108 protein-coding genes, 3 tRNA genes and 1 pseudogene (2 of these 112 running past the window's edge) are annotated in these 114,492 nt (G+C 63.1%); 76 read left to right on the forward strand and 36 right to left on the reverse strand.

The window, feature by feature from the left end; all coding sequences use genetic code 11:
• The 8 genes from GJ700_RS12490 to GJ700_RS12525 form a co-directional block, all read right to left on the reverse strand.
• On the reverse strand, positions 1-856 hold the 5' portion of the coding sequence (locus GJ700_RS12490) for an SUMF1/EgtB/PvdO family nonheme iron enzyme (protein ID WP_154374195.1). Its footprint begins 50 nt before the window's first position; the window shows 856 of its 906 coding nt (coding positions 1-856); its start codon is at positions 854-856; its stop codon lies beyond the left edge, outside the window.
• A 60-nt stretch (positions 857-916) separates the two neighbouring features.
• Complete coding sequence (locus GJ700_RS12495) at positions 917-1,153, reverse strand: hypothetical protein (protein ID WP_154374198.1); 237 nt, start codon at positions 1,151-1,153, stop codon at positions 917-919.
• A gap of 100 nt (positions 1,154-1,253) precedes the next feature.
• On the reverse strand, positions 1,254-1,667 hold the full coding sequence (locus GJ700_RS12500) for a hypothetical protein (RefSeq protein ID WP_154374200.1): 414 nt from the start codon (positions 1,665-1,667) through the stop codon (positions 1,254-1,256).
• Positions 1,664-2,563 (reverse strand): recombination-associated protein RdgC, encoded by a 900-nt coding sequence (locus GJ700_RS12505; RefSeq protein ID WP_154374202.1) that lies wholly within the window; start codon positions 2,561-2,563, stop codon positions 1,664-1,666. Before GJ700_RS12505 ends, GJ700_RS12500 begins: the two co-directional genes overlap by 4 nt.
• Positions 2,560-2,838 carry a hypothetical protein gene (locus GJ700_RS12510; protein ID WP_154374204.1) on the reverse strand — a complete coding sequence of 93 codons (279 nt, stop codon included), beginning with the start codon at positions 2,836-2,838 and terminating at the stop codon, positions 2,560-2,562. The genes GJ700_RS12505 and GJ700_RS12510 overlap by 4 nt, the downstream gene beginning before the upstream one ends.
• Positions 2,839-2,911: 73 nt before the next feature.
• Positions 2,912-3,826 (reverse strand): hypothetical protein, encoded by a 915-nt coding sequence (locus GJ700_RS12515; protein ID WP_154374207.1) that lies wholly within the window; start codon positions 3,824-3,826, stop codon positions 2,912-2,914.
• A gap of 390 nt (positions 3,827-4,216) precedes the next feature.
• Positions 4,217-4,741 carry a zinc-ribbon domain-containing protein gene (locus GJ700_RS12520; RefSeq protein WP_154374209.1) on the reverse strand — a complete coding sequence of 175 codons (525 nt, stop codon included), beginning with the start codon at positions 4,739-4,741 and terminating at the stop codon, positions 4,217-4,219.
• Between the two features lie 81 nt (positions 4,742-4,822).
• Positions 4,823-5,515 (reverse strand): XRE family transcriptional regulator, encoded by a 693-nt coding sequence (locus GJ700_RS12525; protein ID WP_154374211.1) that lies wholly within the window; start codon positions 5,513-5,515, stop codon positions 4,823-4,825.
• Positions 5,516-5,595: 80 nt separating this feature from the next.
• Here GJ700_RS12525 and GJ700_RS12530 point away from each other — a divergent pair, with 80 nt between their 5' ends.
• Together GJ700_RS12530 and GJ700_RS12535 are read left to right on the forward strand one after the other, a co-directional pair.
• Complete coding sequence (locus tag GJ700_RS12530; RefSeq protein WP_154374213.1) at positions 5,596-5,916, forward strand: Cro/CI family transcriptional regulator; 321 nt, start codon at positions 5,596-5,598, stop codon at positions 5,914-5,916.
• Between the two features lie 33 nt (positions 5,917-5,949).
• The gene (locus tag GJ700_RS12535) at positions 5,950-6,648 is read left to right on the forward strand and encodes a hypothetical protein (RefSeq protein ID WP_154374215.1); all 699 of its coding nucleotides are present in this window, start codon (positions 5,950-5,952) and stop codon (positions 6,646-6,648) included.
• On the opposite strand, the gene GJ700_RS12540 is transcribed toward GJ700_RS12535, so the two are convergent.
• Positions 6,620-6,856 (reverse strand): hypothetical protein, encoded by a 237-nt coding sequence (locus GJ700_RS12540; protein ID WP_154374217.1) that lies wholly within the window; start codon positions 6,854-6,856, stop codon positions 6,620-6,622. The two genes, GJ700_RS12535 and GJ700_RS12540, sit on opposite strands and share 29 nt — an antisense overlap.
• A 120-nt stretch (positions 6,857-6,976) precedes the next feature.
• Between GJ700_RS12540 and GJ700_RS34975 the strand changes: the two genes are divergently transcribed.
• The 6 genes from GJ700_RS34975 (at position 6,977) to GJ700_RS12565 (ending at position 12,008) form a co-directional block, all read left to right on the forward strand.
• Complete coding sequence (locus GJ700_RS34975) at positions 6,977-7,585, forward strand: toxin YdaT family protein (RefSeq protein ID WP_195763875.1); 609 nt, start codon at positions 6,977-6,979, stop codon at positions 7,583-7,585.
• Between the two features lie 16 nt (positions 7,586-7,601).
• Positions 7,602-7,733 (forward strand): hypothetical protein, encoded by a 132-nt coding sequence (locus GJ700_RS35880; RefSeq protein WP_260117367.1) that lies wholly within the window; start codon positions 7,602-7,604, stop codon positions 7,731-7,733.
• 58 nt (positions 7,734-7,791) lie between these two features.
• Positions 7,792-8,196 carry a FaeA/PapI family transcriptional regulator gene (locus GJ700_RS12550; RefSeq protein ID WP_195763876.1) on the forward strand — a complete coding sequence of 135 codons (405 nt, stop codon included), beginning with the start codon at positions 7,792-7,794 and terminating at the stop codon, positions 8,194-8,196.
• Between the two features lie 71 nt (positions 8,197-8,267).
• On the forward strand, positions 8,268-10,217 hold the full coding sequence (locus GJ700_RS12555; RefSeq protein ID WP_154374599.1) for a DNA cytosine methyltransferase: 1,950 nt from the start codon (positions 8,268-8,270) through the stop codon (positions 10,215-10,217).
• Positions 10,214-11,449 (forward strand): phosphoadenosine phosphosulfate reductase domain-containing protein, encoded by a 1,236-nt coding sequence (locus GJ700_RS12560; protein WP_154374222.1) that lies wholly within the window; start codon positions 10,214-10,216, stop codon positions 11,447-11,449. Before GJ700_RS12555 ends, GJ700_RS12560 begins: the two co-directional genes overlap by 4 nt.
• 169 nt (positions 11,450-11,618) lie before the next feature.
• Positions 11,619-12,008, forward strand: coding sequence for a hypothetical protein (locus GJ700_RS12565; RefSeq protein WP_154374224.1), 390 nt, complete (start codon positions 11,619-11,621; stop codon positions 12,006-12,008).
• Positions 12,009-12,013: 5 nt separating this feature from the next.
• On the opposite strand, the gene GJ700_RS12570 is transcribed toward GJ700_RS12565, so the two are convergent.
• The gene (locus GJ700_RS12570) at positions 12,014-12,265 is read right to left on the reverse strand and encodes a DUF1488 family protein (protein WP_195763877.1); all 252 of its coding nucleotides are present in this window, start codon (positions 12,263-12,265) and stop codon (positions 12,014-12,016) included.
• Positions 12,266-12,388: 123 nt separating this feature from the next.
• On the opposite strand from GJ700_RS12570, the gene GJ700_RS12575 reads away from it, so the two are divergent.
• From GJ700_RS12575 to GJ700_RS12780, 43 genes are all read left to right on the forward strand, one after another.
• Positions 12,389-13,219: a hypothetical protein gene (locus GJ700_RS12575; protein WP_154374228.1), complete on the forward strand. Its 831-nt coding sequence runs from the start codon at positions 12,389-12,391 to the stop codon at positions 13,217-13,219.
• Positions 13,216-14,595: a replicative DNA helicase gene (gene dnaB, locus GJ700_RS12580; protein WP_154374231.1), complete on the forward strand. Its 1,380-nt coding sequence runs from the start codon at positions 13,216-13,218 to the stop codon at positions 14,593-14,595. Before GJ700_RS12575 ends, dnaB begins: the two co-directional genes overlap by 4 nt.
• A 330-nt stretch (positions 14,596-14,925) precedes the next feature.
• Positions 14,926-15,120: a hypothetical protein gene (locus GJ700_RS12585; RefSeq protein ID WP_154374234.1), complete on the forward strand. Its 195-nt coding sequence runs from the start codon at positions 14,926-14,928 to the stop codon at positions 15,118-15,120.
• Between the two features lie 10 nt (positions 15,121-15,130).
• The gene (locus tag GJ700_RS12590) at positions 15,131-15,946 is read left to right on the forward strand and encodes a hypothetical protein (RefSeq protein WP_154374236.1); all 816 of its coding nucleotides are present in this window, start codon (positions 15,131-15,133) and stop codon (positions 15,944-15,946) included.
• Entirely contained in the window at positions 15,943-17,013 is a 1,071-nt protein-coding gene (locus GJ700_RS12595) for a tyrosine-type recombinase/integrase (protein WP_154374238.1), read from the forward strand. Before GJ700_RS12590 ends, GJ700_RS12595 begins: the two co-directional genes overlap by 4 nt.
• 88 nt (positions 17,014-17,101) lie before the next feature.
• Positions 17,102-17,539 carry an antiterminator Q family protein gene (locus GJ700_RS12600; RefSeq protein ID WP_154374240.1) on the forward strand — a complete coding sequence of 146 codons (438 nt, stop codon included), beginning with the start codon at positions 17,102-17,104 and terminating at the stop codon, positions 17,537-17,539.
• 123 nt (positions 17,540-17,662) lie between these two features.
• Complete coding sequence (locus GJ700_RS34980) at positions 17,663-17,824, forward strand: hypothetical protein (RefSeq protein WP_195763878.1); 162 nt, start codon at positions 17,663-17,665, stop codon at positions 17,822-17,824.
• A 388-nt stretch (positions 17,825-18,212) separates the two neighbouring features.
• Positions 18,213-18,300: transfer RNA gene (locus GJ700_RS12605), tRNA-Ser, on the forward strand.
• Positions 18,301-18,310: 10 nt separating this feature from the next.
• Positions 18,311-18,384, forward strand: a tRNA-Gly gene (locus tag GJ700_RS12610).
• Positions 18,385-18,409: 25 nt separating this feature from the next.
• Positions 18,410-18,553, forward strand: coding sequence for a hypothetical protein (locus GJ700_RS12615; RefSeq protein WP_154374242.1), 144 nt, complete (start codon positions 18,410-18,412; stop codon positions 18,551-18,553).
• A gap of 1,001 nt (positions 18,554-19,554) precedes the next feature.
• Entirely contained in the window at positions 19,555-20,043 is a 489-nt protein-coding gene (locus tag GJ700_RS12620) for a phage terminase small subunit P27 family (RefSeq protein ID WP_154374244.1), read from the forward strand.
• 16 nt (positions 20,044-20,059) lie between these two features.
• Positions 20,060-21,736 carry a terminase large subunit gene (locus tag GJ700_RS12625; RefSeq protein WP_371867932.1) on the forward strand — a complete coding sequence of 559 codons (1,677 nt, stop codon included), beginning with the start codon at positions 20,060-20,062 and terminating at the stop codon, positions 21,734-21,736.
• Positions 21,737-21,908: 172 nt separating this feature from the next.
• Complete coding sequence (locus GJ700_RS12630) at positions 21,909-23,126, forward strand: phage portal protein (protein WP_195763879.1); 1,218 nt, start codon at positions 21,909-21,911, stop codon at positions 23,124-23,126.
• 19 nt (positions 23,127-23,145) lie between these two features.
• Positions 23,146-24,168, forward strand: a complete 1,023-nt coding sequence (locus tag GJ700_RS12635) for a head maturation protease, ClpP-related (protein ID WP_229506962.1) — start codon at positions 23,146-23,148, stop codon at positions 24,166-24,168.
• 4 nt (positions 24,169-24,172) lie between these two features.
• Positions 24,173-25,393 (forward strand): phage major capsid protein, encoded by a 1,221-nt coding sequence (locus GJ700_RS12640; RefSeq protein WP_154374248.1) that lies wholly within the window; start codon positions 24,173-24,175, stop codon positions 25,391-25,393.
• A 57-nt stretch (positions 25,394-25,450) separates the two neighbouring features.
• Positions 25,451-25,897, forward strand: coding sequence for a hypothetical protein (locus GJ700_RS12645; protein ID WP_154374250.1), 447 nt, complete (start codon positions 25,451-25,453; stop codon positions 25,895-25,897).
• A 58-nt stretch (positions 25,898-25,955) separates the two neighbouring features.
• Positions 25,956-26,213 (forward strand): hypothetical protein, encoded by a 258-nt coding sequence (locus GJ700_RS12650; protein ID WP_154374252.1) that lies wholly within the window; start codon positions 25,956-25,958, stop codon positions 26,211-26,213.
• Positions 26,210-26,581, forward strand: coding sequence for a hypothetical protein (locus tag GJ700_RS12655; protein WP_229506963.1), 372 nt, complete (start codon positions 26,210-26,212; stop codon positions 26,579-26,581). The genes GJ700_RS12650 and GJ700_RS12655 overlap by 4 nt, the downstream gene beginning before the upstream one ends.
• A 2-nt stretch (positions 26,582-26,583) precedes the next feature.
• A complete protein-coding gene (locus GJ700_RS12660; RefSeq protein WP_154374254.1) occupies positions 26,584-26,811 on the forward strand; it encodes a hypothetical protein in 228 nt (75 codons plus the stop codon).
• A gap of 136 nt (positions 26,812-26,947) precedes the next feature.
• Complete coding sequence (locus tag GJ700_RS12665) at positions 26,948-27,520, forward strand: hypothetical protein (protein ID WP_154374256.1); 573 nt, start codon at positions 26,948-26,950, stop codon at positions 27,518-27,520.
• 9 nt (positions 27,521-27,529) lie between these two features.
• Positions 27,530-27,733 (forward strand): hypothetical protein, encoded by a 204-nt coding sequence (locus GJ700_RS12670; RefSeq protein WP_154374258.1) that lies wholly within the window; start codon positions 27,530-27,532, stop codon positions 27,731-27,733.
• Positions 27,730-28,140: a hypothetical protein gene (locus GJ700_RS12675; RefSeq protein WP_154374260.1), complete on the forward strand. Its 411-nt coding sequence runs from the start codon at positions 27,730-27,732 to the stop codon at positions 28,138-28,140. The genes GJ700_RS12670 and GJ700_RS12675 overlap by 4 nt, the downstream gene beginning before the upstream one ends.
• Entirely contained in the window at positions 28,141-28,497 is a 357-nt protein-coding gene (locus GJ700_RS12680) for a hypothetical protein (RefSeq protein ID WP_154374262.1), read from the forward strand. It begins immediately after the preceding gene.
• A 3-nt stretch (positions 28,498-28,500) separates the two neighbouring features.
• Positions 28,501-30,120 carry a hypothetical protein gene (locus tag GJ700_RS12685; RefSeq protein WP_154374265.1) on the forward strand — a complete coding sequence of 540 codons (1,620 nt, stop codon included), beginning with the start codon at positions 28,501-28,503 and terminating at the stop codon, positions 30,118-30,120.
• On the forward strand, positions 30,117-30,659 hold the full coding sequence (locus tag GJ700_RS12690; protein ID WP_154374267.1) for a head-tail connector protein: 543 nt from the start codon (positions 30,117-30,119) through the stop codon (positions 30,657-30,659). Before GJ700_RS12685 ends, GJ700_RS12690 begins: the two co-directional genes overlap by 4 nt.
• Positions 30,659-31,003, forward strand: coding sequence for a phage head completion protein (locus GJ700_RS12695; RefSeq protein ID WP_154374269.1), 345 nt, complete (start codon positions 30,659-30,661; stop codon positions 31,001-31,003). Before GJ700_RS12690 ends, GJ700_RS12695 begins: the two co-directional genes overlap by 1 nt.
• Positions 31,000-31,485: an HK97-gp10 family putative phage morphogenesis protein gene (locus GJ700_RS12700; RefSeq protein WP_154374271.1), complete on the forward strand. Its 486-nt coding sequence runs from the start codon at positions 31,000-31,002 to the stop codon at positions 31,483-31,485. Before GJ700_RS12695 ends, GJ700_RS12700 begins: the two co-directional genes overlap by 4 nt.
• An 11-nt stretch (positions 31,486-31,496) precedes the next feature.
• A complete protein-coding gene (locus GJ700_RS12705) occupies positions 31,497-32,030 on the forward strand; it encodes a hypothetical protein (protein WP_154374273.1) in 534 nt (177 codons plus the stop codon).
• Entirely contained in the window at positions 32,030-32,425 is a 396-nt protein-coding gene (gp17, locus tag GJ700_RS12710) for a tail completion protein gp17 (RefSeq protein WP_154374276.1), read from the forward strand. Before GJ700_RS12705 ends, gp17 begins: the two co-directional genes overlap by 1 nt.
• 72 nt (positions 32,426-32,497) lie before the next feature.
• Positions 32,498-32,959, forward strand: a complete 462-nt coding sequence (locus tag GJ700_RS12715; RefSeq protein WP_154374278.1) for a hypothetical protein — start codon at positions 32,498-32,500, stop codon at positions 32,957-32,959.
• 127 nt (positions 32,960-33,086) lie between these two features.
• Positions 33,087-33,518 carry a hypothetical protein gene (locus tag GJ700_RS12720; protein ID WP_154374280.1) on the forward strand — a complete coding sequence of 144 codons (432 nt, stop codon included), beginning with the start codon at positions 33,087-33,089 and terminating at the stop codon, positions 33,516-33,518.
• Positions 33,519-33,625: 107 nt separating this feature from the next.
• Positions 33,626-33,964 (forward strand): hypothetical protein, encoded by a 339-nt coding sequence (locus tag GJ700_RS12725; RefSeq protein WP_154374282.1) that lies wholly within the window; start codon positions 33,626-33,628, stop codon positions 33,962-33,964.
• A 32-nt stretch (positions 33,965-33,996) separates the two neighbouring features.
• Positions 33,997-38,775, forward strand: coding sequence for a hypothetical protein (locus GJ700_RS12730; RefSeq protein WP_154374284.1), 4,779 nt, complete (start codon positions 33,997-33,999; stop codon positions 38,773-38,775).
• Complete coding sequence (locus tag GJ700_RS12735; RefSeq protein WP_154374286.1) at positions 38,775-39,824, forward strand: hypothetical protein; 1,050 nt, start codon at positions 38,775-38,777, stop codon at positions 39,822-39,824. The genes GJ700_RS12730 and GJ700_RS12735 overlap by 1 nt, the downstream gene beginning before the upstream one ends.
• Positions 39,821-41,485: a phage head spike fiber domain-containing protein gene (locus GJ700_RS12740; RefSeq protein WP_154374288.1), complete on the forward strand. Its 1,665-nt coding sequence runs from the start codon at positions 39,821-39,823 to the stop codon at positions 41,483-41,485. Before GJ700_RS12735 ends, GJ700_RS12740 begins: the two co-directional genes overlap by 4 nt.
• An 11-nt stretch (positions 41,486-41,496) precedes the next feature.
• The gene (locus tag GJ700_RS12745) at positions 41,497-42,039 is read left to right on the forward strand and encodes a hypothetical protein (RefSeq protein ID WP_154374290.1); all 543 of its coding nucleotides are present in this window, start codon (positions 41,497-41,499) and stop codon (positions 42,037-42,039) included.
• Positions 42,039-42,593 carry a hypothetical protein gene (locus tag GJ700_RS12750; RefSeq protein ID WP_154374292.1) on the forward strand — a complete coding sequence of 185 codons (555 nt, stop codon included), beginning with the start codon at positions 42,039-42,041 and terminating at the stop codon, positions 42,591-42,593. The genes GJ700_RS12745 and GJ700_RS12750 overlap by 1 nt, the downstream gene beginning before the upstream one ends.
• A complete protein-coding gene (locus tag GJ700_RS12755; RefSeq protein WP_154374294.1) occupies positions 42,593-43,042 on the forward strand; it encodes a hypothetical protein in 450 nt (149 codons plus the stop codon). Before GJ700_RS12750 ends, GJ700_RS12755 begins: the two co-directional genes overlap by 1 nt.
• 16 nt (positions 43,043-43,058) lie before the next feature.
• Positions 43,059-43,490 carry a hypothetical protein gene (locus GJ700_RS12760; protein WP_154374296.1) on the forward strand — a complete coding sequence of 144 codons (432 nt, stop codon included), beginning with the start codon at positions 43,059-43,061 and terminating at the stop codon, positions 43,488-43,490.
• Positions 43,487-44,110: a glycoside hydrolase family 19 protein gene (locus tag GJ700_RS12765; RefSeq protein ID WP_154374298.1), complete on the forward strand. Its 624-nt coding sequence runs from the start codon at positions 43,487-43,489 to the stop codon at positions 44,108-44,110. Before GJ700_RS12760 ends, GJ700_RS12765 begins: the two co-directional genes overlap by 4 nt.
• Entirely contained in the window at positions 44,107-44,472 is a 366-nt protein-coding gene (locus tag GJ700_RS12770) for a hypothetical protein (protein ID WP_154374300.1), read from the forward strand. The genes GJ700_RS12765 and GJ700_RS12770 overlap by 4 nt, the downstream gene beginning before the upstream one ends.
• A complete protein-coding gene (locus GJ700_RS12775; RefSeq protein WP_154374302.1) occupies positions 44,469-44,729 on the forward strand; it encodes a hypothetical protein in 261 nt (86 codons plus the stop codon). The genes GJ700_RS12770 and GJ700_RS12775 overlap by 4 nt, the downstream gene beginning before the upstream one ends.
• 110 nt (positions 44,730-44,839) lie before the next feature.
• Complete coding sequence (locus GJ700_RS12780; protein WP_195763880.1) at positions 44,840-45,193, forward strand: hypothetical protein; 354 nt, start codon at positions 44,840-44,842, stop codon at positions 45,191-45,193.
• Here the strand turns inward: GJ700_RS12780 and GJ700_RS12785 are convergent.
• Together GJ700_RS12785 and GJ700_RS12790 are read right to left on the reverse strand one after the other, a co-directional pair.
• Positions 45,188-46,177 carry a tyrosine-type recombinase/integrase gene (locus GJ700_RS12785; protein ID WP_154374306.1) on the reverse strand — a complete coding sequence of 330 codons (990 nt, stop codon included), beginning with the start codon at positions 46,175-46,177 and terminating at the stop codon, positions 45,188-45,190. The two genes, GJ700_RS12780 and GJ700_RS12785, sit on opposite strands and share 6 nt — an antisense overlap.
• A gap of 167 nt (positions 46,178-46,344) precedes the next feature.
• Positions 46,345-46,429, reverse strand: a tRNA-Leu gene (locus GJ700_RS12790).
• A 230-nt stretch (positions 46,430-46,659) separates the two neighbouring features.
• Here GJ700_RS12790 and GJ700_RS12795 point away from each other — a divergent pair.
• A complete protein-coding gene (locus GJ700_RS12795; RefSeq protein WP_154374308.1) occupies positions 46,660-48,381 on the forward strand; it encodes a Na/Pi cotransporter family protein in 1,722 nt (573 codons plus the stop codon).
• A gap of 1 nt (position 48,382) precedes the next feature.
• Here the strand turns inward: GJ700_RS12795 and GJ700_RS12800 are convergent, their stop codons facing one another.
• The 8 genes from GJ700_RS12800 to GJ700_RS12835 form a co-directional block, all read right to left on the reverse strand.
• Positions 48,383-48,919 carry a hypothetical protein gene (locus tag GJ700_RS12800; RefSeq protein WP_154374310.1) on the reverse strand — a complete coding sequence of 179 codons (537 nt, stop codon included), beginning with the start codon at positions 48,917-48,919 and terminating at the stop codon, positions 48,383-48,385.
• A gap of 109 nt (positions 48,920-49,028) precedes the next feature.
• Positions 49,029-49,655 carry a YbhB/YbcL family Raf kinase inhibitor-like protein gene (locus GJ700_RS12805; RefSeq protein ID WP_154374312.1) on the reverse strand — a complete coding sequence of 209 codons (627 nt, stop codon included), beginning with the start codon at positions 49,653-49,655 and terminating at the stop codon, positions 49,029-49,031.
• 40 nt (positions 49,656-49,695) lie between these two features.
• Positions 49,696-50,448: a maleate cis-trans isomerase family protein gene (locus GJ700_RS12810; RefSeq protein WP_154374314.1), complete on the reverse strand. Its 753-nt coding sequence runs from the start codon at positions 50,446-50,448 to the stop codon at positions 49,696-49,698.
• Positions 50,449-50,465: 17 nt separating this feature from the next.
• Positions 50,466-51,767 carry an MFS transporter gene (locus GJ700_RS12815; RefSeq protein ID WP_195763881.1) on the reverse strand — a complete coding sequence of 434 codons (1,302 nt, stop codon included), beginning with the start codon at positions 51,765-51,767 and terminating at the stop codon, positions 50,466-50,468.
• Positions 51,768-51,893: 126 nt separating this feature from the next.
• Positions 51,894-52,781 (reverse strand): LysR substrate-binding domain-containing protein, encoded by an 888-nt coding sequence (locus tag GJ700_RS12820; protein ID WP_154374316.1) that lies wholly within the window; start codon positions 52,779-52,781, stop codon positions 51,894-51,896.
• Entirely contained in the window at positions 52,771-53,616 is an 846-nt protein-coding gene (locus GJ700_RS12825) for a helix-turn-helix transcriptional regulator (RefSeq protein ID WP_229506964.1), read from the reverse strand. The genes GJ700_RS12820 and GJ700_RS12825 overlap by 11 nt, the downstream gene beginning before the upstream one ends.
• Positions 53,617-53,744: 128 nt before the next feature.
• Positions 53,745-58,070, reverse strand: coding sequence for an AMP-binding protein (locus tag GJ700_RS12830; RefSeq protein WP_154374318.1), 4,326 nt, complete (start codon positions 58,068-58,070; stop codon positions 53,745-53,747).
• A gap of 349 nt (positions 58,071-58,419) precedes the next feature.
• The gene (locus GJ700_RS12835; protein ID WP_229506965.1) at positions 58,420-58,974 is read right to left on the reverse strand and encodes a YbhB/YbcL family Raf kinase inhibitor-like protein; all 555 of its coding nucleotides are present in this window, start codon (positions 58,972-58,974) and stop codon (positions 58,420-58,422) included.
• Between the two features lie 259 nt (positions 58,975-59,233).
• Between GJ700_RS12835 and GJ700_RS12840 the strand changes: the two genes are divergently transcribed.
• From GJ700_RS12840 to GJ700_RS12850, 3 genes are all read left to right on the forward strand, one after another.
• Complete coding sequence (locus GJ700_RS12840) at positions 59,234-60,517, forward strand: 2-hydroxycarboxylate transporter family protein (protein WP_371867944.1); 1,284 nt, start codon at positions 59,234-59,236, stop codon at positions 60,515-60,517.
• 162 nt (positions 60,518-60,679) lie between these two features.
• The gene (locus GJ700_RS12845; RefSeq protein ID WP_154374319.1) at positions 60,680-63,295 is read left to right on the forward strand and encodes a glycoside hydrolase family 2 protein; all 2,616 of its coding nucleotides are present in this window, start codon (positions 60,680-60,682) and stop codon (positions 63,293-63,295) included.
• A gap of 161 nt (positions 63,296-63,456) precedes the next feature.
• On the forward strand, positions 63,457-64,980 hold the full coding sequence (locus tag GJ700_RS12850; protein ID WP_154374321.1) for a tryptophan halogenase family protein: 1,524 nt from the start codon (positions 63,457-63,459) through the stop codon (positions 64,978-64,980).
• A 65-nt stretch (positions 64,981-65,045) separates the two neighbouring features.
• Here GJ700_RS12850 and GJ700_RS12855 read toward each other — a convergent pair whose 3' ends face one another.
• From GJ700_RS12855 to GJ700_RS36265, 5 genes and pseudogenes are all read right to left on the reverse strand, one after another.
• Entirely contained in the window at positions 65,046-67,202 is a 2,157-nt protein-coding gene (locus tag GJ700_RS12855) for an exo-alpha-sialidase (RefSeq protein WP_154374323.1), read from the reverse strand.
• 264 nt (positions 67,203-67,466) lie between these two features.
• Positions 67,467-70,613 (reverse strand): TonB-dependent receptor, encoded by a 3,147-nt coding sequence (locus tag GJ700_RS12860; protein ID WP_195763883.1) that lies wholly within the window; start codon positions 70,611-70,613, stop codon positions 67,467-67,469.
• An 83-nt stretch (positions 70,614-70,696) separates the two neighbouring features.
• Positions 70,697-72,004, reverse strand: coding sequence for a hypothetical protein (locus tag GJ700_RS12865; protein ID WP_154374327.1), 1,308 nt, complete (start codon positions 72,002-72,004; stop codon positions 70,697-70,699).
• 332 nt (positions 72,005-72,336) lie between these two features.
• Entirely contained in the window at positions 72,337-72,609 is a 273-nt protein-coding gene (locus GJ700_RS36260; protein ID WP_371867945.1) for a glycoside hydrolase family 95-like protein, read from the reverse strand.
• 6 nt (positions 72,610-72,615) lie between these two features.
• A pseudogene (locus GJ700_RS36265) lies at positions 72,616-75,030 on the reverse strand (glycoside hydrolase family 95 protein); the annotation flags it as partial.
• Positions 75,031-75,054: 24 nt separating this feature from the next.
• On the opposite strand from GJ700_RS36265, the gene GJ700_RS12875 reads away from it, so the two are divergent.
• The 11 genes from GJ700_RS12875 to GJ700_RS12925 all read left to right on the forward strand — a co-directional run bounded on the left by GJ700_RS12875 (position 75,055) and on the right by GJ700_RS12925 (position 85,992).
• Positions 75,055-75,384 carry an L-rhamnose mutarotase gene (locus GJ700_RS12875; RefSeq protein ID WP_154374329.1) on the forward strand — a complete coding sequence of 110 codons (330 nt, stop codon included), beginning with the start codon at positions 75,055-75,057 and terminating at the stop codon, positions 75,382-75,384.
• A 65-nt stretch (positions 75,385-75,449) separates the two neighbouring features.
• Positions 75,450-75,785 carry a UxaA family hydrolase gene (locus GJ700_RS12880; RefSeq protein WP_154374331.1) on the forward strand — a complete coding sequence of 112 codons (336 nt, stop codon included), beginning with the start codon at positions 75,450-75,452 and terminating at the stop codon, positions 75,783-75,785.
• 2 nt (positions 75,786-75,787) lie between these two features.
• Entirely contained in the window at positions 75,788-77,002 is a 1,215-nt protein-coding gene (locus tag GJ700_RS12885) for a UxaA family hydrolase (protein WP_154374332.1), read from the forward strand.
• A gap of 1 nt (position 77,003) precedes the next feature.
• Positions 77,004-78,026: an aldo/keto reductase gene (locus GJ700_RS12890; protein WP_154374334.1), complete on the forward strand. Its 1,023-nt coding sequence runs from the start codon at positions 77,004-77,006 to the stop codon at positions 78,024-78,026.
• Positions 78,027-78,052: 26 nt separating this feature from the next.
• Positions 78,053-78,919 carry a fumarylacetoacetate hydrolase family protein gene (locus tag GJ700_RS12895; protein ID WP_154374336.1) on the forward strand — a complete coding sequence of 289 codons (867 nt, stop codon included), beginning with the start codon at positions 78,053-78,055 and terminating at the stop codon, positions 78,917-78,919.
• Between the two features lie 66 nt (positions 78,920-78,985).
• Positions 78,986-80,299 carry an L-fucose:H+ symporter permease gene (gene fucP, locus GJ700_RS12900; RefSeq protein ID WP_154374338.1) on the forward strand — a complete coding sequence of 438 codons (1,314 nt, stop codon included), beginning with the start codon at positions 78,986-78,988 and terminating at the stop codon, positions 80,297-80,299.
• Complete coding sequence (locus GJ700_RS12905; RefSeq protein WP_154374341.1) at positions 80,292-81,056, forward strand: SDR family NAD(P)-dependent oxidoreductase; 765 nt, start codon at positions 80,292-80,294, stop codon at positions 81,054-81,056. Before fucP ends, GJ700_RS12905 begins: the two co-directional genes overlap by 8 nt.
• Before the next feature lie 2 nt (positions 81,057-81,058).
• The gene (locus GJ700_RS12910) at positions 81,059-82,999 is read left to right on the forward strand and encodes a glycoside hydrolase family 97 protein (protein ID WP_229506968.1); all 1,941 of its coding nucleotides are present in this window, start codon (positions 81,059-81,061) and stop codon (positions 82,997-82,999) included.
• An 18-nt stretch (positions 83,000-83,017) separates the two neighbouring features.
• Entirely contained in the window at positions 83,018-84,028 is a 1,011-nt protein-coding gene (locus tag GJ700_RS12915; RefSeq protein WP_154374616.1) for a zinc-binding alcohol dehydrogenase family protein, read from the forward strand.
• A complete protein-coding gene (locus GJ700_RS12920) occupies positions 84,029-85,165 on the forward strand; it encodes a mannitol dehydrogenase family protein (RefSeq protein WP_371867934.1) in 1,137 nt (378 codons plus the stop codon). It abuts the gene before it with no gap.
• Complete coding sequence (locus GJ700_RS12925; protein ID WP_195763884.1) at positions 85,162-85,992, forward strand: amidohydrolase family protein; 831 nt, start codon at positions 85,162-85,164, stop codon at positions 85,990-85,992. The genes GJ700_RS12920 and GJ700_RS12925 overlap by 4 nt, the downstream gene beginning before the upstream one ends.
• 48 nt (positions 85,993-86,040) lie before the next feature.
• Here GJ700_RS12925 and GJ700_RS12930 read toward each other — a convergent pair whose 3' ends face one another.
• The 3 genes from GJ700_RS12930 to GJ700_RS12940 form a co-directional block, all read right to left on the reverse strand.
• A complete protein-coding gene (locus tag GJ700_RS12930) occupies positions 86,041-87,567 on the reverse strand; it encodes an alpha/beta hydrolase-fold protein (protein ID WP_154374343.1) in 1,527 nt (508 codons plus the stop codon).
• A 75-nt stretch (positions 87,568-87,642) separates the two neighbouring features.
• Entirely contained in the window at positions 87,643-90,123 is a 2,481-nt protein-coding gene (locus tag GJ700_RS12935) for a glycoside hydrolase family 95 protein (RefSeq protein WP_229506969.1), read from the reverse strand.
• 67 nt (positions 90,124-90,190) lie between these two features.
• Entirely contained in the window at positions 90,191-91,195 is a 1,005-nt protein-coding gene (locus GJ700_RS12940) for a sugar kinase (RefSeq protein ID WP_154374345.1), read from the reverse strand.
• A gap of 165 nt (positions 91,196-91,360) precedes the next feature.
• Between GJ700_RS12940 and GJ700_RS12945 the strand changes: the two genes are divergently transcribed.
• The 4 genes from GJ700_RS12945 to GJ700_RS12960 all read left to right on the forward strand — a co-directional run bounded on the left by GJ700_RS12945 (position 91,361) and on the right by GJ700_RS12960 (position 96,152).
• The gene (locus tag GJ700_RS12945) at positions 91,361-92,275 is read left to right on the forward strand and encodes a GntR family transcriptional regulator (protein WP_154374347.1); all 915 of its coding nucleotides are present in this window, start codon (positions 91,361-91,363) and stop codon (positions 92,273-92,275) included.
• A 103-nt stretch (positions 92,276-92,378) separates the two neighbouring features.
• A complete protein-coding gene (locus GJ700_RS12950) occupies positions 92,379-93,779 on the forward strand; it encodes an alpha-L-fucosidase (protein WP_154374349.1) in 1,401 nt (466 codons plus the stop codon).
• Between the two features lie 68 nt (positions 93,780-93,847).
• Complete coding sequence (locus GJ700_RS12955) at positions 93,848-95,056, forward strand: cation:proton antiporter (RefSeq protein WP_154374351.1); 1,209 nt, start codon at positions 93,848-93,850, stop codon at positions 95,054-95,056.
• Positions 95,057-95,213: 157 nt separating this feature from the next.
• Entirely contained in the window at positions 95,214-96,152 is a 939-nt protein-coding gene (locus tag GJ700_RS12960; protein WP_154374353.1) for an alpha/beta hydrolase, read from the forward strand.
• On the opposite strand, the gene GJ700_RS12965 is transcribed toward GJ700_RS12960, so the two are convergent.
• The 5 genes from GJ700_RS12965 to GJ700_RS12985 are packed head-to-tail and all read right to left on the reverse strand — an operon-like array spanning position 96,149 to position 101,500.
• The gene (locus GJ700_RS12965) at positions 96,149-97,144 is read right to left on the reverse strand and encodes a porin (RefSeq protein WP_154374355.1); all 996 of its coding nucleotides are present in this window, start codon (positions 97,142-97,144) and stop codon (positions 96,149-96,151) included. The genes GJ700_RS12960 and GJ700_RS12965 overlap by 4 nt on opposite strands.
• Positions 97,145-97,198: 54 nt before the next feature.
• Positions 97,199-98,563 (reverse strand): 3-carboxy-cis,cis-muconate cycloisomerase, encoded by a 1,365-nt coding sequence (gene pcaB, locus GJ700_RS12970; protein WP_154374357.1) that lies wholly within the window; start codon positions 98,561-98,563, stop codon positions 97,199-97,201.
• Positions 98,560-99,474 carry an HpcH/HpaI aldolase/citrate lyase family protein gene (locus GJ700_RS12975; protein ID WP_371867935.1) on the reverse strand — a complete coding sequence of 305 codons (915 nt, stop codon included), beginning with the start codon at positions 99,472-99,474 and terminating at the stop codon, positions 98,560-98,562. The genes pcaB and GJ700_RS12975 overlap by 4 nt, the downstream gene beginning before the upstream one ends.
• On the reverse strand, positions 99,471-100,652 hold the full coding sequence (locus GJ700_RS12980) for a CaiB/BaiF CoA transferase family protein (protein WP_154374359.1): 1,182 nt from the start codon (positions 100,650-100,652) through the stop codon (positions 99,471-99,473). Before GJ700_RS12980 ends, GJ700_RS12975 begins: the two co-directional genes overlap by 4 nt.
• Positions 100,649-101,500, reverse strand: coding sequence for an HTD2 family dehydratase (locus GJ700_RS12985; RefSeq protein ID WP_154374361.1), 852 nt, complete (start codon positions 101,498-101,500; stop codon positions 100,649-100,651). The genes GJ700_RS12980 and GJ700_RS12985 overlap by 4 nt, the downstream gene beginning before the upstream one ends.
• A gap of 93 nt (positions 101,501-101,593) precedes the next feature.
• Here GJ700_RS12985 and GJ700_RS12990 point away from each other — a divergent pair, with 93 nt between their 5' ends.
• Positions 101,594-102,508 (forward strand): LysR family transcriptional regulator, encoded by a 915-nt coding sequence (locus tag GJ700_RS12990; RefSeq protein ID WP_154374363.1) that lies wholly within the window; start codon positions 101,594-101,596, stop codon positions 102,506-102,508.
• A 65-nt stretch (positions 102,509-102,573) separates the two neighbouring features.
• Here GJ700_RS12990 and dctA read toward each other — a convergent pair whose 3' ends face one another.
• Positions 102,574-103,923: a C4-dicarboxylate transporter DctA gene (gene dctA / locus GJ700_RS12995; RefSeq protein WP_154374365.1), complete on the reverse strand. Its 1,350-nt coding sequence runs from the start codon at positions 103,921-103,923 to the stop codon at positions 102,574-102,576.
• Positions 103,924-104,149: 226 nt separating this feature from the next.
• Here dctA and GJ700_RS13000 point away from each other — a divergent pair, with 226 nt between their 5' ends.
• Positions 104,150-105,244 carry a 4-oxalomesaconate tautomerase gene (locus GJ700_RS13000; RefSeq protein WP_154374367.1) on the forward strand — a complete coding sequence of 365 codons (1,095 nt, stop codon included), beginning with the start codon at positions 104,150-104,152 and terminating at the stop codon, positions 105,242-105,244.
• Between the two features lie 30 nt (positions 105,245-105,274).
• Here the strand turns inward: GJ700_RS13000 and GJ700_RS13005 are convergent, their stop codons facing one another.
• Positions 105,275-106,813: an alpha-L-fucosidase gene (locus tag GJ700_RS13005; RefSeq protein WP_154374369.1), complete on the reverse strand. Its 1,539-nt coding sequence runs from the start codon at positions 106,811-106,813 to the stop codon at positions 105,275-105,277.
• Positions 106,814-107,071: 258 nt separating this feature from the next.
• Here GJ700_RS13005 and GJ700_RS13010 point away from each other — a divergent pair, with 258 nt between their 5' ends.
• The 4 genes from GJ700_RS13010 to GJ700_RS13025 all read left to right on the forward strand — a co-directional run bounded on the left by GJ700_RS13010 (position 107,072) and on the right by GJ700_RS13025 (position 114,385).
• Complete coding sequence (locus GJ700_RS13010; RefSeq protein WP_229506970.1) at positions 107,072-109,051, forward strand: sialate O-acetylesterase; 1,980 nt, start codon at positions 107,072-107,074, stop codon at positions 109,049-109,051.
• A 16-nt stretch (positions 109,052-109,067) separates the two neighbouring features.
• Positions 109,068-109,811 carry a polysaccharide deacetylase family protein gene (locus tag GJ700_RS13015; protein WP_195763885.1) on the forward strand — a complete coding sequence of 248 codons (744 nt, stop codon included), beginning with the start codon at positions 109,068-109,070 and terminating at the stop codon, positions 109,809-109,811.
• A 39-nt stretch (positions 109,812-109,850) separates the two neighbouring features.
• Complete coding sequence (locus GJ700_RS13020; RefSeq protein WP_154374373.1) at positions 109,851-112,820, forward strand: glycoside hydrolase family 31 protein; 2,970 nt, start codon at positions 109,851-109,853, stop codon at positions 112,818-112,820.
• 176 nt (positions 112,821-112,996) lie between these two features.
• Positions 112,997-114,385, forward strand: coding sequence for a glycoside hydrolase family 27 protein (locus GJ700_RS13025; RefSeq protein WP_154374375.1), 1,389 nt, complete (start codon positions 112,997-112,999; stop codon positions 114,383-114,385).
• A gap of 63 nt (positions 114,386-114,448) precedes the next feature.
• Here GJ700_RS13025 and GJ700_RS13030 read toward each other — a convergent pair whose 3' ends face one another.
• Positions 114,449-114,492, reverse strand: the 3' portion of a protein-coding gene (locus tag GJ700_RS13030) for a CE1 family esterase (RefSeq protein ID WP_229506971.1). It continues 820 nt past the right edge of the window; the window shows 44 of its 864 coding nt (coding positions 821-864); its start codon lies off the right edge, out of view; it ends in the stop codon at positions 114,449-114,451.

The raw sequence follows: 114,492 nt of genomic DNA on the forward strand, positions 1-114,492 counted from the left end.
CGAGGCCGAGGCGGAACACGCCGGCATAGTCGCCGACGTCCCAGCAGCCGCCGCGCACGAGCGCATCGCCGGACCAGTCGGCGCCGGCTTCCGGGCGCCAACCCATACCTTTCTTCAGGCGCGGGTGGGGCGCGGTGGTGAGCGACGGCGAGTCGGCAGAAAATTCGCTGGTAACGATGCCTGCATCATCGCCTTGTACATTGTCGAAAATCCACGTGAAGGCATTGCCGGCGCAATCGAAAATATGCTGCCCGTTGGACAGCTGATGCCAGCGGCGCTCGTTAGAGTTGGGCGAGACGACATTGCCGGCCTGGGCGCTGCTGAAGGTGCCCAGATGCAGCCCTTGATAGATCGCGCCTTCACCGATAGTGCCGCCGGTCCAGTTGACGTCCTGTCGGGCGATGTCGTAAGCAATGGCGAGCGCCTGCAATTCAGTGATCAGTTGACCGCCGATTGCCTTGCATGCTTCGCGCGCTTCGTTGTGATCGACGTGTACCCACGGCGCCGCGGTGGCGTTAATTTGCGCGACATCCATCGGACCACGAGAGCACAGGTACTTGCCGACCTTGAACGAGGGGACTACCGTGCCATTTGGCAGCGTGACGTCTGGCACCGTGATGAATTCGTTGTCGGCGACAAGTTTAGCAAGCGCTTTGGCGCGCAAGTCGGCGGCAAGTTGTGGGAATTCATCCTTGCAGGAATCGGCATATGCGGCGATAGCGGGCAGGGCATGTTTGTCGTGGTCCAGGTCCAGCACGAAATATCGGCAGTGCTCGTGCTTTTCGCCTTGCGCGTCGCGGCCATCGGTGCGGCGAACTGCGAATTTTTCGTACAGACCTTGTTCCTGGTTGTTCATATGGGACTCCGTTTTCTGTTGGGGTTGTTGCCTGTTGCTCATGGACCGGCCGAGGCCGGATTAATCTTCAATTTTTGGCGCCAGCTTCAAATCTTCCGGTTTCAGTGGCGCCGGGTTCCCTTTCAGGTAAATCTCAGCGCCGGTATCTGCGTCGATTCGGACCACGTGGATATAGCACTGGAGGTCTCGATAAATCACTGGCCTGGCCGTTTGTGCGGCCCGCGCCAGCATCAGTACATGCCTGTCGATCGCATCGCGCAGCTGCTCGCCAGGCGATAGTTCATTGGCGGCAAACATGGCTACGACCAGTTCATGAGCAGCGCCACCAGCATGGCGCCGTAGATGGCTGCTTCGTGCCGGACGGCAGCGCATACCAAGAGATGGAAAAGGCGCCGTTTCATACGACCTCCGCGTATCCCTCGATGCGGATATCCGGCCCGGCGCCGTCCTGGTAATAGCTGTTGGCCACCGAATCGATCACCATGTCCGTTTCAGGCCCCGGTTTGCGGCGCGTCGAAATGTTCCGCCTGGCCAGCTCATAGGCGCGCTCCCGCGTCATCGACGTCCATACGCGCTGGCCCCTGTGCGGCTTGTGGTCGGGCGCAAAGCGGTCCATCATGAAGTTCACGTGGTACAGGTGTGGCTGGCCGCAGGAGGGGCAGGCCGTGCAGAACGGCGTCACTCCGTCGCGGCTGTTCCAGATGACTTCGAAGTGGCGGCACACCTTGCAGGCGTATTGCATCAGGCAGAACGCTTCGGCGTGCATGTGGCCCCGCGCGGTGCGGCGTTCTGTGGTCAATGGCTCGCTCATGCCGATGCCTCCCCGCCCAGCGCCGCGACCACGTCGTCCAGCAGCTTCGCCAGTTCGCCGGTCATCAGCATGAAGTCGCCATCGAAGCGTTCGGCATCGTTGCGCGTGGTCTTGTCGGTTTCCTGCAGCACGTCCAGCGGCTTCAGGGATTTGATGGCCAGCGTCTCGTCCAGCACGAAACTGATCTTGCTGTTCCACGTCAGTGCCAGGCGCGCGCACTGTTTGCCGGCGGCGATGTGGCGGCGCAGGTCATTCGGCTCCAGCTCGTGCCGGACGTACTTCACCTGGGCCTTGCTCTCACCCGTGGCGCGCAGCGTTGCATCCCGGTCCACGGTGAAGCCTGCCGGCGCGGCGTCGGCCTGCAGCCATTCGGTCATCACGCCCACCGGCGAACGGTTCACGCGCAGGCTTTCCAGTGGCATACGGTCGACCGCCTTCAGCAGCAGCTTGACGACGTTGTCGGCCTTGGCCGGGCTGGCGGTATCGACCGCCAACCAGCCGTTCACGGGATCGATCCAGACGCGGGTGGTCGACTGAACCGGGAAGGCGCGCGGCAACAATTCGTCGGCGACGCGTTCCTTCAGTTCCTTCATCGCCTTTTTGCCGGGCGCGAAACCCTGTGCTTCCTCCATATCGGCCGCTCGAGCCTTGGCCACCTGGTTGATGACGGTGGCTGGCAGCAGCTTCTTCTCCGTTTGCAACTGGATCAGCCACTGCTGATTGACGGCGTGCACCAGTTCGCATTGCGGTCGCGGCGCCGCCCAGCCCTCGCGCAGCAGTTCGGCGCTGGTTGGCTGCGTGAATTTGGCCGGCGCCAGCGCGGCGCGCAGCTGGTCGACGGTGAAAGCCCAGGCTTTTGGCAGCCGGTAGAGTTGAAGGTTTTTGAACCAGGTCATGACATTTCCTTGGTGGTAGCGGCAGGTTGCAGGCGATGCAAGCGGCTTTGGGCGGTGGCGCGGTCGAACAGGGCCATGCGCTCCAGGGTGGCCGCTCGCTCATGCTTGGCCCGGTAACGCCGGTAGCGGCGGTTGTGGAAGGCGATTTCGCCGCGCAGGCTATGGCGGACCAGAGCGTTCCAGGCGCGCCGGCAGGCGCGCGCAAAGATATGGGCCAGCGCCGTGACAGTGCTGTGCGGCCTGGAATTGGCGGCGATGGTGAAGGCGTGTTTCATGATGTACTCCTTACGCGGACGTGGGGAGTCACCGCTTGCGCGGCGACCTGAGACCAGGGATCAGTGGCCCGGGCTACTTGGTGCAGCGGAAGCCGACATCGCCGCTGCGGATGTCGGGCGAGCCGCTGAGGAGGCTGAACACGCCGGCATAGTCGCCGTCGTTCCAGTAGCCGCCGCGCACGAGCGCACGGCCGGACCAGTTCGCATCCGCGTCTGGCCGCCAGCCCATGCCACACTGGCGTGATCCATAAGGTGGCGTGACCAGGGACAGCGACCGCTCGTCGAACCGGCGGGCGACAATGCCGTCGGCGTCGCCCTGCACGTCATCGAACACCCAGGTGTGGATGTTGCCGGCGAGCCCGTAGACACGCTCACCAGTGGACAGCACATGCCAGCTGCGTTCATCCGCTTCGGGCGAGACAAAATCAGCTGCCTGGGCGCTGCTTACCTTTCCCAGATGCAGACCCTGATACACCTGGCCTGCACCCACGGCGCCACCGGTCCAGTTCCCTGGCTGATTGACCACATTCAGGCGGATCGCCAGTTCCTGCGTTTCGCGGGCCAGCTGGTAGCCCGCGTCGGCGCATGCGGCCACTGCTTCGCGATAGCTGACGTTGACCCACGGTTTGGCGGATGGCGACAGCTGCAGCTTGCCGTCGTCTCCTTTGCTGGCCGGATAACGGGCGTAGAGAAAAGCTGGCACCAGCGTGCCATTGGGCAGCAGCGTTTCCGGCACCAGTACGAAGTGCTCATTGCCGCCTTCCGTCAGCCCCAGGGCGAACATCAGCGTCGGCGAGCCGTCGACCAGGCGCTTGTCGCTGTCGCGCACGATCAAGTGCAGGCTGGAGGCCGGGTGGTGGAACTTCGTCAGGCCTTCCCAAGTGCCGGCCACCTGAAGGCCGGTGACGGTATGGCCGTTCAGGCGCGCGGAAAAGGTGCGCTCTTCGATCAGTTCCAGGGCTGCGGAGTGGGTCATGGCGGGCTTCATGGATCAACGTACTCCGGCTGCGGTATGCAGCATGGCCCAGCCCAATTGGCGGCGGACTTCAACGGGTGCTGGCGGGGCGAGGCGGGAGTGCTGGCGCAACTGCATCCAGTTGCGGACTTGTTGCTTCGTGGGGTGGGTGGTGGGCATCGCGGTCTCCATCGTTGAGGTTGCTGCGTCGATGGAATTAGTTTAAGTGCGCTTAAAATTTAAATCAAGCAAAATTTTAAGCTTGCTTAAGCATGGTGGCGCGATCGCTTGTTTGGATGATTTGATTGACGAAAAATAGCCCCGGCTAGCGGGGCACAATGAGGCAGGATGGAAGAAGTGACTAACTGAGCCTTGGCATGCCTACGTCAGGCATGATCAGAACAGGCAAGTTCGCTGATGTTGTCACAGCAGTACTAAGTCGGAAACTCGGCAACTTGTAGAGTTTGCCTGGTTGTGCACGAAGCCCATGTTGAACTCTTTAATGTTCACGGACTTCCCGGCCTTAACTATCTCATAAACGACTTTTGTATTTCTATCGATGCGAGTGCCGCTATTTGATGAATGTACGCATTCAATTTCGATGTCTTTGACATCGTGAACACCATCGTTTCTGATTTTGGTGCTGAGTAACATGACGTTGTCGAAACCGCCTTTATGCCACGCTAATTTATCAAGGTTAATTGCACGAATGGCTTCTTCCTTAGGGTCAAGCTTCGGTGGCGAAGAGGTGGGCGCGCTGCCTTTGGCGGCCGTACCACCGCTAATACCACCAATGATATTTCCCAAGATCCCAATTCCAAATAGCACCGCCAAAACCTTTACGGTAAGCGAGGTTTTCTTTACAGGTTTTGAAATGCCGCACTTCGGGCAGGTCTTCGCTTCGTCGCTGACTTCGGTTTTGCATTCTCGGCATTTGGCTATAGCCATGGACGCTCTCCATCGAGGCTGTTTAATTTACCCATCATATGCCAAATTTCTACATGGAAATCTATCAAATTATCACCATGTTTAAAATTGATCACCTTCCCGCCGAACGACCCGACCAATAATAATGCAGTCCTTGCCGTGGCAGGCCCGGCGGAAGTAGCGCCGCTGGTCCGGGTTGTCGGACATCATCCACCATTGACCCGCATCCCGGGCCATCCGCTTTACCACCGGTTCGCCTTCGTAGTTGATGGCGTAGACAGCGTTGTCTACAAGCTTCTTGTCAGACTTGTTGATGATGACCGTATCGCCTTCGCAGATCGTTGGCGCCATGCTATCGCCAGTTACCGGCATCGCAATGAGTTGTTCCGGGTCGTAGCCTTTCCTTTGCACCCAATTCAACGATATCCCGAGCGTACCGCCGTCGCGCCGGTCCGGCTCAAGGCTGACACCATTTACGCCTGCTTGCAATTTGAGTGAGCCCAGCGGAATCCGCACGATGCCTGGCGAGTCTTCGTCAACGACCACAACGCGCATCGCGCCTGGGATGTGCAGGCCAGGTTCGATGGCCATCTCGCTGGTGCCGTGCAAGAGCCATTCAGGGGAAATTTCCAGGACGGAACAAACCCTTACTAGGTTCGAGCCTTCAATCTTCTTGGTTTCCCCGTTTTCCCACTGGGTTACCGTCGGTGCAGATACGCCAATGAGCTTCGCAAAGTCCGATTTTTTTATGTTTTTAGCAAGACGAGCTTGCGTAAGTCTGTTATGCCAGTTCATTAAGCTACCTTAAATTAAACCGGGTTAAGCGTGCGGAAATTTTGCTTGCGCTTAAATTTAAGCGAGCTTAAAATCAGGCCATGGATAAAGATCGCACGCCCGATGAAATCATTGACGCCCTGGGCGGGACGTCTGAAGTAGCTCGTCTTTGCCAAGTAAGCAATGCTGCCGTTTCGCAGTGGAGGGAAAACGGCATCCCGAATAGCCGGATTATGTTTTTACGCTTGGCGCGTCCTGACGTCTTTGCAACATTGGAGGGGAGGGCAGCACCGACTCGCCGCGCCACCGACCCCACGCCCGCCCCAGGTCATTGCGGCCGCCAGCCAGCATCCCCACACAACATCCTCGACACCGTGCCTAGTAACGCGGTGGTGTCAGCCATCCCGCCCGCGAAAGAGTGATATGGGCGACCAGACCATGCCATGGAGTCCTTTATGAATTTAAAAAGTTTGCGTGATGCCGATGGCGACTTCGCAAGCATCGGAGCTTCTTTGAATGCAATCGGCAATTTCGCCCGTGCCGAGGGCCTTACGCCCCAGCAGATCGTCGACATGTTTGATATCGGCATTTTTGCGCTCACGAAGGTTGGCGGCTATTCCCAGGAGGATGCTATTCGCACCGGTGACGACAGCGCCTCCTTGGCCGCCAAGCGCAGCCTTGTGGATGTGAACGTTAGCGTGTTTCGGCCGCTGGTAGGTTCTTCAACAACGCGGATTGAAGCAGTTCGATTTCACGCCCCACCGCAGCGTGCTGAGCCCCCGCTACTGTCGCTAACGCTGCCGATGGCACTACAGCCGGCAGAGCAACGAATTCTTCGTGACCTTCTGACGAATGCCCTGGAACGGTCTCTATCTTCAAACGATCCGGTGCCAGCTGAGAAGGTCAGCACTAGCGGCGAGGGCTGGCCAAGCCACTGCGTGGTTGTCACCGGTGAATCCTGCCCGCGCCAGATCTTCAGCATAAAAAATGCCACGGCGCTGAGCACGCTGCACTTTCTGCGCAAACTTATCGACACCATCGATCTGGAAAAGCTTGCGAACAAGCAAGGTGAGACATTTGCCCACGACTTTGCCGGAATTATGGGGGCGGTTCCGTTTGGGGCCGTTATGTCATATCCCAAAAAATCTGAATGAACTGCACCACGTCGACTTCCAGAGGACTTGGGTGGGTTCGCAAATATTCCTCGCACCACCCGTCGTTCAGTTGCCCATTCCAAATTTGAAAGTTTTCCAGCGGGAAGTGTTCGTTGAAGAGCGTGAATACGATGCGCTCCCCTTGCTCCAAGGTTCGTCCCCCGTCTTGGCTGACAAGTAAATGTGCGCATAACGTTGATTTTTTCATGAGGGTTCCTTTGCGCTGTTGTTGAAGTTGTGGAACGGAAATAGTAGCGCAATTGGCAACCCTCACCTTATTTGTTGTTTTGTTGATGTTTCAAGAATAGTCATTCCGAAGAGAAATAGCATGCGCAACGAATCGCACAAGAGCCTGATTGGCATGGTCCGCGACCACGTGATCGCCTGGCGCAAGGCCGAGGGCTGGAGCCGCGAAACCGTGGTACAGGCCATCGTGGAGGCGCATCAGCGCATCGATGGCCCGACCGCCAGCGGCATTGTGTTCGACCCCACCACGCGCGATGCGTTCGAACGTCAGAAGGTCAACGCGGACCGGGTGTTCCGCTGGCTGGACGACGAATCGAAGGACAGCAATCTGCTCCCGGCCAACTTCCTGCCGTCGATTCTGGCGGCCATGCCACTGGACGTGCGTTTGCATTGCCTCAGTGATTTCCTGCGCCCGCTGGGCGTGACCGTTTCCAGCGTCGACATGGCTGTCGATTCGTCTTTCGAAGCGTCGGTGCACCTGCGCTCATTGATCAAGGAAACGTCGGAGGCGCAGCTGGCCCTGGTGGAAGTCGGTCCGGACGCCGGTGTGGCGCAGCTGGAGCGCGCCAGCCGGGAAATCAAGGATGTGCAGGAAGTAGCCGGCCGTGCGGCGCGCGCCCTGGAAGCGGCCATGTCGGGCATCCGCGCCGGCGTGGCGAAAGTAACCAGCCTGCGGGGCAGCGACAAGTAAAGAGAGGAGCAGACGTATGAGCCAGCAGCAGACCAAGGAACCGCAGCAACAGCCCGACGACACGCCGGCGTTTGACCCGGGCCACGTGACGACCCGGCAGCACTATGAGCGACTGGCGCGCCAGGCAGCGGCCGAACGCCAGAAATAGGAAAGGCCCGCGTGCAGGCGGGCCTTGGGTACCACAACTTCCACAACTAGAGGTTCAAATGATAGCACAGCATGAAATCAGGCCCCGCGCGCGCCGCGGGATGAACACGGCGCAAGAACGTTCGGCGTCGATCCGGCAGAACATCGTCGATTACCTGGGCCGGAATGGCGCCGCCACGGTGCAGACGCTGGCGGCGCAATTCAGCGCCACCGCTGACCAGGTACGCGGCTACCTGACCACACTGAACACGCATGGCAAGGTGCGGCGGATCGGCCTGATGCCGGCGGAAGCCGGGCGGCCTTCGGCCATGTTGTGGGAGTTAGGCGCGGATGACGAGTTGCCGGACGAAGGTGCGAAGTGCGTGCGCTGGGGGCGGGCTGTGCAGACTGGGGATGTGGCGCGGGATCCATTGGTGGTGGCGTTGTTTGGGCCGGCGTCCGCCGTGCATGAGGTGCGGGTGTGAAGCGCGACCTGATTACCGAAACCCGTGAAATTCTTCACTTCCATTTTTGCTGCGGGCTGGGCGGCGGCAAGATGGGGTTCAATGACGCTTTGCCGCAAGTCGGCAGCCTGGCTGGCGTGTTCCGATGCATAGGCGGCATCGATATCGATCCAGCCGCAATCCGTGACTTCGACAACGCTGGGCCAGGTCGCCCTGGTACGGTCATGGACCTGTTCACGCGTGAGCAATATACGGCTTTCCACGGCAAGGAACCGCCGGCCGGCTGGCGCGAGGCCACGGCCGTCGACATCCGGCGCGCCGCCGGCAACGAATCACCGAACGTCGTTTTCATTTCCAGCCCGTGCAAGGGCGCGTCCGGCCTGCTCAGCGAATCGCTCAGCAAGACCATCAAATACCAGGCGCTGAATGAACTGACGCTGCGCTGCGTCTGGTTGATGTGCGAGGCGTGGGCCGACAACCCGGTCGAACTGATCGTGTTCGAAAACGTTCCAAGGCTTTCGACCCGCGGGCGCCACCTTCTGGATCAGATCAACCAATTGCTGCAGCGCTTTGGTTACGCCGTCGCGGAAACGTCGCACGACTGTGGCGAGATCGGCGAACTGGCGCAAAGCCGAAAGCGCTTTTTACTGGTGGCTCGCCACATGGAGAAGGTGCCGCCTTTCCTGTACGAGCCGGAAAAGAAGCGACTGCGCGCCGTCGGTGATATTTTGGGCCGCATGCCGTTTCCGGGCGATTCGAGCGGAGGCCCGATGCACCGCATTCCGCGCTTGCAGTGGAAAACGTGGGTGCGCCTCGCGTTTGTTGAAGCGGGTAGCGATTGGCGCAGCTTGAACAAGCTGGCGGTGGAGAACGGGCATTTGAGCGATTACCTGATCGTTCCGGAAATGCATAACGGCATGCTGGGCGTCAACGAATGGCAGGCGCCGACCGGCGTCATCGCCAGTCGCGCTGGCCCGAACAACGGGAAATTTTCTGTCGCCGATCCGCGCTATGTGAACGACGGGGATTACGGCCAGCTGGGCGTGCGCAACTGGGAAGAGCCGACCGGGACGATCACCGGCCAGCGTTCGCCTATCCAGGGCGGGTTCTCGGTTGCAGACCCGCGCGCCGGCGGCGCTGACACCCACAAGAACGTCTATCGTGTCGTGCGGTGGCCGGATCACGCCGGAACGGTGACGTCGGGGCATGGCCCGAGTAGCGGCGGTGGCTGCGTGGCGGACCCGCGCCCGCCGGCCGGCCCGATTTTCAGCAAGTACGCGGTAACGCCATGGGATCACCGTACCGGTACGGTGATCGGTGGCGACGACCAAGGTGCATACGCCGTGGCCGACCCGCGTTCAAGTACCGGTTTCGAAGGTGCCGGCAAATACCTGGTTACGCCATTCGACGCCCCGGCCGGGACGGTCATCGCCGGCAGCACCACGGGGCAGGGTGCTTTTGCGGTTGCCGACCCGCGCAGCGCCATCAACAAGCGGCGCGCGGGTGACGCCTACCTGACCGGTGGCCACTATGGCGTCACGCCATGGAATGCCGCCAGCGGCGCGGTCAGCGCCTCGGCAAGCTACGACAACGGGAGCTGGTCCGTGGCCGACCCGCGCATTGACGCAGCGCCTGCGCTGCCTGCGCTGAACGAAAAAACCATCGCGGTCATCCGCGCGCTCGATGGTACGTGGCATCGCCCGTTCACCACGCTGGAGCTGGCCGCGCTGCAATCGCTGATCGATCCGGATGAGCACTGGTCCGACGATCCGCAAACGCAGTTGGAAATTCACCAGGCGAAGTTGGGCAATGCCATGGCGGGGCTGAAGCTGGATGGCGCCAGCGACAGCGCCTGGCGCGAACGCATCGGCAACGCGGTGCCGCGCAAGGCCGCAAAGGCCATCGCCGAAGTGATGGGCACGACGTTGCTGCTGGCGTGGTCGGGCGAAACATTTGTGCTCAGTGCCATGCCGATTTGGGTGCGGCCGGTGGCGGTTGCCATTTCTGCATCGCAGGGCACCCAAGTCGTGGAGGATGTATGACACACAACCAACTCGATATCTTCGCCGCTGGTGCGCGCCGCTTGCAAATGACCGAATCAATCGATTTGGCCATTCAGTCATTGCAAGCCTATGGCACCTCCCATGAGCACTGGGGTATCGCCTGGTCCGGTGGCAAGGACAGTAGCGCGACCCTAACGCTGATCGTCTGGCTGCTCGACACATGCCGCATTCCGCGCCCGAAGTCGCTGACTGTGTTCTATGCCGAAACGCGCCAGGAACTGCCGCCGTTGGCGCTCGCAGCGCGTCAGATCATGGATGAGCTGGCTGAGCGCGGCATTCGTGTCGAGGTGGTCACCGCGCCGATGGATAAGCGCTTCATGGTCTATATCCTGGGTCGCGGCGTGCCGCCACCGAATAACAACACGCTGCGCTGGTGCACGCGCCAGATCAAGATCGATCCGATGGAACAGGCGCTGCGGGCGCGCCTGGATGAACTCGACGGCCAGATCCTGATGATCACTGGCGTGCGCCAAGGTGAAAGCGCTATTCGCGACCAGCGTATTGAAATGAGCTGCAGCAAGGATGGCGCTGAGTGCGGGCAAGGCTGGTATCAAAAGGTGCTGCCGAACGCCTCCGGCCTGCGCGGCCGCCTGGCTACGCTGGCGCCGCTGCTGCACTTCCGTGTTTGCCATGTGTGGGAGTGGCTGCGCCATTGGGCGCCTTTGGCGGAATTCGGTGACTGGAGCACGGCAGCGATCGCTGATGCCTACGGCGGCGATGAGGCGGAGGAAGTGAATGCGCGCACCGGCTGCATTGGCTGCCCACTCGCCCAAGAAGACAATGCACTTGACACCATCCTGGTGAACCCGCAATGGGCCTACCTCGCTCCGCTGAAGCGCATCAAGCCGCTGTGGCGGGAACTGCGCGAGCCGCAGCACCGCTTGCGCAAGGCCGGTCTGGAGATCCTGAAAAGTGGTAAGGCTGCTGCCAACCCGCAGCGCATGGGGCCGCTCACGTTTGAGGCGCGCTTGATGGGGCTCGAACGTGTGTTGGGCATCCAGGCCGAGATCAACGCCGCCGCGCGTGCCGTCGGCCGACCACTGATCGACCTGATCAACGCGGAAGAAGAGTCGCGCATCCGCGAACTGATCGACCTGCAAACCTGGCCGGATGGCTGGGATGGCGACGAGCCGCTGGCCACCACCGTGATGGACACCGTTTATGCGAACGGCGCCGTGCAACCACGCTTATTTTCGGAGGCCGAGCTGTGATCTACAACCCCGGCCACACCGACTATATCCACCAGCGCAACAAGGAAGCGAAGCCCGGGCCCAGCTTCACTATGCAGAAGTGTACCGGCGCCTGCGGCCTGCGCCGCTCCGTCGGCCAGTTCGCGCCTGGTAGCACGGTTTGCCTGCGCTGCGCGCAAAGGGCGGCGCCATGACGGCCGCGCAACTAGACTGGATCGACCTGCTGGTGGCGGCACCCGTCCCGCAGTTTCTGGCGGCCGTCGTCGATGCGCTGAGCCGCTTTCCGGCGGACGCCACCGGCAAGGCCGGCGCCATTCGGCAGAGTCTGCTTTGGCACCACGCCGCGCTGCTCGGTCAGCGCCATGACGGCGCCGCGATTCCGGCGGATGTGTACTTCAAGGACGGGTTTACTTCGCCAGAAATATCGGGATGGGCTGGCCAGCACCATTCCTGGGCAATATCGGACTCCCACATGGAAATGGCAGGCGGCTTCGGTTGCACGCCGGAAGATGCGCGCGCCAGCGCAATGGTGGGATTGATGCTGAGCATCAATGAGCCGGCGCACGGGAGGCAGCCATGAGTTCGCTAGAAATCGGCGGTCTTCAAAAGAATATTTTCACGAACGCCTTGCTCAATTTTTGCACGAGCGACCAACTCAATTTGATCGCGGTTCGCCTCGAACGCCTCGGTCAATTCCACGTCTTCGCCACCAAAGTGGTCATGCAGCGCTTCGCGCGTAATAAGGCATCGCTGTTTTTTGCCGTCGATTTCAACAGGAAAACTGACAGAGTCGAAATCGTGATCAAAAGCGGACCTCAGGGGGAAAGAGATATCCATAGCTACTCCTCGATCGTGGAATGGAAATACTAGCATGAAAAGCAAACCGTTAAAGCCCAGCACCAAGCCTTTGTGGACCGTGTGGAGACCAAGAAAAATCAATGCGCAATCGAGGGGGCAGTAATGGCCGGTGAATGGATTAAAGTGCGCACGAATCTGTGGAATGATCCACGGATTTCCCAACTGTGCGATTTGACGGAAGTGACCAAGCCGGCCGTGATTGGCGCGCTGTATTGGCTATGGGCGTCCGCTGACGAACATACGCAGGATGGCTACATGCCGGGGCTGAGTGTCAAGGCCATCGACCGGGAAACCGGCATTGCCGGCTTTGGCGCCGCGCTGGTGTCGATCGACTGGATTTTGGACACCCCGGGTGGCATTACGCTTATTCGATTTGAGGAGCATAACGGCGCCTCGGCCAAGTCGCGGGCGCAGACCGCCAGGCGGGTAGCGAACCACAAAAGCGGGGGCAAAGTAACGCTTGATTCCGACGATGGTAACGCACCAAGCGTTACCGAAGCGTTACCAGAGCGTTACCCTGCCGTTAGCACAGCGTTACCTAGAGAAGAGAAGAATAAAGAACTACTAAAACCTCTGTCGTCTGACGACGACGTGCGGAAGTGCCCGGTCGGCACGCTGGTCGACCTGTACCACGAGCTGATGCCGTTGAACCCCCGGGTCAAGGTCGTCGGCGACGACCGAAAGCGGGCCATACGTGCCCGCTGGCGGGAAGCCGCCGGGTTGAGCTGCAAGCCGTTCGGCTACCGGACGAAAGCGGAAGGTCTTGCCGCGTGGAGGCAATTCTTCGAAGTCTGCGCCGAGTCGAATTTCCTGACCGGAAAGGCACCGGCCACGCCGGGTAAGGCCCCCTTCATCGCCGACATCGATTTTCTTTTTTCGCCTGGCGGTTTCGCCAAGACGCTTGAGAACAAGTACCACAGGGACGCCGCATGAACGACTTGACCCATACCCTCGCTGTGCCGCCGCACAGCATCGAAGCCGAGCAGGCGGTGCTGGGCGCCATCCTGCGCTCGAACAATGCGCTGGACCAGGTTGGCGATTTGCAGGCTCGGCATTTTTACCGCGACGACCACCGCACGATTTATGCGGAGGTCGTGCAACTGGTGGCGAAGGGGCAGCCTGCCGACGTCATATCGGTTTGGGCTGCGATAGAGGCTCGTGGTGGCACGAACGTGGAAGGGTTGGGGGCATACCTCAACCAGGTCACGCAAAACGTCCCCAGCGCGTCCCGCGCCGGTTACTACGCGCAGATGGTGGTCGACCGGGCACTGCTGCGGGCAACGATCCAGGTGGCCGACAAGGCGGCCGGCTTGGCGTACAACCCGAAGGGGCTGTCCGCAGACCAGGTTCTGGACCAGGTTACGTCCATGGTAACCAGCCTGGCGGAGCGCCGCGTACGCAACGAACCGCGCATGGTGCGGGACATCCTGGTCGAGTTTGTTGACGGCGTCGCCCGGCGCGCCGAAGGGCAGGATTCGGCGATTTCCACCGGCATCCCGGAATTGGACCAGAAGCTGAACGGCGGAATCCGCGCGCAGCAACTGATCATCGTGGCTGGCCGCCCGTCGATGGGGAAGACCGCGCTGTCTTCGGATATCGGGTTGAACATTGCGGATGACCACAGCGTACTCATGTTCTCGATGGAGATGGCGGGCCAGGAGGTGGCGGGCCGTGCGTTGGCCAATCGTGGGCGCGTGCCGTTGGCCAAGGTCATGGGCAAGATCGAGGAACACGACCGCATGGCATGGGACGGTGTATCGAGCGGCTGCGGCCGCCTGGCCAATGTGCGTTTCGCCATCGACGATACGCCGGCCATCACGCTACTTGAGCTGCGTTTGAAGGCCAAGGCGTGGAAGCGCAAGCACGGTCTCGACGTCATCATCGTGGACTATCTGGGCTTGATGACTGGCGGCGATGGCGAGAAGCGCACCGACCAGATCGGCTCATATTCGCGGGGCCTCAAGGCGCTGGCCAAGGAACTGGGGGTGGCGGTCATTGCGCTGGCCCAGCTGAACCGGAAGTCGGAAGACCGCGGCGACAAGCGCCCGATCCTCTCCGACCTGCGTGACTCCGGTGAAATTGAGCAGGACGCCGACGTCGTCATCCTGGTGCACAGGCCGGAAATGCACTCGCCGAACGCAGAGCACCTGCGCGGCTATACCGAACTGATGATCCGCAAACAGCGCAACGGCGCCCTCGGGGATGTGCCGCTGATGTTTGACGGGCCTACATGCCGGTTTATGCCATGGATCGGGCCTTTGCCGGTTGCTGATGACGCAAAACCGGCGAAACGCCGGTTTGACGGGTAGCCACGTGGGATCAATGCGACCAATTATTCGAAACGAACGCATGGGAGGGTGGTGATGGATAAATCGAAAGTGGGGCAACCGGCCCCGGGAATTCCGGTCGCTGTCGACGCGGGTGGCGCCGATGGTGGCAGGGGAAGGCTGCCTGAGAACGCTTCTGCGGCTGATCGGTGCCAGGCCGCGAATTGGCAACTGGCAGTCCTGATCGGGTGGACGGAACTGTGTCAAGCGGGCGGGGCACTATTGGGCAGGCCGCCTTCCGGGGCGCCGGCCTGCCGGGGCCAGGCGCGGGTACCGGATTGGTGCGGCGATTGGAATGCGTGCGGCGACCTGATGCTGGAATACGGCGTCTTTCCTGCACCCGGCCAGATCGACAAGAAGGTGGTGTCGATGATGTATGGGCAACAGCCGCTGGGCCACCTGGTGGTGGCGGATTTTCCGACCCACGGCCATGCTGTGCGGGCTGCTATCGTGTATGCCGTGATCGGGCGTTTGACAAACCGGATGCCGCAGACGGCGGTAAATTGATGGAGGGCGTATGGGGAGCGTTGACAAACAAATGGTGCTGGATCTGGTGCGGCGCCGGCCTGGTGTGCGTGTAGTGGAAATTGCTGACGAACTGGATATGGATGCGGAGCAGGTGGAGAACCAGCTGCGCAGCGAAATCGATAGCGGGGCGATCGAAGTGAAGCAGGTCACTGCGCCGAACGGCCGCGCCGTGAACAGCTATCGTTTCGCCAGGTCAGCCTGCGATGTCGATGCGGTGCCGCGCGTCGCCGCCACGCAAAAGGCCACGCCCATTGCCTTCCCGGCGGTTGCGACAAGGCCGTTGGCAGCCGTTCAGGACGAAGATCACGAACCGGAGCGTGCGCCGGTCGTGGCGAACAAGGTTGATGCGTCGGTGGCGAAAAAGGAAAGTCCTGCTCCGGTAGAAGGCGCGGCGGGCACATCGGCTCCGCCGCAGAACGGCGCCACACGTGTCGACCTTGCGATGGCGTGCATCCGTGCCGCCGGTGAGGACGGCGTGGACAACGTCACGCTGACGAAGGCGATGCAACTCGCGCCAGGGCGCGCGCCATCGAGTTATCTGACCGCGTACGTGCGTAGTGGCGCCGTGACGTACGAAGGACGGATCTGGAAGATGGGCAACGAATCGGCACGACCGGATTGGTCGACCGGCAGCCGGCCGGCGCAAGCGGTGGTGGATAAGCCGCGTGAGGCGAAGGGATTCCGCTGTGGGAGCTGGTCGGACGGCACGGTGGAGCTGGAGCGCAATGGCCTCCGGCTGGCGGTGCTCGACGATGACGAGTGCGATCAGCTGCTGCGCGTTCTGCAGGCAAGGAAAGCGGCATGAGCATCGACGTTTTCAAGCCCGCCGGCAGCCGGGTGTGGCACTACCGGTTCCAGGTGGCCAACAAGCGCGTGCAGCGCAGCACACGGCTGCGCGACAAGGGCAAGGCGCAGCAGTTGGCCGACCGGGAATATGACGCCGCGGTGGCGCGCGCAAACGGCGGGGAACCGATCGCTACTCTCGACGAGATGTTTGCCGAATGGCTACGGGTGCGCGGCCCGATCCACAGCCCGGCGCACCGCTCGTCCGTGGACGTCGTGCGCCGCCTGCACCTGTATGGCATGGGGGCGCTGCCCGTTGATCAGCTGACGACTGCCCGCATCGAGGACGCACGCAATGCGCACCTGGCCACCCACAAAGCGGCATCCGTCAACCATTGGCTGCGTGTGATGACCCTGGTGGTGAAGTGGGGCGTGACGCGCGGCATGGCGCCCGCGTTCCCATGGGAGGTCAAAAAGCTGAAGGTGCAGAAGCGCCCGCGCGCCATCCTGCCGCTGTCGGCCGCCATGGCGTGGTTTGACGAGATTGACCGGGCCACCACGCGCGAGCCTTGCATGGCGGTGGCGATCCGGCTGATGTTCGGCATCGGCCTGCGCGAAAGCGAGGCGACCAGCGCCCGTTGGGAGTGGCTGGACTGGGAGCGTGAAACGTACACGCCCGGCATCACCAAGGGGAAGGAGGCCGAGCCAATCCCGCTGCCGGAATGGCTGCGCAACTACCTTGCTCCGCTGCGCCAGGCCGCCGGGCTGATGGCGCCCTGCAGGGATGGTTCGTCGCTGCCGCCCGGGTTCCATCGCGGCGTGATCCGGCGCGCCAACGCGGCATGCCGTCTGCAGGGCATCACGCCGCACCGCCTGCGCGGCAGTTTCGCCACGCTGCTGTCGGAAGCCGGCGTGGGTATCCAGGACATCCAGGCGGCGCTGCGCCATAAAAGCCCGTTGACGACCATGGCCTACCTGGAGCGCAACCGGTCGAAGGTGAAGGACGCGCAGCAGAAAATCGCTTCAAAAATCGGGTTTTCGCGGCGAGAAAGTGGCGCGGAACTTGAAAGTAGCCTTACAGACGATTGAATGTCATTTTTATCGGTAGTCATCAGCAATTTAAGAATCGAGGCGCATTCAAGCGCCCATAGTCCAGTCCAAAACGAGAGGGAACAGCATGATCGAATATATCCACGCCCGCATGTTTAAGTGGGCCGCATGGTCTAAACGCAAGGAGGATGGCGGGATGGGGTACGCGCCGCGCTCCAGTTGTGCCAACCTGGTGAGCATCAGGGGGACGGCGCCCGGCCCCGGCAGGGTTACCGAAGATGCCGATGCGCTGGAGATAGATGGGATCGTGACCAAGCTGCGCGCTGCCAGCGATCATCAGTACCAAGTGGCATTCTGGTTTTACCTGGCCGGCAATATGACCGCCGGACGCATAGCCAAAGAGCTGAATTGCTCCGAGAGGACAACGTATAACCGTTTGCACTCTTTGCATTTGGCCGTTAAGGAGGCGCTGGAGGATATTGATATTGCAGCACAGGACAGGGCCGCAGACGTGCGGGCGGCTGCGCGCCAACTTCCCGGCAAAAATGTTCGCCGCGCCACTTGACGACGTTGCAGGGTTGCATGTACATTGTGCTACGCTTTCTCATAACTGCGAGAAATTGAATCGAAGCCCGCCCCGAAAGGTTCGCGGGCTTTTTTATTTCTGCTCCAGTTCGCGAGGTCCATCATGACCAAGACGACGCATCCATCAAAGGAAAGCGTCCGCGAATGGATGGAGCGCCGCACGCACGCCGAAGACCCTCCGCCGACGCCGGCGGATATTCGCCGTGAACTGGGCTGGGATTTGATTCCCGAGAACAAACGACCGGACCAGGTCGAAAAGGATTGATCGGTGAGGCCGTGCGCAGGCGAATCTGGCACGGCGCCGATGAAAGGAGGGCTGGGGCATGAAGTAGCTGCGTGGCCGCACAATTCACGAAAGCCACAGCCGGACGCTGCCATGCAGCGCGCCAAACCGGCAGCCGAGACGCTGTACCTCGGCGCCACACGCAAGCCAATTGCGTCAATGCCAGGACGCGACCTGAAATCGCGCACCCTTCAACTGGCTTGCGTGTGGTACGCATCGAATGCAGCTGCGACTACATGGATAGTGTCGCCGCACCTCTTGTCGATGGGGTTGGGAGTCCCCGGCCGCCACAGAACATTTGACGTATCGACGGTAGTCCCGATGCCGCGGCAGAGGACGAGAACGGCGAGCGTTGCGTTCCAGTTTCACCGGTAGCATGGCTGAGAGGCCGAAGGCAGCGGTTTGCTAAACCGTCGAGTCGCAAGGCTCCGCAGGTTCGAATCCTGCTGCTACCGCCAGTTTCACCTCGCGGGCGTAGCTCAATGGTAGAGCTGCTGCCTTCCAAGCAAGAGACGAGGGTTCGATTCCCTTCGCCCGCTCCAGGTTCAATTCCACAGGAGGTGCTGTATGAAGTTCATTACTAGCCTCCTGTGCGGCGCTGGTATAGCGGCATTTAGCGCACTGAGCGCTTTAGCCGTGCCGCAGTACGCATGGGGTTGCGGATGGCTTGGCGCCAGCCTCTACTTCATCTTGATCGTCAACAAGCGCTGATACCCGCGAGGTTTCATATGTCCGCATTCGCCATGTGGCTGATCCTGTTCGGCTACGACAAGCTCGCACCGGTACCGTCCGCGCCACGCGCGCCAACAAACTTCAGCACTTGGCCTTACATATGCACCTCGACCATTGGCGAGATCTGATCACACGTGCAGTACGCGAGGGCGGCTCATCTCTCGACCTGCTTGCCGCGCGTATGGATGACGCGGCACAGGCCAAGGCAATCCTTCATGCAAAAGGATACGGAAGTGCTTGGTCGACAATGACTGCGCAGGCGGCGCAGGTGCACGATGCTCAAGTCGAGCAAACGAGTACTCAAGAATGAAACGTATGAGTTGAGGGTTGAAACTGATGGGCTTGAGACTCCGACTCGGAGAAGAAGGTATATGCCAAAGCGGCCGAAATGCCTGTGCCGACAACGTGGCTGCGGGGAGTTGCTCGATCAGCCCGGTTATTGCTCAAAGCACAGCCTGGACCGCAGCAAGGCTGATCGTGAACAACGTGGGTCGGCCGCCGAGCGTGGCTACGACAATGCATGGGCAAAAGCCCGTGCTGCGTATCTCGCAAAACACCCGCTGTGCGTCACCTGCTGTAAAGAGGGCCGGAGCGTAGCCGCAACCGTGGTCGACCACATTCGCCCTCATCGGCTTAAGCAGGCCATCGACAGCGGCAATGCCGCCACTATAGAGCTTGCCAGAAGACTGTTTTGGGACAGCGCGAATAACTGGCAATCGATGTGTAAGCCACATCACGATCAGAAAACGGCAACGCAAGACGGCGGATTCGGGCACCGACGGACCGCTGGTTAGGCTGAGCGTATGTGGGGCTTCCTCCCAATGAGCGGGATTGCACCGAAGGGAGGGGGTAAAAATGTCTACAGGAAACATTTTTGAAGACCGCGCTCCTCACCAATTTTTTACACCCGCGAAATTAAAAATTAAAAGGCGGCGCGGCGGCGTTGCATTAAAGCAATGACATAGTTGAAAGGTGGCAACATGGGAGGGATCGCCACGGTCCCTGGCCGGGGCCGAAAACCAAAACCCACCGCGCGCAAAAAAGCGGCGGGCAATCCTGGCAAGCGCGCCCTCAACGACGACGAACCGGACTTCGGCGTCGTCTGCAATATTGATCCGCCAGAGTGGATTACTGGCGCAGCGCGCGATATGTGGTTTCGAATCACGCCTCTGCTGTGCCGGGAAAAAGTATTACAAGAAACCGATATCCACAACGTCGAAGTTTTCTGCACGGCCTACGGCAATTGGCGGCTGGCCAGCATCGACGTGGCCAAAAACGGTGTCGTGGTCGAGGGCGCCACTGGCGGTCCCGTGAAAAATCCGGCGCTGACGGCGCTGAACGAAGCGACGAAGCAGATGGCCGCGTTCGGCGCAATGCTCGGCCTGGATCCCGCCAGCCGCACCAGGATCATGGGCGGCCGCAAGAGCGACAAGACGAATCCGTTCGGGAAATTGATCAGTGCCAAGTAAAGAGCCATACCCGCGCGTGGCGCAGGCGCTGAAGTATGCAAGGGCCATCGTCGCCGGAAAATTGCCCGCGGGCCGTTACGTGAAGCTGGCCTGCCAACGGCACCTCGACGATTTGGCGGAAAGTCGCAAGAAGTCTTTCCGCTTCAAATTCGATGCCGCCGCCGCGGAGCGTAAGCTGGAATTCATCGAACTGTTGCCGCACACGAAAGGGGAGTGGGGCTTTAAGCGACAGCTGGTGACACTGGAGCCGTGGCAAAAGTTCGGCCTGGCCTGCACCTTTGGCTGGGTACACAAAAAGACCGGATTGCGTCGCTTTCGCGAAAGCTACTGGGAGGTCAATCGTAAGAACGGCAAGTCCGTGATTGGCGCCGGGGTTGGCCTGTCGATGTTCGTGCTCGATGACGAGTTCGGCGCCGAGGTTTATTCCGGCGCAACCACGGAAAAGCAGGCATGGGAAGTGTTTCGCCCGGCTCGGTTGATGGTCAAGCGCTCGCCCATGCTGGTAGAGGCGGCGGGTATCGAGGTGAATGCGTCGAACCTGAACACGCCGGCCGACGGCAGCCGGTTCGAGCCGCTGATCGGCAATCCGGGTGACGGGCAGTCGCCGTCGTGCTCCATCATCGACGAGTTTCACGAACACGATTCGGCCGCGCTCTACGAGACCATGCTCACCGGGATGGGCGCGCGCCGGCAGCCGCTGATCCTGATGATCACGACGGCCGGCGCCAATATCGAAGGCCCGTGCTACGACAAGCGTCGCCAAGTCGTGGAGATGCTGGAAGGGGTTACCCCGGACGACGAGCTGTTCGGATGGATTTTCACGATCGACCAGGGCGACGACTGGACGGATCCGGCCGTTCTGGCCAAGGCCAACCCGAACATGGGCGTCTCGGTCTACCGGGAATATCTGGAAAGCCAGCAGCAGCGTGCCATCCGCAGCGCCCGCTTCGCCAACAGCTTCAAAATGAAGCACCTGGGGATTTGGACGTCGGCGAAAGCAGGCTATTTCAATCTGGAACAGTGGAAGGCCTGCGAGGACACCACGCTGACGCTGGAGGCGTTCGAAGGCCAAGATTGCATCTTGTCGTTTGACCTCGCGCGCAAGCTTGACATGAACAGCATGGGTCGGTTGTTCACACGGGAGATTGACGGCAAGCGTCACTATTACAGCGTGGCTCCGAAATTCTGGGTCCCCGAGGACACGGTCAAGAATACCGAGAACCGGCGGATGGCGGAGCGGTACCAGAAATGGGTGGACATGGGGCTGCTCACGGAGACCGACGGCGCCGAGATCGATTACCGGGAAATTCTGGACGAGGCGATCCAGGCCAATCGACTGGCGCCCGTCACCAGCTGCCCGATGGACCCCAGTGGCGCCACCAACCTGGGCCACCAGCTGGACGACGAGGGATTGAACCCCATCGCGGTGACGCAGAACTACACGAACATGAGCGACCCGATGAAGGAGCTCGAGGCAGCCATTGCGTCCGGCCGGTTCCATCATGATGGCAACCCGATTATGACGTGGTGCGTCAGCAACGTGATCGGTAAGAACCTGCCTGGAAACGACGATGTGGTACGTCCCATCAAACAGGGCAATGACAACAAAATCGACGGTGCCGTGGCGCTGATTATGGGTGTTGGCCGCGCCATGACGGCGGCGCCGGTCGCTAAATCCTTCTGGGAACAATGATGATGCAAAGACTTCTCGCAGCGGTTCCCGACACGCTGATGGTGGCCGGGTGCGCTGCAATCTCCTATGGCACATGGTTGATCAAACCGGGCGCCGGGTTTATCGTCGGCGGCGCGCTCGCCGTTGGGTTTGGATATATGGCAGCCCGGGCTGGCCAGAAGGTGGACGAATAATGTCGTTCTTCGTGCGGAGCCGAGCCCGCCGCAATCAAGCGTTCGACGAACCATTTTGGAAGGATCTGGCGACGTGGCTGCCTTCCATCACGGGCAAGGCCGTCACCATGCGAACAGCCATCCAGGTCGCGACGGTCTTCGCCTGCTGCCGCGTCATCGGGAATGGCATGGCCCAGGTGCCGCTCAAGTTAAGGCGGGAAAGTGCGGACGGGAGAAGCCGCATTGCGGCGAAGGATCACCCTCTTTACAAGCTGATGGCGTTGCGGCCGAACAGCTGGCAGACCAGTTTTGAATTCCGGCAAATGCTGGCATGGCACGTTGAGCTATGTGGCAACGCCTATGTGTTCAAGAACCGGAGCGTGACCGGAAAAATGTTGGAGTTGATCCCGTTCGCGCCGGGCCAGGTTGTGGCCCGGCGTGACGAATACATGCGGCCGCTATATGACGTGATCGGATTGGACGGCACCATGCGGACGTTCACGCAGGATCAAGTCTGGCACCTGCGGGGGCCAAGCGTGGACGGATTCCAGGGGCTGGAGGTGATTGGCATCGCCAGGGAAGCAATCGGCCTGGCCATGGCGACGGAGGAGTCGGTCGCGCAGCTGCATAAGAACGGGATACGCAATTCCGGCGTGTATTCCGTAGAGGGGACACTGGACAAGACGCAGCACGAAGCCCTGAGCGCATGGGTGAGCCAACAGTTCGGCGGGCTGAAAAATACGGGCAAGCCGATGATCCTTGATCGCGCAGCCAAGTTCCTCAACACCTCGATGACCAGTGTCGATGCGCAGTCGCACGAAACGCGCCGGATGCAGGTCGAACAAATCTGCTCCTTCTTTGGCGTGGCGCCGATTAAAACCGGATTCGCCGACAAGACCGCAACATTCGCGAGCGCCGAGGAATTCAATCGTGCGCACCGCGAGGACTGCCTTGCGCCGCGGTGGGAGGCGTTCGAGCAGTCGGCAGCAATCAATTTGCTCACGGATGCCGAAATCGAAGCCGGCTATTACTGGGACTTTGTCGAAGAGGGGTTATTGCGGGGCTCCGCCACGCAGACCAAGGATGTCATCCTTGGCTACGTCAATGGTGGCCTGTTGTCCACGAACGAAGGCCGCGCTTTGCTCGATCGAAACCCTGATCCGGATCCGGCCAGCGATCGTCTGCGTGTGCCTGCAAATATCGTCGGAGCCACCGCCACGGTGGATGTGCAAAAGTAGTAAAACTGCAAGGAATCCTATGCCAAAACCAAATATGCGACCAGTGGCCGCAGGCCGAGTGCTGTCCGCCGCCAATGAAAAGCGATTGCGCGAGGCGCGGGACAGTCTCGACAGCGTACTGTCGCAGCTTACTGAAGATGGGGGCGAAGAGGCGGCACATGCGCGCCACGTTGCCCGCGCCGCCCTCAAACCGGGCCGCGTGCGGATTGCCGCAGCCACGGCCGCGCGCGAAGCTGAACTGCTGATCTACGGCGACATCGGTTACGGCTGGTATGACGAAGGCATCACGGCGGCATCCATCACGCAGGAAATTGCCGAACTGGACGTGGATACGCTGCACGTGCGCATCAACAGCGGTGGTGGCCTGGTATTCGAGGGCATCGCTATTTACTACGCCCTGGTACGGCACCCAGCCGAAGTGATCGTGCACATTGACGGCATTGCCGCGTCGATCGCCAGCGTGATCGCGATGGCTGGCGACACCATCCAGATCAGCGAGGGCGCCCACCTGATGATCCATAAGCCCTGGTCGTTTGCGATGGGCGACGCCAACAGCATGCGCAAGGAAGCGGACATCCTCGACAAGCTGGAAGCCGGCCTGGTCGATATCTACGCCGCCCGCACCGAGGCTGACCGGGATGAGCTGCAGCAATGGGTCGAGGCCGAAACGTGGTTTCTCGGACAAGAAGCGGTCGACGCCGGCTTCGCCGACGAAATGGTACCGGCCAAGAAGAAAAAGGCGGCCAATTCCGGCCTGTTCAACCAGTTCAAGAAGACGCCTGGAAATCTGCTGGCCGGCATCGATGTGCCGGACGTACGCAGTTTCGAGGAATTCCTGCGCGAGGCAGAAGGATTGTCCTGCGCGCAGGCCAAACGAATTGCCGCCAAGGCAAGCCACCGGCTGAATCGCGAGGATTCGCCAAAACCCGAAAAAGGGCCCCTCCGCGACGTTGGCGGCCAGAACAAGGGCGCAGTGCAGGAAGAGGCCGCAACCCGGCTCGCTCAACGCATCAAGCAATTTACCAGCCAAATTAAGGAGTAAGACCATGCCGGATGACCACGCAATTGAAAGCGTCATGGGCGCCTTCGAAGAATACAAGAAGGCGAACGACGCAAACCAGAAGAAGCGCGATGACAACCTGGAAGCCAAACTGGCCAACATCGACACGCACCTGAACAAATTTGAAAGCGCCAATCAGCAACTCACGCTGGCCGGCGAAAAACAGAAGGCCATGCAGGAGCAGTTGGACCGCGTCGAGGCAATCTTGAACCGCGCCGACATGGGTGGCGTCGCTGCCAACGGCAAGGAAGCCAAAGAAATTTATGCGGCGTTCGACCGGGTCATGCGCAAGCCGGCGGACGCACGGGATGCCCAAGACATGGCACTGCTGCAGCGCCAGGCCGCGCTGGTGACCAGCAATGATGCCGGTGCCGGGTACCTGCTGGCGCCGTCGGAAATGCAGCTGGAAATCGTCAAGAACATCATCGAGCTGTCGCCGATGCGCACCCTGGCGACCGTGCGCACCATCGGCTCGGCCAGCCTGAAGCAGCCGAAGAAGACGGGGTCGGGCGCCGCCAGCCGTGTTGGTGAAACCCAGCGCCGCACCAACACCGGCGATCCGGCCTATGGCATGTTCGAAGCCACCGCGCCGGAAATGTTCGCGCGGGTGGAAGTTTCCCAGCAAATGCTGGAAGACTCCGAATACGACCTGATGGCGGAACTGCGCGAAGACGCCGGCGAGCAGTTCGCTGTGCGCGAAGGTCAGGAACACATCAGCGGCGCCGGCGCGGCCAACCAGGCCGAGGGCATCCTGACCAACGCGGACGTGGGTTACTCGGTCAGCGGCGCCGCTGCCGCCATCACGGCGGACGGCCTGATCGACCTGTTCTACGGCATCAAGACCGGTTACGCCCGCAATGGCGTCTTTGTCCTGAATCGCCTGACCATCAGCGCGATCCGCAAGCTGAAGGACGGCGCCGGCCAGTACCTGTGGCTGCCGGGTATCGCCAACAACGTGCCGAACACCATCCTGGGCGCGCCGTACGTCGAAATGCCGGATATGCCGAACATCGGTGCGAACGCCTATCCGGTCGCCTTTGGCGACTTCCGCCGCGGCTACGTGATCGTCGACCGCGTCGCGATCTCCTTCCAGGTCGATTACACGACGGGTGCCGACGATGGCCTGGTGATCTTCCGTGGCCGCAAACGCACCGGCGGCGGCGTGCGGCAGGCCGAGGCCATCCGCAAGCTGAAAATCTCGGTATAACGAGCCGCTCCGGGGCGGGGCCCCGGGTATTGCCACACAAGATTACCGGAGAAAGATATGCACACTCTGCTGCAAAATTGCAAAATCACGCGCGTCAAGACCGATGGCGCCGGCGCTGCATCCGCCACCCCGACCAAGTGCGACATCATCGACATGCAAGGCTACGAATCGGTCATGTTCGTGGCGATGCTGGGCGATGTCCTCACCACGTCGGCGGTGTCGCTGCGCGTGGCTGGCGCCGACACCAACAGTTCCGGCGCCATGGCGCTGCTGACCGGCTCCGCGGGCGGTACGGCGGGCGCCAGCGATTACGACGACAAGTTGCTCGTGCTGGACGTCGTCAAGCCGAACCAGCGCTACCTGGAATGCCAGATTTTCCACGTGACGGCCAATGCGCCGTTCGACGGCATCCTGGCCATCCAGTACAACCCGCGTAGCGCGCCCGTCACCCAGGGCTCAACCGTGATCGCTTCCACCACGATCAGCGATCCGGACGTCGCCTGATTTTCACTTCACCTCAGCGGCAGCCACGGCTGCCGCATTGCATTGCAAAGGAATCATCATGACCGGGGAAAACTCGAAGGTGTACATGAAGCAGGGCGGCGCCGAATTGGTGGTGGCCAGCGGCGGGAAACTGACCGTCGAGGCCGGTGGCCAATTGCTGGCCGGTACGGCGCAGATTTCCGCCCTGACTACCGTTGGCGCCGCCAGTCTCAGCACCGCCCAGGTGCAGGGTTTGTCCACGGCGCAGATTTCGGCCCTGTGTGCAAACAACGACCTGATCGTCAACTTCCTGAAAAACATCGGGGCCGCGTCGTGAGCTTCATTCGGCGCCTGAGCGTGCCGGTGGTCACGGCGGCGGACGGTTCGGCCACGGTGTACTCGGAGGCGGTGACGGGGAAAGTCTCCCAGATCCGCTACGTCAAGACCGACTTTGCCGACGGCGCCACCTTCACCATAACGGCGGAGGCCACCGGCGAGACGATCTGGAACGAAACGGGCGTCAACGCCAGCGCAACCCGCGCGCCGCGCCAGGCGACGCACAGCACCGCCGGTGCTGCCGCCTTGTATGCCGCTGGCGGCGCCGCGGTCAACGACCAAATCGGCATCGCCAACGACCGCATCAAGATCGTGATCGCCAACGGTGGCAACGCCAAAGCGGGCACGTTCCATATCGTCCTGGAGTAGTCATGAAAATCAAGATGATCAGTACCACGCCTGGATCGGTCGATGGTATTCGTGTCACCACATACCTTGCCGGGGAAACGTACGACCTGGGCGGGAACGCCGGGGAGTGCGACCTGGCTGCCGCATTTGTCGCTGCTGGCCTGGCAACGGAGGCCCCGGACGATGATCCTGTGACGCCGCAAGCAGGAGAAGGAGGTCGGCGCAAAACGCGGGCCACTCATGCGGGCTGACGGTCGCGGCCAGCGACCTTTTGCTGTGCCGCAGAAGGTGGCAGTTGCTGTGCTGGGCAGCCCGGCTGTATCGCCGTTCCCAGCGTAATTATCCATTAGGCGGCGCCAGGCGCCGCCACCTCCCACTGAGGATTTCATGCAAAAAGAACAAGCGGACGCGCAGGCGTCGGCAGGGGCAGCCATTGCCCGCAGCGATGGTGTCGCCGAGCAGGCGCTTGCCACCGGCGTCTACGTGGCCGAGTGCTACGACGCCGATGGCAACCTGAAATGGCGCGACACCTTTGCAAACCTGGTGACGACGGCAGGCAAAAATTACCTGCTGGACAACGGCCTGGCGGGCAGCGCCTATACGGCGGCGTTTTACCTGGGCCTGATCAGCTCGACCAGCTATTCCGCCGTGGCGGCCGGCGACACGATGTCGTCGCACGCCGGCTGGCTGGAAGCTGGCAGTGCCAATGCGCCCACCTATTCGCAGTCGGCGCGCCCGACGGCGGCGTGGTCGGCGGCTTCCTCCGGCTCGAAGGCACTGTCGTCCGCGCTGTCATTCTCGATCACCGGCACCGGCACCGTGAAAGGCGCGTTCCTGGCAACCAATGCAACCAAGGACGGCACGTCCGGCACGCTGTTCAGCGCCGGACTGTTCAGCGGCGGCGACAAGGCGGTTGCCAACGGTGACACCTTGAACGTTTCGTACACCGCCACTTTGTAAGGATCAGTTATGCCACTCGCATTCAAGAAAGGCGACGCCGTGCGCCAGGTTGTGCAGGTGATCGAAGGCACCGTGGTTGGTACCTGCATTGTCGACGACGACGTCCAGTTTGAGGTTGCGTACACCGGCGCCGATGGCGAACCGCACAGCCGCTTCTTTGCCGAGCATGAAATCATGCCGGCACCGGCGCCCGGCGCGGAGCCCGCGCAATGACGTCCCTGCGCGACCAGGTGCATGCCAACCCGGCGTGCGCCGAGGCGTTGGCGGCAAAGGACTGCCAGGCGCTGGCAGCGATTATGTCCGCCGACCGCACCAGACCGAACAACCGGGAGGTCGGCAACGGCACTATCCTTGAAACGCTGGGTCTCGTAGCCGGCAATGCGCTGCTGGATGTGCTGCACACCGATACGACTTTCCGCCACGTCAAACCGCTGCTGGATCAAGGACGGCTACTGATCGGATCGCCCTTGGTTGCAGACGTCCTGCGGCAGCTTGCGGCAGCCAATGTCATCACGCAGGCCGGCGCCGACGCGTTGATCGCGCTTGGCCGGGAGCCGGATCCACTGACGGCCCAGGAGCTGGCGGCGGCGCTGTTCAACGACGACGGAACGGAGAAGTAGATGGCAATCACCAAGACTGCCCGCACCCTGCTATCGTCGCAATCGCTGGCTGCCGGCGCGTCGGTCAATGCAACGGAGCTGAATTTGACGTCGGCCTTGGGCGCCGAGGTCTTCGTGAAAATCACCAACGGCAGCAGCGCTCCGACGACGGCGCCGACGGTGACGTTTTATTCGGGCGAATCGACAGGCACGAAACGCAAGAAATTTGTAGCTTCCGGCGATACGACCAACAACAGCGTGAACGAGCCATCGTGCCGTTTTGGCCCATCGACCATGTACGCAAACGTGACGATCACCAACGGCGCGACGAATGGCATCACCGTCGAAGTGTATGCGCAAGAACTGACTTCCCTGTAACCAATGCTGTACGCGCAGCCACAATCCGGCCCGGTCAGCATCGATACGGGCAATCCGCTGACGCTGGGTCTGGTGTCAGCCATCGTCTGTATCAGCGGCGTTTACTTTGAAGTTATATCGGGCCAGACTGCGCGCAACACCGGTACGCAGCGCGTCCGGAATTCGCGCAATTACCCCAATTCGTCCTCCGTTTCCTTTATCGGCACGGGCAGTGGCGCGGCGCCGAAGTTCAATGCGCAGATCGGCATCGACAAGATAGCCGGGCCATTCACGATTTTTGCCGAGGCATCGCTTGAGGTGAACGCGTCGACGCAGGACGTGTTCAAGAGCTGGGAGTCTGGTTCGGGCGTGGGCTTGGGCCTGGCGATGGACGACAGCGCTCAGGTGCTAAATGGGTTCACTGGCCGGGTAAACAACAGCAATTCGAGTTACGCATCTGCCAGCACCGCCCTTGGTGCGAACAGTGAAACTGGCACGCACCGGTTGGCCATCGACTCGGATGGTACCAACCGGCACACGTACGCATACGGCCTGCTGTCTAGCACGATTGCCAGCAGCACCATGCCAACCGCCCATGCAAACCGGCGCACGTACATGCTGGGTGGCTTCGATCCCACCAGCCAATCGTCGGCTAGTTCGGTGTCTTTGGTGTTGGCGTGGAGTAGGGTGCTCACAGCTGCAGAACATGCGGCAATTGCTACGAATCCGTGGCAGGTCTTCCTTGATGAGGACGATGAGGAAGAATTGCTGTATGCGCCGGCGGGCAGCAGTACGCTATCCGGGTCAGTCGCTGAATCGGCGTCTGGTGTCGACGATTGCAATGCTGTCGTAATCCGGTCGGCAGCATTGGCGGAAGCCGGTTCTGGGGTGGATTCCCTCACCGCTGCGGCGGCATTCGCCGGATCCATTGCGGAGGCGGCGACGGTCAGTGACGCTCCGTCTGCGATAGCCAGCATCGCCGCGGAGGCCGTCGAGGCTACGGTTGCTGCTGACAGCGCGTCTGGATCCAGCGTGACCAGCGCTTCGGTCGGTGAGGCCAGCGGCGCGGCGGACAGCCAGGACGTGGCCGTGGCGGCGTCGGTGGCGGTCGCTGAATCCTCCAGCCCTGCGGAGAGCCAAAACGCGGCCATGGCTGCGGCGGTGGCGGTCGTTGAGTCCGCCAGCCTGGCGGAGAGCACTGGAGGAGCCTATGTAACGGCCGGGGCCATCGCGGAAGCGGGATCGGCCGCCGATGCCTGCGACTGGGGAGGCATGGTTATACCTGCCAGCTTGTCGGAATCGGCGGGTGCCTCGGAAAGCGTGGCGGCGACACCTGTATTTGCGGCGGCGATTGCGGAGACGGTAAGCGCCGCCGATGAGGTCGTAGTGCAGGCCGTGCTGAACGCCGTCTGCGCAGAGGCAGCCGCCGCGACAGATTATGTGGCCTGTCTCGCGGCCTTTGCGGCGTCGGCACTGGAAAGTGCTGCGGCTTTCGACATGGTCACCGCAATCCTGGCCGGCGACGTGGTTTTCGCTCGCGCGCCAACCGGCAGCGGTTACCAGCCGCGCCGCAACGAACAACAGACCCGGCCAAACGGCGGCGCGCAAGCGCGGCCGGCGGCCATACAACGGAATTCCCGATGACTGCACGACTGATCACGCCACCGGCCGGACTGGCCGTGTCGCTGGACGATGCTCGCACTGCGGCGCGCCTGAGTGGCTCTGCCCTCGACGGCGAAATCACGCAGTGCGTGCGCGGTATCACTGACGAAGTAGAACAGCAGACCGGTCGCGCCGTCGTCACACAGACCTATCGCGTGACGTTGGATAGCTTCCCCGAGGCGATCCGGCTGCCGGCGCCGCCCGTTGCCTCGGTCCTGTCCGTGAAATACATCGACACGGATGGCGTGGAGCAAACACTCGATCCGGCCGATTATGAACTTGATGCCGAAAGTGAGCCGTGTTACCTGGTCCCGGCGCCGGACCGGCGCTGGCCCGAAACGATGGACAGGATCAATGCTGTCAGGGTTGAAGTGGAATGTGGGTACGGACCGGACGATACAACCACGCCATCGGGCATTAAGTCCTACATCTTGGCGCGTGTTGCTGAGAAATACGCCCCGCCCGGTACGCCGGAATCGCCGCACCTGGTGCGGCTGCTTGACCGATACAAGGTGTACTGATGGCCACGCCTTTTAAAAAAGATGAACTGGTCACGATCGAACGCCGCACCGGCGCCACCGATCCAGACTACAACACGCAACTCGATGCCTGGGAAACGGTCGCTGGCAATGTGTGGGCGAATGTGCAGGACGTGCTGCCGAGCCGGGCCGAGCAGACCAGCAACCGCGTGCGCGTCGCCACGAAGCAGACCCGCTTGCGGATCCAGAGCGACATTGCCGTATCGCCGGATATGCGGGTGAAGCTGCATGGCCGTGGCGACATTGTCATGCAGATTGTCGCCGGGCCAGCGCTGATGGACGACAGGATGCATAACGAATTTATGCTGGAGGGGTATTCGACATGAGCGATGACCTGGCGATAACAGGCGGCCGCGAACTCGATGCATTCTTGCAGTCGCTGCCGGCCAAAGTTGAGAAGAACATCATGCGCGCAGCATTGCGCGCAGGCGCCAATGTGCTGAAGGATGAGGCCAAGGCCAACGTTCCGGTGCAGCTTGGCGCCCTGCGGAAAAGCGTTCGCGTTACCACGGGAAGTAAGGCCGGGGTCGTTACGGCAAGCGTGAAGGCTGGCGGGCCCAAGGCGTGGTACTGGCGGTTCGTGGAGTATGGCACCGCTCCGCACCACATCGGTCCCAAAAATGCCCGCGCGCTGGCATTGGCCGGCGTGGTGGTGCGAGGAGTTGAGCACCCCGGTGCCCGTCCGCAGCCGTTTATGCGCCCCGCGCTGGACGCCAAAGGCAGCGCGGTTATCGAGGCCGTCGCAGCAAAGATCCGGGACCGCCTGACGGCGGCTGGGATCAATACCGCCGCCCCGGAAACTGAATAATCAAGGAAAACATGACAACCGCACTGACGATTGAGCCCGTATGGGCTGGCGAAACCGTGGCCGTTCTGGGCAATGCTCCGTGCCTGGATGCTGAGCTGGAATACCTGCCGCGCCCGATCCACGCCATTGCGTGCAACCAGGCGGTAATTAAGGCGCCGTGGGTCGACATGATGGTGTCCATCGATGCCAACTGGCGCCTAGAGGCTGATGGTTACCAAGGCGTTCGCATCATCGGATTTGAGTCGCCGGACATCGACGCATGCTTCTTGCCGATCCGGTACGAGGAAGTGGTGATCGGCCCTGCCCACACGATACACATTCGCAGCAATCTGCTGGCTGCGATCCGCATTGCTGCGCAGGCTGGCGCGGCAAAGGTGCTGCTCGTTGGTATCGACCCTGAATTCTACGAGGCAAATCTTCAGGCCCCGGGTACGGTCGCCGGCCTGGCGGCACTGATCGTTGAAATGACGACCGCCGGCGTCGTGGTGGAGCGGTTCCGCATCCCGGATGATGCCCGCTCGGCGGCGGATGTCGGAGCGGACTGATGTCGGACATCAAGGCCATGCAACATCTGCTGGCGGGGGATGTTGCGCTCACTGCGGTGGTGCCGGCGGCCCGGATCGTTGCCGGCACGGTGCCGCAGAAAATGGCGCTGCCGGCCGTCAGCATCACGCACATTTCGGCGGATTGGCGTAAGCAGGTTTCCGGCCAGAGCAAGTATTGCCACGCCCGGGTGCAGGTAATGGTGACCGCAAGGAGCTATCCCCAGAAGGAACAAATACTGCGACTGGTGCGCGCCGCGGTGCCACGCCGACCTGGCACCGTGGCCGGCGTGGCTGTCGAGAGTATTTTGCGCGATCAGGAAGGCGCCGACCTCGATGACGACGAGATCGGCATTTTCGCCAGGTCGCAGGATTTCATTGTCGCCTACAACGAATAACCGGTAACAAACGCGATTTTTCACGCCACCTTTGGGTGGCTTTTTTCATTCCACCCAACTGAAAGGAATTCCATGGCTGCACATACCGCCTCCGCCAGTTTTACCGATGCCATCTATGCCATCTCGGCTTCCCTGCCGGCGACCTACGATGCCGCCGGTTATGGCGCGACTGCAATGACGTACACCACCATCGGCAGTGTCGAGTCGTTTATGGCATATGGCTCGAAGCGCAACATCAACAAATTCAGCCCGATCAAGGGCGCCGTTGAAAAAACCAAAGGTGCGCCGGACTACGGTGACGGCGACCTCGTTGTGGCCGACATCCCCGCCGATGCAGGGCAAATCATCCTGGCCGCCGCCGAGTTGTCGCCCAACCACTACTCGATGAAGATCACCTATTCGGACGGCGAGGTCCATTACCTCGACGTCATTGTGGCTGGCTGGCAAATGTCGTCGGGTAAGGAGGGCGATACGATGAAGCGCACCGCCAACCTGGGCATCTGCAAAAAGCCCGTCATCGTCGCCGCACCGTAATTCCACTCCCGGCCACGGCCGGATTCTTTCTGGCGCAAGCCATCCCCAGCACGGGCCGGTTGCTGTCGCCTTTCGCGGGCGCGGCAGCCGGCGCGGGCATTTATTCCCTCGCGAAAGGTAATCACCCATGTCGAACAACCTGAAAAAATTTGCCCTGAAAGCCCTTTCCATCCTGCATCTGCGCGATGGCAATGACGACCTGATGTACGCCGACGGCCCAGACGGCCAGCCGGACCTGAATCGTCCGATGCGCGCGCACCTGTACGGTCCTGGCACCAAGCAATACGCAGTGGCCCGGGCTGAGCAAAGTAACCGCACGATGGACCGCATGAAGCGCAAAGGCAAGGCGGACTTGAGCTCCGACGAGCAGGTCAAGGAAAACGCGAAGTTCCTGGCCCGCTGCACCGCCCAGCTGGAGAACGTGGAATACGAGAACCTGTCCGGTGACGATCTGCACATGGCGGTCTACAACGACCTGGAACTGTGCTTTATCCCGGCGCAAATCGATAAATTCATCGGCGACACGGCAAATTTTACCGCGCAGCCCTCGACGACCTGATCCTGTTCGTCCGGTACAGCGCATGGTTAGCGGCGGTGCCGGACAGCCCGCAGGATGAATCGGCTGATGCGCGTCGTCCTGCGGCCAAACCAGCCCAGAAGTCGCGGTTGAAGCGCTTGCAGGAGGAGCGTGGGCAGGCTTTTTTACCGGACATGCCGCGAATTGACGGCCTGGAGCATGTGGTTGACCACCTTTGGCAGGTGGGGCCGACAACTGGAGATGGTGCGGTAACCCATGCCGAGTTGCATTACTACCAGCGGAACACTGGCGTGGAGTTGAGCGAGTGGGAGGCCAATGCCATCCGCAGGCTGTCGGTCGAGTATTTGAACGAATCCCACCGCGCGACCGATCCACGCTACCCGTCGCCCTGGGCTGAAGGGGAGCAAGTCAAGGTCATCGCCACCAACACCGCCCGCAACGCCATTCGTGCGCTCGCGTCCCTGTAAAGCAACACCCGCCACATATTGAAAGCGCAACGATGATCATCGGTGATATGGAAATTCGCCTGCGGGCAGACATTGCCCGGTTGCAGGCAGACATGACCGCTGCGCGCAGTGCCGTCACCAATGCCATGGCGGACATCGAACGCATCGTCGGTATCGCCAAGAAAGCGTTTATTGGCTTCATTGGCGTTGCCAGCGTTGGCGCGTTCGTCGGTATGGTCAAGGGGTCAATTGAGGCCACAGCCGGGCTGCATGACTTGTCTATCCAGACGGGGGCGTCGGTAGCGGGGCTGATGGCCCTGCGGTCGGCGGCGGCGACGACCGACACCACCATCCAGGACATCACTGGTGCCATGAATAAGATGGCCAAGGGCATGGCATCGGCAGACGAAGATGGTAAGGGTATTGGCGCGGCCATCGCCGCCCTTGGCATCAATTTCAAGCAATTCAAGGCCCTGTCGCCGGACGAGCAGATGGTCGAAGTGGCAAAGGCCATGGATAAGTTCCAGGACGGGGCCGGCAAATCCGCCATTGCGATGACGTTCTACGGCAAGGAGGGCGCGAAAATGCTGCCCTTCCTGAAGGACTTGGCTGACATGTCCGACACGGTCACTGCAAAAATGACCGAGCAGCAGAAGGCCAGCAAGGCCGCCCAGGCGGCAATGGCGGACGACTTCAGCGACAACCTGACCAAGCTCAAAAAAGCGGGCGAGGGCTGGAAAAAAGATGTGGCGATGGGGCTGTTACCGGCGCTGTATGAGGTCAGCCAGGCATTCGTGGACCTGTTCGGCAAGCCTGGCGGTCTCAAGGCCGAAATCTCGAAGCTGGCCGAAGATGGGACGATCACCGCGTGGGCCCGTGGCACCGTCACTGCTGTGACGTACGTCAGCGATGCCTTCGAAGGGGTGTGGCGCATCGTCAAATCCGTCGGGCAGCTGGTGTGGACCGTTCTGCAAACGGTCGGGCAGGCTATTGGCGCTGTGGCGGCACAAATCACGCAGACCGTGCAAACCGCCGGCGCCGTGAAGGATGACGTTTTGGCTGGCCGGTTTGGCGCGGCGTCCGACAAGGTGCAGGAGCTGTTCACCCGCAACAAGGAAATTGCGGAGGACTTCCGCAATGCGGCCAGCCAATCGTTCAGCGAGCTGGGCGACAAGATGCTGGAGACCTTCAGCGCTCAATCGTTGGGCTCGCGTATTCGCGACCGTATTGAGGAAATCCAAAAGGCTGGCGGTGCGGCCAAGGAAGCAAAAAAGGTTCTGGAGTTCGATGCGAACCAGGATGCAGCCAGTGCTGCGGCGAAAAGGAAGGAGGAAGAGGCTTACATTTCCCTGATCACGGCGATCCGTGCGAAGACGGCTGAAAATCGCCTGGAGTTGGCAGTGGGCGAAAACGCCACAGAGAGCCAGAAAGCGACGATCAAACTGGATCAGGAACTGGCCAGCGGAAAGCTGGTTCTTATCAAAGAGCACCAGGATGCCGCGCGCGCCGCGTTGGCCGAACTGGCGGCGACCGAGCAGCTTTTGAAGGCGAAACAGTCCGAAAAAGAAGTGCAGAAGTGGATCACGCAAAGCATGCAGGCCCGCTCGGCTGAACTTGCTGGTCTGGAAGTTGAATACGAGATGTACGGGAAGTCCGCCGATGCGCGTGAGATCGCCATGGTTGCGATCAAGGCAGAGGCGGAGCTGCTGAAAGACATTGCCGCTATCGAAGAGAAAAACGGCAAGATGTCGCAATCGGCCGTGGAACAGATGCGGCGCGAGAAGGACATGCGCGTCGAAATGACGCAGGCGGCGCTGGCGGAAGCGAAGGCCTTGAACTATGCTGCCCAGCTTTCCACCGAGAACAAGCGGTTCGCCGCGGAGTCGATCTTGGACGAAAAGGATCGCGCTGCGGCGTTGCTGGCGATCGATGCCGAGATGTGGCAAGAGCGTATCCGGATAGCGGGGGAGGGTACCGAGGCCCAGCGGCGGTTGCAAGAGCAATACACGATCTGGTACGCGAACCAGGTGGCGAAGCCGCAGATCGAGGAACAGCGCAAGTTGTGGGAGTCGATCGAGCGGACCGCGCACGACACGTTCGTCAGCATTCTGGATGGTGGCAAAGGGCTGGCGCAGCGCCTGCGGGACACGCTGAAAAACGTGTTCTTCGACTGGCTGTACTCGATGACGCTGAAGCCGTGGATTGTGAACCTGCAGGGGCAGTTCTCGGCGGGTGGCGCGGCATCGCTGGCCGGAGGCGAATCTGCCGCTGGCGGCGCGCTTGACTTGTTGAGTGCTGTCAAGACTGGGTACACGGCCATTTCCAACGGGCTCAGCGGCATGGCCGGGATGTTCACCGAAGGCCTGAACCAGTTTGGCGCAACCATCACCAGCAACGTGGCCGCGCTGGGCGAATGGATGGGTGGCGGCTTGGGGAACATGCTCAGCTCCAATGCGCTCGCTATCGGGAATGCCGGCGTTTGGGCAGGCGGGATCGGCGCCGGCCTGGGCGCTGGCAAGTTGATTTCCAACGGCTATTCGGTTGCAGGTAGTTCTGGCAACGGCGCCGTGATGCTCGGTACCGCGTTAGGTGCGCTCTGGGGCCCGCTGGGCTCCGCGCTGGGTGGCGCAATCGGCGGCCTTGTCAACCGCGCTTTCGGCATGGGTGCCAAGGAGGTTACCGGCACCACACTGACCGGCAACCTGGGAACGGCTGGATTCGACGGCAAGTACATGGACGCCTGGACGCAGAAGGGCGGTTGGTTCCGGTCGGACAAATCCGGCACCACTCCGCGCGATGTCGATGCGGCCATGGCGACCGGCCTGAGCGACACATACGCCAAGATCACGGCCGCCAGCCGGGATTACGCCAAAGCGCTCGGCGTGGACGCGGATTACATCACCGGCCGATCGCAGTCGCTGAGCATCGCGCTGACGAAGGACCAGGCCGCCAACGAAAAGGCGATCACCGACTTCTTCGCCGGCGTGGCCAACACCATTGCCGGCGAGCTGGTCCCGAGCATCAACCAGTTCACGAAGGAAGGCGAGGCCGTCAGCGCGACGCTGCAGCGCCTGGCGGTGCAGTACACGGCCGTCGACGCGGTGCTGAAGGCCATGGGTGCGAGCAGCGAGGCTGCATTCGGCGCCGTGGGTGTGGCAAGTCTGGCGGCGCGCGAGCGGTTGCTGACGCTGTCCGGTGGGCTGGACGCGTTCGCGTCGCAGACTTCGTTCTTTGCGCAAAACTTCCTTACGGAGGCCCAGCGCATGGCGCCGGTGCAGGACCAGGTGACGGCCAAGATGGCGGAACTCGGGCTGGTCAGCGTCGACACGATCGATGAATTCTCCGCAGCGGTGATGGGACTGACGACGTCGGGCAAGTTGGCGACCGAGGCAGGCGCCGCCACGTATGAGGAGTTGATGAAAATCGCGCCGGCGTTCAAGCAGGTGGCGGACTACACCGCCGCGGCGAACAAGGCTCAAGCGGAGGCTGCTGCGGAAGCGGCGCAGCGCCTGGCCGAGGTCAATAAGCCGTACATGGACCGCATCACAGAGCTGGAAAAGGCCCTGGGGTACGCCGTTACGGTGCGCGAGCAGGAGGCAGTCGCCATCGACGCCAGCACGAAGGCTTTGATCGACCGGCAATCGGTGCTGGAGCAAGAAGTTGCGGCACGCGAGGTGCAGGCCAAGCAGATCGCCGACTTCATGTCGATGAACTACGGGCAGAACGTTGTCGAGGTCGAGAAATCCCGCCAGGCTGCCGTTGAAGCGTCTGCAACGCAGCGCGCCAACCTCGAAATCCAGTTGTACAACCTGACGCATACGGCGGCAGAGCAGTTGGCTGCCGCGCGTGAGCGTGAGCTGGCGGCGGCAGATCCGCTGGAGCAGGCACTGCTGAGGCAAATCAACGCCCAGCAGGACATGGCCAGCGCTGCGGCGATTGCAGCCAAAGCAATCGAGGACGCTGCGGCGCGTGCCCGGGCCGTAGCGCAGGAGCGTGCCGGCATCGAGCGTGAAATGCTGCAACTGCAAGGCAACACTGCAGGCCTGCGGCAACTTGAACTGGATGCACTCGACCCGCTGAACCGGGCCGCAAAGCAGGCGGTTTTCGATTTGCAGGACAAGATGGCGGCGGAGGCCGAAGCGGCCCGTGTGGCGCAGGCCATGGCAGAAGCCCGAGCGCGCGCAGCTGAAGAGGCGCAGCGCGCGGAACAGGCGCTGATGCAGGTTCGGCAGTCGGCCACCGATTCGATCTTCGATGAGGTGAAGCGCCTGAAGGGCTTGATGGATGGCGGCGGCGCCATGACGCTGGCTGGCGCCCAGTCGGCGTTCGCCATCGCCACGGCGCAGGCCAGGTCGGGCGACCAGGCTGCGCTCAATGCGCTGCCCGGGCTGTCGAAGACGCTGGCGGACCTGGCTGGTCAGAACGCCAGGTCGCTGCAAGAGCTGCACTGGATTCAGGCGACGACGGCGGCCAGCTTGCAGGAAACCGCGATGGGCGCTGTTGGCCAGTACGGTTTGACGATTCCGAAGTTCGATCAAGGCACCAACCTGATCACGCAGGGTGGACTGGCATTTGTCCATCCGGGCGAGGCTGTGGTGCCGGCTGCGTCGAACGGACCGTATCGGGCGAGCGGTGGCGACAGCGTACTTGCCGCTGAAATGCGCGCCCTGCGTGAAGAGGTCGCTGCATTGCGCCGCGAGAAAGGCGGCGATACCAGCGACATGGCGCGCGACATCAAGCGCGTCGCCGACACCCTGGAAAGGGTGACTGATGGCGCGGATGCCATGCGCGTCAAAAACGGGGACGATGTTCTTCAAGTTGTGGGGGCTTAATGGGAAGTGAAAGCGATTTCCGAATTTATCCGCCGGTGACGATGGCCGATGCGATCCTGACCAGCAGTTCAGTCCCTGAAACCACGGTGACAGCGTGGAACAGCGGCAGTACGTACGCGCTGGGTGACCAGCGCGGCGTGGCCGGCGCGAGTAATAGCCAGGACGTGTACGAATCGTTGCAAGGCTCAAACACGAATCATGCGCCGGCCAGCTCCCCCACCTGGTGGAAATTCCTGGGGACGGTGTACGGAACGTATAGCGGTGGCGCGACGTATGCACTGGGCGATATCGTCACCGTGATTGGCGCCAATTCGCACCTGCTGTACAAGTCGACTGTCGGCAGTAATACCGGCAACCCAGTCACCGACACCACGAAATGGTTGGAGGTGGGCTACACCAACCGCTGGCTGGCGTTTGATCGCACCGTCCAGACGCAGACCGTTGCGCCCAAACAGATCACCATGACGATCACGCCAGGGCAGTTGATCAACTTGCTGACCCTGCTGAACGTCACGGCCGCCAGCGTGACCGTTACGCAGTCGATCAGCGGCTACAGCAAGACGAAGCGCTTGCTCACCCATCCGGTCAAGAACTGGTACGACTGGTATTACGAGCGCCTGCGTCAGGTTAAGGAGGTCGTCTTCGACATTCCGCCATATAAGACCGGCGTGCTGACGGTGACCTTGGACAACCACAACGACCAGGTCGGCATTGGCTGCTTGTTCATCGGCAAAGGTCGCTTCATTGGCCAAACCCTGTGGGACTTCAACGGCGGCATCTTGAGCTATTCCACCAGCAAGGAAGAGCAGGGCGTCATCACCATGAACAAACGCCCTAACGCCAAGAAGCTGAACTTCGAGGTGCGGATCCCGGAAGGTTACGAAGACGAAGCGTACCGCCTGCTCACCGAATTCACCGACGTCGAAATCGTTCTGGTTGGCACATCAGCGTACGGCATGGGGTTGGCGTATGGCTTCTTGGGCCAATGGAATGTTCCAGTTTCAAATACCGGCAAAGCCGCACCAATCGAATTTAGGGCTCTCACATGACGATTACCCAGGTTATCACCGAATTGCCGCCAAATCCCGATCCTGCAACGGATTCCGCTGATGATTTTAGCGACAAGGCTGCGGCGTCTGTCCTGGCGCAGAAGAACATGGTGCCGGAGCTGAACACCATGATCGGGCAGATGAACGCAACGGCCACCCAAGTGAGCAGCGATGCAACGGCGTCAGCCGCAAGCCAATCTGCTGCGGCGAGCAGCGCCGCCAGCGCCGCCGCCAGCGCCGCCAGCTCTGTTGCATCAGCCACAACAAACGGCACCAGCACCACGTCGCTGACCCTGGGCGCGGGCACGCAATCCCTGACCACGCAGACTGGCAAGAACTGGGCGCCAGGCATGTGGATCAACTGCGTGCGCACGTCAGACCGGTCCAAGAGCATGTCCGGCTACATCGACAGCTACAACAGCGGTACCGGCGCGCTGGCCTTGATCGTGGTCGCGGCCAACGTGGCGGGCAGTGGTACGTTCACCGACTGGACGCTGACGGTGGCCGGACTGCCCGGCTCGATCTTCAACCTGGTCGACCTGTCGCTGCTGGGTCCATCGATCAAGCCATCGTTGCTGGCCGACTTTGCGAACGCGAAGCGGCTGGACTCGCGGTTTGTGTACACGATGACCAGCCCCCTGATGTACACGGATGCCGCCGGCATCTTGCGCGAAGCGGCGGCCGGTGTGCCTGCGTTTGATCACGACCCGACGACGGGCCGATGCCTTGGCCTGTCGATGTGGGAAGCGCGGACGAATGTCCTGCTGTACTGCCGCGATTTGACGAATGCGTCTTGGACAAAGTCGAGCATGACAACTGCGCTCACGCAAACCGGAGCCGATGGCGCCACCAATTCGGCAACGCTTTTGACGGCAACGGGTTCCAACGCGACCGCGATACAGAGCGTCACGTTGGCATCGTCTGCTCGTTACTTCACTGCGTACGTGAAGCGCGTAACCGGTGCGGGCGCGGTGGAAATGACGCTGGATAACGGTGCAACCTGGACGGCGATCACAAGTAGCATCAACACTTCGACATGGACGCGATGCAGGATCCCAACGCAGACGCTTGCAAATCCGCAGGCCGGCTTCAGGCTGGCGACCAACGGTGACGCGATTGCAGTGGATTTCACGCAGAACGAAAATGGAACGTTCGAGACACCACCTATCGCGACAACATCGGTGGCAGTTACGCGCGCAGCACCGTCGTTGACTATTGCGCTGAGCGCGTTCGAGTTCAACGCGCTGGAAGGGGTAATTTATGCCGCTGGCGATGTCGGCTTTATCTCATCCGGCAATGCGACGCTCGTGCGTTTGGACGACGGGACCGATAACAATCGTTTCATGATGCGGATATCATCAGCCGTCCTTAAGCTGCAATCTATTACCGGCGGCGTAAATGACGTCGACATCAATGTCGGCGCCCCAACTGTTGGCGTGCAAGCTCATATGGCCGGAGCGTACCGCGTGAATGATTTTGCTGCGTCGAAAGACGGCGCGGCCGCGGTGACTGATACTTCAGGCGCGGTCCCAACTGTCACAACGTTGCGTATTGGTGGCGAGCCGTCGGGCGCAAACATGGTGAATGGTCGCATCAGCAAATTCGCATACTACCCACGCCGCCTTGTGAATAACGAGTTGGTCGCCCTCAGCACCCTGTAAAAGGATCACACATGTCAAATTCAAGTGCAGGCACATTGCCGGCGCAACTGGTGCGCCATTGCGATCTGGGTCCGCTGGCGTATATGCGGCCAGACGACATGGTGCAGCCGTTCATGTATGTGCGCGATGAAAAAGCGCAAGGCACGTATGGTGGCAATACAACTGGTGCTGGGTATTACGACCGGACATTGAACACGGTGGTTGTCAATACGATACCGGCGGCGTCATTGTCATCGAACCAGATTACGCTGCCGCCCGGCACATACGACTTTGAAATAATCACGCCATTCTATTCGACGACCGCAGGCTCCTATGTTTTCCGGGCAAATCTCTACAACGTCACCGATTCCGCAATAGTGGCATACGGCCCAATTGGGTCAGCAGCCGGCTCAGATACTGTATGCGCAAAGTGCAGGGTCACGATTTCGGCAACCAAGACATTTAAGGTCCAGACATACTGCACTGCCGCGCTCACCAACGCGCTCGGCTACGCCTTGAATGTATCTGGTCAGGTGGAAATTTACAGTGAAGTTCGAATCTACAAGGTGAGCTGATGGACTATGTGACTTACGATGAAAATCGCGCGCTGACAGGTCGCTACACTGGCCAAGAGCCGCAGGACGGCGAGCAGTATTTCGAATTGACGGAGCCGCTTGAGTTGAGCTGGACCGCGTATCGCATGAACGAAGCGCGCGATGGCCTGGAGCTGGTGCCGCCGGCCGAGCCGCCAGCGGTCGACCTGCCCGCGCTCCGCCAAGCGCTGGCCGCCGGCATCGATGAACACATCGCCGCCATTTACCGGCGCTTCACCCGATTCGAAAGCGAGTACACGGCACGCGAAGCGGCGGCCCGTGCATTCGCCGCCGCGGAATACGAGGGCGACCCCGGCACCTGGGTGTCCGCGTTCGCTACGGCGGCCGGGATGACGAACGAGGCGGCCGCCGACCTGATCATCGCCCAGGCCGATACGCTGCGCACGGCGCTGGAGTTGTTGGGCGCGCTGCGCATGCGCAAATACGAAGTACTGGGTGCCGAGGATGTGGAGGGCGCCCAGGGTACGCATGGCGACATCGTCGCGCAGGCCGATACCATCGCTGCGGGGCTGTGATGCTGCGCGCTGCGTTCTACCGTGGCACCCACGCGGGCCTATCAGGCCTGTACAACCGCGCAGTGCGCAGGTGGACGCGCAGCGCGTATTCGCACGTTGAATTAGTCTTCAGCGATGGCCAGTCGGCCAGCTCGTCGTATATTGATGGGGGCGTTCGGTTTAAGCAGATCGCCTACACGTCCAGCGACTGGGACTTCATCGACCTGCCTCCGTGGCTTGAGCACAAGGCCCGCGCCTGGTTCGAATTCCACGAGGGCGACGGTTACGACCTGTGGGGCAACCTGCATTTTATCGTGGCGCCAGTCGGCGACGATAAGGATCGCTGGTTCTGCAGCGAGGCAGTGGCCGCGGCGCTCGGCTTCCCGGATCCTGGCCGATACGACCCCGGCACGCTATTCAGCACACTTTCCCGTCTCTCAACCCTCCAACCCGCTTCGGCGGGTTTTTAATGCCATGAAAGCTGACATGCCCGCCTTTGAAACCACATCCGCTGGTGCTGCCGCCGTAAAGATTTTCGGCGTTCCCGTCATTGCCGGCGCGGCTGCGACCGCGCTGACGTTCTGCTTCATGTGGCCGAAAACCCGCCACGAGGCATTCATCCGGTTCACCTGCTCGATCCTGACTTCGATCATCCTGGGCCCGATCTGCATGGCCGCGCTGCACAGCTGGTGGCCCGACATTTTTGTATCCGCCAAGGCCATTGCCGCAATGGAAGGCCTGGACCCGGCCATGGGCATGCTGGTGGTTGCCGGGCCGGTCATGATGCTGGCCGGGCTGCCGGCGTGGTGGCTGCTGGGCGGCGTCGTGCTCTGGCTCGAGCGCCGGCGCGGGAAGGACATCGCGGAAATCGCGCATGATGCGGCCGATGCAGTCAAAGACGTGCGGGGTGCGCTGTGACGCCGCGCCAGCTCGCGGTCATAATGCCGCGCGCGCCGGCGGCGGCGTTCGTGCCCGTGCTGACGGCTGCCATGGCGGAATTCGGCATTGACACGCCACTGGATCAGGCCGCATTCCTGGCGACCGTGGCGCACGAATCCGCGCAGCTGACGTGCCTGGAAGAGAACCTGAACTATTCCGCAGAGGCGTTGATGCGCACGTGGCCGTCCCGCTTTCCACCTGCGACAGCCGCCATCTATGCCAGGCAACCGGAGCGCATCGGCAACAGGGCTTACGCGAACCGGGAAGGTAACCGGGACGAGGGCAGCGGCGACGGCTGGCGCAACCGCGGCGCCGGCGCCATCCAGATCACGTTCGAAAATGGCCACGCCGCATGCGCGCGGCATTTCGGCATCCCGCGCGATCAGGTGGCGGCCTGGCTGCGCACGCCCGAGGGCGCATGCCGGTCTGCTGGATGGTTCTGGCAGACGAACGGTATCAGCGCCTGGGCCAACGTCGGAGACTTTGACGGCGTGTCGGACAAGGTCAACCGGGGCAAAAAGACGGCGGCCCTGGGCGACTCCATCGGCTGGAAAGATCGGCTGGCCTATTACCAAACTGCGCTGAAGGTGCTTTCATGATTGCGGCATGGTGGCGGTTGCTGGCCATCGTGCTGGCCGTCCTGCTGCTGACGGTGGGCGCCATCGGCGGCACCGGCTGGTGGCTGGCGGCCGCCGCGCGCGACAAGGCGCAGGCCGACCTGACGACTGAGCGGAGCGTATCCGGCCAACTGCGCGCCGGAATCGATGACCAGAACAGGGCGATCAAGCAGCTGGGCGATGCGCAGCTGGCCGCTGAGGCGCGCGGCGTCGCAGCCATGCAGCAGGCGGCGGCCGCCGGCAAGCGCTTCGACGACGCGCTGCGGCGTATGGACGGCGCGCGCGTCACAACATGCGCGGACGCGATGCCGTTCGTGAACCAGATGCTGGAGGATGTCCGATGAAAATCGTGAACTTGACCAAATTGGCAAGTTTGGCCGTGCTGGCCGGGTGCGCCGGCCCCGCGCCAATCACCCAGCGTGTCGAAGTTCCCGTCTTTACACCATGTGTAAAGGTGGTGCCGCAGCGGCCGGCGTTCGAGTTCGACAAGCTGGACGCCGCCGTCAGCGATGGCCGGAAGGTCATGGCGCTGGCGCGGGACTGGGTGCGCGGGCGGAAGTACGAAGGCGAGCTGGAAGCGGTGGTGGCCGGCTGCCGCTGAGTGGTGGCAGTTTACAATTTAACTACACAGTTTATGCTGTATGCATATACAGTATTTATGGTGATGTTATGAATGGACCTGGCTCGGCTGCCATGCCTATGCAAGGGAACGTGCGAAAGCGCCCGCAGGCAGTGCCGGCGACGGTGCGGCTATTGCGAAACAACGGTGAGCGTGTCACCAAAGAACAGTTGGACGCCTCGGAGCCGCTGCGCGGCTATTTCATCATCAACCCACCCGAAACCGGCCCCGGTGCGCGCCGGTTCAAAAGCATCGCTGAGCTGTGGCGCACGCCTGGTGGGGAGTATGGTGACGTTCATAAGCCACTCATAAACCCGGTGATCGAAAAATGGGACGAGCGCGGCGCAATTTTCAGCGGCTACGAGATCAACACTATGGACGGCCGGACCGTCCAGCACGTGCAGGTTTGGCTGGTAAAGCTTTCGGCCGGTGCAGGTGAGTTATAGTTTCTTAGCAATGTCCGCCGCCGACTCGTTGTAGTAAACCTGCAGCATTCGCAAATCCTTGTGCCCGACTACTCGCGCCAACTCGAGTACATTAAGCTTGCTCGCCAGTCTGGTAATCGCCTCGTGGCGCGTGTCGTGGAACGTAAGATTCTCGATCTCGGTCCGCGCCTTAGCCTTCCGGAACAACGCGTCCAAGCTGGCGGCCGTTATGCCAAAGCATGCATCCTGCGGCTTGCCGGCTGGGAGGAGTTTCAGCAGATCCGCGGCCCGGGCCGATAGTGGCACGTCGCGTTTGGACCCATTCTTTGTACGGGGCAGGTGGACGACGTTATCGTAGACGTGTTCCCAGGTCAAATTGCAAATTTCCCCAGCTCGCATGGCTGTTTCGATGGCAAACAGAAATGCCACGGCCACGGCGTCTGACTTTGTGGCGACCTCGCCCGCAAATCCCAGTGCCAGACAGATACGGTCAATTTCGTCCTCGGTGATGCGACGATCACGTGGTGGCGCGCCCTTCGGTCGACGTACGTCGGCGGTAGGGCTGACGGCGATCCACTTCCATTCCCTGCGCGCCGTCGTGAAGACATGGGATAGCAGATTTAATTCCCGATTGACGGTGGCGCCGGCCACGTCTTTCAGGCGCATGTCGCGCCACTTGCCGATGAGTTCGGCAGTGACATCGCTGACCCGGATTTCGCCGAACGTCAAATCCCCTAGTTTGTGCATGCTGATTGCACGTAACCGGATTTCCTCCCACCGCTCGCCGCGTTTGTGCGCGGAAACTTCAATCAGGTAGCGGTCGAAGGCGTCCTGGCATGTTTTGTCGGTATTGACGCCCGTGTCGGCCATGCGGCGCAATTGCGCTTCGCGCTCGGCGGCCCAGGCTTGCGCTTCAGCCTTGGTCGAAAAAGTACATGAATCGCGCTGTCCTTTGATCGACAGCTGAACACGCCAACCTGTCTTCTGTTTTGTAATCGACGCCATAATCTCCCCTGTGCTGGGGAGATTATGGGGAATTTTCGGGGAGTTGGGGAAGTTTTTATATCGCCAAACATCGCCAAATGCAAATCAGGCTAAGCGTTATAAGACAACGTAAGTTGTTGAATTTACTAAATATATCACTAAAACTAGCCAGTTATGAGCGGGTGTTCTGGTGCTCCGAGCCGGAATCGAACCGGCACGCCTTGCGGCGGCAGATTTTAAGTCTGCAGTGTCTACCAATTTCACCATCGGAGCTGCGTGAGCGCGACATTATGCCATGTTCGCAACATAATCACCAGAGCAACATTGATAGCTTGGCTGTTGTGCCGGCGCCAAACCGCAACGCCTTGTGCGGCCGGCCAATCGTGTGGCGCGGAGGTCCCGCTCATCAGTGTTAGTATGGAAACACTGGCTGCCCCGTAGCGTCGGGGCGGCGGTTGCACGATGCCGGCCGGGATTGCAATCGGCGGCAGAAGGGGGCTGCGATGGGTGTCAAGGTGCTGTTGGACTTGCTGGGGGGCGTTGCGCTGTTGCTGTGGGGACTGCACATGGTACACAGCGGCATCGTGCGCGCGTTTGGGAGCCGGATCCGGCGATTTCTCAGCCTGATTTTGCAAAACCGTTACCGGGCGTTTGCCGCCGGTGTGGGCGTGACGGCGATTTTGCAAAGCAGTACCGCCACGGCGCTGATGCTGAGCTCATTCACCGCCTCCGGCCTCGTGGGGCTGGTCCCGGCGCTGGCCGTGCTGCTGGGGGCGAATGTCGGCACCACGTTGATCGTCCAGCTGCTGTCGTTCGATTCCTCGGCTTTTGCACCGGTGCTGCTGATTTTCGGCGTCGCCGCCTTTAAACGGGGCACGCGCACCATCGTCAAGGACGTGGGACGGGTCGCGGTCGGCCTGGGCCTGATGCTGCTGTCGCTGCATTTGCTGCTCGACAGCCTGGCGCCCGCCGAGCATGCGCCCGTCGCGCGCCAGTTGTTTGCCGCCGTGACGGGGGAACCCGTGCTGGCGCTGCTGATCGGCACCGTGATGGCGTGGGCCGCCCATTCCAGCGTCGCCACCATCCTGCTGACGATGTCGCTGGGCGCGGCGAATTTCCTGACGCCGGTGGCGGTGCTGGCGCTGGTGCTGGGCGCCAATCTGGGGAGCGCGCTCAATCCGCTGATGGAGACGGGCAGCCTGAATCCCGCCCACCGGCGCCTGCCGGTCGGCAACCTGATCAACCGCATCGTCGGCTGCATCCTGTTCCTGCCACTGCTGGACCCGACTGCCCGCCTGATCCAGTCCATCGATCCGAATCCCGTGCGGCTGGCGGCGGATTTTCATGCGCTGTTCAATATCGTCATGGCCTTGCTGTTCATCCTGCCGCTGGCGCGGTTTGCCCGGCTGCTTGAACGGATGCTGCCCGATGTGAAAAGCAGCAGCGACCTGTCCGTGCCGCTATACCTGGGCGAGAGCGTCAACGATACGCCGTCCGTGGCGCTGGCCTGCGCCGCGCGGGAAACGCTGCGCATGGGCGACATCGTCGACTCCATGCTGGAACAGGCCATGACGGCGATTGTCACCAATGACCGGAAACTGGTGACGGAAGTCAGCCAAAAGGATAACGCGGTGGACGGCCTGCATGAAGCCGTCAAGCTGTACGTCATCAATGTCACGCACGGGCCGCTGGATGAAGCGGAAGCGCGGCGCGCGCTGGAAGTGCTGAGCCTGGCGATCAACCTCGAGCATATCGGCGACATCATCGACAAGAACCTGATGGAGCTGGCCAGCAAGAAAATCAAGCGCCAGCTGCATTTTTCCGCGGAAGGCGCGCGCGAACTGCAGGAATTCCACCGCGTGGTGCGGGACAACCTGCGGCTGGCGATGACGATTTTCCTGTCCGGCGACGTCAAGTCGGCGCGCCACCTGCTGCAGGAAAAAGCCCGCATCCGCGAAATGGAATTTGCCGCCGCCGAAAACCACATCGCGCGGTTGAAGGAAGGGCGCATCGACAGCATGGAAACCAGCACGCTGCACATCGACATCCTGCGTGACTTGAAGCGGATTCATTCGCACATCTGCTCGGCCGCCTATGCCGCGCTGGAAACGGCGGGAGAATTGAACCGGCCACGCCGGCAGCCGACACCGGGCTGGGCCAATCCGCAGCAACCGTTCACCGTGCATGAAGGTGAAGCGGTGTTGAAAGGGAAAACGCGGGCGTGATTCAGGCGTGCCGCCGCAGCCAGGCTGCCGCAGCCTGCAGCGATGGCGCCCGCACCAGCAACAGTTCCCGCGATTCGGGCAGGCGGATGGCAAGTTCCACCATGGACGGCGCGGCGTCCCCGGTAAGCCAGTCCAGGTAAGCAAGACTTTCAGTCAGCGACAGCGAGCGGGCCTGCGCCTGAGTGAAAAATTCTTCCGCGAAGGTGCGCACGCCGATGCGGCCTGCAGCAAGATCACCATCACCGCCCAGTTCATGGCGGTGGACATTCACCTGCACCAGCGCGCCCGCTTCGCCGGCCCACGCGATGAAATGGCCCCGGTCGTGCAAGTCGCGCATGGCGCCGGGCGCGGTGACATCCCGCCGCGGCGCCATGTCCGTCAGCGACGCGGCAAATTCGACCAGGGCAACCCGGGCGGAACCGGGCAGCGGCCAGGCATTGTCGGTGAACAGCCACCGGACCTGATAGCCCTGCCGCTGCGCACGGTCTTGCAGGTAGCTGTCGAATTCATTGGCGATTGGTTGTACAGGGTTCGGCATGGCGGATAACAAGGATGGGCGGGCCGGAAATTCTATCGGGAGAATCCGGCCCGCCTGATCGGTTACGCCATATGCCGCCTATACTGGACAGCCCGCTCGCCAGGGGGGATTAACGCAGGTTCGGGTTCAGCGTATAGATGCCGGTGATGCTGGCTTCGGCCAGCACGTGGCCGGCCAGCGCGGCGCGCACGTTGGCGCCCGTCAGCGGACCATCGACGGCCAGGTGCGCCACGTCCAGCGCATACACGGTGAACGTGTAGTGGTGCACCAGCGTGTCGTTCCACGGTGGGCATGGGCCATCGTAGCCGAAGTAATTGCCTTTCATTTGCTCGTCGGCGGCAAACCAGCCGGTGTAGTCATTGATGCCGTGGCGCGTGCCGTTGGCGGCCGCGGGACCGGCCTTGCCGCCCGGCGTGACGCCTTTGCTGTGTTCACCGGCGGCGATTTCACGCGTGCCGGCCGGGATGTCCAGCAGCACCCAGTGGAAGAAGTCCACGCGCGGCAGCGAGGCAGGGACTTCTTTGCCTTCCTGGTTGACGTCTTCGCCGCTGCTCGGCACGTCAGGGTCATGGCAAATCAGGGCAAACGACTGGGTGCCAGCCGGGGCGTCGGTCCAGGCCAGGTGCGGGTTGCGGTTGCCGGACAGCGCGATGTGGTTGGCAGGGTGCACCACGGCAAAGGCGAATTCGCCTGGAATCATGGAGCCTTCGGTAAAGCTTTGGCTGGTCAGTTGCATGGATATTCCTTTTGTTGAGTGTTGATGGGACTGCATTACATTAAAACTTTCCGGACAGGACATAACCGGCATCCGGCACCACCGGTTTCAAGTCCAGCTTCTTCAGCATTTGATACACGGTGGCGACCGCCGCCGACAGCACCGGCTTGCCGATGCGGTCTTCCACCAGTTGAATCGCCGGCAGCGATGGCATTTGCACACAAGCCGACAGCACCACGGCATCCGCGTTGGCGTGGTCCAGGCGCTGCACGTGCTCCAGCAAATCCATGGGATTGAGTTTGCCGACCGCCAGGTTGTTGGATACTTCCAGGCTGATGGCGTCGGTGACCTTGATGCCGGCATCCTCGATATAGTCGACCACCAGTTTGGTCAATGGTTTCATGTACGGCGTGATGACGGCGACTTTCGCGAAGCGCAATTCGTTCAGGACGTCGACCAGCGCGCCGGCCGAACTGACCACGGGGGCCGGCGCATCGTTGGCCGCGATGGTTTTCGCCAGCCGCTGCTGCGATTCCAGGTGATAGCCGGGACCCTGGCTCATGATGGCGACCAGGCAGGCGTAGCCCAGCACGTCGCAGCGGGCGTCGCTCAGTTCCAGCGCGCAGCGGTCGCTGTCGACGTCCATTTTCTTCAATTCTTCCGGCGTCACATGCTTCATGCGCATGCGGGCCGAATGGAAGGTGAAGCGCTCGTCCGGGAATTGCCGGTAGCGGGCCTGCAGCATGGCAGGGATTTCGGTTTCCATCGTGGTGTTCGAGCTGGGCACGATCTGGCCGATACGGTAAGTACGCATGGTAAGACTCTCTGGGTTTAATTGCCGCTGGTGAGCACGGCGCCTTTGGTTTCACGCAGGGCGAACACCATCAGGGCCGCCAGCAGGTAGGAAAACGAAGCCAGCGCGATGGTGGTCGCGAAGCCGATGACGGGAATCAGCACCGGCACCAGCTTGATGCCGGCAATCGCGCCGACGCGGCCGAAGTTGAAGCAGAAGCCGGACGCGGTCGAGCGGATGCTGGTGGGGAACAGTTCCGAATACCAGGCGCCGAAGCCGCTGAAGTAACCGGTGAAGAAGCCCAGCAGCGACGACAGGACGCCCAGGGTCACGATGTTTTGCATGGTGAACGCCAGCTTGCCGTCGGTCAGCGGCATGGCGCTGGCGCTGAAGGTGAAGACCGGCACCATGAAGGCCATGCCCAGGAAAAACACGGCAAACGCGGAGCGGCGGCCGATCTTTTCAGCCAGGAAGCCATAGCCGATGTAGCCGGCAATGGCGCCCACCGCGTTCCACACCAGGAATACCGGGGCCTGGTCGATGCGCACTTTCAGGATGTTTTGCAGGAAGGCCGGCGTGAAGGTCAGGATGATCCAGTAGCCCAGCATGCCCAGCATGGAAATCGTCAGGGCCAGCAGCACGGAGCGCAAATGTTGCGGGCGGAAGATTTCAAACGGGCTGCTCTTGCCGCCGTTGCGCAGCATGTAGCCGCGGTTGGCCAGCCACACCGGCGATTCTTCCACGAACACCATCACAAAGACCAGCGTCAGGTAGGCCGGGATACTGGCGACAATGAACAGCGTGCGCCATGCCTCCGGATTGGCGGGATCGAGCAGGTTCCAGGCCAGCAGCGCGGCCAGCAGGTTGCCGCCGGACCAGCCGGTCTGCATGAAGGCAATCGCCTTGGCGCGGCCTTCCGGGCGCCACACTTCACTGACCAGCGCGGCTGCGGCGGACCACAGGCCGCCCACGGCAAAACCGACGATGAAGCGGTAAATATTGAGTTCAGCCAGGCTGTGGGCGTAACCGCACAACAAAGTGCCGGTGCCATAGGCCAGGATCGACAGCAAAATGGTTTTCTTGCGGCCGATCTTGTCGGAGATATTGCCCAGCGCATAGCCGCCCAGGCCGGTGGCCAACAGGAACCACGCGACAGTCGACACCACGTCGCCCATCGTGACGGCAAAGCTGCCGGCAATGGCGAGCATGACGAAACCAAAAACGCCCGCATCCATGGCGTCGAACAGCCAGGCCATCCACGAGCCCGTCAAGGTCAGGTATTGCCGTTGAACCGATGGCGGCGATGCTGCGCCCGCCATGCTGATATGTGCATGTTGCATATTCATCTCCAGTGGATAATCAAGAAAATATTATTTTTATGAATGGGATGATGAAAGAAGATGAAATATCCGTAAAGAATTCATTCGCGTGCGTGGCATCGCGAATTGCGATGGCAGTGAGCGTGGCTAATTATTCTTGTTCTGCAAATGCTCGAACAAGAGTTTGGCCGCCACCGATAAGCCGTCATAAGAACGGACACACATGTGAAGGCGGCGACGCGCCCACGCGTCGTCCAGCTCGATACTTTGCAGCGCCAGGCCGCTATATGCACGCAGGCTGGCTTTCGGCAAAATGCCGATGCCCACGCCGGCTTCCACCATTAAACATTGCGCGTCATAACCCAATACCTGGATACATAATTTCAGCGTGCGCCCCAATTTACTGGCGGCTTCCGCCATTTGATAATGCAGGCTGCTGCCGACATGTAATCCGACATAATCGTAATCCAGCGTTTCCTCGAACGAGACAGACTGGCGGCCCGCCAGCGCATGGTCTTCCGGTACGATCAATACCAGTTCATCGGTGCGGTAAGGGAAAATCTCCAGGTCATTACTGTGCGGGACATCCGTGAAAATGCCGATGTCGGCCTGGTTTTCCGCCACGCCGCGGATGATCGCGGTGCTGACTTTTTCTTCCAGGTTCACTTGCACCAGCGGATATTTATCCATGAACGATTTCAATGCCTGCGGCATGAATTGCGTCATGACGGAGACATTGGCCAGCACCCGCACCGAGCCGCGGGTGCCGGCGGCGAAGTCTTGCATTTGCAGCACGATGTTGTCGAGTTCATGCAGGACGCTGCGGGCCATGTTGATCAGCGCAAAGCCGGCAGCCGTGGCCTTGATGCCCTTGTTACTGCGGATCAGCAACTGCGTGCTGAGCCGGGATTCCAGCTCGCTGATGCGCTTGCTGACGGCGGGCGCGGCAATGTGATGGCGCGCGGCGGCGCCGGCAATCGTCCCGTCTTCGATCACACTGACGAATAATTGCAGCGATAAGGGATCAAGTTTCATCTCTATTGGTACGGGTTTTTCTCAATTCGCTAGGCGTAATGCCAAACAATTGCTTGAATTTATCGGTGAACCGGGATTGCGACGAATAGCCGCAACGTTCGGCAATACGGCCGATCGGGTCCATCGTGGTTTGCACCAGATGCAGGGCATGGCCCAGCCGGGTGCGGTTGATAATCGCGTGAATATCGGTGCCTTCGGCCTTGAGTTTTCGCCGCAGTGTGGATTCGCTCAGCGCGACTTTGGCGGTCACGCGGTCGACACTCCAGTCACCTGAAATATCTTCGCTGATCAAATCCTGTAATTGGTGGCTGAGGCTGGGATGCTCGGCAATGACACCCACATCGTCATAACCGCATTGATAAATTATTTGCAATAATTCCTTCTTGCGGAAATGCCAGGCCGCCGGGTGCGAATACGTCGACCATTCCATATACTGTTGCAGCGTTTTCGCCAGCATATAATCCAGGTTGCCCTGAAAGTATTTCTTACTCTGGTTTGTCGTGCGCTTGAATTGATTGAAATCGCTGTATTCGAAATCAATCAGCACGGCAAGATATTCCTCATTGACGGGAATATTGCGCATGTCAATGGTGGGACTGTTGGATAAAAACACAAAGCCGCCCGCCGGACACACGATTTCACTATCCTTGCCCAATTGCTTGACCCCTGCCAGTACGCAGATCAGCAACGGTTTCATGATGGGCGCATTCAGGATGTGCTGCTCGGTAATGGATGAATACAGGGAAAACGGCAAGGGTTTATCCACTTGCCGTGTTTTCTTTGCCGACTCCGTTAACTCTTGCAGATAGTCGTGCATGCGCTGATCAGCAGCCATAGGGCACCTCGTTAAAAAACAATGGAGACAATGATGTCAAATATAAATGTCATTTTACCAAGTTTCCCTATGTAAATACAGACCACCGATATCCGTGTGGGATGCCGGCAGTCCGTTGGCCCAAGCCGTTATGCGGCTTGCAGCATGCCGACGTCGGCCTGCACTTCCTGCCGCGCCGCGTCCACGATGCGGGCAATGGCGCGGATGTCCACCGCCGCCATGATGTCGGCAACGGGCAGGCTGACCTTGCGCTCCGGTGTGGAAAACGCGGTCTCCAGTGCGTGCGTGAACTGCACCACGCCCAGCGACGCCAGGCCGCAATCGACCAGGCTCCACTCCGGCTCCGCTTCCATGCCCGTCATGCGCAGCACGGTTTGCAGGATTTCGCCCAGCGAGTCCTTCGCTTGCACGGCTTGCTGCTGCTTGCCTCCCTTCAGGTAATTCACCAGGGTGGCGTAGCCGCGCCGGATCGCCGGATCGAGCGGTTCCACCATCTTGGTGAACAACACGGTCAGGCCCACCAGGTAGAAATACTCATACCATTCGACCGGCACCGGCTGCGGGCTGAACCAGTAGAAGCCCTTGCGGTAGCTCCACCAGTCCCACCACGTGCCGTGGCGGGTGAGGGCGTAGTACCACTGGCCCACCATTTGCTGGAACAGGAAGCAGCCATAGGCGGCCGGCGCGATCGTCTGCGACAGCGGGGTAAAGCGCAGCAGGCGCGCCGTGACGCCGCGGCCGGTACTGAGGGCGAATACCCACAGCAGGGTCACCGGGGCGAACATGCGCGAATAGATGTCGTCCCAGATCCGGTTCACGGCAGCCGCATCCGCATGCGAGTTGGCCGCTTCCGGGCGCATGAACCACGTGCTGGTGGTATCGCCGTGCGCAATATAGCCTTGCGCCACTTGCGCCACGCTCAGGGCAATGATCAGCAGGGTGATGGCGTCGGCGATGTAGCCCCAGATATGGGCGCGGCGCTGCTCGGCCGGACGCACGGCGTCGTACAGGAACGCGGCGCACATGCCTGCCACGAAATACACCATCCAGAAGGGCGCGAACAGGTAGAAGCCGAGGATCACGGCATTGTCCTTGCCGGCGGCCGCCAGCTGGGAGGCGGAGACCGGCAGCGCATGGCCGGTGGCCGGGTCGAACGAGACGAAGCCGGTGGCGTCCACCGCGTAGCCATACCAGAAGCCCATCAGGATCACCGCGTTGACGGCCAGGCCGGCCAACGTCAGCATCAGCAAACGTTTGGTGTTGCCGCGCGCTTTATACAGCGCGTTGTACAGGAACGGAAACACCACCAGGCACTGGAAGTAGACCGAGATGAACCACAGGTAAAAGCCCATGAACCACGACGCGCCCCACAACGGCGACGCCTGCAATCCGGCCGCATGAATGCCTACCGTCAGCAGCACGTTGGCCAGCCACGAATCCTGCACCAGCGGCGTGCCTTCGCAGAAGGCATGGCTGGCGTCGCCGGGCTGTCCATTCCAGTGGAACACGGCGGAGAAGGTCGACGGCTGGCAATCGACCAGCAAGTTGGCCAGTCCGAACAGCAGCGCCACCGCGTACAGCGGATACATGCCGGCGATGCGGCCGGTGATGTACGACAGCTTGCGGGTGATCACGGGCGGCATGAAAATCACCAGCGAGAAGCCGGCCACCGCGAAGAACGCGTGCACGTGCCACGGGAACTGGCGCAAGTTCGACACCGCGCCCCACGATTCGGTGGAACCGAAGTGCATGAACATCACGTAGCAGGCGAGGATGAAGCGCAAGCCTGCCAGCGTCGACCAGTCGACTTTGGGTGCATCGTGCCGGGCTGGCGCCGCTGCCGTTGCTGCGGCGGCCGGGGCAGTGCCTGCTTTTGCCGGTTTTTTTGCCGGTTTGTTGTGGAAGTCCACCGTGGTCACGGTCGGCTTGGCTGCGGGGCGGGCGCCCACTTGCAGCACGTCGGCCAGGCCGTTGCGGATGTATTTACGGCTGGCCGTCTTCGGCAATTCGTCGTCCGTCACCAGTTTCACGAAGGTGGGGAATTTGTAGGCTGCCAACCCTTTCAGGCGCAGCAATTCCCGGATTTCCCGCAGCGCTTCCTGCTGCGTGACGCGGCTGGCGAATTCGGTCTCCAGCACCAGTGCGCAGCCCACTTCTTCGCCGTACGTGTCGGACGGCACCGGGAAGCACACCGCCGTGTTGATCCACGGGTGCTGTGTCAGGATGTCTTCCACTTCGGCCGGCGCGATCTGTTCGCCGCCTTTCTTGATGAGTTCCTTCAGGCGGCCGCGCAGGGTCAGCGTGCCGTCCGGCGCCAGTTCGCCCAGGTCGCCTGTCAGGAACCAGGAATCGAGCTTGCCGTCATGGTGGGTGCGCAGCAGGAATCGGGACTGGTCGTTGGCGGCGGGATTGTCGCGGTAGCCGTCAAACAGCGTCGGACCGGAAATGGCCACGTCGCCCGCCGTGCCATACGGCAGCGGACGCAGCGTCACCGGGTCGACCACGGCCATCGATGCGGTCACCGGCACGCCCACGGCGCCGGGCAATTGGTGCCAGCTGGCACCGCTTTTCGGTGGCTGGGCAATCGGCATCAGTTCGGACATGCTATAGGTCGCCACCACTTCGCAGCCATAGGTGGTTTCCAGCACTTGCCTGTCCGCTTCCTTCAGCGCCGCAGCGCCGGAACGGATCATGCGCAAGCCGTGATCGCGCCAGCGGCCGTTGGCTTCCAGACTGTCGCCGGCCTGGTCGCGCAGGTAGCGTACGGTGGCGTTGTGGATGGTCGGGACGGCGGAATACCAGGTGGGACGCGGATTGGATTCCGACAGCGCTTCGACCATGGCTTGCGGGTTATACAGCCCTTCGCACGTGACGGAGGCGCCCACGGCGATACTGCACAGCAGCGACGCGCTGAGCCCGCCGATATGGTCGAGCGGCATCACGCTGTACGTGACGTCGCTGGCGTCGATGCCGATGCCGTCGGCCAGGATGGCCGCGTTCAAGACCAGGTCGCGCTGGCGTTGCGGCACGACCTTGGGTTTCGACGTGGTGCCGGACGTGCGCAGCAGCAGGCAGGTGGCGTGCGCCGGGTTGGCCAGCGCCGGCTGGTGCTGGAATCCCGTCACGGGGTTCAAATAGCGGAACAGGCCGGGCGTGGCCGCGCCATTGGTGGCCGCATAGTGCAGGTGGGCATGGCCTTGCTGCGCATACGCTTCAAACGCGGCTTTCACGCCGGGGGCGGCGACACCGTCGAACAGCACCATGTGCTTGACGCGGTACTGTTCCAGCGCCATCAGCGCATCGGCTTCCGTCATGCCGGGGCCGAACGGGACGGCGCACGTTTGCGAAGCGATCGACAGGAAGGCTGCCGCCGCGGTGGCGCTGCCGCCGGCCGGGGCCAGGTAGGCGACCACGTCGCCCGCCTGCACGCCGATGCGGCGCAAATCGCCGTCGCCGCCGGGCAGGCAAAACGCCAGCATGCGGCCATAGGTGGTGGCGACGCTGGCGTCGCGCTCGCGCGCATGGCGCAGCAGTGGCGCGTCGCCCGGCTGGGCCGCCAGCATGCCGAGGATGGTGTCGGGAACGGCGCCGGTGGCCAGCTTGACGGCCGTCAGCTGGACATCGCGGGCGACCGAACGGGCGCTCAGCGCGCTCGACGTCATCCACTCCGCCTGGTTCGCGCCGGACGGCGCCGATGCCGGCGCCGATACTGCGCCGGCGCCCATGAAGCAACCGCGCACCCGGGCGCACAGCGCGGCGTCGTCGCGGTGCAGGCGGTTGATTTCATGGCCGTCGTCCAGGTACAGCACATCGGACGCGGTGGTGTGAAGCGCCAGCGCCAGCGATTCGGACCAAGCCTTGTAGCCATCCTTGCGCCCGATCAGGTGCAGCGTCGGGATCGCGGGGAGCATGGCCGGCGCCTGGCCGAGGCCCGCGCGCGCGCGCAGTTCGGTCCAGGGAAACGGCGCGGCGGCGCACGCGATGACGGCGGATCCGAATGGCGCGCCATGCGTCAGCACGAATGGAATGACGCCGCCCGCGCGCTGGCGCAAGGCCGCTTGCAGGGCTTCGTCGTGCGGCAGGCCGTTGATCAGGGTGGCGATCACGCCGCCCTGGCTGAAACCGTAGACGCCGTCAAACGGGCCTTCGTTCTCCAGTACCGTGGCGACTTTCAGGATGGCGTCGCACAGGGCGTTGCGCAACACCTCCGGCGCCACGGTGCCGTCCGCGCCGTCGCGCGGGATCCACGAATACCACGGGCCGGCCACCAGGCCTTGCAGGCCGGGTCCCGGTTCGTTGACGGCCAGCGTGCCTTCGACGTGGATCACGTCGTACCCGGCGGCTGAAATGCCGAGGTTTTCCAGTTGCATTGCAGTGACGGCGCGGTTGCTGCCGCTGCCGTGTAGCGCCAATAGCCTTGGTTTGGCGCGACTTAGTTCTGTCGGTGTATTCATTTTGTTCCCATGTTTTGCGCGCACAGGCATGGTCCGGCCCTTGGCCGGCGCCGCGGCGTGCGTTATTCAAAATCAGGTTGCCAAGCGAGGACGAGGGACTTTGTCCAGGTCAATCGCGTACGAGAAAATAGCGCGCTGTGTTGGCGCGGTTTCCGCGTGTTACCTCAACCGTCCCCGGCGGGGAGGTGGATACAGCGCGGGCGGCCTCATTGCCGTCCGCAGCGGGCACGCGCGGCCTGTAGCCGCGCGCGGGCCGTTCCGGATGCCTGGTGTCAGACCCAGCATCCGGAACGGCGTCAAACCAGCCCCGGGAAGCAGCCGGAAGGCTGCCCCTCGCCGTGGCAGGCTGTCAGTCGCGCTTGTACAGCGCTTCGATGCTGCTCGATGCCAGCGCATGAGCGCGCACCATGTAGCCTGCCAGCGCGCCGGACGCTTCTTTTGGCAATTCCAGCTTCTTCGACAAGGCGTAGACGGTGAACTGGTAGCGGTGCACGCCGTGGCCTTTTGGCGGGCAGGCGCCGCCGAAGCCGGCGACACCGTAATCGTTCTTGATGCTGACGCTATCGCCAGGCGTGGCGTTTTTCGCCGGATCGCCGGCGCCGGCAGCCAGGGTGGTGACGTCTTTTGGAATGTTCACGACTTGCCAGTGCCACCAGCCGCTGCCGGTCGGCGCGTCAGGATCGTAGGCAAAGACGGCAAACGCTTCAGTGCCGGCTGGTGCGCCCGTCCACGACAATTGTGGCGAGGCATTGCCGCCGGCGCAGCCGAAGCCCTGGAATTCATGGGTGTTGCCCATGAATTTGCCTTGCGAAATGTCCGTGCTGGACAGCTTGAAGGTGTCGGCCATGGCGGAACCGGAGACCAGGGCGGCGAATGGCAGGGCGAATTGGATGAAGTGGCGCATAGGATGCAAATTCCCGTTTGGTTAAAAAAAATGCATCATAAATCGTTCGATCTGTTCGCGTTAGACCGAAAACCGTCAACTTTTATCCGGGTAGGCGCAGAAAGCGAATTGAAAGACTGGCCCGGTACAGTGTCGCCATCAGTTTGAAGGAGACACCATGCACGCGACTCAACCCCATTACACCCAGCCCGCCCCAGCGAAAACCGGACCGGTCCTCGAAGACAGCGCCCGCCAGAGCGGCGGCAAGACGCCCTGGCACATGCATGCGTGGCGCCTGATGGAAATGCGGATCGGCCTGATCCCGTTGCCGATCTACGTCTTGCTGGCGGCCCTGATCGGCGGTTTCATCGCGCAGGGCAAGGTGCCGACCGATATCTCCGTGTCGATCGCCGTGCTGGCGGTGGGCGGCTTCACTTGCGCGGAATTCGGCAAGCGCATCCCGTTGCTGCGCCATATCGGCGCCGCCGCCATCTTTGCCACGTTCGTGCCATCGTTCCTGGTGTATATGCACGCGATTCCGCCCGTGCTGCTGAAAAACGTGTCGGAATTCACCAAAAGCAGTAATTTCCTGTACCTGTTCATCGCGTCGATCGTGGTCGGCAGCATTTTCAGCATGGACCGCACGGTGCTGGTGAAAGGCTTCCTGAAAATCTTCGCGCCACTGGCGGCCGGCACGGTGGTGGCCGCGCTGGTGGGCACGGCGGTCGGCGCCGCGCTGGGCCTGGGCTGGCAGCATACGTTGTTCTTCATTGTCGTGCCGATCATGGCCGGCGGCGTGGGCGAGGGCGCGATTCCGCTGTCGATCGGCTATGCGGCCATCCTTGGCCATGCGCAGGGCGACATCTTTGCCGAAGTGCTGCCGCCCGTGATGCTGGGCAGCCTCAGCGCCATCCTGATGTCCGGCGCGCTGAATTTCGTCGGCAAGCGCTTCCCGCACCTGACCGGCGAAGGCCGCTTGCAGCCGGGCGCGGAAGAGGCGTTGCGCGTGGTGGAACTGCCGGCCGGCACGGTCGACGTGCCGCAGGTGGCGTCCGCCGGCCTGACCGCCATCGCGCTGTACATGGTGGGCCTGATGTCGCATAAATTGTTCGACTTCCCGGCGCCGGTGGTGATGCTGTTTGTCGCCGTGCTGCTGAAACTGTGCCGCGTGGTGTCGCCGCAATTGCAGCAGGCATCCCATGTGGTCTACAAATTCTTCTCGACCGCCGTCACCTATCCGCTGCTGTTCGCCATCGGCGCCGCGCTGACGCCCTGGGAAAAACTGATTGCCGCGTTCACGGTCGCCAACCTGATCACCATCGTGGCGACGGTGGCGTCGCTGATGGCCACCGGCTTTGTCGTGGGCCGCATGCTGAAAATGTATCCGATCGAGACCGCCATTATCAACGCGTGCCACAGCGGGCAGGGCGGCACCGGCGACGTCGCCATCCTGACGGCCGCCAACCGCATGCAAATGATGCCGTTCGCACAGATTGCCACCCGCATCGGCGGCGCGATTGTCGTGACGCTGGCGCTGTTTGCGTTGGCGCGGGTCGGCGTCTGACCGCCACGTTCTTCTTCCTCCTGTAGTGTTGCAGGCCCGCCGAGTGCGGGCCTTTTTTTTTCAGGCCCGGCAGGGCGATGGGAATGTATAAAATATGTAAAATACCAAACTTCCGCGCCCGGCGTTTTGCCATCAGCGAGGCAAATAAGAAGAGAGACATTGATGCGATTGACGAAAATCCTGTGGGTGCACCTGCTGATCCTGGCACATGCAGCGCTCCTGTTCGCCGCCGGTCCGGTCCGGGCTGCGGAACCCGTGCGCCAGGTTGTGCAACTGAACCGCGCCTGGACCTTTACGCTGGGCGATCCGGCAGGCGCTGAGACGGACGATCATGCCGACCGGGACTGGCAGCAAGTCAACCTGCCGCATTCGTTCAGCCTGCCGTATTTCCTCGGCCCGAACTTTTACGTGGGGTATGGCTGGTACCGCAGGAGCGTCGTCATGGATCAAGCCTGGCGGGGCAAGCGCCTGACCCTGGAATTCGATGGCGTGTTCCAGGATGCGGAAATTTACGTCAATGGCGTGAAGGCGGGGCGGCACCGCGGCGGCTATACCGGCTTTGCCATCGATATCACACGGCAGATGCGGCCGGGGTCCAACACGGTGGCGGTACGGGTCAACAATTTATGGAATGCGCAACTGTCGCCGCGCGCCGGCGAGCACCATTTCTCTGGCGGGATTTACCGCGACGTGCGCCTGGTCGCGACCGACCCGGTGCACGTGGCGTGGTATGGCACCTTCGTCACGACACCGGAGGTGTCCCCGGAGCGCGCCTCGCTGCGCATCCGCACCGAAGTCGAAAACACGGCCGGTACGGACCACGCCGTGACCCTGGTATCGCGCATCTATACGCCGGAGGGACGGCTGCTCACGCAGGAAACAGCCACCCGCGCCGTGCGTGCCGGCGCCACCGAAGTATTCGATCAGCAGCCGCCGGCGATCCGCCAGCCATCGCTGTGGGCGCCGGGTAATCCGGCGCTGTACCGGCTGGAGACGGAAGTGCGGCGCGACGGCCGCGTGGCCGACCGTTACAGCACCACGTTCGGCATCCGCTCGATCCGATGGACTGCCGACCGGGGCTTCTTCCTCAACGGTCAACATCTGTACCTGGTGGGCGCCAATGTCCACCAGGACCATGCCGGCTGGGGCGATGCCGTCAGCCATGCGGGCGCGCGGCGCGACATCGGCATGCTCAGGGACGCGGGGTTCAATTTCATACGCGGCTCGCATTACCCGCATGCGCCCGCGTTTTCCCGGGCGGCCGATGAACTGGGCATGCTGTTCTGGTCCGAGGCGCCGTTCTGGGGCATTGGCGGTTTTGGCGGCGAGGGCAACTGGTTTGCCAGCGCCTATCCGCCGAATCCGGACGACCGGCCCGGCTTCGAGGACAGCGTGCTGGCACAGACGGCGGAAATGATCCGTATCCACCGCAACCATCCCAGCATCATCGCGTGGAGCAACGGCAATGAATACTTCTTCAGCGCGCCGGAAACCATGGACGCGGTGCGCGCGTTCGTGCGCAGGCAGGTGGCATTGATGCGCACGCTGGATCCGACCCGCCCGGCCGCCACCGGCGGCGTGCAGCGCGGCGAAGTCGACCGCCTGGGCGACCTGGCGGGCTACAACGGCGATGGCGCCGCGCTGCCGGCCTACCTGAATCCGGGCCTGGCCAGCCTGGTCAGCGAATACGGCTCCACCATCGCGTCGCGACCCGGCGCCTACGAGCCGGGTTGGGGCAACCTGACCGAGCCGCCGGACCAGCGGGGCAGTGCGGCGCGTTATCCGTGGCGCTATCCGTGGCGCAGCGGTGAAGCGATCTGGGCGGGGTTCGACCATGGCACGATTGCCGACATCGATTTCGGCAAGATGGGCATGATCGACTATTTCCGCATCCCCAAGCGCCAATACTATTGGTACCGCAACGAATATCGGCAGGTGCCGCCCCCGGCGTGGCCGGGGCCGGGCCAGGCGTCGCAACTGTCGCTGACGGCCGACAAGACCGTCATCCATGGCACCCAGGGCCATGACGACGTGCAGTTGCTGGTGACGGTGCGCGACGCGCAGGGCAGGGCGCTCAGCAATTCGCCGGACGTTACGCTGACCATCGAGCGGGGCCCTGGCGAGTTCCCGACCGGCCGCAGCATCACGTTCCGGCACGACACGCCGGTCGATATCCGCGACGGCCAGGCGGCCATCGAGTTCCGCTCCTATTACGCGGGCAAATCCGTCATCCGCGCCTCGTCGCCGGGGCTGAAGGACGCGCTGCTGGTGATCCGCACGGAAGGACCGGACCCTTACATCGAAGGAAAGAGCCCGCTCGCCAGGGCCAGACCGCTGGTCAAGTATCCGGCACTGGCGCGGCGCGAACCCGGCGCGGCGCCCGGCAATGTCGTGATCAACCGGCCGACCGCCGCCACGTCGTCGGCGCCGGGCCGTCCGGCGTCGATGGCCAATGACGGCGATGACAACACGGCCTGGCAAGCGGCGGCGGCGGACGACCATCCGGCGTGGTCGATCGACCTGGAAAACATCTATGCGGTGCACGGCGTGGCGGTGCTGCAGCCTGGCCAGGCCGCGCTGGCCTATACCGTCGAGTTGTCGCTGGACCGCGTGCAGTGGCAGCCCCTGACGCCGGCGCAATTGCAGGCCGCGCAACTGCCGCCGGGTTTGCGGGCGCGCTTTGTGCGGGTGCGGTTTGCATCCCCCGCAGGCGCCGTGGCGGCACTCAGCGAGGTCAGGGTGCTGGCGGTTCCGGCTGCCGAGGCGCCCCCGTTGTAAGAGGGTGGCATGCGCGGCATTGGCCGCACTGGCGCCATTACGAAATTGACCAACCTGATACATGATTTAAAGCAATCAATGTTGTGCCGCCACCTGGCGCGAAGTGTTTGGTATATGTTTTGAGATCTGACACCAACCTGACAGCAGCAAGGAGACCCAACATGGCGGAATCAAGCAACCCTATCCGCAAAGTCGTCATCGTCGGCGGCGGCACGGCTGGCTGGATGACGGCCGCGCCCCTGGCGCTGGGCCTGGCCCGCGCCTGCGACATCACCCTGGTGGAATCGCCCGAGATCGGCACCGTCGGCGTCGGTGAAGCGACCTTGCCGACGCTGCGCCACTACAACATGGCGCTCGGCATCGATGACGCTGATTTCGTGAAGAAAACCCAGGCAACCTTCAAGCTCGGCATCGAGTTCAAGGATTGGGGCCACACGGGCAACCGCTTTTTCCACGGGTTCGGCGATTATGGTCCGGAGGTGGAAAACGGCGCGCCCCACATGGCGTGGCTGCGGTTGCTGCGCGACGTGAAAGACATGCCGCCTTTGGCAACCTTTTCCACCGCCGCCGCCATGGCCGGCGCCAACAAATTCACGCCGCCGTTCGGCGACGCGCCGGGCGCCTGCAACGCCTATTCGTACGCTTACCACTTTGACGCCAGCCTGTATGCGGCGTATCTGCGCGACTATGCGATGCGGCGCGGCGTCACGCGGATCGAAGGCAGGATCGTCGACGTGGAACAGCATTCGGAAACCGGCTTCATCACCGCCGTCAAACTCGATGACGGCCGCCGCATCGAGGGCGACTTGTTTGTCGACTGTTCCGGCTTCCGGGGCTTGCTGATCGAGGGCGTCTACCAGGCCGGCTATGACGACTGGAGCGCCATGCTGCCGTGCAACAGCGCGCTGGCCGTGCCGTGCGAAAAGACCACGCCGCTGACACCTTACACGACGTCGACCGCGAAAAGCGCGGGCTGGACCTGGCGCATCCCGCTGCAACACCGCACCGGCAATGGCCACGTCTATTGCAACAGTTTTACCAGCGACCAGGACGCGGCGCGCGTGTTGCTGGACGGCCTCGATGGCCGTGCACTGGACGACCCGCGCCAGCTGCGTTTCACAACGGGCCGGCGCCGCAAGTCATGGATCAAGAATTGCGTGGCGATTGGCTTGTCCAGCGGTTTCCTGGAACCACTGGAATCGACCAGCATCAACATCATAGAAAATTCCGTCAGCTGGCTGCTGGAACACTTCCCCGACCGCGATTGCAGTCCACACCTGGCCGATGAATACAACCGGCTGCTGTCGGAACGCTTCGAATACGTGCGCGACTTCATCATCCTGCACTACAAGCTGACCAACCGCACGGACTCGGAATTCTGGCGCTATTGCGCCGACATGGCGATCCCCGACACGCTCAAGCACCAGATTGAATTGTTCCGCGAAACCGGTCGGGTCGCGATCTATGACGAAAAAGGCTTTTCCGTGTCGTCCCACCTGGCCATCCTGCTGGGGCTGGGCGTGATGCCAAAACGCTATAACCCGCTGCTCGACAAGATGGACCCGCGGCCATTGCTGGCGCATTTTGCCCGCGTGCGCGACGTCATCCAGAACACTGTCGCGGCCATGCCGGACCACGCCGACTACATTGCCGGCCACGTGGCGGCGCCCGCGCTGGCTGCCTGATCCCGGCCGCTGTTCCTGCAACCGCCGCGCTGCCCTGCAACGCGGCGGTTTTACTTCGCACTACATCACGGACGGCCCATCACCACACCGCGCCCGGCCGTGCTCATGTACACCACGCCAAAGGTGTTCATGTCGCCCACGACGAACCTGCCGTTACCCGGTCCGCCATACTGGTGCGCATTGTCGTTGATGCGGGTCCACGATGCGCCCGCGTCCGTGGAACGGAACAGTCCGCGCACACCGCCCACCGTACCCCAGATGAACACGGTCGGATACGTGGCGCCGCTGGCCGCCTTGCCAAAGCCCACGGCGGCGCAATACGTCACGTTGGCGATGCTGTTGAACTGCCAGCCGGAACTGGTGGTGCGCACCAGGCCATTGCCATACAACGGCACCCAGACGTCACCCTCCACGCCGGGAGCGGCGCGGATCACGTCGCTGCCGCCCGTCGCCAGCGTATTGAACTTCCAGAATGACGCGCCGGCGTCCGTGCTGATCATGAAACTGCCATCGCTGGGGTTGTACACGTAGAACTTGTTGGCGTTGGATGGATCGGCGACCGGGCGCGCATTGTTCACGCTGAGCCCGCCCACGGCCGACCAGCCCGCCCCCAGGTTGGTGGAACGGTAGGTGGTGGTGGAATTTTCCGGGCTGTGCAGCAGTGCGCTGCCGCTGGCCGACAACGCGACCTGGCCTTTGACGCCGTTCATCGTGGTTTGCGACCAGTTGACGCCGCCGTTGGTGGACGTATACATCTTGGAGCCGGTCCGTACCACGGTATTGACGTTGCCGGGCGCCACCGCCAGGCCGGTGGTGGTCCCCATCGTTGGCGAGTACATCGGGTTGGTGTACGTGAGGGTGTTGTAGTGCCGGAAGCCATCCACGTCACCCAGCGCCGTCAACAGCGGCCCGCCGGGAATGCTGGCGATATTCAGCGGCACCGTCTCTTCCAGCCCCTTGGTGACAAAGGTCCACGTGGTGGTGGCGGCATCGATGTCGCTGGTCTTGAACACGCCGTTGCCCGACGTGATCCACACGGATTTCGAATTGGACGGGTCAAACGACGCCGTTCCGGTCCAGTGGATCGAGTTGCCCGCAATCCAGCTGATGCCACCCGTATCCATGGCGTAGCCGCGATTGATCACGTCGGTCCAGCTGGCGCCGCCGTTGGTGGAGATGTAGACATGGTCGCCGTTGGCGCTACCCTGCGGCGCCCACTGGTTGACCGTCGACGCCACCAGGCGCTGGTTATTGTTCGGGTCGACGCTGATGCCGCTGAACGCGCGCGTCACGCCGGCCGGCGTGACGTTGGTCCAGGCGCCATTGGCAATCGTGTATTTCCAGATCTGGCCCGTGTCCATCGGTTCCGACCCGGACTGGTTGCCGTGGGGGCCGGCGCCATTGGCGTACGTGACGTACAGGTTGCCGGCGCCGTCGAACGCGGCGCGCTGCGGCATCAGGCCGGACGGGGCGCCGGAGACGGCGGAGAACGATGCGCCGCCGTTATCGCTGCGGTAAAAGTTCGCGCCCACCGAGCCATAATGCGACACGCCGACAAACAGGCGCTGCGCCACGCCGCCCGAGACGCTGGACGGGTCGGCCATGACCACGCTGACGCCGTTGTCGTTCGGCGTGCTGCTGACCGGCAGCGACGTCACCTGCGACCACGACGAGCCTGAATTGGTGCTCTTGAACAGGCCGTTGCGGCGCGTGCCCAGGTACAGCACATTGCTGGAACCCGGATCGACCACCAGCCGTTCGCCGTTCTGGCGGCCCATGCCATTGCCGTGCGCCTTGAACTGGCTGGTCACGTCGATGGTGGTCCAGCTGGCGCCATAATCCGTGGAGCGCAGGATGGCCGACTTGCCGCCATTAAAATAATCGATGCCCACGTACAGATACAGGTTGGCGGCGTTTTTCGGATCGACCGCCAGCGATTCCACGCCCAGATAGCCGGTCTGGTCATCCGCCACCCAGTCCAGCAGCGGAATCCAGCGGCTGTTGGCGCTGTCCCAGCGGAAGGCGCCGCCCACGTCGGTGCGCGCATAGACGACCGCCTGCGATTTGGCGGGAATCACGGCCGACACGAAACCGCCGCCACCCATGGCGACGGGATCCCACGTGTAGGCCGACGCGGGGGCGTGTGCCCCCAGGGTCGCAGCGACGATGGCGGCCGCCGCATACGGCGCCGCTCTTTGAAGCAATGAATCCACAAACTTCATCTGATTTGCCTCCTGTTGATTTGTTATGCATCTGGCTTGAAGCAACGCCCGTGGCACACGGCTGCGGCCGGCGGGCGCAGGTCCCCTCTCGGGAACACACTGAATATATAGAAGACATCCGGCGCACTTCATGGAACGCGTGATAGTTGAGTTAAATCGTTGCGCCACTTGGTGAATTTGATAAATCCGCGATGCAAGCCACAAATAGCAAAAGGCGGCCGAAGCCGCCTTTTGCGTTGGCGCCGCACGCGGCGCCGTACGACATCAGAAGGTGTAACCCATCGAAATGCGGAAGCTGCGGCCCGGGTTATACCAGGAACGGCCCATCGCACCCGGCGCCTGCTGGTTGGTCTGCCTGGTGATCACGTTGGTCAGGTTGCTGGCGTTGAAGCTGCCCCATACATGATCGCTGAAGCGGTAGTTGATACCCGCGTCCCACTGGCCCACGGCTTCCTGCCATACCGGCAAGCCCCAGCCCACGTCCTGCGGCGCGACGCCGCCGTTGGCGGCGATACGGACTGGATCGGCGCTGACGCCGTTGTTGCCCGACGCGCCATAGACACCGGTCGCCAGCAAGGTGCGGTCACGCCAGCTGTAGGCCAGGCGCGCCGACACCGGGCCCTGGTCGTACATGAACGCCGCATTGAAGGCGCGGCGGGACATGTATGGTACCGGCAAGTCGTTGAATGGCATGCCGTTGGTGTCGCAGCCATACAGTGCACCGCCAATCGACAGCGAACCGGCCGGGCAATATGGCAGCTTGAACGGGTGATACAGTTCTTGTTTGCCATCGATGTAAGTGAAGTTCGCCGACACACCGAAGCCCTTGACCCATTCCGGCAATTTATCCAGGCCGGGAATCTTGTCCAGGTAAGTCATACCGGCAAGCTCCACACCACGCAAGTGCAGCTTGGCGGCGTTGGCAGGTCCGGTGATGGTGAAGTCCTGATCGCTGCCGGCCAGGTCTTTCAAGGTGCGGGTATAAGTCTCGGACATGATGATGTCCTTGACTTTCTTGTAGAACACCGCCGCGGTCAACGATTGGCCAGCTTGAGGATACCATTCCAGCGAGATGTCGAAGTTGGTGGCCTTGAGCGGCTTGAGTTTCACGTTACCGTCGTTCTTGCCGGTATAGCTGACCATTTCGATGTTCTTGCCGGAAGGATCGCTCTTGACATCCTGAGACAGGGTGATGTACTCCTGCATCTGGTCAAAGCCGGGACGCGAGATACCCTGCGACAAGGCCAGGCGACCCTGCAGCTTGTCGGTGATGGCGGCCTTCAGGTTCAGGCTTGGAACCACGTCAATGTGGCTGGCCTTCAAATCCAGCGGCTCGTCGATGACGCCAAAGCGCGGCAGGGCGGGATTGGTCGTGGTGCCATATTGCGGCTTGAATACGGTATAACCATGGGCCACGGTATTGGTGCGGATGACGCGCACGCCCAGGTTACCGTCGACCGGCACCTTCCAGTCGTCGAAACCAAAGCGCAAGGTGCCATGCAGCGCCTGGCTGCCCTCGCTGTGCTCGCTGACGAACTTCGGATCGGTCGGATCGTACATATCCGGTTTCCAGCCGTCGGCCGCGGTCGAGCAGTCGTTTTTGGCGCCGCTCCATTGATTGCCCATTTGGCAGTTGTAAACCAATGCCTGCAGCAATTTTTTGTACGCTTCAGGCTTGTTCAGGATCACGTCCTTGGTCGGCACCACGATGGTTGGCGGCGCCGTCATGCGGCCATTGAAGAAATTCGGGTACGCGAAGGTTTCCACGGTGCCCAGGGCGGCATAGCGCGGATCGCTCAGGTAGCCGAAGTTCGGACGCGGCTGCCAGCCGCCGTTGTCGGCCAGCGTGGGCAACGTGCCCGGGATTTTGGTGGTGGCCACGCCCCATTCTTCCGAGAATGACTTCCAGCCGGTGCCGGCGTTCTTGTCCTTGCGCGACTTGCGCTCGGTGATACGCATGCCGAAGCGGAAATCGCGCAGCACAGGGGAATCGAAGACATATTTGCCGTCGACTTTCCACGCATACATATCGGCCTTGGCCTTGTTGCGGTCCGGCTGCGAGATATCCCAGTAATAGTTTTTCGGATCAGCCAGGAATGCGCGGCTCTTGTCGTCGAAGTTGAACGACGGTACCGAACCCGACACGTCCACCCCCATCCTTGGCACGAAGGTGCCGAGGTTGATCATGCCGAAGTCGCCGCTGTTGGTGGAGTGCACCCACTGCAAGTCATTCTGGAACGACCAGCTCTCGTTGGCTTGCCATTTGAAGTTCCACGCCAGTTCCCGCGTGCGGCCATGCACGTCGCTGGAATTGCGCGTCGTGCCCATTTTCAGCCCGCCTTCGGCAAACTGGTTGGCGCCGCGGCCAAGGGTCGGATAGCTGAGGACACCGGACTGGAACACGCCACGCGCGTCATACTTGGCGTCATCGTAATGAACGTAGTAAGGGTACTCGCCCGCCGTGAAGATACTGTTGCCAAAGGTCTCCGCATGGAAGCCGGAGTCGAAATACGTCAGCGACGACTCTTTACCGTTTTTCTTCCATTGCAGCGCGCCATAGAAGCCCTTGCGTTCGGACTCGCTATTGGTGGTCCCCCACTGCGCGCCAATCGGCACCCAGACGGTCTGGCCTTTGACCAGGTCAGTGCGCGGGTAGTACACGGACTGGTCAATCGAGTCGGTGCGGTTGGTGTTTTTGTTGTACGACAAATCCACCAGCGCGCCGAATTCGCCAAAGCTGTCGGTCTTCCACCGGTTCGAATACAGGCCCGAGAACGCCGGCGATTTGGTCTTGCCCAGTACCGCGTAATTTTCCGACATCGAGAAGGCGCCGAACTGTCCCTTGGAATCGAACGGCAGGCGCGTGCGCAGGTTGACCTGGCCGCTGATGCCGCCTTCGATCAACTCCGCCGAAGGGTTCTTGTACACGTCCACGCCGGCCATCAATTCCGGCGGCACGTCGCCCCAGCTCAATTCACGGCCCGGCCAGCCAGCCGAGAAGGATTCGCGGCCATTGAGCGTGGACGAGCCCCACGACAGGCCGCGCACCTGGATGCCCGAACCTTCGACGTCGAAGCCCAGGCCATTGGCGGCCAGGTTGGCGCCGGTACGGGTGCGGTTACGGTCCATGGTCACGCCCACCACGCGCTGCAGCACTTCCGTGATGGATTTATCGGGCAGCTTGCCGGCCTCGTCGGCCACCACGGAATCCACGATCAGGTCGGAATTACGCTTGATGGCGGCTGCATCTTCGTATTGCTTGCGCTGGCCGGTCACGACCACGACGTTGGTGCCTTCCTTGGCGACCGGTTCATCGGCCCCCGTTTCTGCATACGCGTTACCGCACAACAGTGCGACCTGCGCCGCGGCAAACGCCAGCGCGGTCATTTTCAGTGGTTTGCGGTTGCTCATTGTCCCAATGTTTCTCATTGTATTTGTCCTCTTGTAAATGCCCTGGTTGCCGCCGCGCCAGGCGGCGGCCATTCAACCCGCTATCACTGGAAGTAGATCGGGCCGGTCAGCTTGTACTCGGTCCGGTACTGGCCCGATGCATTGATCTTGTCCCCGTTCGGTTTTACCGCGGAGAACTTCATCCCGACGATCGGGGCCAGTTGCAACAGCGTGTCCACATCAAACCCGCTGAGGCCGCACGACTCGCCGATTGCAAACTCCTTCCTGAGATTAATGCTGTAATCCGCGGCGGCGGCGGTCGGCTGTACCGTGGCCTTCAGGGTCATGCCGCATGCATTGCCATCCGAGTCCTTCTGGGCGGGGTTGAAGAGTGGCAGGAACAGTTCAACGTTGAACTTGTTGTTGGTCGAGCCGTACCATTCAGCATTTTGCGCGAGATTGAAATGCAGCGCGTCCTGGAGGTCGATCAGGATGCCTCGAGGGTTCGGGCTGGCGGTAGCGAAAGAAGAGGATTTCAGGCTGCCGCGATACCAGCCGCCGGGCGACGCGAGATCGCCGTCAACGAGGCCGGGGCCGAACAGCGTGAACAATGCCGAGTTGTAATCCCAGTCGCCTGGTTTCGGAGGTGCGCCCCAGTTCGCGGCAAAGGTGAAGGTCTTGCCATCGCTGGAAACCTGCGGATCGCAATCCTGGCACCACCATTGGTTACCCGGATGCCCGATGAAGCCTTCGTTGGTGGTACCGCTGTCCTTGTAGCCGGTCACGAAATTCAGCTTGGCCGGCTTTTCGGTGCCGATCGGGATGCTCTTCTCCACGGTGGTCGCCGCATAGATATCATTGCCGGCCTGGCTGGCGACGACCGTGCACAGCCCGTTGGCGAGCGGCGTCATCGTCGTCCCGCTGACCGTGCACACGGCAGGCGTCTTGCTCTCAAAGGTGACCGGGAGACCCGTGTCAAAGGTGGCGGACAGCGCTACTGGCGGCGCGCCGACCGGTTGCCAGCCCGGGTTCGGGAACTTGGTGATGAGCTGCGGGTTCTTGGGAATCACGAACAGCTGGCGCTGCGAAGCGGAAGCGTAGCCGTCGTAACCCGGCTGGGTCGCCGTGATCGAGCATTCGCCGGCTTTCAGCAGCGACACCATGTCGCCACTGATGGAGCAGACGTCCGGCGTATTGGACGTGTAGGTGATCGGGCCGCCGGAACTGGCGGTGGCCTTCAGCTTCGTGGTGGTCGTTGGCTGGCCAGCCAGGGCAACCTTGCCACCGCCCGGGAACGGGAAGGAAACGGACTGAACCGCGCCGCCCTCTTTACCGCCACCGCCACCGCCGCCGCCGCACGCGGCCAATAATGTGACACAGGCCAATCCGACAGCGCTAAGCTGGATTCGCATCGCAGGTCTCCTCATGATTTTTTCCTTTCTGTTATGTTTTTTAATTGCTCGTCGCGCGCATTGCCCAAGGGCGCGAAGCGGTACGGACGAGTTGCGCTGCCACTTCCACCGGTTGCGTTCACGGCTGCGAAGGATCTTCGGCCGGCATGGGCCGGAAATGACACTATGCAATTTGTATGGTGCAGGGAACGACGCAAGTCAGCAATTGCGATAATCCTCAATTGGAGCAGTGAAATTTCGCAGTGGCCGGCAAGGCGCCGCATGGGGCGGGACTCGAACGGGGGGCGGCCAGGCCGCACGCGGCGGGCCTGGCGGTGGATGGAAGTGTGTGGTTATGGCAACGGGGCAACGCCGCGTAATGCGCCGTCAAGGCGTTGGCGACCCCTGGCGTCCAGCACGATGGAAACCAGCCGGTCGCCGTAGCGCAGCGCAACCTTGCCACCAGGCTTGCCCCGCAAGCGCAGGCTCGTCAGGCGCCCCCGGACCCAGTCGAGGTCGAGCTCGACGTTGCCGCGGGCGCGTACACCATGCAGCGCGCCGTCCGGCCACGCCTTGGGCAGGGCTGGCAAGATGCGGATCTCGCCGCCCCACGACTGCACCAGCATTTCCAGGATGCCGGCGGCGCCACCGAAATTGCCGTCGATCTGGAAGGGCGGGTGCGCGTCGAACAGGTTGGGATAGGTGCGTTCCGGTCCCAGCAAACCCACCAGGATCGCATGCGCCCGCTCGCCGTCACCCATGCGCGCCCACAGCGCCAGCCGCCACGCCGTGGCCCAGCCGGTCGAGCGGTCGCCGCGGGTATTGAGCGTGACTTGCGCCGCCCGCACCAGCGCGGGCGTATCGCGTACGTTGATCTGTTCGCTGGGATAGACCCCATACAGGTGCGACACATGGCGGTGCTGCTGTTCGGGCGCGGCGCCATCCCAGTCTTCCAGCCATTCCTGCAACTGCCCCTGCGCGCCGATGCGGTCGGCGGGCAGGCGCGCGCGCGCGGCTGCCAGCAGGGTGGCAAAGGCCGTGTCGGGATCCTGCAACAGGCTGTGCGCCTGGAGGGTCCAGCCGAACAGGTCGCGCAGGATTTGCCGGTCCATGGCGGGGCCGGCGCAGACGGCGGTGCCGTGGGGATGCATGTTTTCCGGTGAAATCGACGGCGACGTGACCAGGCCGCGGCCTTTCGGATCCTCAACCAGCGTATCGGCAAAGAACAGCGCGGCGCCTTTCAACAGTGGATAGATGCGGCGCAAGTACGCGTCGTCGCGCTGGTAGTCGTAGTGGTCCCACAGCGTCTGGCACAGCCAGGCGCCGCCGGTGGGCCACAGGCCCCAGTTTGGTCCGTCGATCGGTGCGGTGGCGCGCCACAGGTCCGTGTTGTGATGGGCCACCCAGCCACGCGCGCCATAGCTGCTGCGCGCCGTGATGGCGCCGGTGACGGCCAGGTCTTCGACCATGCGCACCAGCGGTTCGACGCACTCGCCAAGATTGGCCGCCTGCGCCGGCCAGTAATTCATTTCGGTGTTGATGTTGATCGTGTACTTCGAGCCCCAGGGCGGGTTGGTTCCTTCGTTCCAGATCCCTTGCAGGTTCGCGGGCTGGCTTCCTGGCCGCGACGACGACAGCAGCAGGTAACGGGCTTATTGGACGTACAGCGCCGCCAGCGCCGGATCGGGCCGGGTTTCCATGGCGGCGATGCGCTGATGTGTGGGGCGCGGATCGGCTTGCGCGCTGGCGGCGCCGAGCCGGATCGACATGCGGCCGAACAGCCCCTGGTGCGCCTGGACGTGCTCTTCCCTGAGGCGCCGGTACGGGATGCGCGCCGCCGCGTCGCTGTGCGCGCGCACCTTCGCGACGGGATCGGCGCTGGTGTCGGCGTAATTGACGTGGCTGGTCGCGCATGCCACCAGCAAGGTCACGGCGGTCGCGTCGCGGACCTGTATCTGGTCGTTGACGGCAGTGATCCTGCCGTCACCCACGGCCCGGATCCTGACCGCATAGCGCAGTGCCGAGGGGATGCCGGCGGCAGCGATATTCCTGCCTTCGACCAGCAGCGCCCCGTCGCCATCGGGCCGGATCGCCACGCTGGCGGGACGCGAACCGGCGGCGAGCGGTTCGCTCACATCCCACGCTGCGCCGACGGCACGTGCCGCCTGGTTGGCGCCTTCATAGCGCGTGTCGCCGTATTTCGCGTCCGCCGGGTGGCGATAGCCGAGGTCGAAGTTCAGCAAGCCGCCTCCGGTCGCCGTCAGGCGCATCACGAGGGCTTGGCCGGGTACGCTGGCGAACACTTCGCGCACATACTGTGCCTTGCCGTTGGAAAAACGCGTGACGGCAATCGCCGTATCGAGGTCGAGCCTGCGCCGGTATCCGGCAGCGCCGGTCAATCCAATGAAATCAAGCAGCAGGTCGCCCGCGGCGCCGAAGGGCATTTGCGTGCCCGGCTTGCCGATCATGGCGACAGCGGCGAGATCCGAAGCTTCCTTGTATTTCCCCTGGTCGATCAGTGCGCGGACCTTGGGTAACGCATCGTGGAACTGTGGATTGTTGGGGTTGTAAGGGCCGCCGGCATACAGCGTGTCTTCGTTCAACTGCACACGTTCCTGTGCGACGCGCCCGAACACCATGGCGCCGACCCTGCCGTTGCCGACCGGGAGGGCTTCAAGCCACTGGCCGGCAGGCTGGTCATACCACAGCGCCAGGCTTTCCCGGTCGCCACGCGTTTCCGCAATGACCGTCGCACGCGCCAGGCCAGGGAAGGCCGCGGCCAGCCCGGCCGATACCAGTAAGCGCCGCCGCGCCAATTTTGGCGTACTGGCGGTGCGGGGGACTGTGTCAGTCAAGTCGTTCTCCTGTTTTAAATGTATAGAATACATAGTTTGCAAGAACTGCCCCAGTTTTACCCGGCGTCTGTGAAATTTCATTGGCGCGCTGGTGATTTTTACAATTGTCGCCGCATCGGCATTGCCTGCACAATTCTTGAAGCACAGGCGGCGGATTGAATGTTTTAAATTTATAGAATACAATTCGTCCATGATATTCAACCACGGAGCCGGGTAATGCAAAGAATGGGCATGGTGATCGGGATCGCCCCCGAAAAAATCACGGAATACAAGGCGCTGCACGCGGCGGTCTGGCCGCAAGTGCTGGCCAGGCTGCTGCAAGCGAATGTGTGCAATTACACGATCTTCCTGCGCGAGCCGGAGAACCTGCTGTTCGGCTACTGGGAATACCACGGCAGCGATTTCGACGCCGATATGGCGATGGTCGCAGCCGATCCGGAAACCCGGCGCTGGTGGACGTTTTGCAGCCCGTGCCAGGTGCCGCTGGCCAGCCGCGCCGACGGCGAGCACTGGGCCATGATGGAACCCGTGTTTCATATGGACTGAGTCTGGACCGAGGCGCCGGTGCGGCGCGGAATACCCCGATAGTTTTTGACACGAAGGAAGTCGTTATGCCAACCACCCCGGCGCCCGATGCGCCACGCCTGCTGTTGATGTCGCCCGAAGACAATTGCCTGATTGCCCGCACGCCGCTGGCCGCCGGCGAACGGGTGACCATCGATGGCGCCACCATTGTTTTGCCGGAAGCGGTCCCGCTGGGTTACAAGGTCGCGCGCAGCGCGCTGCGGCCCGGCGACAAGGTGCTGCGCTATGGGGCGCTGATCGGTTCGGTCACGGCCGCGGTGGCGCCGGGCGCCATGCTGCACACGCACAACCTGGCCAGCGATTACATTCCAACCTACACCCTGGACTCGGATGCCGGGTCCTTCATCGGGAGCACCCACTGATCATGACTACCATGCCCGCACTGACCGGCTACCCGCGCGCCGACGGCCGCAAGGGGATCCGCAATATCGTCGCCGTCGCCTATACGGTCGAATGCGCCCACCACGTGGCGCGCCTGATCGTCAACGCGTTTCCCGGACAGGAAGTGCACCTGATCGGCTTCCCTGGCTGTTATCCGAACGATTACGCCGACAAGATGATGAAGCGCCTGGTGACCCATCCGAACGTGGGTGCGGCGCTGATCGTGTCGCTGGGTTGCGAGAGCTTTAACCGGCGCAGCCTGGAAGAGGAAGCCGCCGCCAGCGGCCGGCCCGTCCACACCATCACCATCCAGCAAAACAGCGGCACCCGCACCAGCGTGGCGGACGGCATCGAATGGGTGCGCTGGGCGCGGGAAGCGCTGGCGCCGCAGCAACGCGTGCCGATGGCGCCGCACGAACTGGTGGTGGCCACCATTTGCGGCGGTTCCGACAGCACCAGCGGCATTACCGCCAATCCGGCGGTCGGCGTGGCGTTCGACCAGCTGGTCGCCGCCGGCGCCGCCTGCATCTTCGAAGAGACGGGTGAACTGGTGGGTTGCGAGTTCCACATGAAGCGGCGCGCCGCCACGCCGGAGTTGGGCGAGGCCATCGTCGACTGCGTGAACAAGGCGGCCCGTTATTACACGGTGCTGGGCCACGGCAGCTTTGCCCCCGGCAATGCGGATGGCGGCTTGACCACGCTGGAGGAAAAATCGCTGGGCGCCTATGCCAAGAGCGGCGCGTCGCCGATCAGCGGCATCCTGAAACCGGGCGACCAGCCTGCGGCCGGCGGCTTGTACCTGCTGGACGTGGTGCCGGATGGCGAAGTGCGGTTCGGCTTCCCGAATATCTCCGACAATGCGGAAATCGTCGAGCTGATCGCCTGCGGCGCCCACGTCACGCTGTTTACCACCGGGCGCGGCTCGGTGGTCGGCTCGGCGATTTCGCCCGTGATCAAGGTGTGCGCCAACCCGGCAACCTATGAACGCCTGTCCGAAGACATGGATGTCAATGCCGGCCGCATCCTGTCCGGCGAGGCGTCGCTGCAGGAAGTCGGCGCCGAGATCGTCGACCTGGTGGCGCGCGTGGCCAACGGCGAGCAAAGCTGTTCGGAAGCGCTGGGCCACCAGGAATTCATCCTGACCTATAAACACTTCGATGCGGCCGGCCCTGGCTGCTTCCCGCTGAAGGCGGCCTGACATGATCGCCAGCGATACGCGCACCTTGCCGCGCAGCGGCCTCGCGCTGACCAGCATGGGGCTGGGCTGCGCCCAGCTCGGGGGCCTGTATCAGGCCATGAGCGAGGCCGACGCGCAAACCATCGTCGACGCCGCGTGGGAAGTGGGCATCCGCTATTTCGACACCGCTCCCTATTATGGCTACACGTTGTCCGAACGCCGGCTGGGCGCCGCGCTGCGTGAACGGGTGCGCGCCGGCTACGTGGTCAGCACCAAGGCCGGCCGGCTGATGCTGCCGGACGCGGCGGTGCAGCCCGGCGAAAACGGCTGGGCCGAGCCGCTGCCGTTCCGGCCGCATTACGACTATACCTATGACGGCATCCTGCAATCGCACGAGGAAAGCCTGCGGCGCCTGGGGCTGGACCGGATCGACATCCTGTATGTGCACGATATCGGCCGCGCCACGCATGGCGAGCAACATGCGCATTACTGGGACCAGTTGACGCAGGGCGGCGGATTCCGCGCACTGATGCAATTGCGCGCCGAGGGCGCCGTACGCGCCATCGGCCTCGGCGTCAACGAGTGGGAAATCGTGGCCGACGCGATCGACGTTTGCGACATCGATTGTGCGCTGCTGGCGGGGCGCTACACGCTGCTGGAACAGGCCGCGCGCGAACCCTTGCTGGACCAGTGCGCGCGGCGCGGCATCGGCATCGTGATCGGCGGCCCGTTCAATTCGGGCATCCTGGCCGGCAACCGTAAATTCAACTATGAAGACGCGCCGGCCGGCGTGATCGCCCGCGTCGACGCCATCGCGGCGGTGTGCCGCGAATATGAGGCGCCGCTGCAGGCCGCCGCCCTGCAGTTCGTGATGGGGCACCCGGCCGTGGTGTCGTGCGTGGCCGGCGCCCACAGCGCGCCGCAATTGCGGCAAAACGCCGCCTGGTTCGCCCAGCCGCTGCCTGCCGCGCTGTGGCGGGAACTCGCGCGCCGGGGCTTGATCGACACCGGTGCGCCGGTCCCGCCGGGCACTGGCAGCTATTGAACTTTTTTAACCAATCAAGGAAGACTATGAAACTGTTGCGATTCGGCCCCAAGGGCTCTGAAAAACCGGGCCTGCTCGATGCGAATGGCGTCGTGCGCGACCTGTCCGGCGTGATCCCGGACCTGTCCTCGGTCCAGCTGGGCCGCGCCGCGCTGGACAAGCTCGCTTCCATCGATCCGGCCACCTTGCCCGCCGTGGACGGCGCGGTGCGCATGGCGCCGGTGGTGGCGGACATCGGCAAGATGATTTGCGTCGGCCTGAATTATTCGGACCATGCGGCCGAATCGGGCATGGACGTGCCGAGCGAGCCGGTGCTGTTCACCAAGGCCACCAGCGCCATCATCGGCTGCAACGATGCGGTGGTGCTGCCGCGCGACTCCGTCAAGAGCGACTGGGAAGTGGAGCTGGGCGTGGTGATCGGCACCCGCGCGCGCTACGTGGACGAAGCCGAGGCGCTGGACTACGTGGCCGGCTATTGCGTGGTGAACGACCTGTCCGAACGCGAATACCAGCTTGAACGCGGCGGTACGTGGGACAAGGGCAAGGGCTGCGACACGTTCGGTCCGGTCGGCCCGTGGCTGGTCACCACCGACGAAGTACCGGATCCGCAAAACCTCGACATGTGGCTGGAAGTCAACGGCAAACGCTACCAGACCGGCAATACCCGCACCATGGTGTTTACCGTGGCGCAACTGGTCAGTTACATCAGCCGCTTCGTGACGCTGAACCCGGGCGACGTGATCAGCACCGGCACGCCGCCCGGCGTCGGCCTGGGCCAGAAGCCGGACCCGGTCTACCTGCGCGCGGGCGACCGTATTGCGCTCGGTATCGCGGGCCTGGGCCAGCAAAACCAGACCGTCCATGCATGGAATCCTGAACTGATCGACGGCTGATCGGTTCTTCCCGCCACCAAAATAACTATGAATGGGTCAGGCATGCCTGGCCCGGAGACATCGGCCATGACTGAACAACCCAGCCGGCAGACGTATGCGTTTGCTTTTGCCATGATCACCTCGCTGTTTTTCATGTGGGGCTTCGTGCATAACCTCGACCCGATCCTGATTCCGCACCTGCGGCGTTCGTTCAGCCTGAGCGTGCTGCAATCGGCGCTGGTCGATTCCGCCGTCTTCATCGCATACTTCGTGATGGCGCTGCCTGCGGGCGTGCTGATCCGCAAGGCCGGCTACAAGCGCGCGATGATCTTCGGCCTGCTGCTGTTTGCCATCGGCGCGCTGCTGTTCATCCCCGCCGCCGATACGCAGAAGTACGCGTTCTTCCTGGGCGCGCTGTTCATCATCGCTTGCGGCCTGACGGTGCTGGAAACCGCGGCCAATCCGTATATTTCGCTGCTGGGGCGGCCCGACCGCGCGGTGCAGCGGCTGAACCTGGCGCAATCGTTCAACGGGCTGGCGGCCACGCTGGCGCCCATCGTCGGCGCCCGCCTGATCCTGGTGGAAGGCGCCAGCGACGCGCAATTGCAAGCCATGACCGACAGCGTGCGGCAGGCTACGCTGGCGGCCGAAGCGGCCAGCGTCAAGGGACCGTACCTGGCGGTCGCGCTGGTCATCATGGTGATTGCCGTGATTTTCTGGTTCCTCAAGCTGCCGGCGGTGGGTGCGGGGCAGGGCGACGGCCAGCAACGCGCCACGGTCCCGACCGGCACGGCGCTGGCGCGGGCGCTGGCCCGGCCGGGTATCCGGCGCGCGGTGATCGCCCAGTTCTTTTACGTTGGCGCGCAAGTGTGCGTATTCAGCTTCTTCATCCTGTACGCGTCCAGGGCGGCCGGGCTGTCGCAGATCGCCGCCGCCGATTACCTGGGCTGGGGTTGCGGCCTGGCGTTCGTCATCGGCCGTTTCGCCGGCACTTACCTGATGAAATACATCGCGTCGGCGCGCCTGCTGCTGGCGTATGCGGCGATCTGCACGGTGCTGTCGGCCGTCGCCATGTTTGCCGGCGGCATGGCCAGCCTGGCCGCCGTGATCGGTATCGCATTCTTCATGTCCATCATGTTCCCCACCATCTTTGCGCTGGGCATCCATGGCGCGGGTGCGGATACGGAAATGGGCAGCAGCCTGATCATCATGAGCATCGTCGGCGGCGCCGTCGTGCCGCTGCTGTTCGGCTACATCAGCGATGCCACCGGCAACCTGCAATACGGCTACGCCGCGCCCTTGTTCTGCTTCGCCGTGATCGCCTGGTTTGCGCGGGCCGCCGCGCAGGAGCAGGGGGCGCAGGCGGCCATTCCATCCAGCGGAGCATTACACCATGTTTGAACTGAATCACAAGAAAGCCGTCATCACCGGCGGCGGCAGCGGCATCGGTCGCGCCATCGCCACGCTGTTCGCGCGCCAGGGTGCGCAAGTCCATATCGTCGACATCAGCGACGCCGCCTGCGCCGACACGGTGCGTGACATCGCCGACGCGGGCGGCGTGGCCCATGGCCACGCCTGCGACGTGACGCGGCAGGAAGCCGTGCACGCGACATTCGACGCCATCGGGCCGATCGACATCCTGATCAACAATGCCGGCATCGCGCACATCGGCAAGGCCGACAACACGCCGGAGCAGGACTTCGACCGCGTCATGAGCGTCAACGTGAAGGGCGTCTACAACTGCCTGCACGCGGCCATTCCGCTCCTGCGGGAAAACGGCGGCGGCGCCATCGTCAACATGGCGTCGGTGGCGGCCTGGGTGGCCGTGGCAGAGCGTTTTGCCTATTCCACCGCGAAGGGCGCCGTGATGGCGATGACGCTGTCGGTGGCCAAGGATTATCTGCAGGACAGTATCCGCTGCAATTCGATTTCGCCGGGCCGCGTGCATACGCCGTTTGTCGACGGTTTCCTGTCCAAACAATACCCGGGCCGGGAAGCGGAAATGTTCGAACGCCTGTCGAAGACGCAGCCGATCGGCCGCATGGCGCGCCCCGACGAGGTGGCGGCGCTGGCCCTGTACCTGTGCAGCGACGCGGCATCCTTTATCACCGGCAGCGATTATCCGATCGATGGCGGCTTTATCACCCTGAATTCCTGACCATGATGAAACCTCTCCTGACTGCGGCGGCTGTCGCCTCCGCCCTGTTGCAGCCGGCCTTTGCCGCGCCCGCGCCCGCCACCATCGCTTCGCCGGACGGCAACGTCGCGATCCGCATCGATGCCGACGGCGGTCAATTTACCGTGTCGCGCGGCAGCCGGACGGTGATCGCGCCGTCGCCGCTGGGCCTGGAACTGGACGGCGCGCCCGCATTCGGCGCCCTGGCGCTGGAAAAGCGCGACAACGTCAACGTCGACCGCACCATTGCGCTGGTGGCCACCAAGGCCGCCACGGCGCGCGACCATTACCGGGGCGCGACGCTGACTTTCCGCGAGCGCGGCGACGCCGGCCGCCGCCTGCTGATCGACGTGCGCGCCTATAACGATGGCGTGGCGTTCCGCTACCGCATCGCCGATGCGGGCCCGGTGCGCGTGCGCGGCGAACGCACCGCGTTCGTGCCGGCCGGCGATCCCGAATGCCTGGTGTCGGTGGCCGATGCAGCGCACGAGGTGACGTTCGACCCCATGAAAGTGTCACAACTGAGCGCCAGCCAGGGCTATGACGTGCCGGTGGTCTGCAGCGCGCCGTCCGGGCGTACCACATTCGCCATCACGCAAGCGAACCTGTCCGGCTATACCGGCGCGTCATTATGGCGCGACGGCCAGGCGTTGCGGGTACGGCTGTCGGCGCCGCCAAAGCGGCCCGCGCTGGCGGTCGATTCCCCGTCCGGCCTGACGACGGCCTGGCGCGTGGTGATGATGGGCGACCGTCCCGGCGACCTGATCGCCTCGCACCTGGTCGGCAACCTGAACCCGGCGCCCGCGGGCGACTTCAGCTGGGTCAAGCCCGGCAAGGCCGCGTGGGACTGGTGGTCCGGCCCCTTGGCCGGCATGAAGCCGGACATGGCCAGCTATAAGCGCTTCATCGACTTCGCCGCCGCCGCGGGATTGCCGTATTACCTGATCGACGCAGGCTGGGCCTGGGGCACCGGTCCGGGATGCTGCGATGCGCTGCCGGGCACCGATATCACCCGCGCCGCCGATGGCATCGACATACCGGCGCTGGTGCGCTATGCGGCTGGCAAGGGCGTCGGCCTGATGCTGTGGGCGCACTGGGAACACGTAGCGCCGCGCATCGACGAAGTGCTCGACACCTATGCACGCTGGGGCATCAAGGGCGTCAAGATCGATTTCATGAACCGCGACGACCAGGAAGTGGTCGACTTTTACCAGCGTGTCGCCGACGCCACGGCAAAACGCCACCTGCTGCTGGACTTGCATGGCGCCTATGTACCGGCCGGGTTGCAGCGCACCTATCCGAACTTCATCACCCAGGAAGGCGTGCGCGGCGCCGAATGGAACAAGATGGACAAGTCGATCACGCCGCGCCATAACCTGATGCTGCCGTATACCCGCATGCTGGCCGGTCCGATCGATTACACGCCCGGCGGCTTCCGCAACGGCACGCCGGCCAGCTTCACCGTGCGCGCCGAACTGCCGTTCACGCAATTTACGCGCGGGCAGGCGCTGGCCATGTACGTGGTGTATGACAGCCCGCTGCAAATGGTGTCGGACGAACCGGACACCTACCGCGAAGCGGCTGGATTCGATTTCATCCGGCGCGTGCCGACCGCGTGGGATGAGACGCGCTTCCTGTCCGGCGCGCCGGGCCGCGATATCGTGCTGGCGCGCCGCCAGGGCGGCAACTGGTACCTCGGTGCGATGACCGCCGATGAAGCGGGCCGCGACGAGCGCGTGTCGCTGCGCTTCCTGCCGGCCGGCCGCTACCGCGCCACGGTATGGGAAGACGGCGCCACACCGAACGACGTGCGGCGCGTGGAGCGCATCGTGACGGCGGCCGACACGCTGGCGCTGCGCCTGGCGCCGGCCGGCGGCGCCGCCGTGGTCCTCGAGCCGGTGCAGGCCACTGCAAAGAATAATTAACCCTGCAAGGATGAGATGATGAAAACAGTGGTATGCCAATCCCCCGGTGAATTACGCATGAGCGACGTGCCAGCGCCTGTGCCCGGCCCGGGCGACGTGTTGCTGCGCGTACGCCGTATCGGCCTGTGCGGCACCGACATGCACATCTTCCGCGGCACCCAGCCTTTCCTGCAATATCCTCGCGTGATGGGGCATGAATTGTCCGGTGAGGTGGTCAGCGCGCCGGACGGCTCCGGCCTGGCGCCGGGCGACCAGGTCTACGTGATGCCTTACCTGTCGTGCGGGCGCTGCGTCGCCTGCCGCCAGGGCAAGACCAATTGCTGCACCAATATCCAGGTGCTGGGCGTGCACCGCGACGGCGGCATGGCGGAATTCCTGGCGCTGCCGGCGCAATTCGTGTTCAAGACCGACGGCATTTCGCTCGACGAAGCGGCAATGCTGGAGTTTCTCGCGATCGGCGCGCACGCGGTGCGGCGCGGCGCCGTGAAGGAAGGCCAGCGCGTGCTGGTGGTGGGCGCCGGCCCGATCGGCCTGGCCGCGATGCTGTTCTCGCGCCTGAACGGCGCCCAGGTGACGGTGCTCGACACCCGCGCCGACCGGCTGGCGTTCAGCCGCGACGTCATGCAAGTGGCGCACACGGTGGAAGCGAAGGACGGCGACAAGGAAGCGCTGGCGGCGCTGACCGATGGCGAGTTCTTCGACGTGGTGTTCGATGCGACCGGCAACGTCAAGGCCATGGAGCGCGGGCTGGAATTCGTCGCGCACGCGGGCACCTATGTGCTGGTGTCGATCGTGCTGGACCGCATCTCGTTTGCCGATCCGGAATTCCACAAGCGCGAAACCAGCCTGCTGGGCAGCCGCAACGCGACCGCCGACGATTTCCGCACCGTGCTGGCGGCCATGAAGGCGGGGCAGGTGCCGACCGGACTGATGAACACGCACCGCACCACGCTGGACGGGTTTATCGACGTGCTGCCGCAATGGATGGATCCCGCCAGCGGCGTCATCAAAGCCATTGTCGAGGTTTAAGTGCATCCGATTCTTCAATTCGGCACCAGCCGCTTCCTGCAAGCCCACGTCGACCTGTTCGTCAGCGAGGCGCTGGCAGCGGGAAATGCGCTGGGCAACATCACCATCGTGCAAACCACCGGCAGCGCCGGCAGCGCGCGCCGCGTGGCGGCGTTCCGGCAGGCCGACGGCTATCCGGTCATCGTGCGCGGCTGCGTGGCAGGCGCGCCCTTCCAGCGCGAACAGCGCGTGACGTCGGTGGCCAATGCGCTGCAGGCGGACCAGGACTGGCCGCAAGTGGTGGAGGCAGCCGTGGCCGCGCAAGTGATCGTGTCGAACACGGGCGACCGCGGCTATGAATTGAACCCGTCCGACAGTGCGCTGCTGCTGGAAACGTGGTGCGCGCCGCGCAGTTTTCCCGCCAAGCTGGTTGTGCTGCTGCATGCGCGCTACCTGCGCGGGGCGGCGCCCGTCACGCTGATGCCGTGCGAGCTGATCGCCAATAACGGCAGCGTGCTGCGCGACATCGTGCTGGACCTGGCGCGCGCATGGCACATGGACGGCGGTTTTATCCACTACCTGGCGCACACGTGCGTGTGGGTCAATTCGCTGGTCGACCGTATCGTGTCGGAGGCGCTGGAGCCGGTGGGGGCGGTGGCCGAACCGTACGCGTTGTGGGCGATCGAGGCGCAGCCCGGCATGGTGCTGCCATGCACCCACCCAAGCATCGTGGTGACGGAACGGCTGGAACCGTACGAGCGGCGCAAGCTCCTGATGCTGAACCTGGGCCACAGTTTTCTCGCGGAGCAGTGGCTGCGGGACGGGCGCCCGGCCGATGAAACCGTGCTGCAGGCGATGGCCGATCCCGTGCTGCGGGCCGCGCTGGAAGCCGTGTGGGAAGAGGAAGTCTTGCCGCTGTTTGCCGCGCTGGGCGAGCGCGAGATGAGCCGCGCCTACCTGGCCGAGGTGCGGGATCGCTTCAATAATCCCTACCTGGCCCACCGCCTGGCCGACATCGCGCAGAACCATGAAGAGAAAAAGCGCCGCCGCTTCGTGCCGGCGCTGCAACTGGCAGCCGAACTGGGACTGGACTTGCAGCAGAAGCGCCTGCGCGCGGCGCTCGATGGCACGCGGCTCGCGGTGAAGGAGCCGGCATGATGCGTGTCGACGCCCACCAGCATTTCTGGCAACTGGCCGCGCGCGACGGCGCCTGGCCGCCGCCGGAACTGGCGCCCATTTACCGCGATTTTTATCCGGACGACCTGGCCGGCCTGCTGCAGGAACACGGCATCGGCGCCACGGTCCTGGTGCAATCGATGCCGAACGAGGACGATACCCGTTTCATGCTGGACCTGGCTGACCGCCACGGTTTTATCGGCGCGGTGGTCGGCTGGGCCGACCTGAAGGCGGCCGATGCGCCGCAGCGGATCGCCGCGCTGGCCGCGCATCCGAAGCTGCGCGGCTTGCGGCCAATGCTGCAAGACCTGGATGACGACCACTGGATCGATGATGCGGCGCTGGCGCCGGCGGTGGCGGCCATGCTGGCGCACGGCCTGCGCTTTGACGCGCTGGTGCTGCCGCGCCATTTGCCGGCGCTGCTGGCGTTTGCGCAGCGTTATCCGGAGCTGCCCATCGTGATCGACCACCTGGCCAAGCCGGCCATGCAGGAGGAACCGGCGGCGCAGTGGCTGAACGACATGGACCGCCTGGCGGCATTGCCGAATGTCCATTGCAAGCTGTCCGGCATGGTCACCGAAGCGGGGCCGGGCTGGACCACCGGGCAATTGCGGCCGTATGCGCACCATGTTCTCGACGTCTTCGGGGCGGAACGCGTGATGTGGGGCAGCGACTGGCCGGTGATCCGGCTGGCCGCCGATTATGGCGCGTGGGTCAAAGCCAGCGACGTGCTGCTGGCGCACCTGGCGCCGGCGCAGCGGCAGGCCGTGTTTGGCCTGAATGCACGGCGCTTTTACGGCATCGCGTAAGGCGCCGCGCGGCCCGCTCATCCACTGCGGATGATGCGGGCCCGCCGGTCAACCGGCGCTGTATTGCAGTTCAAACGGAACAGGAATTGGATGCGGCTTTTCCTCGCCGGGCACCACATAGTGCAGCATGAGGGATGCGCCGCCGGCTTGCTGGAAGTATTCCAGGCGGATTGGGTAAAATCCCTTCTCCAGCGGTACCAGGTAGCTTTTTGGACTGCCATTGCCATGCAGGCCGTCGTGGGCAATCAGCTGCTTGCCGCCCACGGATAATCTTGAGCCATCATCCGAATCCAGCGCAAAAATATAATAGCCTTCCTTTTTGATCTCGATATGGCCATCGATCACGAGCCCAAAATTGGTCTGGCGTGGAAGTTTAGCCAGGGTGAAATCTTTGTTGGCAATGCCGGTTTTGACGGGAGTCAGCTTTTCGAAATCCGGCAATGTTTCCCATTCTCCTTCGTAGTACGAATAATGGAAGCCGCCCGGTTTCGCATTTTTCGGCTTCGCACCGGCAGCAGGGGCATTTCCAATTTTAAACTCGCCAACCGTGGTTTTATTATAACGGTCGTAACGGCCAAGCAACTTCGCGGAAATGTTTGCGTTGTTGGTAAACGTGTTCTCGAATTCCATTCTTGCGGATGACGCGGTAGGTTCGCTGCCATCGGTTGTGTAATGCACTGATCGAATCGCTTCCGGCGAGCCGGCATAGTAGATTTTATAAGGCTTATCTTTCAGGATCGTGCCGTTCATCGGATGAAATTCGACAGCCTGGTTACTGTAGCCTTCGTAGAAAAATTTCAGTCCGTCATAGACACCTTTCAGCCTGACCGATCCATGGTGCTCATCCGGATAGGCGGCAACCTTCCAGTTCAAGCCGCTCGGCGCCTTGCTCTTCAAGGCGGCGTCGATCACTGGAATGCCCATCTGTTTCAAGCCATCCCCTTCGCGTCCGGCAATGAAGAGCGATTTTCCTGACAGTGCGGCTTTACTTAATTTATCCGCAGCGATTTTTCCGATGGCATTATCATCCCACCAAAAGCTCGGGTCGACGGCCAGATACGAGTTGAAGAGCTGTGGTTCGGAGAGCAGTGCATGCATGGCAAACAGACCACCAAGAGAATGGCCATACAAAATATTGTTGCCAGTGGCGGGGTATGATTTATTAATGTGGGGAATCAGCTCGCTCTTGAGGAATGCGAGGAACTTGTCCGATCCACCCGATACGGCATTTTGAGCGATACGTGTCGGCAAAAGATCGCGATCCCGGTTGGTATTCCATACGGCCACCATGATTATCGGCGGCATGCCGGCATTCTCCTGTATAAACTGTTGTATGGGGGAAATGAATTTCAGGCTCCATTCGCCATCCAGGATGTACAAGACGTCATATTTTTCTGCTGATCCGGGTTTATAGTTTTCAGGTAAGAGCACCTGGATCGTTCGTTCCTCTTTCAGAATTTCCGAATACAGCGAGTCCCGCTTGCCAGGCGGATTCTGGGCGCTTGCACTGGTGAAAAAGGTGAAGAAGGAAATTATGAACAGCACGCAGCGGAAGAGGGTGAGAGGTTTTTTCATCAAGGCATGCTCACAGGTAGGATGATTGGTATGGGGTGCGGCGGATCTTCCGGATCCGCCATGCGTGTCCCGACGCTATTGAGCGGGGCGCACCAGGTAGGATTTCCCTTTCTTTGCCCTGAACGCGAGCGTGTAGCCGATCGCGCCGCGCTGGCTGCGCGCCCGCACTCCGTCCACCGCCACCGGCGCTGCCGTGCGCAGCACGCACGGGCCGTCCTGGCGGGCGGTAACGCGGGCTTGCCGCAGACGCCCGTCTTTCCACGCAATATCGACCTCGAAGTTGCCGCGCCCGACCATGCCGTTGACCGCACCTTCGTGCCATGCGTCCGGCAGTGCCGGCAGCAGGTGCAGCTCGTTGTTCTGGCTTTGCAGCAGCATCTCGATCACGCCCGCCGTGCCGGCGAAGTTGCCGTCGATCTGGAACGGCGGATGGGCGTCGAACAGGTTGGCGTAGGCGCCGCCATGGTGGTCGCCGGGTTGGGTCAGGCGCAGCAGGTTGCGGTACAGCAGGTGCGCGTGGTTGCCGTCCAGCAGGCGCGCCCACATGTTGACTTTCCACGCCAGCGCCCAGCCGGTGCCGTCGTCGCCGCGCAGTTCCAGTGTGCGGCGGGCCGCGGCGGCCAGTTCCGGCGTCGCGAACGGTGAAATCACCCTGGCCGGATGCAGCGCATACAGTTGCGACACGTGGCGGTGGTGCGGCTCGGTCTCATTGAAATCCTTGTACCACTCCTGCAGCTGGCCCCGGGCGCCGATCTGGAACGGGAACAATTTCTCCCTGGCCGCCTTCAACTGGGTGCGGAACGCTTCATCGGTCCCCAGTTCGCGGGCCGCCGCTTCCACGTTCTCGAACAGGTCGCGCGTGATGGCCAGGTCCATGGTGGACGCCACGCTGACCACGCCGGTCTGGTTGTTACCGTAAAAGAAGGCGTTTTCCGGCGACGTCGACGGCGATGTGACCAGCTTGCCGTCGGCGTCCGGCACCAGCCATGCCAGCGCAAAGCGCGCCGCCTCCTTCATGACGGGGTAGGCCGTGCGCAGGTAAGCGCGGTCGCCGGTGAACTGGTAATGGTCCCACAGGTGGCGCGCCAGCCACGGTCCGCCCATGGCCCAGTTGGCCCACTTGGGATCGCCTTTGCCATAGTCGCCCACCGGGTTGCTGGTGGCCCAGATATCCGAGTTGTGGTGCACGGTCCAGCCCGGCGCGTGGTAATACGATGCGGCGGTTTCCTTGCCGGCCACGGACAGGTTGCGGATCAGGTCATCGAGCGGCGTAAACAATTCGCTCAGGTTGGCGCTTTCCACCGGCCAGTAATTCATCTGCACGTTGATGTTGGTGGTGTAGTTGCTGCTCCATGGCGGACGCACGAAATTGTTCCAGATGCCTTGCAGGTTGGCCGGCGCGTTGCGCGTGCGCGATGACGAAATCAGCAGGTAGCGGCCGAATTGCACGTACAGCGCTTCCAGCCCGGCATCGGCCTGGCCGGCGGTAAATTCGGCCAGGCGGCGGTCGGTGGGAAGCGCGCTGCGGTCGGTTTCCTCCGGGTTGATCGACAGCGTCATGCGGTCGAACAGGCGGCGGAAGTCCGCCACGTGGGCGGCGCGCAATTCCCCATAGGTGCGCGTGGCGGCGCGCGCCAGGTGGGCCTGCGCCAGCGCATGCTGGTCGCGGCCGGCGCTGTCCGGGCACTGGTCGTAGCCATTAAAGCTGGTGGCGGCCGACAGCAGCAACACCACTTCGGAGGCGTCGCGGATCGCGATGCGCCCGCCGCTGGCGTCGACGGCGCCGTCCTTGACGACGGGCTTGACGATCAGTTCAAAGCGCATGCCCTTGCAGCCGGCGGGGTCGTCCCACACGACCGGATTCGGGTCGGAGACGTAGGACGGGACGACATGGGCCGGGGCCTTGCCCTGGAATACCAGCGCGCCATCGGCGGCCTGGCTGTTGCCGCGCAATTCGCTGGCGGTTTCCAGGTCGAGGCTGAGCGCGCGCGGCTGGTCGGCCGTCAGGCGCACCACGATGACCTGGTCCGGGGCGGAGGCAAACATTTCGCGCTGGTAGCGCACGCCGTTGACGGAGAAAGTGGTGGTGGCGATGCCGTCGCGGATATTCAAGTCGCGGCGGTAGCCGGTGGCGCCAGCGCCTTTCAGGTCCTGGCGCAGTTTCAGGTCGCCCAGCGGCAGATAGCCTTCCGTGTAAGGGCCCTGGATCTGGTGCACCAGCCGCGCGCCTTCCGCATAATCGCCCTGCGCCAGGGCCTTGCGGGTTTGCTGCAGGGCGTCATAGGCGCCGGGATTGAGTTTGGCGCCGACCGGGCCGCCGCTCCACAGCGTGGCTTCGTTCAACTGCAGCAATTCGTCGCCGGGGCGGCCGAATACCATGGCGCCGAGCCTGCCATTGCCGATCGGCAGCGCCTCGGTCCAGACGGCGGCGGGCTGTTCGTAATGCAGCGTCAGCGCGGCGGCGCTGGCCTGAACCGCAGGTGCGGCAGGTGCGGCGCCTGCCGCTCCTGCCAGCATGGCCACGGCAAGCGCCGGGGCGGTGAAGCGGAATGACATGTTCGGGTGTCCTGTGAGGGTGTAGGAATGTGCTTTAAATATAACATACATACCGTACGCGGTACACTCAGCGCCGCACGTCCAGCCCCCCCGCGCAGACGGCCTGCACTTGCGCCTCGCTGGCCAGGTTGAAATCGCCGGCAATCGAATGCTTGACCACGGCGGCGGCCAGCCCGAAGCCAAGCGCACCGTGATTGTTCCAGCCGCGCAGCAGCCCATGCAGCACGCCGGCGGCAAAGGCGTCGCCGGTGCCGATCCGGTCGACAATGCCATCCACCGCGTATTCGTGCGTGTTGATGGACCCGGCCCGTGTGTACAACGTCGCGGCCAGGTCGTGCCGTGCGTTGCTGTGCTGGACGCGGATGGTGGCGGCGACCCGTTCCAGCTGAGGGAACGCCGCGAAAGCCGCGTCCATGGCGTCGGCCCGGCTGCCGTTCGCCAGTTCCGGGCGCCGCAAAACCAGCGCGATGTCGCGCTGGTCGGCAAAGGCCAGGTCGGCGTGCCGCATCAGTTCGCACAGCACGTCGGCGCCGTCGTTGCCCTGGCGGGCCCACATCGAGGCGCGGTAATTGCCGTCAAAGGACACCTTGATCCCCATGGCGCGGGCCGCGCGCATTGCGTCCAGCGCGGCCTGGGCGCCGCGTTCGCCCACGGCCGGCGAGACGCCGGATACGTGCAGCCAGGTTGCGCCGGCCAGCAATTCCGGCCAGCGATAGATGGCTGGATCGGTTTGCGCGAACACTGATGCTTCGCGGTCGTAGACGATTTCCGAAGGGCGCAGCACCGCGCCGGGCGTCAGGAAGTACAGCCCGATGCGGCCTGGCGCGAAGTGGATGGCGCGGGTATCGACGCCGTGCGCGCGCACGCCGTCGCGCACGGCCTCGCCCAGCGCGTTGGCGGGCAGGGCGCTGGCCAGCGATACGCGGTGGCCGAAACGCGCCAGCGAGACGGCGACGTTGGCTTCCGCGCCGCCGATGCAGACATCGAGGCGCGGGGTTTGCAGCAGCATTTCGCCGGAGGGGGCGGACATGCGCAACAGTAATTCGCCGAAGCAGACAATATGTGGTTTCATGGGACGATTGTGCGGGTTGCCATGGTGGCGTGCAACCATGAAAATGACCAGCAGCGCCAATAAAAAATGCCAACCGCCCGCAGCGGGCCTGAGGGGGCTTGGCGATGTTGTAAAATGCGCGCGTATCCGCTAAATTCCATCGCCTTGCCGGCGACATTTCATTTCATGGCCCGACCTCCTACCGTCTTCCGGCGCAGCGCCAATCTGCTGCTCGACCACATTGCAAGCGCAGTGGCCATCGGCGACGCGCTGCCCACGGAACAGCAGATGGCTGCGCTGTGCGATGGCAGCCGGACCGCGATCCGCAGCGCGCTGGCCTATTTTCACGAGCGCGGGCTGATCGGCGGCCTGAAGGAGCGCCGCCTGCTGCGCAAGCCGGCGCCGGACGATTATTTCGACGACGCCGAATTGCAAAGCGGTTCCGACCGGGTCCGGGAAGTGTTGATGGAGCGTATCTACCACAGCGACTTGCCGCCCGGCGCCGAATTCACGGAAGCGGAGCTGGCGCGCGCGGCCGGGGTCAGCACCATCAGCGTGCGCGAATTCATGATTGAATTTTCCCGCTACGGATTGATCGAGAAAAAGCCGCATGGCGGCTGGCGCCTGTGCGCCTTCGACCGGTCGTTTGCGATGGAAGTGGCCGATGTGCGCCAGATGTTCGAACTGGCCGCGATCGAGCGCTTCGCCACGCTGCCGGCGGGCGACCCGGCGTTTGCCACGCTGGAGCAACTGATTGCGCGGCATGAAAAGCTGGGTTCGGTGATGCCGGCGCGCCACAAGGACTTCCCCGCGCTCGACCGCGACTTCCATACGTTCCTGATCGGCCTGCTCCACAACCGCTTTGCGCAGGGCTTTTACGATATCGTGTCGCTGGTGTTCCACTACCACTACCAGTGGGACAAGGGCGAGGAAATGGCGCGCAACCAGTACGCGGTCCATGAGCACCTTGACATCCTGCGCGCGCTGGCCCGGAGGGATATCGCCGCCGCCCTCGAGGGCATGCGCATCCACCTGAATTCCGCCCGCAGCACGCTGCTGCAATCGATCCGCACCAGGGAACGCGCCGCGCAAGCCGCCTGAGCGGGGGCGCTGGGGAATATCGTTCGGGGTGCTGGCGGTTTTTATAATTGCCTGCGCCGGGCGCCGCCAGCACAATTGCTTCCATAACAGGAGGCAATAAACAATGAAAACCCGTTTTTCCGCGGCGACGGCGCTGCTGTCCGGCGCGCTGCTGGCCGCCGCACTGGCTGTCCCGGCGGCCGATACGCTGGCGCAGTCTTATGCGCCGGAACATCCGATGGCAAGGCTCAAGGACGAAGACCCGGCCGCACGCATCAAATGGTGGCGCGGCGCGCGCTTCGGCATGTTCATCCATTGGGGCCTGTATTCGGTCCCCGGCCGCGGCGAATGGGTGCAATGGAATGAACAGATTCCCGTCAACGAGTACGCCAAACTGGCCGACCAGTTCAAGCCGGACGGCTTGAATTTCGACAGCTGGACCGAAGTGGCGAAGGCGGCGGGCATGAAATACATGGTGCTGACGGCGCGCCACCACGACGGCTTTGCACTGTTCGATGACGGCGCCAACCCGTTCACCAGCGTCAACACCGCCGCGCGCCGCGACCTGGTGGCCGATTACGTCAAGGCGGTGCGCAAAGCCGGGCTGGGCGTCGGCCTGTATTACTCGCCGCTCGACTGGCGTTTCCCCGGCTACTTCTTCCCCGACCTGCAGCGCGAAAGCGCGGAAGCCATGCGCGCGCAATACCACCGCCAGGTCGAGAAGCTGATGACCAGTTACGGCAAGATCGACGTGCTGTGGTTTGACGCCGGCGAGACCGACTGGCTGAATTTCGGCGCCGAATGGAAGGATGCGGGCGCCGTCCCCAAGTGGGCGGTGCGCTACAACGGGCACTACAAGGGCGGCTTCAGCTGGCAGCACGACAAGCTGTATCCGGCGATCCGCCGCGCCCAGCCCCAGGTGCTGATGAATGGCCGCGCCGACATGCCGGAGGATTTCCATACCCGTGAAGGCGATGGCGCGCTGGGCGATTTCGACAACCAGCAGCCGTGGGAACTGGCCACCACCATGGCCGGGGCCTGGGGCTACCAGGCCGATGCGCAAGTCAAGCCGCTCAAGCATTACATCCAGTTGCTGGCCAAGGTGGCCGGACGCGATGGCAACCTGCTGCTTAATGTCGGGCCGCGCCCCGACGGCCGCATCGATGCGCCGCAGGTGGAGCGCCTGCGCGAGATCGGCGCCTGGCTGGGCAAGTACGGCCAGAGCATCTACGAGACGCGCGGCGGCCCGTTCCTGCCGGCCGACTATGGCGCGTCGACCCACCGTGGCAACACGGTCTATGTCCACGTGCTGGACTGGAAAAAGGACAAGCTGGCGCTGCCGCCGATTCCCGCCAGGGTGGTGCGCGCGTCGGTGCTGGGCGGCGGCAAGGCCGGCTTCACGCAAACCGCCCAAGGCATTGAATTGTCGGTGGCGCCGGCGGCGCGCGACGACATGGATACCGTGATTGCCCTCGAGCTCGATTCGCCCGCCGCGGCGATCAAGCCCGTGCCCGTCAGTCATTGACGCACCCGCCGCCGCGCAGTCCGCGCAGCGGCGCTCCTTTTGTTTCCCGTTCGTCCGGTGAGGTACGCATGAATACCACTGAAATATTCCTGTTGGCGATGCTGCTGATTTTCACCGCACCGTATCTGGTGTGGCGCTTCTGCAAGACCGATTATTTCGCGCCGCTGGTGATCGTCCAGATTATCGGCGGCATTGTGCTGGGTCCCGGCGTGCTGGGCGCGGCCTTCCCCGACTACTACCAATTCGTGTTTACGGCGCCCGTGGTGCAATCGCTGAACGGCATTGCATGGTGGGGCGTCATGCTGTTCGTGATGCTGGCCGGCATGGAGCTGGACTTGAAAAAAGTCTGGCAATACCGCCGCGAAAGCGCCACCACGGCCGGCTTTGCGCTGGGCGTGCCGCTGCTGTTCGGCTGCGCCGCCGCGATGCTGTTGCTGGGCTATCAGGGCTGGATGGGGGTAAAGGGCAAGAACTGGCAATTCCTGCTGGGGATCGGCATGGCGTGCGCCGTGACGGCGCTGCCGGTGCTGGTGCTGTTGATGGAAAAACTGGACATCCTGCGCCAGCCCATGGGGCAGCGCCTGTTGCGCTATGCCAGCCTCGACGACGTGGCGATCTGGGGCGTGCTGGCCATCATCCTGCTGGACTGGGAACGCATGGGCCGCCAGGCCGGTTTCCTGCTGGCGTTCGCGGTATTGACACCGCTGTTCCGGCGCCTGATGGCCAGGCTGGGCGAAGACGACCGCTGGTATGTCTCGCTGATCTGGCTGGCGCTGTGCGGCTTCGGCGCCGACTGGGCCGGCCTGCATTTCATGGTGGGCGCATTCCTGGCCGGCGTCGTGATGGACGCGCACTGGTTCGAACAGCGCAAGCTCGACATGCTGTTCAAGCACGTGCTGCTGGTGCTGATGCCGGTGTTTTTCCTCAGCACCGGCCTGCGCACCAAGTGGGATGCGGGCAGCTACCCGGTGTTCTTCGTGGCCGGGCTGCTGTTGCTGGCCTCGGTCGGCGGCAAGCTGGCCGGCGCCCACCTGGCGGGGAAAATGCTGAAGTGGAAGCAGGGCGAAGCGTCCATCATCGGCTGGCTGCTGCAAACCAAGGGCCTGATTGAAATCATTTTTGCCAATATCCTGCTGGACAAGCAAATCATCACCAGTGATATGTTCACCGCATTGCTGCTGATGGCGGCCGCCAGCACGATGCTGACGGTGCCGGTGGTGCAGCCCCGCCTGCACCGCGAGTCCCACGCCGGGTTGATGCAGCAGGCCAGCTCCTGATGGACAGCCCATGTTCTACCGATTCGCTCCCCTTGTGATTGCCGGCGCACTGGCCGCCGTGATTTCCTTGCCGCCGCGGCACGCGCTGGCAGACGATCCCCCGGAATGGCCCGGCGCCGGACGGGGACAACCTTATTCACTGCAAGGAGCCTGAGTAATGCATCCGTTGAAGTTGGCGCCGGCGCCGAAGGGCCGGCAATTACGTGTGGTCAGCCTGCTGTCCCTGGCCTTGCTGGCTGGATGCGCCGCGACCGCGCCGCAGAGCGAAGCCGTCAGCGCCGCGCAGGCGCGCGCCAACTTCGCGCGCCCGGTGGTGCTGGCGCCGGACGACGTGCGCGCTTTTGCCGCGCCGCCGGCCGGTTTCGACGTGGCGCGGCCCGGCGCGGCGCAAGGAACGGTGGCGCCGTTCACCTATGAATCCGCCGTGACCGGCACCCGGCGCACCGCCAATATTTACCTGCCGCCCGGTTATAACCCGCAGCAGCGCTATCCGGTGCTGTACCTGCTGCACGGCATCGGCGGCAATGAGCATGAATGGCACTGGTATGTGCGTGCCCCCGTCATCCTCGACAACTTGATGGCGGACGGCAAAGTGGCGCCAATGATCGTGGTCATGCCGAATGGCCGCGCGCTGCCCGACGACCGTGCACCGACGCCGGAGCGCACGTTTACGCCGGAAAATGCGCTGGGCTTTGCCCTGTTCGAACAGGACTTGCTGGCGTCGCTGATCCCTGCCGTCGAGCGGCAGTACCCGGTCATGGCGGAGCGCGGGCAGCGCGCCATTGCCGGGCTGTCGATGGGGGGCGGGCAGGCGCTGAACTTCGGCCTGGGTCACCTTGACACGTTTGGCTGGGTGGCGGGATTTTCCGCCGCCCCCAACACCAGCCCCGCCAGCCTGGCGGCCCCGGCGCGGCTGCTGTATCTATCGTGCGGCAACCAGGATGGGTTGATCAATGTGTCGCAGGGGCTGCACCGCCGCCTGCGGGAGCAGGGCGTGCAGCACGTGTGGCACGTCGATGGATATGGACACGACCGCGAAAGCTGGGCGGAAAACCTGTACCACTTTGCGCAGAAGCTGTTCCGGCCATCGCATTAAAACGTGTGGCGCAAGCCCAGGTCGAATGCGGTGTCGCCGCTCCCCTTGTCGGTCGCATTGCCCACCGTGAAGCCGGAACCCTTGTGGTTGTGGATGCGGGCATAGGCGCTGTAGATATCCGTGCGCTTCGACAGCGGGTAGTTGTAACCGATGCCCCACTGGCTGGCATCCTTGCCGGCGATGGTGCGGTCGTCGTGACGCACGTGGGACGCCAGCAGTTTGCCGGTATGCAGCGGCACGGTGACACCGAGCACCATGTCGCGGCTGCTGGCCGTGCCGGCGCCACGGTTCACCGCCACGCCCCCTTGCGCGGTGACGGGGCCGAAGTTGTAGCTGGCCGCCAGTAACGTGTTACGGGTGCGGTCGGTGGCGGCAGCGTTGTCCAGCCTGTGGTATGCCAACTGCACGTTCAGCGGTCCCTGTGCATACGCCAGCGCCCCGTTCAGCGTGCGGTTTTTCGCGCTGTTGCCGGCGGTTTCACCGGCGCCGTACGCGACGTCCGCCGTGAAGCCCGCCAGCGATGGCGTCACGTATTCCACCAGGTTGTCGGTGCGGGTATTGGTGGCCATCAGGTTGCCGGCCCGGCCCGCCAAACTGACGGCGCCAAATGGATCGCCCACGTCGCGCAGCGCCTTGTAGTACGGCGTGTACTGGCGTCCCAGGGTGACGGCGCCAAAGCCGCCTTGCAGGCCGACAAACACCTGGCGGCCGAACAGCAGGCCGCCCTGGCCGGCCGCGCCGGTGTCCGCGTTGAAGCCGTTTTCCAGCAAGAAGGTGGCGGCCAGTCCGCCGCCCAGGTCTTCCTTGCCTTTGAAGCCGATGCGCGAGCCGGACGCCATACCGCTGCTGAGGTTGGTGACGTTGCCGGCCGGGCCGCCGGTCTCGCGCACCAGGCCGGCGTCCACCACGCCGTAGATGGCGACATTGGATTGCGCCAGCGCGGCAAACGGGAAAACGGCAGCCAGGGTTGCGGCGATCAGGGATTTATTCATGGATGTCTCTTATAGGTGTAGGTATGGCCCGTCTGGCGGGCCGGTTGAAAAAATTTATGCGGAGTGGTTGCGGGCGGCGCGGGCGCGCAGCACGCGGTCCACCATCTCGCCGGACAAGCCCAGATAGTTAGCCGGGTCGCACAGTTCCGCCAGCGCGGCGCGGTCCAGGTGAGCAGTGATTTCGGGATGTTCGGCCAGCAAGTCCAGCAGCGGACGGTTTTGCTGCAGCGCTGCGCGGCACAGGTCGTAGACGAGGTCGTGCGCGTATTCGCGTCCCAGGTAAGGGCCCAGGCCCATCATGACGGCTTCTGACGCCACCAGGCCTTGCGTCATGTCGAGGTTGGCGCGCATGCGTTGCGCATCCACTTCCAGCCCTTCCAGCACGAAGCGCGACTGCGCCAGCGCGCCGGCTGTCAGGCAAAAGATTTCCGGCAACACGATCCATTCGATCTCCCATGGTCCGGTGGAGCGTTCGTGGTCCGCCACGTTGGCGTCCAGCAGTGCGGCCACGTGCTGGCGCACCACGCTGATGTTAGCATGGATGTAGCAGCAGGAAATCGGGTTGCGCTTTTGCGGCATGGTGCTGCTGGAACCGCGGCCATGGGCAAACGGCTCGTACACTTCGCCCACTTCGGTCTGCATCATGAGCTTGACGTCGGTGGCCAGCTTGCCCAACGTGGCCGTGACCAGGCCGAGGAAGCAGCCCACTTCGGCGATGTTGTCGCGGATCGTGTGCCACGCGATGTCGGGCTGGCCCAGCCCCAGTTCTTCCATCAACCCTTGCTGCGTCGGCAGACCGCCGTCGCCCAGCGAGGCCAGGGTGCCGGAGGCGCCCGCGAATTCGCCCACCAGCAAGCGGGGGCGCAATTGCGCCAGGCGCTCGCGGTGGCGTTCCACCGCGCTCAGCAAGCCCGCCATCTTGTAGCCAAACGTGATGGGCACCGCTTGCTGCAGGTTGCTGCGGCCGATCATCGGCGTGTCGCGGTGGCGCTCCGCCAGTGCCGCCAGCGCGGCGGCCACGCCGTCGAGTTCCGCTTCCACCAGGTCCAGCGCGTCGCGCAATTGCAACACAGTGGCGGTATCCGTGATGTCTTGCGTGGTGGCGCCCCAGTGGCAAAATTCGCCCAGTTTATCGCGGCACAGCGCATTGATTTGCGACACCACGCCGAGGATGGGGTAGCCGATGCGGCGCGTCTGTTCCGCCAGTTTCGCCATGTCGATTTTATCGATGTGGCAGTTGCGCACGATTTCATCGGCCGCTTCCTGCGGAATGATGCCCAGGCGCCCTTGCACGCGCGCCAGCGCCGCTTCGATCTGCACGTATTTGGCCGTGCGGTTGCGGTCGGACCAGACCGCGCGCATGGCGCCGGTGCTGAAGATATCGCCGAAAATGGCGGAGTCTATGATGGTGGTGCTCATGCTGTCGTCTCCTTGATGGGTAATGGGGCAGGCTGGTTGCGGTGCGCCAGCAGGGCGCGGGCTTTCAGCAGTAACGGGCGGTCCACCATGCGGCCGTCGACGCGCGCGGCGCCCTGGCCGCCGTGGCCGCTTTGGTTTGACTCCAGCACGGCCAGCACGCGCAGGGCCCACGCTTCCTGTTCCGGCGTGGGCGCCAGCGCGTCGTGCACTGGCGTGATCTGTGCCGGGTGGATGCACAGCTTGGCGCCGAAGCCGCAGGCGCGGGCCAGGTTGAAGTCGGCCAGCAGTGCGGCGGCATCGTTGATGGCGGCGGTCACGCCGGCAATCGGCGGCGGCAGGCCGGCCAGGCGCGCGGCGATGGCGATGCGGCTGGCGGGGTAGGCCAGGCCGCGCCAGTCATGCTGCACGGCGGGGTGGCCCGGATGCGGCGCCAGCTCCGACGCATCCGGCAAATTCAAGTCGAGCGCATAGTCGAGCGTGCCGAACGCGAGGCGCACGACACGGGGCGCCGTGGCCACCGCGTCCACTTCGTGCACGCCGCGCGCGGTTTCGATCAGGGCAATCACGCCGGCATGGGGAGGCAGCACGGCCGTCACGGCCGCCACCTGCGCCGCGCTTTCCGCCTTGGGCAACATGGCGCCGGCCGGCTGCACCGCGCGCAGCAGCGCCAGGTCTGCCGCGAACCACGGCGTGGTGTCGTCATTGATGCGGATCCAGATCCTGGCCGCCAGCGCGGGTTGGTCGGCGGCCCAGGCCAGCAGCGCGGCGCGCGCCGTCGCCTTGGCTTCGGGGGCGACGGCATCTTCCAGGTCGATAATGACGGCGTCCGCGCCGCTGGCCAGCGCCTTGCCGTAGCGCTCCGGCCGGTCGGCGGGCACGAACAGGTAGCTGCGGTCCACGGCGGTGTTCACAGCGCCCCCCCGGCGCGCAGCGCGGCAATGTCGCCGGCTGTCAGGCCCAGGCCCGCCAGTATGGCATCCGTATGCTGGCCCAGCGCCGGCACCGGATCCATGCGGGGCGGGTGCACGGGCGACGCGCCGGGCGGCAGCAGCGCCGGCACGTGACCGGCCGGCGTATCGACAGCGCTCCAGCGGCCCCGCGCCTGCAATTGCGGATGCGCCCAGACGTCGTGCATGGTGTTGACATTGGCGTTGGCGATGCCGGCCTGTTCCAGCCGTTCCACGACCTGCGCCGCGGTCAGCGGCGCAAAGGCAGCCACGATCAGGGCGCGCAGTTCGGCGCGCGCCGCGTTGCGGCGGGCATTGCCCGCGAAGCGCGGGTCGCCGGCCAGCTCCGGCGCCAGCAGCACGTGTTCGCAGAACTGCACCCATTCGCGCTCGTTTTGCAGACCCAGCATGACGGTCTTGCCGTCGCCGGCGGGGAATGGGCCATACGGATAAATCGTGGCGTGGCTGGCGCCCGTGCGGGCCGGCGGCGGCGCGCCGTCAAACGCGTAATACAGCGGGTAGCTGTTCCATTCCACCAGCGCTTCCAGCATGGAGATATCGATGTGGCGGCCTTTACCGGTGCGGCTTTGCTCCAGCAGCGCCGCCAGGATATTGGAGTAGGCGTACATGCCGGCGGCAATGTCGGCGATCGACGGCCCCGCCTTGGATGGCTCGTCCGGCGTGCCCGTCACGGACAGGAAGCCCGATTCGCTCTGGATCAGCAAGTCATACGCCTTCTTGTCGCGGTACGGGCCGTCGCCGCCGTAGCCGGAAATGTCGCAGACGATCAAATCGGGCCGCGCCGCCGACAGCGCTTCATACGACAGGCCCAGGCGGGCCGCCGCGCCGGGCGCCAGGTTTTGCACCAGCACGTCGGCTTCTTCCAGCACCAGGCGCTGCAGGATGGCGTGCGCGTCCGGATGTTTGACGTCCAGCGTCAGGCTTTCCTTGGAGCGGTTGGTCCACACGAAGTGCGACGCCAGCCCGCGTACGCGTTCATCGTAACCACGGGCAAAATCGCCGACGCCGGGGCGCTCGACCTTGATCACGCGCGCGCCCAGGTCGGCCAGCTGGCGGGTCGCGAACGGCGCGGCAATCGCATGTTCCAGCGTGACGACAGTGATGCCTTCCAATGGCCTCATGGCGCTTCCTCCAGGGTGGCGGTGGCGTCCATGGCGAGGTTGCCGCCGGCGTCGCGCGCCCACAGGTGGATCGAGCCGTCGGGCCGCGGCGCGCCGCCGACGTAAAACGGTTCGAGGTCGAACGTGGGGCGCAGCGCGCGGAAGGCAAACGTGGCCACACGCGCGCCGGGGAGCGCATCGCGCAGCAAATCCAGCAGCAGCGTGGCGATCAGCGGGCCGTGCACGATCAGGCCCGGATAACCTTCGGTGCCGGTCACGTAGTTGCGGTCGTAATGGATGCGGTGGCCATTGAAGGTCAGCGCGGAATAGCGGAACAGCAGCACGTCGTCCGGCGTCACCTTGCGTTCCCATTGCGCGCTGGCGGGCGCCGCCTGCGGGGGCGTGACGGGCGCCGGGGCGGCGGCGTCCGGTGCGTTGCGGTACACGATGTCGTGGTATTCGGTCAGCGCCAGTTCACCCTTGCTGCGCAATTCATGGCGCACGGTGACAAATACCAGCGCGCCGCTGCGGCCGGATTTTTCCTCGACCCGCTCGATGGTGGACGTGCGTTCCACCGTATCGCCGATGCGCAGCGGACGGGCAAACGTGAAGCGGCCGCCGGCCCACATGCGGCGCGGCAGCGGCACCGGCGGTAAAAAGCCGCCGCGGCGCGCATGGCCGTCGTGTCCCAGTTCCGACTGGCGGTGCAGCGGCAGGAAATACAGCCAGTGCCACAGGGGCGGCAATACCGTGCCGGGTTCCGGCAGGGCCGGGTCGCGGTCCAGCGTCGCCGCCAGCGCGGCATACGGGGTGGGGCTCAGCAGGTCGGTGCGGACTTCCTGCCGTCCGGTCCAGTCTTGCAGGTTCATCGTCATTCCTCGTGTCGGTTACTTGCGGGTGATGACAGTTTCGCGCTATGGTATTGATTTGAGAATTGCAAATTTCCTTAGGATTGATGCGTCATGAGCATGAATTTTGACCTGGCCGATTTGCGCGCCTTCGTGGCGGTGGCCGAACTGAACAGTTTCCGGGCGGCAGCCGACGCCATCCACCTGTCGCAGCCGGCCCTGAGCCGGCGCGTGGAAAAGCTGGAGAATGCGCTGGGCGTGAAATTGTTCGAACGCACCACGCGCAGCGTGAGCCTGACGGCAGTGGGGCGCGACTTTTCCCGCAAGGCGCGCAGCCTGCTGGATGACCTGGAAGATTCGCTGCTGAGCATGCAGGGCGTGGCCGCATCGCAGCAAGGGGAAGTGGTGATTGCGTGCGTACCGTCCGCGGTGTATTACTTCCTGCCCAAGGTGTTGCGGGATTTCCACGACCAGCACCCCCGCATCCGCGTGCGCATCATCGACGACAGCGCCAATGCGGCGCTGGAAAGCGTGGCGCGGGGCGAAGCGGATTTCGGCATCAACTTCATCGGCACCCAGGAACCGGAAATCGCGTTTGAAACCATCTTGAAGGAACCCTTCGTGGTGGCATGCCACCGCACCCACCCGCTGGCGCAGGCGAAGCAGGTGAGCTGGGCGGAATTGGCGAATTACGATTTCATGACGGTCGATAAAAGTTCCGGCAACCGCTTGCTGGTGGACCTGGCGCTGGCGAATTCGGATTTGCGGCTGGGCTGGTGTTTCGAAGCGAAACACGTGTCGACCTTGCTGGGGCTGGTCGAGGCGGGACTGGGGGTGGCCGTGGTGCCGCGCCTGTCGATGCCGCAGGGCGAGCACGCGACGCTGGCCATGGTGGCGCTGGTCGAGCCATCCATCGAGCGCGCGGTGGGACTGGTGCGGCGCCGGGGCCGGGAATTGCCGCCGGCGGCGCGCAAGCTGTATGAACAGGTGCGCGCCATGTGGCAGCAAAGCAGCGACGCCATGCGGTGAAAAAGCGGTGCCCCGGGACAGCCTGACGACCGTCCCGGGGCAGTTGGCCCTTTGGGGCCGGCTGTTTAGCCGGCTGCGTGCAGCGCCACGTTGTGCGGCACGGCCGCTTCCGCCGGTGCGGCCACGGTGCCGTCAAAACCCTGGGTCAGTTCGCGCTGCAGCGTGGTGCGGTCGCAGGCGCCTTCCCACAGCGACACCACCACCGATGCGACCGCGTTGCTGACCAGGCTGGTCAAGGCGCGGGCTTCCGACATGAAGCGGTCGATGCCAACGATCAGCGCCACGCCGGCCACGGGAATTTCCGGCATGACCGTCAAGGTGGCGACCAGCGCGACAAAGCCGCTGCCCGTGACGCCGGCGGCGCCTTTGGAGCTGAGCAGCATGACCGCCAGCATGGCCAGGATTTGCGTGATTTCCAGGTGGATGTTGCAAGCCTGGGCAATGAAAACGCTGGCCAGGGTCAGGTAAATCGCCGTGCCGTCCAGGTTGAACGAGTAACCCAGCGGCAGCACCAGGCCGGACACGCTCTTGCGGCAACCCAGTTTTTCCAGTTTCATCAACATGCGCGGCAGCACGGGCTCGGTGGACGACGTGCCCAGCACCACCAGCAATTCTTCACGGAAATAGCGCAGCAGCTTGTACAGGCTGAAACCGTGCAGTTTCGCCAGCGTGCCCAGCACGATCACGACGAACAGGATGCAGGCGGTATAGAACGTGCCAATCAGCAGACCCAGCGAGCTGATCGACTTGATGCCGTATTTGCCGACCGTGAAGGACATGGCGCCAAACGCCGCCAGTGGCGCCAGCTTCATCAGGAAACCAAACACGTTGAACAGCACGTGTGAAAACGATTCGATCGCCGTGTGCGCGGCTTTGCCATCGGCGCCGGTGCGGGCGAGGCCGAAACCGACCAGGATCGCCAGGAACAGCACGGGCAGCACTTCCCCTTCGGCAAAGGCGCCAAAGAAGGTGTGCGGAATGATGTGCAGCAGGAATTCCACGAAGCCGGATGGCGCACCGGACTTCATGTATTTGGCGGCCACGCCCGCGTCCAGCAACGCCGGATTCACGTTCATGCCCACACCCGGCTGTATCAGCATCACGGCGGCCAGGCCCGTCAGCAGGGCAATCAGCGTCAGCGCGTAAAACAGGCCCATGGCCTTGGCCATGGTCTTGCCAACCTGTTTCATGTCATTCATGTTGGCGATGCCCAGCGCGATGGTGCAAAACACGATCGGCGCGATCATCATTTTCACCAGCCGCACGAACGCGTCGCCCAGCGGTTTGAGCGCGGCGCCTTGCGCGGGCCAGAAGTGGCCGACCACGATGCCGAGCATCACGCCCACTAAAACCTGGAAGTACAGGGACCGGTATATGGGCTTGCGGCTTGGAGCGGTGTGAGTGGGCGTTTTCAAGGTGATCTCCTTTGGTCTATGGTAATTGCATCCGCTCGGCGCGGTGTGGGGCAGAGTGTCCGGCCGCGTCACTTATTTGTAAATTGCAAAAAACCTTGCGATTGATGTGTTGACGGCATCAATTAAATTGATGTGCTTGATGCATCAATTAACGCAAATAATGCAATTCACAGATGTTTTGGGTCTCACTACCATGCGCTCATCAACACCACACAGAGGAGTAGTCATGCTGGTTCCCATCCCTTGTATGCTGATGCGCGGCGGCACGTCGAAGGGCCCGTTTTTCCTCGCATCCGACTTGCCATCCAACCCGGCCGACCGCGACCAGTGGCTGCTGGCCATCATGGGGTCGCCGGATGCGCGCCAGATCGACGGCATCGGCGGCGGCAATTCGCTGACCAGCAAAGCCGTCATCGTCAATCCTTCGACGCGCCCCGGCATCGACGTCGATTACCTGTTTGCACAAGTATCCCTGACGGAAAACACCGTCGATACGGGGCCTAATTGCGGCAACATGCTGTCCGGCGTGGCGCCGTTCGCCATCGAGCGGGGCCTGGTGAAACCCGGCGGTCCCGTGACGCGGGTGCGCATCTACAACATCAATACGGGCAAAGTCATGGAAGCCGTGGTGCAGACGCCGGCCGGCCACGTGACGTATGAAGGCGACGTGGCCGTCGATGGCGTGCCGGGCACGGGCGCCGGCGTGCAGTTGAATTTCCTGGATGCGGCAGGCGCCAAGACCGGCGCGCTGCTGCCGACCGGCCGCGCGCTGGACGTGGTGGACGGCGTGCCTGTCACGTGCATTGATTTCACGACGCCGATGGTGCTGATTGCCGCCGCTTCGCTGGGCAAGACGGGCCATGAAAGCAAAGCGGAGTTGGACGCCGATGCGGCGCTGCTCGAACGTCTGGAACAGGTGCGCTTGCAAGCCGCGTTGCTGATGGGGATGGGCGATGTGACGGGCAAGGTATTGCCGAAGGTGGCCCTGCTGGGCGCGCCGCAATTTGGCGGCGGCATCAGTTCCCGTTACTTCGTGCCTTGGAATTGCCATGCGGCGCACGCCGCCACGGGCGCCACGTGCGTGGCCGCCGCGTGCTGCATCCCCGGCACGGTGGCGGCGCCGCTGGCGCAACTGGCCCCGGCGGCCGGGGACGGTACGCGGGAAGTCGTGATCGAACATCCGGCCGGCAAGATCGCCGCCACGGTGCAGCCGGATGGCAATGGCGGCGTCGCCAGCGCCGGCATCGTGCGCACCGCGCGGCCGCTGTTCAACGGCCAGGTGTACGTGCGTGTGCCGGAGGGATTGCGGTTGGCGGCCTGAGCGTCACCGCCGTGGCGGCCGCCGTCGCCGTCAGAACGTCACGCGGAAGCTGGACGCCATGCTGCTGGGCAGGCTGGCCGGCACTTCGATGGTCAGGGCGTCGTCGCCCTGTTTCCAGCGCAGCGGGGCGCTGCTGCCCAGCAGGGTGACGGCCTTGACCGGGCGCGATTCCAGCCCGGCCTTGCGGCCCAGCGAGGCGATGCGCACCGCCGTGGCGGGCGTGCCCAGCGTGATGGCGTACACCGCGCCATCTTTCGTGGTAAAGCGGATGTCTTGCGGCGTGTACGCGGTGTCTTCCTTGAAGTGGCCCGAAGCGGCCTTGGTCGGTCCCTCGCCATAGACTTTCCACGGCCGGGTGCCGTAAATCGCGTCGCCGTTCACGCCCATCCATTCCGCCATCTCTTGCAGGAACTTCATCGGTTCGGGCGGCAGGCTGCCGTCGGGATACTGCACCACGTTCAGCAGCAGGTTGCCATTCTTGCTGACGATATCGGCCAGCATGTGGACCACGTCGGTGGTGCTCTTGTACTTGTAGCCTTCGCTGTAGAACCAGTCGCCGATCGACGTGTCGGTTTGCCAGGGCAGGGGATTGATGCCGTCCATGACGCCGCGTTCCACGTCCTGCACGCCGGCTTCCCGGATGAATTCACCGGAACCGATTTCCTTGTGGTTGTACACCGCTTCCAGCTTACCGCCATGGCTGGCCATGCTGGCGTTGTAATAATTGGCCACCAGCGTGCGGCCGACCTTGCCGAAAGGCAGGCCGCCGTCCGAATACAGCAAGTCCGGCTGGTAGTGTGTCAGCAGGTCGGTAATGCGGTTGTACCACTCCTGCTGGAAGCGCGTGTCGGTGGTGTACCAGCTGGCCGCACCGCGGTAAGGCTGGTTGTGGGCGCGGTGGTACAGCGACGCGTACTTCGGATCGGCGCCGTCATAGTCCACCCCCAGCATCGGCCAGATCTGATCGTAGCCATGGCTGGGCGCGAACCAGCCATAACTGGCGCCCAGGTGTTCGGACACGCCAAAGCGCAGGCCGGCCTTCTTCGCGGCTTTCTGCCAGTCGCCCACGATGTCGCGCCGCGGGCCCATTTTCACGGCGTTCCACTCATGGTGGCGCGAATCCCACAGGTCAAAATTGTCATGGTGCACACCCATGCTGACGAAGTAGCGCGCGCCCGCCTTCTTGTACAGCGCCATCAGGGCGTCGGGGTCGAATTTCTCCGCTTTCCACAAGGGGATGATGTCCTTGTAGCCGTGCTTGGACGGGTGGCCGTAATTTTCCAGGTGGTGCTTGTATTGCCCGGTGCCATAAACGTACATGTTGCGCGCGTACCAGTCGCCGGCGCGCGGCACGGATTGCGGGCCCCAGTGCGACCAGATGCCGAATTTGGCGTCGCGGAACCAGTCGGGTGTGCGGTAAGTCTTCAGCGATCCGGCTTCCGGCTGGAACGGGCCCGCAACGGTGGACAGTTGCACGGGTGTTTCATCAGCAGGGGTGGCGCTGACGGACAGGTGCAGCGCAAGAACGGGGGCGGCAAGCGCGCAGAGGGCGGCGCGGCGGGTTGGCATAGCGTGGTCTCCAGGAGTGGTGAATGATGATTGTGTCAAATATATTAAATACATAGTGCCACCGGGGCAAGCCATGCCGTGCAATTTGGGGGGCGTGTGTGAAATATCGTTGGCGGGTTTGGCGGCTTTGACAATTGCCGCCCCGTTGGCGCCGCTTGCACAATGGCCGCGATCAGGTTTGTTCCTTCGCCCTCCGATACGTAGCCCAAGATGAAACTGCCAACAAAAAAGCACCATACCCCTTCGACCCGACACGCCTTGCGTACACAGGCACAGCGCATGCTGCAGGGCGGCGCGCTTGCCGCCATGTTTGCCGCCGCGTTTGCCGCCAGCGCGCCATGCGGCGCCGCCACGCAGGCCCCGGCTTTCGCCACCATTTTCAGCGATCATGCGGTCTTGCAGCGCGACCAGCCGATCGTCGTGTGGGGCAAGGCGCCGGCCGATACCGTCGTGACGGTCACGCTCAATGGCAAGTCGGAACAGGCGAAGGCTGATGGCGGCGGGCGTTGGCGCGCCCAACTGCCGGCGATGGCGGCCGGCGGCCCGCACGTGCTGAGCGTGAGTGCGAACGGCGCCACCACGGCCTTGAACGACATCATGCTCGGCGACGTTTTCCTGTGCGGCGGCCAGTCGAACATGGAGCTGGCGATGGCCTATGCGACCAATGCGCCGATCGATATCCCGTTTGGCGGCAGCCCGAACCTGCGCTTCGTCAATATTGCGCGCGAAACGTCGGCGGCGCGCCGCGATGAATTCAGCACGGCGCCGCAATGGCAGGTGACGGGACCGCAGACCACGGGCCAGGCGTCCGCCGTGTGCTTCCACATGGCCCGCGCGCTGCAGCGCCAGTACAACGTGCCGGTCGGCTTCGTCAACGCCAGCTGGGGAGGCAGCTCGATCCAGAGCTGGATCAGCGGCCCTTCGCTGCGCAAACTGGCCGCCTACGGCCAGGGGCTCGATGTGCTGGATACCTACGCGCGCGATGCGGCCGCGGGGGGGCGCGCCGAGGAAGCGCGCCAGGAAGCCTGGTGGGACAAGCTCGACCCGAAGGCTGCCGCGCAGCGCGCCTGGTCGAAGGCGGAGTTCAATGACGCCGGCTGGCCCTCGCTGGAGCCGGGCGGCCGCTGGGGCGAGTCGGGCATCGATGCGCTGAAGAACCATCGCGGCGTCGTGTGGTTCCGCACCACGGTGGAATTGACTGCGCAGCAGGCGCAGGCGGCCAGCCACCTGCTGCTCGGCCAGGTCGCCACGTCCGACACCGCGTGGGTCAACGGCGTGCGCGTCGGCGCCGGCAACGCGTGGTGGGCCGGCCGCGAATACGCGGTGCCGAAAGGCGTGCTGAAACCGGGGAAAAACGTCATTGCCCTGCGCGTGCTGGACGACGACAACAGCGGCGGATTGCTTGGCCCGGCGGACCAGCGCGCGCTGCGCACCGCGGACGGAACCCGGATCACCTTGCCGCAGCGCTGGAAATACCAGATCGGTTCCCGCGTCAGCGCCGTGCAACAGTCGGCGCCGTGGGAGCCGCCAGGCAGCCTGACCACGCTGTACAACGGCATGATCGCGCCGCTGCAAGGGTACAAATTCAAACTGGCGGCATGGTACCAGGGCGAGGCCAATGCGGGAGATGCCCGGGAGTACCAGACGTTGTTGCCGATGCTGTTCGCTGACTGGCGCCAGACCCTGGGCCAGCCGGGCTTGCCGTTCATGGTGGCGCAACTGACGTCGTTCGGCTCGGTGGCGACCAAACCCGGGAAGTCGGCGTGGGCGGAGTTGCGCCAGGCGCAGTCGCTGGCGGTGCGCAATGATGCGCATGCGGGCATGGCGGTGACGTTCGATTTCGGCGACCGCTCCGACATCCATCCGGGACAGAAAACCATCGTCGGCGAACGCCTGGCCCGCGCCGCGCGGGCCGTCGCCTACGGTGAAAAAATCACCCCCGGCGGACCGGAGGCCGTGTCGGCCACCCGCAGCGGCGGCGATATCGTGATCCGCTTTGCCAATACCAACGGCGGGCTGCGGACCTATTCGTCGGACCTGGCGATCGGCTTCGAAGTGTGCGAACAGGCCGCATGCCGGTATGCGCCAGCAGCCGCCGAAGGCGACACGGTCAGGCTGAAAGGCGCCGCCACCGCCGGCGCCAGCAAGGTACGCTACGCGTGGGCCGACGCGCCATTTATTAACCTGTTCAGCGCCGATGATTTGCCGGCCAACGGGTTCGAGCTGGATGTTCAGTAATGATGGGGGAACGTTGATGAAAACGTGGCAAAAGATGCTGTGCCTGCTGGCAGCGACCGGGGCGGCCTTGCCGCTCGCGGCCACCGCGGCGTGCGCGCCGGATGCGCTGGGCACGTCGCGCACCATGACGCTCAAGCGCGAATATGCGCGCTATGGCCAGGTGCAATATGGCGCCTTGCCGCTGCAAAAGGGCGAGGTGGTCCTGACGTTCGACGACGGCCCCGAGCCCGCAACGCTGGACCGGGTGCTGCAAGCGCTGGCGTCGCAATGCGCCAGGGCGACGTTCTTCATGACCGGCGCCAACCTGGCAAAGCATCCCGAACTGGGACGGCGCGTCGCCGCCGCCGGGCACAGCACGGCGTTGCACAGCTTCGCGCATCCCGTGCTGAAATCCATGACGCCGGCCACACAACTGGCGGACCTGGACCAGGGCGTGCAAGCCTACATGGCGGTGTTCGGCACGGCGCCGGCGGCGTACCGCTTCCCGTTCCTGGAAGAGACGCCCGCCATTCTCGCCGCGCTGGAAGAACGCAAGATCACGGTGGCGTCGATTGACCTCGGCATCGACGATTACCAGCCCAACGACCAGAGCACTGGCGCGCTGGTCGGGCGGCTGGCGCAGCGCCTGAAGGCGAACGGCGGCGGCATCATCCTGATGCATGACGCCAACGGGCCCACCGCCGACGCGTTGCCCCTGTTGCTGAAAACGATCCGGGACAATGGTTACAAGGTCGTGCACCTGCAATGGGAAGACCACTGAGCCCGCCCGGCGCAGGCCCTCGTTAGAAAGTCAACATGCATGAAACATTCACCAAACACACTGCTGGCCACGTCGCTGGCGCTGGCGCTGGCCGCCGCGTGGACGCCCTGGGCCCAAGCATGCCCGCAGGCGCCATGCGGCAAGGCCGCCGGCGCCGTTGAAGGACGTGTCAGCGGCCTGGACGACAATGGCCACCTGCAGGCGGTGCCCATGGCAGGCCACGATGGCTTCCAATATGTGCGGCTGCAACACGGCGTGCAATTCCGCGCCGGCGGTGTCACCAAGAACGTGATCTTTTACGGCCCCGGCACGGTCCGGGTCAACGCCAACCTGGGCCAGAGCCATTGGACCAGTCCCAGCCTTGTGGTGGTGGACAAGCCCGGCAAGGTCGCCTTCACGCTGGAGGAGGGCGCCGATACCCTCACCATCAAGAGCGCAAAATTGCGTGTCGCCATCGACCGCAAGAGTGGCGCGCTGAAGTTCATGGATGGCGCCGGCAGCGTATATACGCGCGAATCGGCGCAGCCGCAATCGGTCAAATCCGTGGAGATCGCGGGCGCGCCGTCCTACGAAGTGGAAAACCGCTTCACGCTCAAGCCGGACGAAGCGATCTTCGGCTTCGGCTACAGCGACAGCGACGCCGTCAACCGCCGCAACCAGGATTTGCTACTGGTGCAGACCAACCTGGGCATCGTGATTCCGGTGATGATGTCGTCCGAGCGCTACGGCATCCTGTGGGACACGTATTCCAAGATGCGCTTCCGGGATGGTCCGGACGGCGCCAGACTGTGGGCGGAAAGCGCGCCGGGCGGGGTCGACTATTACTTCATGGGCGGCCGTTCGATGGATGACGTGGTGGGCGAATACCGCCGGCTGACGGGCGACGCGCCGATGTATCCGAAACAGGCGTTCGGCCTGTTCATGAGCAAGGAGCGTTACCAGAGCCAGGACCGCCTGGTCGAGGTAGCGAAAACGTTTCGCAAGGAGCGCTTCCCGCTCGACTACATTGTGCAGGACTGGCAATACTGGGGTGGCGACAAGGATGGCACGTGGAGCGGCATGACCTGGGATCCGGTGCGCTTCCCCGACCCGCGCGGCATGACTGGCAGCCTGCATAAGCTGAACCTCAAGCTGATGGTGTCGATCTGGCCGTCGGTCGGCAACGACACGGCGCTGGGCAGGGAACTGGACCAGTACGGGCTGCGCTTTGCGCCGCTGCACTGGATTTCGCAAAAGGCCCGCGTGTATGACGCCTACAGCAGCAAGGGGCGGGAGATTTATTTCAAGCACGCGAAGTCAGGCCTGTTCGACAACGGCGTGGACGCGCTGTGGATGGACGGCACCGAAGTGGAAGTGGGCTCCGCCGCGTGGGATGCCGGAAAAAATGAAGAGGACATCAAGGGACTGGGCAGGAATGCGATGGGCGACTTCGCCCGCTACCTGAACCCGTATACGCTGCTGACCACGCAAGGCACGTATGACGGCCAGCGCGCCACCAGCGACAAGCGGGTGTTTACGCTGACGCGCTCGGCCTGGGCCGGTGCGCAGCGCACCGCCGCCGCTTCGTGGTCCGGCGACATCTTCGCCAGCTGGAGTACCTTGCGCAAGCAGGTCAGCGGCGGCGTCAACGTGACCATCACGGGCAACCCGTACTGGACGCAGGACACCGGCGGCTTCTTCGTGCAGCGCGATTTCCCCGGCGGCGAAAAGGACCCGGCCTACCGCGAATTGTTCGCGCGCTGGTTCCAGTACGCGGCCTTCAATCCCATCATGCGCGTGCATGGCACCGACATCGAGCGGGAACCCTACATCTTCAAGACGCTCGACCCGGAAGTCTATCAGTCGCTGCTGGACGCCGTGCAGCTGCGCTACCGCCTGCTGCCGTATATCTACGGATTGAGCGCGAAGGTCACCAGCGACCATTACACGCTGATGCGCGCGCTGCCGATGGACTTCGCGGCGGACAAGGCAACTTATGGCATCGACGACGCCTTCATGTTCGGGCCGTCGCTGCTGGTGCACCCGGTCACCCGGCCGATGTTCCGGATCCAGCCGCCGCCGCCGGCCACCATTCCCGTCGACCACCTGCGCACGCCTGACGGCCAGCCCGGCCTGGCCGGGCAGTACTTCGAAGGCCGCAATTTCGACACGCCCAAAGGCCGGGTGATCGACAAGGTGATCGACCATGCGTGGCCGGCGCCGCCGCTGGCCACGATTCCCGCCGGCCTGGACAAGCTGGATGATTTTTCCGTGCGCTGGAACGGCACGCTGGAAGCGCCCGAGGATGGCGAATACGAGATCGGCGTCGAAGGCGACGACGGCTACCGCCTGTACCTCGATGGCAAGCTGGTGGTGGAAGACTGGAACATTGGCGGCAAGCGCTACAAGGGCGTGAAAGTCGCGCTGAAGCAGGGCCGGAGCGTGCCGGTCACTGTCGAGTATTACCAGGCCACATCCGACCGCTCGCTGCGGCTGGCCTGGCGCACGCCGTCGCAGCAGGCCGCGCTGGCGGCCAAGCCGGCCGCCGTCGACAGCACCGTGCGCACGTACCTGCCGGCCGGGACCGACTGGTATGACTTCTGGACGCACGCGCGCTTCAAGGGCGGCACGACGGTCGCCAGGGACACGCCATTCGATGTGCTGCCACTGTACGTGCGCGCCGGTTCGATTGTGCCGATGGGACCGGTGGTGCAATATGCGACGCAAGACCCCGGTGCGCCGTATGAAATCCGCATTTATCCCGGCGCCGATGGCAAGTTCACGCTCTATGAAGACGACAACGAGACCTACAACTATGAAAAGGGCCAATATGCGACGGTTGAACTGCGCTGGAACGACGCCGCCAAAACCCTGTCGGTCGGCGCGCGCAAGGGCAGCTATCCGGGGTTGGTCAAGCAACGCAAGCTGAACGTGGTGCTGGCCAGCCCGGCCAACGCCACCGCCGTTGGCGCGGCGCCGGCCACCCGGTCCATCGACTATGCGGGCAAGGCGGTGTCGGTGAAGTTCTGACCCGCCGTAAATGCGAACGTTGGGAAAGTACTTTGACGCCATGTTGTCGGGGCGTCGGCCTGTTGTGAAATATCGTTCGCCGCCTGAGAATTTTTACAATTGCTGCGCCCTTGCCGTTGCTTCCACAATGGCGCGCACGACCTGCCCACCAATGGATTCGAACTGGAGTGATACTGATGACCGATTTACCTCGCCGCCGCTTACTTACCGCTTCACTGACGGCTTCCCTAGCCGGCTCGCTGGCCACTGCCGCCTCGGTCCTGCCTGGGACAGCGCAGGCGGCCGCGCCAGCCGCCGCCAGCCGCAAACCGCTGGCGGCCACGCCGCCCATGGGCTGGAACAGCTGGAATTCGTTTGGCCCCACCATCACCGAAGCGCAGGCGCTGGAGAATGCGCGCATCATGGTGGACAAGCTGCTGCCGTCCGGTTACAACGTTTTCACGGTCGACATCCAGTGGTATGAACCCAAGGCCAACAGCTACGAATACCGCAAGGATGCCGAACTCACGATGGATGGCTATGGCCGCCTGCTGCCGGCGCCGAACCGGTTCCCGTCCGCAGCGAACGGCAAAGGCTTCAAGAGCCTGGCCGACCAGATTCACCGCATGGGCATGAAGTTCGGCATCCACCTGATGCGCGGGATTCCGCGCCAGGCGGTGCGGATGAATACGCCGATCCTGGGCACCAACCTGCGCGCGCAGGATATTGCCGACACCAAGGCCATTTGCGAGTGGAACGGCGACATGTACGGCGTCGACATGAGCAAGCCGGGTGCGCAGGCTTACTATGATTCGGTCTTCAAGCTGTATGCGTCGTGGGGCGTGGATTTCATCAAGATGGATGACATGTCGCGCCCGTATGACAAGAATTGGCCCGAGGTCGAAGCCGCCCACAAGGCCATCGTGGCGTCCGGCCGCGCCATGACGCTGAGCCTGTCGCCAGGCGAAATGGACTTGAAATGGGCGCTGCACGTGCCGCATTATGCGCAAATGTGGCGTATCTCGGACGACTTCTGGGACGAGTGGAAACTGCTGAACGAACAGTTCCAGCGCCTGGAAAACTGGAATCCCGTGATGGGCGCGAACTCGTGGCCGGATGCCGACATGCTGCCGCTGGGCCGTCTGGCGCTGGGCGAACGGAACACGAAATTCACGCCAGACGAGCAGCAGACCCTGATGTCCCTGTGGAGCATTGCGCGCTCGCCGCTGATCATGGGCGGCGACTTGCGCCACCTGGATGCGCCGACACTGGCGCTGCTGACCAATCCCGAAGTGCTGGCGGTGAACCAGAAAAGCCACGACAACCGGCCGCACCGCGCGGACGCGGGCACGCGCATCTGGAGTGCCCGCCCGAACGGCGCCGCTGCCGGCGTGTATTACCTGGCGCTGTTCAATACGGAAGACAAGCCGACGGAAATCAATTTCGACCTGTCGCGCCTGAACCTGGGTGGCAAGACCGTCGCGGTGCGCGACCTGTGGGCGCGCCAGGACCGTGCACCGGTGCGCGGCGCCATTCGCCAGGCGCTGGCGCCGCATGCGTCGGTTCTTTTACGGGTCGCAAGTTAATATTGCCGGCGGCGGAGACGGATGCAATCGCGTATGGTTTGTCGGGCCGCCTGGCTTGTTCGGCTACTTGAACCGATCAAAGAAAGCCTTGGACTCCTGCGCCGAGA

This window comes from Pseudoduganella rivuli (genome assembly GCF_009674485.1).
GTDB lineage: Bacteria > Pseudomonadota > Gammaproteobacteria > Burkholderiales > Burkholderiaceae_D > Rugamonas > Rugamonas rivuli_B.

Coding starts and splice junctions, on each gene's coding strand:
- GJ700_RS12875 (WP_154374329.1), top strand. CDS start 75,055: ATGCAAAGAATGGGCATGGTGATCGGGATCGCCCCCGAAAAAATCACG.
- GJ700_RS12915 (WP_154374616.1), top strand. CDS start 83,018: ATGAAAACAGTGGTATGCCAATCCCCCGGTGAATTACGCATGAGCGAC.
- GJ700_RS12520 (WP_154374209.1), bottom strand. CDS start 4,741: ATGGCTATAGCCAAATGCCGAGAATGCAAAACCGAAGTCAGCGACGAA.
- GJ700_RS12785 (WP_154374306.1), bottom strand. CDS start 46,177: ATGGCGTCGATTACAAAACAGAAGACAGGTTGGCGTGTTCAGCTGTCG.
- GJ700_RS12905 (WP_154374341.1), top strand. CDS start 80,292: ATGTTTGAACTGAATCACAAGAAAGCCGTCATCACCGGCGGCGGCAGC.
- GJ700_RS12760 (WP_154374296.1), top strand. CDS start 43,059: ATGCCCGCCTTTGAAACCACATCCGCTGGTGCTGCCGCCGTAAAGATT.
- GJ700_RS12575 (WP_154374228.1), top strand. CDS start 12,389: ATGGCCGGTGAATGGATTAAAGTGCGCACGAATCTGTGGAATGATCCA.
- GJ700_RS12940 (WP_154374345.1), bottom strand. CDS start 91,195: ATGAAACCACATATTGTCTGCTTCGGCGAATTACTGTTGCGCATGTCC.
- GJ700_RS12750 (WP_154374292.1), top strand. CDS start 42,039: ATGGACTATGTGACTTACGATGAAAATCGCGCGCTGACAGGTCGCTAC.
- GJ700_RS12855 (WP_154374323.1), bottom strand. CDS start 67,202: ATGAAGTTTGTGGATTCATTGCTTCAAAGAGCGGCGCCGTATGCGGCG.
- GJ700_RS12880 (WP_154374331.1), top strand. CDS start 75,450: ATGCCAACCACCCCGGCGCCCGATGCGCCACGCCTGCTGTTGATGTCG.
- GJ700_RS12510 (WP_154374204.1), bottom strand. CDS start 2,838: ATGAAACACGCCTTCACCATCGCCGCCAATTCCAGGCCGCACAGCACT.
- GJ700_RS12730 (WP_154374284.1), top strand. CDS start 33,997: ATGATCATCGGTGATATGGAAATTCGCCTGCGGGCAGACATTGCCCGG.
- GJ700_RS12825 (WP_229506964.1), bottom strand. CDS start 53,616: ATGGCTGCTGATCAGCGCATGCACGACTATCTGCAAGAGTTAACGGAG.
- GJ700_RS12540 (WP_154374217.1), bottom strand. CDS start 6,856: ATGAAAAAATCAACGTTATGCGCACATTTACTTGTCAGCCAAGACGGG.
- GJ700_RS12740 (WP_154374288.1), top strand. CDS start 39,821: ATGACGATTACCCAGGTTATCACCGAATTGCCGCCAAATCCCGATCCT.
- GJ700_RS35880 (WP_260117367.1), top strand. CDS start 7,602: ATGAGCCAGCAGCAGACCAAGGAACCGCAGCAACAGCCCGACGACACG.
- GJ700_RS12795 (WP_154374308.1), top strand. CDS start 46,660: ATGGGTGTCAAGGTGCTGTTGGACTTGCTGGGGGGCGTTGCGCTGTTG.
- GJ700_RS12620 (WP_154374244.1), top strand. CDS start 19,555: ATGGGAGGGATCGCCACGGTCCCTGGCCGGGGCCGAAAACCAAAACCC.
- GJ700_RS12595 (WP_154374238.1), top strand. CDS start 15,943: ATGAGCATCGACGTTTTCAAGCCCGCCGGCAGCCGGGTGTGGCACTAC.
- GJ700_RS12555 (WP_154374599.1), top strand. CDS start 8,268: ATGGGGTTCAATGACGCTTTGCCGCAAGTCGGCAGCCTGGCTGGCGTG.
- GJ700_RS13025 (WP_154374375.1), top strand. CDS start 112,997: ATGACCGATTTACCTCGCCGCCGCTTACTTACCGCTTCACTGACGGCT.
- GJ700_RS12835 (WP_229506965.1), bottom strand. CDS start 58,974: ATGCGCCACTTCATCCAATTCGCCCTGCCATTCGCCGCCCTGGTCTCC.
- GJ700_RS12530 (WP_154374213.1), top strand. CDS start 5,596: ATGGATAAAGATCGCACGCCCGATGAAATCATTGACGCCCTGGGCGGG.
- GJ700_RS13000 (WP_154374367.1), top strand. CDS start 104,150: ATGCTGGTTCCCATCCCTTGTATGCTGATGCGCGGCGGCACGTCGAAG.
- GJ700_RS12890 (WP_154374334.1), top strand. CDS start 77,004: ATGATCGCCAGCGATACGCGCACCTTGCCGCGCAGCGGCCTCGCGCTG.
- GJ700_RS12985 (WP_154374361.1), bottom strand. CDS start 101,500: ATGAACCTGCAAGACTGGACCGGACGGCAGGAAGTCCGCACCGACCTG.
- GJ700_RS12820 (WP_154374316.1), bottom strand. CDS start 52,781: ATGAAACTTGATCCCTTATCGCTGCAATTATTCGTCAGTGTGATCGAA.
- GJ700_RS12715 (WP_154374278.1), top strand. CDS start 32,498: ATGGCTGCACATACCGCCTCCGCCAGTTTTACCGATGCCATCTATGCC.
- GJ700_RS12830 (WP_154374318.1), bottom strand. CDS start 58,070: ATGAATACACCGACAGAACTAAGTCGCGCCAAACCAAGGCTATTGGCG.
- GJ700_RS12550 (WP_195763876.1), top strand. CDS start 7,792: ATGATAGCACAGCATGAAATCAGGCCCCGCGCGCGCCGCGGGATGAAC.
- GJ700_RS12990 (WP_154374363.1), top strand. CDS start 101,594: ATGAGCATGAATTTTGACCTGGCCGATTTGCGCGCCTTCGTGGCGGTG.
- GJ700_RS12515 (WP_154374207.1), bottom strand. CDS start 3,826: ATGAAGCCCGCCATGACCCACTCCGCAGCCCTGGAACTGATCGAAGAG.
- GJ700_RS12745 (WP_154374290.1), top strand. CDS start 41,497: ATGTCAAATTCAAGTGCAGGCACATTGCCGGCGCAACTGGTGCGCCAT.
- GJ700_RS12840 (WP_371867944.1), top strand. CDS start 59,234: ATGCATGCGTGGCGCCTGATGGAAATGCGGATCGGCCTGATCCCGTTG.
- GJ700_RS12615 (WP_154374242.1), top strand. CDS start 18,410: ATGAAGTTCATTACTAGCCTCCTGTGCGGCGCTGGTATAGCGGCATTT.
- GJ700_RS34975 (WP_195763875.1), top strand. CDS start 6,977: ATGCGCAACGAATCGCACAAGAGCCTGATTGGCATGGTCCGCGACCAC.
- GJ700_RS12565 (WP_154374224.1), top strand. CDS start 11,619: ATGACGGCCGCGCAACTAGACTGGATCGACCTGCTGGTGGCGGCACCC.
- pcaB (WP_154374357.1), bottom strand. CDS start 98,563: ATGAGCACCACCATCATAGACTCCGCCATTTTCGGCGATATCTTCAGC.
- gp17 (WP_154374276.1), top strand. CDS start 32,030: ATGTCGGACATCAAGGCCATGCAACATCTGCTGGCGGGGGATGTTGCG.
- GJ700_RS12735 (WP_154374286.1), top strand. CDS start 38,775: ATGGGAAGTGAAAGCGATTTCCGAATTTATCCGCCGGTGACGATGGCC.
- GJ700_RS12925 (WP_195763884.1), top strand. CDS start 85,162: ATGATGCGTGTCGACGCCCACCAGCATTTCTGGCAACTGGCCGCGCGC.
- GJ700_RS12705 (WP_154374273.1), top strand. CDS start 31,497: ATGACAACCGCACTGACGATTGAGCCCGTATGGGCTGGCGAAACCGTG.
- GJ700_RS12640 (WP_154374248.1), top strand. CDS start 24,173: ATGCCGGATGACCACGCAATTGAAAGCGTCATGGGCGCCTTCGAAGAA.
- GJ700_RS12770 (WP_154374300.1), top strand. CDS start 44,107: ATGATTGCGGCATGGTGGCGGTTGCTGGCCATCGTGCTGGCCGTCCTG.
- GJ700_RS12865 (WP_154374327.1), bottom strand. CDS start 72,004: ATGCGAATCCAGCTTAGCGCTGTCGGATTGGCCTGTGTCACATTATTG.
- GJ700_RS12945 (WP_154374347.1), top strand. CDS start 91,361: ATGGCCCGACCTCCTACCGTCTTCCGGCGCAGCGCCAATCTGCTGCTC.
- GJ700_RS12960 (WP_154374353.1), top strand. CDS start 95,214: ATGCATCCGTTGAAGTTGGCGCCGGCGCCGAAGGGCCGGCAATTACGT.
- GJ700_RS13020 (WP_154374373.1), top strand. CDS start 109,851: ATGAAACATTCACCAAACACACTGCTGGCCACGTCGCTGGCGCTGGCG.
- GJ700_RS12690 (WP_154374267.1), top strand. CDS start 30,117: ATGACTGCACGACTGATCACGCCACCGGCCGGACTGGCCGTGTCGCTG.
- GJ700_RS34980 (WP_195763878.1), top strand. CDS start 17,663: ATGACCAAGACGACGCATCCATCAAAGGAAAGCGTCCGCGAATGGATG.
- GJ700_RS12670 (WP_154374258.1), top strand. CDS start 27,530: ATGCCACTCGCATTCAAGAAAGGCGACGCCGTGCGCCAGGTTGTGCAG.
- GJ700_RS12860 (WP_195763883.1), bottom strand. CDS start 70,613: ATGAGCAACCGCAAACCACTGAAAATGACCGCGCTGGCGTTTGCCGCG.
- GJ700_RS12720 (WP_154374280.1), top strand. CDS start 33,087: ATGTCGAACAACCTGAAAAAATTTGCCCTGAAAGCCCTTTCCATCCTG.
- GJ700_RS12635 (WP_229506962.1), top strand. CDS start 23,146: ATGCCAAAACCAAATATGCGACCAGTGGCCGCAGGCCGAGTGCTGTCC.
- GJ700_RS12495 (WP_154374198.1), bottom strand. CDS start 1,153: ATGTTTGCCGCCAATGAACTATCGCCTGGCGAGCAGCTGCGCGATGCG.
- GJ700_RS13005 (WP_154374369.1), bottom strand. CDS start 106,813: ATGCCAACCCGCCGCGCCGCCCTCTGCGCGCTTGCCGCCCCCGTTCTT.
- GJ700_RS12570 (WP_195763877.1), bottom strand. CDS start 12,265: ATGGATATCTCTTTCCCCCTGAGGTCCGCTTTTGATCACGATTTCGAC.
- GJ700_RS12665 (WP_154374256.1), top strand. CDS start 26,948: ATGCAAAAAGAACAAGCGGACGCGCAGGCGTCGGCAGGGGCAGCCATT.
- GJ700_RS12800 (WP_154374310.1), bottom strand. CDS start 48,919: ATGCCGAACCCTGTACAACCAATCGCCAATGAATTCGACAGCTACCTG.
- GJ700_RS12895 (WP_154374336.1), top strand. CDS start 78,053: ATGAAACTGTTGCGATTCGGCCCCAAGGGCTCTGAAAAACCGGGCCTG.
- GJ700_RS36260 (WP_371867945.1), bottom strand. CDS start 72,609: ATGCTGGTGCAGTCGTGGGGCGGCGAGATCCGCATCTTGCCAGCCCTG.
- GJ700_RS12505 (WP_154374202.1), bottom strand. CDS start 2,563: ATGACCTGGTTCAAAAACCTTCAACTCTACCGGCTGCCAAAAGCCTGG.
- GJ700_RS12910 (WP_229506968.1), top strand. CDS start 81,059: ATGATGAAACCTCTCCTGACTGCGGCGGCTGTCGCCTCCGCCCTGTTG.
- GJ700_RS12935 (WP_229506969.1), bottom strand. CDS start 90,123: ATGTCATTCCGCTTCACCGCCCCGGCGCTTGCCGTGGCCATGCTGGCA.
- GJ700_RS12685 (WP_154374265.1), top strand. CDS start 28,501: ATGCTGTACGCGCAGCCACAATCCGGCCCGGTCAGCATCGATACGGGC.
- fucP (WP_154374338.1), top strand. CDS start 78,986: ATGACTGAACAACCCAGCCGGCAGACGTATGCGTTTGCTTTTGCCATG.
- GJ700_RS12755 (WP_154374294.1), top strand. CDS start 42,593: ATGCTGCGCGCTGCGTTCTACCGTGGCACCCACGCGGGCCTATCAGGC.
- GJ700_RS12560 (WP_154374222.1), top strand. CDS start 10,214: ATGACACACAACCAACTCGATATCTTCGCCGCTGGTGCGCGCCGCTTG.
- GJ700_RS12675 (WP_154374260.1), top strand. CDS start 27,730: ATGACGTCCCTGCGCGACCAGGTGCATGCCAACCCGGCGTGCGCCGAG.
- GJ700_RS12525 (WP_154374211.1), bottom strand. CDS start 5,515: ATGAACTGGCATAACAGACTTACGCAAGCTCGTCTTGCTAAAAACATA.
- GJ700_RS12700 (WP_154374271.1), top strand. CDS start 31,000: ATGAGCGATGACCTGGCGATAACAGGCGGCCGCGAACTCGATGCATTC.
- GJ700_RS12680 (WP_154374262.1), top strand. CDS start 28,141: ATGGCAATCACCAAGACTGCCCGCACCCTGCTATCGTCGCAATCGCTG.
- GJ700_RS12845 (WP_154374319.1), top strand. CDS start 60,680: ATGCGATTGACGAAAATCCTGTGGGTGCACCTGCTGATCCTGGCACAT.
- GJ700_RS12950 (WP_154374349.1), top strand. CDS start 92,379: ATGAAAACCCGTTTTTCCGCGGCGACGGCGCTGCTGTCCGGCGCGCTG.
- GJ700_RS12955 (WP_154374351.1), top strand. CDS start 93,848: ATGAATACCACTGAAATATTCCTGTTGGCGATGCTGCTGATTTTCACC.
- GJ700_RS12630 (WP_195763879.1), top strand. CDS start 21,909: ATGTCGTTCTTCGTGCGGAGCCGAGCCCGCCGCAATCAAGCGTTCGAC.
- GJ700_RS12805 (WP_154374312.1), bottom strand. CDS start 49,655: ATGCAACTGACCAGCCAAAGCTTTACCGAAGGCTCCATGATTCCAGGC.
- GJ700_RS12660 (WP_154374254.1), top strand. CDS start 26,584: ATGAAAATCAAGATGATCAGTACCACGCCTGGATCGGTCGATGGTATT.
- GJ700_RS12965 (WP_154374355.1), bottom strand. CDS start 97,144: ATGAATAAATCCCTGATCGCCGCAACCCTGGCTGCCGTTTTCCCGTTT.
- GJ700_RS12650 (WP_154374252.1), top strand. CDS start 25,956: ATGACCGGGGAAAACTCGAAGGTGTACATGAAGCAGGGCGGCGCCGAA.
- GJ700_RS12850 (WP_154374321.1), top strand. CDS start 63,457: ATGGCGGAATCAAGCAACCCTATCCGCAAAGTCGTCATCGTCGGCGGC.
- GJ700_RS12600 (WP_154374240.1), top strand. CDS start 17,102: ATGATCGAATATATCCACGCCCGCATGTTTAAGTGGGCCGCATGGTCT.
- GJ700_RS12810 (WP_154374314.1), bottom strand. CDS start 50,448: ATGCGTACTTACCGTATCGGCCAGATCGTGCCCAGCTCGAACACCACG.
- GJ700_RS12585 (WP_154374234.1), top strand. CDS start 14,926: ATGCTGGAATACGGCGTCTTTCCTGCACCCGGCCAGATCGACAAGAAG.
- GJ700_RS12500 (WP_154374200.1), bottom strand. CDS start 1,667: ATGAGCGAGCCATTGACCACAGAACGCCGCACCGCGCGGGGCCACATG.
- GJ700_RS12775 (WP_154374302.1), top strand. CDS start 44,469: ATGAAAATCGTGAACTTGACCAAATTGGCAAGTTTGGCCGTGCTGGCC.
- GJ700_RS12980 (WP_154374359.1), bottom strand. CDS start 100,652: ATGAGGCCATTGGAAGGCATCACTGTCGTCACGCTGGAACATGCGATT.
- GJ700_RS12590 (WP_154374236.1), top strand. CDS start 15,131: ATGGGGAGCGTTGACAAACAAATGGTGCTGGATCTGGTGCGGCGCCGG.
- GJ700_RS12885 (WP_154374332.1), top strand. CDS start 75,788: ATGACTACCATGCCCGCACTGACCGGCTACCCGCGCGCCGACGGCCGC.
- dnaB (WP_154374231.1), top strand. CDS start 13,216: ATGAACGACTTGACCCATACCCTCGCTGTGCCGCCGCACAGCATCGAA.
- GJ700_RS12815 (WP_195763881.1), bottom strand. CDS start 51,767: ATGCAACATGCACATATCAGCATGGCGGGCGCAGCATCGCCGCCATCG.
- GJ700_RS12535 (WP_154374215.1), top strand. CDS start 5,950: ATGAATTTAAAAAGTTTGCGTGATGCCGATGGCGACTTCGCAAGCATC.
- GJ700_RS12645 (WP_154374250.1), top strand. CDS start 25,451: ATGCACACTCTGCTGCAAAATTGCAAAATCACGCGCGTCAAGACCGAT.
- GJ700_RS12930 (WP_154374343.1), bottom strand. CDS start 87,567: ATGAAAAAACCTCTCACCCTCTTCCGCTGCGTGCTGTTCATAATTTCC.
- GJ700_RS13015 (WP_195763885.1), top strand. CDS start 109,068: ATGAAAACGTGGCAAAAGATGCTGTGCCTGCTGGCAGCGACCGGGGCG.
- GJ700_RS12695 (WP_154374269.1), top strand. CDS start 30,659: ATGGCCACGCCTTTTAAAAAAGATGAACTGGTCACGATCGAACGCCGC.